The sequence below is a fragment of the Streptomyces sp. NPDC001890 genome, from assembly GCF_042891445.1.
Lineage (GTDB): Bacteria > Actinomycetota > Actinomycetes > Streptomycetales > Streptomycetaceae > Streptomyces.
This window is the reverse complement of record NZ_JBIATE010000005.1, coordinates 259,804-375,146: the sequence shown is the minus strand read 5'-3', so window position 1 is coordinate 375,146 and position 115,343 is coordinate 259,804. Positions and strand designations below refer to the sequence as shown.

Below are 115,343 nucleotides of genomic sequence, written 5' to 3'. Positions count from 1 at the left end.
GGGGCAAGACCATCGCCGTGAACCGGCTGAGTCGATCACGTTTCACACCCGTGCGGTCCACACGTTCAGCCGGTCGGGCGGCGCGGCCGCCGGCGGCTCGGCGAACCCGGCGCGGGCGACCGGCGGCGAGGACTCCGGCGCACCGGCCGTCCGCGCCGGTTTGTATTCTCGGCAGGCGCCCCCCATCAGAGCGGCACCTGCGAGAGGAACCACCATGACCACCGAGCTGAGCCCCGACGCCCTGTCCGGGCTCCTCGACCGGGCCCGTCAGGACTACCAGGACCTGGCGGGACTCGGACTCTCGCTCGACCTCACCCGGGGCAAGCCGGCTCCCGAGCAGCTCGACCTCTCCGAGGACCTGCTGAGCCTGCCGGGCGGGCGGCACACCTCCGCCGACGGCGTGGACGTACGCAACTATGGCGGGCTCCAGGGGCTGCCCGAGCTCCGGGAGATCTTCGCCGGGGTGCTCCAGGTGCCGGCCGGCCAGCTCCTCGCGGCCGGGAACTCCAGCCTTGAGCTGATGCACGACTGCCTGGTGCACGCCCTGCTGAGTGTGATGCCGGGCGCCGAGTCGCGCTGGGTGGACCAGGAGCGGATCGCGTTCCTGTGTCCGGTGCCCGGCTACGACCGGCACTTCGCGCTCTGCGAGCGGTTCGGGATCGACATGATCCCGGTCCCGATGACCGCCGAGGGCCCGGACATGGAGACCGTGGAGCGGCTCGTCGCCGAGGACCCGGCGATCAAGGGCATCTGGTGCGTGCCGAAGTACAGCAACCCGGACGGCGTCTGCTACAGCGACGCAACCGTGGCCCGGCTCGCCGCCATGGACACCGCGGCACCCGACTTCCGGATCTTCTGGGACAACGCCTACGCCGCCCACCACCTCACCGACGAGCCCGTCGAGATCGCCGATCTGCTCGGCGCCTGCGCCGAGGCCGGGAACCCGGACCGGGCGTTCGTGTTCGGCTCCACGTCGAAGATCACCGCGGCGGGCGCGGGCGTCGCGTTCTTCGGCTCCTCACCCGCGAACCTCCAGTGGCTGCTCGGCAACAACGCCAAGCGTTCGATCGGCCCGGACAAGGTGAACCAGCTGCGGCACGTCATGTTCCTGCGGGACGCCGACGGGGTGCGGGGCCACATGGAGCGCCAGCGCGCCCTGCTCCAGCCCAAGTTCGAGGTGGTGGCCCGGATCCTGGACGCCGGGCTCGGCGGGACCGGGCTCGCGACCTGGACCTCACCCAAGGGCGGGTACTTCGTCACCTTGGAGGTGCCGGACGGCTGCGCCAAGGAGGTCGTACGCCGGGCCGCCGAGGCGGGCATCGTGCTCACCCCGGCCGGCGCCACCCACCCGTACGGCGACGACCCGCGCGACGCCGTGATCCGGATCGCGCCCAGCTACCCGGGGCTCGCGGAGCTGGAGCAGGCCATCACGGGGCTCGCCGTCTGCGTCAGGCTGGTGGGGTACGAGCAGCGGGCCGGCCAGGGCCTCTAGTCCCACCTCACGTCAACTCCCGCCAAATTCCTTCCCGTTCGGGTGATGTGCGGCATTTGCCGTGGATCTTGGAACGGCCTGGGCAGTCTCCTGGGACCGATTCCGGGAGGGTATGCAGTGGGACTGTCACGCGAGTACGGGCGCGCCATCAGCGAAGGACCGACACCGGCCGACGCCGCGGGCGCGCCCGCCCTGCCCTTTCCGAGCGGCTGGTCCGCGCTGGCCTTCTCCGAGGAGCTGCGGCCGGGCACGGTGCTCACCCGGCCCCTGGCGGGTCAGGACGTGGTGCTGTACCGGCTCGGTACGGGGGCGGTCCGCGCCGTCCGTCCGTACTGCCCGCACCTGGGCGCCCATCTGGGCCTGGCCAGGGTCGAGGGCGACGATCTCGTCTGCCCCTTCCATTTCTTCGCGTTCGGCCCGGACGGCACGTGCGTGCGCACCGGGTACGACACGAAGCCGCCGAAGTCGCCGTTGTCGCAGCTGCCGGTCCTGGAGGTCAACGGCGCGGTGTTCGTCTGGCGCCACCACGACGGCCGGGATCCGGACTGGACCGTCCCCGCCTGGCACGAGATCGGTCACCGGCCCGCCCGCAGCGCCGCCTGGGAGCTGGCCGGAAACGTCCAGGAGGTCATCGAGAACTCGGTGGACCTCGGGCATTTCGCCACCCTGCACGGCTGGACCAAGGCGGAGATCGGCGGGCCCGTGGTCTACGACGACGCCTCGTTCCACGTGTCCATGCGGGCCCACGAGTCCGCGCCTCTCCTGGGCGACTTCGTCGTCGACGTGGAAGTGGACGGGTACGGACTCGGCTGCCTGCACGCCGATGTCCACACGCCCCGGATCGGCTTGCGGATGTGCACGATGGTGCTGCCGACGGCGATCGCGCCCAACCGGATGCAGTTCCGGCAGCGCAACCGCATCGCGTTCGCCGAGCCGTCCCGGCTCCCGGCCCCGCTCGCCCGGGCGGTGAGCCGGACCGCGGCCAGGGTCCTGGACCGCGCCGTCTTCCGGTCCAGTTGCGAGTTCACCGCCGCGGACTTCCCGATCTGGAACCACAAGCAGTATCAGCAACCACCACGCCTCGCCCCCGGCGACGGCCCGATCGGCCCGTTCCGTCGCTGGGCCCGGCGGTTCTATCCGCCGGCGTCCGAGTAGCCGGGGCCGCGCGCCCGCCGGACACCACGGGACACCCGCTCCCGGCACCTCTGCTCAGGGCACACCCGCTCCCGGCGCCCCGCTCAGGGCGCCCCCGTGATGCCCGCCACCCGCAGGGCGTGGACGACATCCCGCTCCCTGGCGGGCGAGACCGCTCGGGCCACGGCCAGCAGCCGCGGTACGAGCCGGGGCGGATCTCCCGCCGCGACCCGCGCCACGTCCTGCGGAGTCCGTACGCGGACGAAGGCGTCCAGCAGCGCTTCCGCCTGCACTCTCCGGCCCGCCCGCTCCAGGGCCACCGCCGCGTCGGCGATCTCCCCGGGCTCCCTCGTCACGCCCTGGCGCAGCAGCCGGCCGCAGTCGCCGGGGCGCCCCGCGTCCTGCAACGCCACGGCGGCTGCGGCCAGGTGGGCCGGCGGCAGCGAGGAGGCCTCCCACAACAGGGTCGCCCAGTCCGCGTCGAGGCCGGTGAGGTGCAGCTCGTCGGCGAGTACCGGCAGCCGCTCGGCGGGCCAGCGGGCCGCTTCGCAAAGCACCGCGTGCGCCTCCCCGCTGCGGCCCGTGGCCCGTAGCCGGACCAGCCGCTCGACGGCCCGTGCGGCAGTCCGGCGGGTCTCCGGGTCCGGGTCCGCGGCACCGGTGGCGGCCCCGGAGGACGTGTCGTCCCGGGCCGGGGCGGCGGCGAAGCGGGCTCCGCGCGGCGCGGCGGCGGTGGTGGGCGGGAGGGGCAGGACGGGTGCGTCGTCGGTGTCGTCCAGGTCGAGGCCCGCGAACCGGGCACCACGCGGCTTCCGGCTCCCGGGGGCGGGCCGCCGAGCGCCGGAAAACGAGGCATCCGGGCCACGCGACGGCCCCCCGCCCCGATCCGCGACTCCGGGCATCTCGGGCACCTCGGGCACCCCCAGCGCACCTGGCACCGCCGCCACCGCAGCCAGCCGTAGGCGCAGCTCCGAGCAGCGGGCCGTGGCACGCTCATGGTCCGCCCTGGCCCGAGCGACCTCCGCCGCGTCCGGGATCATCGCACCGCCCGCACCGGCCGCACCGCCCGCACCGGCGTCGCGGAGGCGCCGGGCCGCGAGCGCCTGCTCCCGCCGCATCAGCTCCAGCCGCTCGACGAGCGCCTGCCGCCCGCCCGGCCGACGGTCACGGGCGGCCACCGAGGAGGAGTACAGGGCGGCGGCCCGTACCGACTCGCGCTGGGCGAACGCCGTGCCACGCAGGGCGGCCAGATCCCGCAGAAGCGACTCCATCACGTCCCAGGGAGGAATCTCCGCCCCGCCGAGACAGGCCTGCATCCCGGCAGGATCACTTCGGCAGAAGCTTCCGTACCAGCCGCTCCCGGGGTCCAGCAGTGTCACGAGATCCCGTAGGTAGCGAGCGAACTCCCCTGCTTCCCGATCATCTTGACGCACTGTCATCTCTGCCCTCGCCGACGCCAGGCCGGAGCCTTCCGGTCCGCAGGCATTCGACATCAGCCGTGTTACGGCACGGCTACGCGCGCTTTTCGACCGCGCTGCGGTCGAAGCACGACCCCGCGCACCGCCGGGGCCGCCACTACCCCGCCAGCGGCACCACGTCCGGCTCCGGGGCGCAGCGGGCGAGGATCTCGTCCATCGAGAGTCCGAGCGCCCCGGCCAGCGCGGCGACCGTGAAGAAGGCGGGGGTGGGGGCGCGGCCCGTCTCGATCTTGCGCAGCGTCTCGGCGGAGATCCCGGCGCTCGCCGCGATCTCGACCATGCTGCGCCCGCCGCGCGCCTCGCGCAGCAGTACGCCGAGGCGCTCGCCGCGACGGCGCTCTTCCGGGGTCAGGGGCGTTCGTACCATGCCGTCATTCTAATACCGTTGCGACCGGTATAGTAATTGGCATGGTGCAGCTCAAGACAGACACATCCATCGAAGCGATGCACGAGACCGGCCGGGTCGTGGCCCAGTTGCTGACCGCCGTACGGGAAGCGGCCGCGGTCGGCGTCTCCCTGCGCGAACTGGACGAGGTGGCCCGCGGCGTGCTGCGCGACGCCGGCGCCGGGTCGCCGTTCCTGAACTACCGGCCGCATTTCGCGCCCACCCCCTTCCCCGCCGTGATCTGCGCGTCGGTCAACGACGCGATCGTGCACGGCATCCCGACCGACCAGAGGCTGCGCGACGGCGATCTGGTGAGCATCGATGCGGGCGCGACGCTGGGCGGCTGGGCCGGCGACTCGGCGATCAGTTTCGTCGTCGGGCGCGCCCGGCCCGCCGACACCCGGCTCGTCGAGACGGCCTTCGAGGCGCTGGAGGCAGGCATCGCCGCGGCGGTCGTCGGCAATCGGATCGGCGACATCGCGCATGCGATCGGCACGGTCTGCCGCGGCGCGGGATACGGCATTCCGGAGGGGTTCGGGGGCCATGGCATCGGCCGGTCGATGCACGAGGACCCGGCCGTCCCCAACGAGGGGCGACCGGGCCGCGGCATGCCGTTGCGGCACGGGATGGTGCTGGCGATCGAGCCGATGCTGATCGGCAGCGGCAACGACGCCTTCCACCCGGACCGGGACGGCTGGACGCTGCGCACATCCGACGGCAGCCGTGCCGCGCACGCCGAGCACACGGTGGCGATCACCGACGACGGCCCGCGCATCCTGACCGCACTGTGACCGGAACCGGCCCGATCCGAACGAAAGGCCCTAGTTGTTCTGGATGAACTGCTTGGCGAGGGCGTCGCCCGCGGTGACGGCGGCGCTGTGACTCTCGATCGGCGACACCTTGGAGTTCTTGAACAGGATGTAGGTGACTCCGGACTCCGCACCGCCGGTCTCCGGATCCGGGTCGATGCCGAGGGCCTTGGCGGTGGCGTACGACGCCTCACCGATGATCTTGTTGGGGCCGGTGTCGCCGACGACCGCGTACTCGACCTTGTTGTCGTGGATGACGGCGACGACGCCACCACCCTTGATCCCCGCATCGCCGTAGTTCCAGATGCTGCTGACACTCGGGACGACGACGTACGGCAGTTTCTCGGCGTTCAGGGGCTTTCCGGCGGAGGTCTCGAACGCCGTCCCGTTCTGGAACCAGGGGTCGGTGTCCTCGTTGCAGGCGGCGGTGATCTCGCCGTCGCAGTCGATGTCCATGTCGGCCTTCCAGAACACGGCACCGTTCTTGCCGCAGACCGGAACGGTCGCCGAAGTCTCCTCGTCCGTGCGGTACTTGCCGTTGGAAATCTGCGAGCACGAGGTGACCTTGGCCAGCAGGTCGGCCGCACTGACGGAGCCCTCCTTGAGGTCCGCTCCGGCCGGTGCAGAACCGGCGTGGGCGGCCGGGGCCAGGGTGGCGGTCGCGAGCAGGGCTGCGCCGGAGGCGGCGGCGAGGGCGAGCGTTCGGATACGCACAGTGGGGGTGCCCTTCCATCAGGAAACTTTCCTTACCGACGCGCACAACATGGCCCCGGGCGAACGCCTCCGTCAAGACCGCGGGGCTGGTTCCTCGTGAATGCTCACAAGCAACCAGCCCCGCACAGACCACTATTGACGCACCATCAGCGATTCAGCCCGGAGTCGGGGCCGAGGCCGTCCACCGTCACGGACGTCCGCTCGGCCGCACGACCATCGCCGAGCCGCCGCCCCGGCGCACCTTCTCCGCGGCCGCCAGCCACCGCCCGTCCGGCAGCCGCTGCACACCTGTCGCCGCCCCGATCTCCGGGTTGAGCTTGAAGGCGTGCCCCAGCGACTCCAGTTCCGCCCGGACCGGGCTGTTCCACAGCCCCGGTTCCAGCTCCGTCGTCGCCGAGTTGCGCTGGCTGGCGCGCGGTGCGGCGATGGCGTCGACCAGCGGGAGCCCCCGGTCGACCGTGCCGATGAGTGACTGGAGCACGGTCGTGATGATCGTGGCACCACCGGGCGACCCCAGCGCCAGCACCGGCTCGCCGTCCTTCAGCACGATCGTCGGCGAGATGGACGAGCGCGGACGCTTGCCCGGACCGGGCAGATTCGGGTCGTGGACCGCGGGGTTGGCGGGCGCGAACGAGAAGTCCGTCAGCTCGTTGTTGAGCAGGAAGCCACGCCCCGGCACGGTGATCCCGCTGCCGCCGGTCTGCTCGATCGTCAGGGTGTACGCGACGACATTGCCCCACTTGTCGGCCGCGGTGAGATGGGTGGTGTTCTCCCCCTCGTACGTCGTCGGCGCGGCCGTTCCACCGGCCTCGCAGTCGGCCGGGTGCCTCGGGTCGCCCGGAGCGAGCGGACTGGTCAGCACCGCGTCGTCCTTGATCAGGCACTCCCGCGCGTCGGCGAACCGCTGGTCGAGCAGCTCCCGCGTGGGCACGTCCTCGAACGCCGGGTCGCCCACCCAGCGCCCGCGGTCCGCGAAGGCGATCCGGCTGGCCTCGATGTAGCGGTGCAGGTACCGCGCCTCGCCGGCCTTCGAAAGGTCCGTGGACTCAAGGATGTTGAGCGCCTCGCCGACGCTGGTGCCGCCGGACGAGGAGGGTGCCATGCCGTACACGTCGAGGCCGCGGTAGCCGGTCTTCGTCGGCGCCTGCCGCAGCGCCCGGTAGGAGCGCAGGTCCTTCGCGGTGAGGTCGCCGGGCCGCACCACCCGGGTGGAGTCCGGGTCGACGGGCGGGTTGCGGACCGTACGGACGACGTCGTCGGCCAGCTCGCCCCGGTACAGCTCGTCGACGCCCTTGCGGCCCACCTCTTCATAGGTGCGCGCCAGGTCGGGGTTCTTGAACACGGAGCCGACCACCGGCAGTTGACCGCCGGGCAGGAAGAGCTTCCGGGTCGCCGGGAAGTCGGCGAACCTGGCCTGGTTGCCCTCGGTCTGCGAGCGGAAGGTGCTGTCGACGACGAAGCCGTCCCTGGCGAGCCGCTCGGCCGGCTTCAGCACCTGCCGCAGCGACTTGCTGCCCCAGGTGTCGAGCGCGGTGTCCCAGGTGGCCGGGGTGCCCGGGGTGCCGACGGCCAGTCCGCTGGTGACGGCCTGATCGAAGGGGAGCGGTTTGCCGTTCTCCAGGAACAGCGAGGAGTCCGCGCTGCGCGGCGCGGTCTCCCGGCCGTCTATCGTCTCCACGGTGCCTTTCCTGGCGTCGTAGTAGACGAAGTAGCCGCCCCCGCCCAGGCCGCCCGAGTACGGCTCGGTCACACCGAGGGCCGCCGCGGTCGCCACGGCGGCGTCCACCGCGTTGCCGCCCTTGCGGAGCACCTCGATTCCGGCGGCCGACGCGTCCGCGTCGACACTGGCGACCGCCCCTCCGTAGCCCACCGCGACGGGCGACTTGGGCGGCGGGGCCGACGGTGGCGCGGACGAGGACGGGGCCGCCGCCCCTATCGTGACGACAGCGGCGAGAACAGCCGAGAACGACACATTCCGCGCAACGGAACGTCGCATGCGCACCTCCAGTGCTGGATCGTCCGCGCAGGGTAACGCCGAGCCGCCCGCCCCGTCAGGTCCGCCGTGAAGCCGGAACCGAATGCCAGCTAACATGCCCGCCCATGACCGACGACGTACGCAATATCCTGCTGGGCGTGATAGCCGCCGGCATCAGCGCCTCCCTGGGCTGGCTCGCCCGCACCTATCTCTGGCGCCGCAAACTCCGCCGCAAGCAGGCCTTCTTCGGCCTGCCCGGCAACTCCGAGTGCCTGCTCGTCGTCAACCGCGACGCGAGCGGCGACGGCTCGGTCCACCGCCACGACGTCTTCGCCCTGCTGGAACTCTCCGCGCTGATCAAGGACTGCTCGGCACACGCGCAGATCCTGTCCCACGACATCTCGCAGCAGGGCATCGGCGAGCGCACCGAGTTCTGCGTCGGCGGGCCGGTCTCCAACCGCCGGATGGCCGCCCACCTCCACTCCCTGCTGCCCGGGGTGAAGGTGAACACCGACCCCGAACCCGGCCCCGACCGCAATGCCTTCCAGATCGGCTCGGAGCGCTACCGGGTCGAGAAGGGGGTCGCCGAATACGTGGTGCTCGCACGGCTGACGGCCGGTCAGGACGCCCGGCCGGTCTTCCTGTTCTGCGGACAGCAGGCCATCACCAACCAGGCGGCCTCCCGCTACCTGGCCCGCAACTACGAGAAGCTGGCCCGCAAGCACGGCAACAACAACTTCTGCCTGCTGCTGAAGGTGGTCAACTCGCAGGCGTACGGCCCCGATGTGGTGGAACTCGTCGCCGACGTGACCCGCGCCGCGCAGACCCCCGTACCGCCCCCGCGCAACTCGCACCGGGCGACGGGCTGAGCTCCCCGGCGGCGGGCTCAGGCCCGCCGCAGCCGCCGAACAGGCCCATGCCGTCTTCGCCATAGCTTCGGGAGAACAGGGTCAACACCTGAGACAGGTAAGGCGCGGGATGGGATGGCCCGCCCCAGGGCATCGGAGCGCGGAAGCCGACCGGACAGGGTCACGAATGGAGACGTTCAATCGTGTGCGCGAACGACCTGTAGCCGTTCCTGACTTCGTCAGGACACCCGGAACCGGGCATCAACACGGTCGGAAGGTGAGCGACACGCCACATGCGATACGTGTCCCGCATCACCCCGGAATCTCGCATTCCGACCAGGCCGGCCGCTGCACGGATCGCTTCAATGATCAGTTCGGACAGCGCAGTACCGAATTGCCCTCTGGCCACAGCCGCACCCACGAAGGCGTGCAGGAGCCTCACCAATTGCAGGTCACACCCGGCCTCAACCATTCGACGCACCGACCAGGGATTTTCGAGATTTGAAGAAAACTCCTCGATACCGCCGGACCACAACAGCAGGGAAGGCGCCGTCACTTCGTGGTCTCGATGCCAACCGAGCTCATCCACCGAGGCCATCGTCGAATCAGAGAAACCACCGACCTCCTGCGCAACTTGCAGGATTCTATCCAGAACGGCGCAATTTCGCTGCACAAAACTCCCGACAGAGACACGGTCGAGTGGAATAGGGAATTCAAAATCGACCACCGCACCCATTTCGACGATGCCCCCCAGGGGGCCAAAAATCTCGCGCGCCAGAGCAACCCTGGCATCTTCCGGAATATTTCCCACACTTCCCTCTTCTCAGAACATTTGCATGAAGTGCTGAACAATAGCTTCCCGCTGCGGAAGAAAAGAGATGTTCTCGTTGAGCAACTTCACATCGTCGACATGGCTAACAAAATACTCCGGTAAGTTACCTGCGGGACCTTCGTGCAGCCGGAGCCAGGATTCGGCCTTGGACGCAGGCACTTCGACCCGTACGACCGTTCCACTGGGGCCAGCATATTGCGTGGCCGCCCGACCGAAATCATCCGTCAAGTAAATACCCGAACTCGGCGTGTATGGACGCTTGACATAAGTGTCAGGATCGAGCGAGAACACCACACCTTTCCATTCTGGTGTCCCATGATAAAGAATCTTACTATAGGGAGACAGGCCAAACGGGTCAATCTCTCGATAGGGGTTCGGGACGTATGAACTGGGGTTGGGTGCAGGACTGAGACCCAACGGGTCCACAGTGATGAAGCGCGCTGTTTCGCAATCGTAATATCGATGGACGTTGTAATGGAGCCCGCTTTCCGGATCAAACTGCTGCCCGGGAAGTCTCAAGGGTGTGTAGGCTTTGCTCTCCCTATGCCATACCGTTTGCCCCCAGATGGTGCTTCGGGTAAGCCATGAGGATTCTCCGCTTTCGTCGACCAGGTCGACGGCTGAACCGACAACGTCTGTAACTACCGCAAAGAAGCGTTCGTCGACGACCTCCTGCGCACCATCGAGAGTCGATACTCTTTCCGATTGAGTGAGCGGGCGCGGACCATCGTGAATCCATGTCAGAGTGAGACTGTTGGGTGATGTTTGAGCGGCGGCGGTCTGCTCACAGAGCGTGCCGAAGTCCCATGTAAACGCTGCCTGTTCCAGGATTGTGTGGCCATCGTCTGCGAGACGCTGTTTACCTATCCGGCGCCCAAGGGCGTCGTATTGGTAGCGCCATACCACTCCGTCAGGCGTGGTGACCGAGCGCATGCGATCCTCGGCATCCCACTCGTAACGCCACGTGTCCGGTTTTCGGGAGAGACGAGCTTTCTGACGAAGGGTGATGCGGCCGAGTGCGTCGTGCTCGTAGCGGACGTTGCCGGCGCGGGTGATCGTGGTGCCGGAATAGGAGCGACAGCCGGTTGCCTCCCGGCTGGGGTGCTTCTCCGGCCAGGAGGCTTCGGTCTGGTTTCCCACCTCGTCGTAGGCGTAGCGCTCGGTCCAGCCCCGGGCCTGGACGGCGGTAACCCGGCCGGCCGTGTCAAGCTCAAAGGTTTTCGGCCCGGAGTGTAGGTCGGTGAGGCCAGTGAGGTGGCCGTCGGCACGGTACGTGTAGTCGCGGCGTTGGATGCTGCGGTCGTCCGGACCGGTGACACAGTGGGTGGTGAGGCGGCCCATGATGTCGTACTGAGAGGTCAGGCTTACGCGGTCGCCGATGTGGCGGGCCGTCTCCTGGCCCACGGCGTCGTGTTCGAAAGTGAGGACCCGCCCGGAAGCAGTAAGTGAGGTGCGCCGTCCTGCCGCGTCATAGTTCCAGGTGCTGACCGCGCCGCTGGGGGTTGTACGGCCGGTACGGCGTCCGAGCCGGTCGTACTCGTACGTCATCCTCCGGCCGTTGACGGTCTCGGAGACGAGCCGGCCATAGCGGTCACGAAGGTAGGTGAGAGTGGCGTCCGCGTTGATGGCCTCGGCCAGTTGGTCTGTGAGGTCGTAGGCGAAGGTGGTCACCGCACCGTCTGCGTTCTTCGAGACGATGCGGTCGAGGTCGTCCCGTTCGTAGCGGATGGTCTGGCCCAGGACGTCGGTACGGGCGGTGAGACGACCCGCAATGTCGCGTTCGTAGTTGAGGGTGCGGTTGTCGAAGTCAGTCTCGGATATGAGGTGCCCGGCCGGGTCGTAGGTGTAGCTCCAGGTCAGTCCCTGCGGGTTGAGGACCTGAGTCAGGTGGAGTTCACGGTCGTGGGCGAACTCGTAGCGCACGCCGTCCGGGCCGGTGCGGGCGGCCAGGAGGTCAAAGTGCGTGTACTCGAAGCGGGTGACGGCACCCATGGCATCGGTATGGGTCAGGCAGTTGCCCTCGCCGTCGTAGGTCCAGGACTGTGTGGTTCCGTCTGCATCGGTGCGGAAAGAGAGTTTGCCTTCGACATTCCATCCGAGGCGGGTCACGGCGCCAAGGGCGTCGGTGAGAGCGATGGGCCGGCCGAAGGCGTCACGGGTTATGCGGGTGGTGGCGCCGAGTGGGTTGGTGATCTCGACAGGCAGTCCGGCCGAGTTGCTGCGTATTCGAGTCGTGTTGCCAAGTGCGTCCGTCACGGACGTCGGATGACCGGCCTCGTTGTAGGCGGTGCGAGTCACGGCGCCGGTCGGGTCTGTGACCGTGGTGTGGTTGCCGCGCTCGTCGTACTCGTGCCGGACCACGGTGCGGTCCGGGTTGGTGACACGGACGGGCAGTCGAAAGTCGTTGTACCGGGCAGACCTCTCACGGCCGTCGGGACGGATCGTCTTGGTCAGCTTCCCTGCTGCGTCGTAGGCGAAGCGGGTGGTGCGGCCGAGCGGATCGGTACGGGAGAGCAGCCGGTTGCGGCGGTCGCGTTCCAGCCTGGTGACCGCGCCCAGCGGATCGATCTCCTGCACGATCTGGTGCGCGTCGTTGATCAGGTATCGGTGGATGGCGCCGGTGCCCGTGGTCGCCGTTGTGACGCGCAGTCCCGTGGTGGGGTCGGTGCCGTCGTAGTCCAGGCTCAGCGCCATGTGGCCTTCGGTGCCGCTTTCCGCGATGCAACGGTCCCGGGCGTCGTAGGTGTAGTCGTAGCGGCTGTGGTTGGTGTCGCTCCAGGAGGTGATGCGGGCGCGTTCGTCGTAAGTGAAGCGCAGGGGCAGGGCCGAGGAGTTGGTGATGTGGGTCAGGTGGCCGTCGGTGTAGCCGTAGGCCAGGATCTGCTGATCGGCTCCGTCAGCCGCGCCGCCTGCGAGGTGCAGAGCGGTGATTCTCCCCTCGTGGGTGGTGAGTTTGAGGTGGTAGCCGCCGTGGTGAACGATCGATGTCGGTGTGCCGCACTCGGTGTACTCGAAAGTGATCCAGTTGCTGTTACGGTCGTCGATCTGCGTGAGCACTGCTTCGGTGCCGTGAAGGGTGGTGAAGTGCCGGACGCGGCCTGTGTCCGGGTCGGTCAGGGTGTAGTCGCCGTCGAGGGTCAGGTCGAGTGGCCATTGCGGACCGTGGCTGGGCAGGACCGGGACGCCGGGTGCGGGGTGGGGGTAGGAGAGCAGCAGGCCGTCCTCGGATATGAAGACGACGCCCTCGGAGTCGATTTCCAGTCGCTGGTCCGCAGTGGATGCCCAGGACGGGCCGAACCAGCGTCCTGCCCGGTAGTCGGAGGCGGCACGACGGCGGAAGACGAGCGGGAGTGTGCCAGGCAGGACGATGTCGGTCTGCGGCAGGTACATTGCACCCGTGGCCGGGTCGACCGGGTCTGAGGGGTCTCGTTCCGGTGCCCTCTCGATCCGCGAATGCTGCGTGGGAACCTCGACTCCCGTGCGCCCTGGTCCCGGTGAGTGGGGCTCGACGCCATGCTTCAGGCCGTTGCGCAAACCTCCTCGCGTGAGCCCTCCGCCCTTGGTGCCGATCATTTCGGGTACGAGGCGGCCGATGAATTCGGAGGGGTCGCCCTTGGCGGAGTCCCAGGCGGTCTTGAGGGCCCGGTCGGGGTTGGCCGCGGTGGAGACGAGGCCGGCGAGGGTGGTGTGGACGCCCGTGTAGTAGTCGGCCGGGTGGGTCAGGTTGTACGGATCCATCGGGTTGACCGAACGGACGAAGTTGACCAGCCCCGCGCCGCCCTTGACGATCCCGCCGCTGATGTGGGCGAGCTCGATGCCCTGGCCCAGGGCGTGGTCGTAGGCCTCCCGCTTGAGGCGGTCCAGGCCGTTGGGTTCCTTCGGTGCGTGTGCCATCGCCGCGGAGACCACGCCCTTGGCTGTCTCGGCCGCCTCGTTGCGTGTCTGCCGCGCAAGCTGCAGCATCTCCTGCGCAAGCTGCCGCTTGGCCAGCCCCGGATCGGAGAACTCTCCAGGATGCGGCAGTGGGTGGTCGGTGTTGCGGACCGCGTTGTACGCCTGCGCCTTCTGCCGGAACTCGGCGGCGGCGGTCTCGTAGTCCTGCTTGCCCTCCTTGTACAGGGCGATGGCCTCCCGGGCCTTGCCCTGAGCACCGGTCACCGTCCGCGCGTACGTCTCCAGCGCCCTGGCCGCGTCCTCGAACGCGTCCGCCGCACGCAGCCAGTCGGTCGGCAGGGTCTCGAAATACTTCCGGAACGTGTCGGCGGCCTCCCCCTTCCAGTGGCCGGAGTCGAGCTTCTTCATCCCGCCGCCGACGAGATCGAACGCCCGCTGGAAATCACGGAGGTTCTTCACCGTGGCAGCGATCTTCTCCGGCCTGCCATGGATCAGCTCGTCCGCCTCCTCACTCTGGCCGAGCTGTTTCTCACCGACCTCCGCCCCCAGCGAGGACGCGGTCTCATCCCCCCAGTCCTCGACCGCGTCCGCCCACCCGTCAGCGCCGACCTTGTCCAGGCCCGCACCCAGCATGCCGGTGCCGGTGTCGACGGCCTCGCCGGCCAGCTCCTTGCCCTTGCCGAGCAGATGACCGGCCCCGTCGACCAGCCCGTCCCCGAGCCTCCCCCAGTCCACCATCAGTCCCCCTGCCCCCGCTCCGACCGCTCGGCCTCAGCAACCGCCTCCCGCAAGCCCGGATCCACCGTCCAGGCACTCCCCGTGGGATCCGGCCCCCCGATCCCCACCTCGGCACCGGTCTCCCGCCAGACCTGGTCCACGTCCTCCTTCGCCCGCAGCGCCGACGCCGCGCTGAAGTCCGGGTTGTCATACATCGACTGGCTCCGGACCGTGTCCCAGCTCATCTCCTTGACCTCGTCCTCGGACAGGTGCGGATTCCCGTTCAGCGAATTCACACCGATCTTGAACGAGTCCTTGACGTACTGCTCATGCTCCGCGAACGACCCCGCCGACAACCCGACCCCCACAGCGAACTTGTTGCCCCTCTGCGTCAACGCCCGCACACCCCACTCCCAGCGATCACAAAACGTCTCGAACGCCGCCGCGAGCCCGCCATGCCCCAACTCCAGCCCCGACAAGCCGAGATCCGAGAAACCACGGCCCGCCGAAGCCTCACCGACCATCCCGAGATCCTTCAGCTCGGCATGCGCCAGATCGATCCCCTTCGCAATCGCGGCCAACGCCTCAGGCGGCACACGAAGATCAGACCCGTCCCCGCTCACCCCACACCCCCCAGATCCACCGCCACCGAATCCGGCACGATCCCCACAACCGGCGGGAACAACACCCCGTCCTCACCGCCCGCATCCAGCGCCACCCCCGCAGGCCCCGGCAACAACGGCACCATCACATCCAGCAACCGCGCACCCAACACCGCCCGATACACCCACTCCCGCCCCGCATCACCCCGAGCCCGCGCAAACCGCGCCAACGCCACCTCGTCCGAGAACGCACAGATCCACCGGACCCCACCCTGCTCCGCCGACCACAAGTCCCCCGAACCATCCAGCGGCACCAGCACCGCCGTACGCCGGAACTCCCCCAGCAAAACAGCAAACTCACGCCGAGCCACCACCACCGGATCACGCTCCGGCACCATGACCGGGACCGGCTCCGGCACCTCACGCAGTGCCGTCGGCACCTCAGAAGCAGGCCAGTCGACCAAGTCGGCGATCCCTGAGCGCCGGACAGGTGGCTCCGCCATGTCATCCCCGTTATCGAACACGCGTCGAATGCTGTCACGGCATGCTTTTCAATAGCAATGAACAAAATTGGACAGCCAGCCACGGTCCGGACTCGTCCTCTCGACGTGGTTGACCCGCTCGCCGCTCCGGGCACGTTCGTAGCGGCGAACGGGCTCACCGATGGCCCGGTCGTATTGCGTTGGGGCATGCTCAGGGTGGGGATTCACCAAGGCCCGCCTGGATCTCTTGGAGAGGGTTCCCGATCACGCCCAGAAGGTCACGGAAGTCCTCCGGGAATTCCGATACGCACCGTACTCAGTCATCGCGCCAGACGGGACGGCAGACCACGAGGAGGTGGTCGAGCAGGCCGTGGTCGCCATAGCCATCGATGCACTGCTTGTGCATATCGTCGGCCCCCGGCGAACTGGCCCAGGGCAGCAGCGAGAACTACGAGAAGCTGGCCCGCAAGCACAACAACAACACCTTCTGTCTGCTGATGAAGGTGGTCAACTCGCAGGCGTACGACCTCGACGTGGTGGAGCTCGTCGCCGACGTGACCCGCGGCGCACAGCCCCCATACCGGCCCTACGCAACTCGCACGGTCGACGGGCTGAGCTCCCGGCGACGCCTCGACCACCGGTCATGGGCACGGGGTCCGCATGGCCCCGGATCCGTCACCGCGCGGCTTGGCCACTACGGTGCGGGGCACTGGACACGGGCCAGGAAGGGACCGCCTCGGCTTCGAGACCCTGACGAGATGGCGCACCAAGGCCGGAACGATCGCAACGTTCATGACTGAGCGGTCGGCTCGGGAAGTGGGCCGAGGCCCATCTGCGGCAGCTGGGAGATCCGAGCCCGAAGCTGGTCGGTGGCGTTGAACGTGACCAGCTTCCGCTCGGGATCGTCGGCGAGTTGCAGCACGACGTGCTCCAACTCGATCTCTCCGAGCTCGGGATGGCGCAGCCGCTTGGTGCCGGAACTCAGGGGCACGATCCTGTGTTGTGGCCACCAATTCCTCACCTCGGGGCTCGCCGCGTGCAGGCGGTCGAGCGAGGCGCTGAAGCCGGGGTCGCCGGGGTACCGTGCCACGGCCGCGCGGAATCGGCCGAGCAGCGCGGATGCCTCAGCAGGCCAGTCGACCATCATCTGCCGGGCACCGGGGTCGGTGAACATCCACCAGAGCCGGTTGCGGGCCTCCGGTGGCCGGGCGGGCCAGTCGGTCCACAATGCGCGGGCGGCCCGGTGGGAGGCCGGCACGTCCCAACACCGGCCGGTGACATAGGCCGGGCACGGATCGAGCCGGTCGACGAGGGAGAAGACGGCGGATGAAAGCGTTTCAGCGGCAGCGGACGTCTCGGCGGGCGGGGCTCCATGCACGAGTTCGTGGATATGGCTCCGCTCGGCGGCGTCCAGCCGCAGGGCCGCCGAGAGCGTGTCGAGCACCTGGCGGGAGGGGCGCACCTCGCGGGCCTGCTCCAGGTAGGTGTAATACGTCGAGGAGATGGCCGCGAGCTGGGCCACCTCTTCCCGACGCAGACCGCGGGTGCGGCGTCGAGCACCGGCGGGAAGACCGACATCGGTGGGCTGGAGCTGCTCGCGCCGGGAGCGGAGCAACTGTCCCAGCTCACTCGCCCGGCTCGTGGACTGAGCCATCCTGGTACTTCCGTTACTGGGAAAAACATCCTGTGGATACCACTCCAGGCCGTGGCTACGTTGGCGCCATGAACGTCAGGAACACAAACGTCGACAGGACCAGGCCGTATGCCGTCCGCGCCGAGCACATCGACGTCCCGGTGGGCGACGGGCCGCCGATGGGGGCCTACGTGGCCCGGCCAACGGCTCCCGGTCAGTTCCCGGGTGTCCTGGTGGGCATGGAACTCTTCGGAGTCGACGCCGCTGTCCGCGACGTGTGCGACCGCCTCGCGGAGCTCGGGTTCGTGGCACTCGCGCCGGATTTCCACCACCAGACCGCACCCGGAAGCGAACTCCCTCGCGACGCCGCAGGCCGGGAGCGGGGCTTCGAGCTGCTGGGGCTGATGACGCGTGCCACGGTTCTCAGCGACGTGGGCGCCGCCATCGACCATCTCCACCAAGCCGACAGCGAATCCGTCAGCATGGTCGGGCTGAGCCTGGGCGGTCACATCGCCTACCTCTCGGCCACGGAGTTCGCCCTCGCCGCAACAGTCGTCTTCTACGGCGGCTGGCTGCCGACCACCGATATCCCCATCGGCTGCCCCGAGCCGACACTGTCACTGCCCCCGGAAATCACCGGGCGCCTCCTCTTCCTCGTCGGCGAGGAAGACCACGTCGTCCCGCCCGCAGAGCAACGAGAGATCGCCGACGCACTGCGGGTGGCCGGCATACGACACGAGATGGTCGTCCACCCCGGCGTAGGACACGGATTTCTCCACACCGACCCCACCACGTCCGCCGACGCCTGGCGTCGCGTCCACGCGCTGCTGACCAGCGCCGGACACTGACCACGGCGACAACACCTGGTCGACTCGCGGGCGTACGGCTCCGATGCGGTGGAGTCCCCGTCGGCGGGCTCAGGCCCGCCGCAGCCGCCGCCGCCCCGCCGCCAGCACGGCAGCGACCTCCCGCAACCGCAGCGGCCGGGCCAGCAGCGCCACGGTGAACAGCAGCACGAAGGTGCCCGCGCCCACCGCCACGAAGTCCCCGTACCCCGCACACGCCCGCGCGGCGACGTACCCGAGAAGACCGGCGGGCACGGCCGCCACCACCAGCCGGAGCTGCGCCCACAGCGCGGGCGAGCGCAGCGGTGCGGCCGCGCCGCCGCCGACCCTGCGGTGCAGCACGTACGCGGTGGCGGCGAAGCCGGCGAACAGCGCGACGGAGTAGGCACCGGCCATCCCCGTGACGGCCCAGCGGACCGGCAGCAGCAGGTACGCGGCGACCGAGAGCCCGGCGTTGAGCGCCGCGATCACCAGGTTGAGGAAGAACGGTGTGCGGGTGTCGCCCATCGCGTAGAACGCCCGGGAGAGCACGTACTGCCCCGAGTAGGCGATGAGTCCGGGCGCGAACGCCATCATCATGCCCGCCATCGCGTCGATGTCCGCGTCGTCGGTGCGCCCGTACCCGTACACCGCTCCCATCACCCACGGCGCCAGCGCGAACAGCAGGGCCACCGCGGGCACCACGGCCGCCGCCGAGGTGCGCAGGGCGTACGAGACGTCGCGCCGCAGACCGGGCAGGTCGCCGTCGGCCGCCGCCCGGCTCATCCGGGGCATCAGCGCGGTGACGAGCGAGACGGTCACGATGCCGTGCGGGACCACCCACAGCTGAAAGGCGTAGCTGTACGCGGTGTAGCCGGCGCCGCCCGCGAGTTCCATGTCGTCGGCGCGCTGGCCGACGGTGGTGGAGAGCCGGGTCACCACCCAGTAGGCGATCTGGTTGGTCAGCACGAGCGTGACCAGCCAGCCCGCCGCGCGCAGCGGCCTGGTGAGGCCGCTGCCCCGCCAGTCGAACCGGGGCCGCCAGCGGAATTCCGCGGCGCGCAGCGCGGGCACCAGGGCCAGCGTCTGGATGACGATCCCGGCCGTCGTGCCCCAGCCGAGCAGCCGGGCCTGGTCCGCGGTCAGTGCCCCGTCGGAGCCTGCGGCAATGCTCAGATGGAGCCCGAACACGGCGATGATCACCACGTTGTTGAGGACCGGGGTCCACATCATCGCGCCGAACCGGCCCCGGGCGTTCAGCACTTGCCCGAGGAGGGTGAACAGTCCGTAGAAGAGGATCTGCGGCAGGCAGTAGCGGGCCAGGGCGACGGTCAGGTCCGCCTGTCGGCCGTGGTAGCCGGGGGCGTAGACCGAGACGATCCACGGGGCGGCGAGGACCGTGAGGCCGGTGAGGGCGATCAGGCCGAGGGTGCAGACGGTGAGCAGCCGGTCGGTGTACGCGGCTCCGCCGTCGGCGTGGTTCTTCGCCGCGCGCACCAGTTCGGGGACGAAGACGGCGTTGAGCGCGCCGCCGATGAGCAGGGTGTAGAGGATGTTGGGCACGGTGTTGGCGACGTTGTAGCCGTCGGCCTGGAGCCCGGTGCCGAGTGCGGCGACGACGACCGCCGAGCGTATGAAGCCGGTCGCCCGGGAGACGACGGAGCCGGCCGCCATCACGGCGCCGTTGCGCAGCACCGACCGGGGTTCCTGGCCCGCGGCCGTCGTGGGGGTCGCTTCGGCGGCGGTCACCGGCGGGCCCGGTGCGCCCGGAACGCCCCGTACAAGGTGTTGTTCGCCGTTCTGCCCACCGGTGTCTCCCACTCGCGGTCGTCGGGGTCAAGGGGTGGAGAGTACCCCGCGCCGGGTTTCGCACCGGACGCTCCGGACAATCCGGCGCGGAGCCGCCGGCCACGCGTGCGAACGGACCGCTGAGGCGCATGTCACAGAGGGCATTTCCGGTTTTCAGGTGATTTGCGGAACCCGGCACCGGATGTGTCCCTCTCCCTCGGCGAGAAGCAATGCCTTGGAGGTTTTTCCGTTGATCGCTGCACGTCGGCCCGTACGCCGCACCGCACCGCCCGGCCGCCCGGTCCGGCTCGCCCTGGTCGCCGGCACCGCGGCGCTCGGCGCCCTGCTCACCGCCTGCTCCGGTGCCGCCGCCTCGGGCCCGGAGTCGGACAAGGGCGGCGCGGCGGCGTCCTCGGAGGCCAGGATCTCGGTGAACCTGCGGGGCGGCCAGGCCGCCCCGGGCACACCGGTGAAGGTGACGCTCGACAACGGAAGGCTCGGGACGGTCACGGTGCGCGCGGACGGGGGCGCGGCACTCACCGGCCGGATATCCGCCGACGGCAGGACCTGGACGTCGGACCGGGCGGCCGCCCCCGGCACCACGTACGACGTCGTGGCGAAGAACACCGAGGGCGGCAGCGCCAAGGCCGGCTTCACCACCGCCGCCGCCGACAAGGTCAACAAGCTGACGCTGGCACCGGGCAAAAACACCACCGTCGGCATCGCGCAGCCGCTGTCGGTGGTCTTCGACAACCCGGTGAAGGACAGGGCGGCGGTGGAGAAGGCCCTGAAGGTCTCCACCTCGAACGACACCGAGGGCTCCTGGGGCTGGCTGCAGGACTACTCCGGCAAGGACCGCGTCGACTGGCGGCCCAAGGAGTACTGGAAGCCCGGGACGAAGGTCACGCTCGACGCCGATCTCAACGGCATCGACTCGGGCCCGTCCGGCGGCTGGTTCGTGCGCGACTACCGGACCACCTTCACGATCGGCGCCGACCAGGTCGTCGAGGTCGACCTGGACCGCCACCGGCTGGCGCTGAAGCGGGACGGGAGGACCGTCATGGACGTGCCCATGTCGGCCGGCACCCCCGGCGGCGAGAAGGCGTCCTGGCGCGGGACCGCCGTGCTGATGTCCAAGGAGGGCACGATCAACATGCGCTCCGAGACGGTCGGCCTCGGCGACGCCTACGACAAGATGGTCGACTCGTCGATGCGGCTGACCTGGTCGGGGATGTACGCCCACGCGGCGCCGTGGAACGCGGGCTACTTCGGGGTGGCCAACCGCAGTTCGGGCTGTGTCGGGATGAGCGACGCCGACGCCGGTGCACTGTACGGACAGGTGCGGGTCGGTGACCCGTTCGAGATCACCGGCGCGGACGCCAAGGGCACGGTCGCGGAGGGCAACGGGTACGGGGCGTGGAACGTGTCGTGGGCGGACTGGCAGGCGAAGAGCGCGTTGTAGCGGGCCGGGACACCGGGCCTTCCGCCTCGGATCCGGCGGCTGTCGACACCGTGGTCGCGCACCGCGGCCGGCCGATCCCGTCGCACGGTGAAGCTCCACACCACGGTGAGCCCGAACAAGGAGAGCGGCACCTTCGTCGCGTATTTCCACGACGAAGGGCCGCTCGGACTCGGCACGCTGGTCAGCAACGCCCCCTATACCTTCCACGGGCGGACGCCGGGCCGGCCGTTCCCCGTGGACCTGGAGCTGTTCTCCACCGTCTACGGCGTTCCGGCCGGTCACCGTCTCACCCTGGTGATCGACACCGTCGACCCCCTCTGCGTCGAGCACGACCCGCCCGGATCGCAGCTGACCTTCTCCTCGTCCCCGGCGGACCCGTCGTACCTGTCCGTGCCGTTGCGCGAGAAGTGATCACCGACTGCTGCCGGGTGGGTACCGCTCCGCTGGAACCGCTTGGCGGCGGCCCCGGCTACTGCACTCCCGGCAGCAGCGTTCCTGGTTCGGCCGGTGCGATCTTCACGGCCTGCATCTTCGGATTGCGCCGTTCCCGCTTGGCCACCCAGGTCGCGAACCAGGAGAGCAGCATGCACATCCCGATGTAGATCGGCGAGATCACCATCACCACCGGGATGAAGGGAAGATCGTAGTCGAGGTTGGACGCGATGAGCTTGCCCGCGTGGAGGAACTCCTCGTAGGTGATCAGATAGCCGAGCGAGGTGTCCTTCAGCGCCACGACCAGCTGGCTGATGATGGTGGGCAGCATGGCACGCACCGCCTGCGGGGCCAGTACGAACGTGGTGACCTGTGTCTTGCGCAGCCCCAGGGCGTACGCCGCCTCGGACTGGCCGCGCTCCACCGAGACGATCCCGGTGCGGAACACCTCGGCGAGCACCGAGCCGTTGTACAGGGTCAGACCGGTGACCAGGGCGGGCAGCGGCTGCACCTTCAGCGCCACGAAGATGAAGAAGATCATCACCAGCACGGGCATGGCCCGGAAGAACTCCACCAACAGCGTCGCGATCCAGCGCACCGCCCGGTGGTCGGAGAGCCGGCCCACCGCGAGCACCGCGCCGAGCAGGAGCGAGAGCACCGCGGCGTACGCGAACGCCTTGAGGGTGTTGCCCAGTCCGCGCAGCAGCAGTTCCTGAATTCCCTTGTACGTGAAGGGCGTCCACTTGGCGCTGGTGAACTGCTCGGTGTCGAAGAGCAGATAGACGATCCAGCCCAGCAGGGCGAGGATCAGGGCCGTCGAGACGATCCCGTACAGGAGATGGCGCTTGCGGGTCGCCGGGCCGGGGATGTCGTAGAGCGCGGTGGCGGACGGCGCGGTGCGGGTGGTCATCGGGCGACTCCCCAGCGCTTCTCCATCACGTTGAAGAGCGCACTGATGGACAGGGTGATGATCAGGTAGCCGACGGCGATCCAGACGAAGGTCCAGATGATGCTGTAGCCCAACTCGTTGAGGGTCTTGTAGGTGCCGAGCAGCTCGGTGACGCTGAAGGCCCCGGCGATCGCCGAGTTCTTGGCGAGGGCGATGAGCGTGGAGCCGACCGGCGGGATCACCGACCGGAACGCCTGGGGCAGCACCACGGTGTTCAGCGTCTGGCCGAAGGTCATGCCGAGGCTGCGGGCCGCCTCGCCCTGCCCGGTCGGCACGGTGTTGATGCCCGAGCGCAGCACCTCGCAGATGAACGCGGAGGTGTAGCAGCCGAGCGCGAGGACCGCGAAGACCTGGAAGGGAAGGACCAGGCCGAAGCGTGGCAGTCCGAGCAGCACCGCGAAGAAGAGCAGGGTCAGCGGGGTGTTGCGCAGCACCGTCACCCAGACCGTGCCGAGCACCCGTAGCGAGCCGACGGGGGCCACCCGGAAGGAGGCCATGATGAAGCCGAGGACCAGGGCCAGGATCGAGGAGTAGACGGTCAGTTCGACCGTGCCCAGGAAGCCCTTGCCGTAGAGCGAGAAATTCTCGGTGAGTACGTCCATGGTCGGTGCCCCCCTCTCAGGTGGCCGGGTAGCGGTCGATGGGCGGCGGCGTCGGCGCGGGCACCCCGGACAGGCCGAGCGTGGCCTCGAACGCCTTCTTCCAGTTGCCGTTCTTCTCGTTCGCCTCCAGGGCGTCGTTCAGGGCGAACCGCAACGCGTTGTCGCTGCGCGGGACGCCGATGCCGTACGGCTCCTGGGAGAACGGCTTGCCCACGACCTTCATCTCCTCGGGCGCCTTGGCCGCGAAGCCCAGCAGGATGGCGTCGTCGGTGGTGACGGCGTCGACCTGGTAGGTCAGCAGGTTGTCGACGCAGATCGAGTACGTGTCGTAGGCGACCAGGATCGCCTTCGGGTAGTCGGCGGCGATGCGCTGGTACGGGGTCGACCCGGCGGCCGAGCAGACCGTCTTGCCGGCCAGGTCCTGCGGGCCGTTGATGTCGTGCTCGTCGGTGCGGACGAGGAGGCCCTGTCCGGCCATGTAGTAGGGACCGGCGAAGCCGACGAGCTTCTTGCGCATGTCGTTGATGGTGTAGGTGCCGACGTAGTAGTCGATCTGCCCGTTCTGCAGCGCCGTCTCGCGGTTGGCGGAGGCGATGGTCTTGAAGCGGATCGTCTTCGGGTCGAAGCCGAGCGAGGCCGCCATCATCTTGGCGATCTCGATGTCGAAGCCGGAGTAGACGCCGGTGGCCGGGTCCTTCTCGCCCAGGTAGGGCTGGTCCTCCTTGGCCCCGACCCGGAGGTAGCCGCGCTTCTTCGCCTTCGTCCAGGTCGGCGAGGCGGGCAGCCGGAAGGCGGTGTCGACCTTGTAGACCGGCAGCTGTTCGGGCTTGGGGCCCTTCACCGGCGGGCTGCCCTCCTTGCCGCAGCCGGCGGCGAGCACGGCCAGCAGGAGGCCGGCGCAGGCGGCCAGAACTCTTCTCGTACGCAACACGGAGCCTCCCGTCAGTGCTTGAGGATCTTGGACAGGAAGTCCTTGGCGCGGTCGCTCTCGGGAGCGGTGAAGAACGCGTCGGGAGTGCGGTCCTCGACGATGCGTCCGTCGGCCATGAAGACGACACGGTTCGCGGCGGAGCGGGCGAAGCCCATCTCGTGGGTGACGACGACCATCGTCATGCCGTCCCGGGCGAGTTGCTGCATGACCTCCAGCACCTCGTTGATCATCTCCGGGTCGAGCGCCGAGGTGGGCTCGTCGAAGAGCAGCGCCTTGGGGTCCATGGCGAGGGCGCGGGCGATGGCCACGCGCTGCTGCTGGCCGCCGGAGAGCTGGGCGGGGAACTTGTCGGCCTGCGAGGCCAGTCCGACCCGCTCCAGCAGTTCACGGGAGCGCCGGTCCGCCTCGTCCTTCTTCCGCTTGCGGACCTTGAGCTGGGCGAGCGAGACATTGGCCAGCACGGTCCGGTGCGCGAACAGGTTGAACGACTGGAAGACCATGCCCACTTCGGCCCGGAGCTGGGCCAGCCCCTTCCCCTCCTCGGGGAGGGGTCTGCCGTCGATCGCGATACGGCCGGACTCGATCGTCTCCAGCCGGTTGATGGTCCGGCACAGGGTCGATTTGCCGGAGCCGGAGGGGCCGATGACCACCACCACCTCCCCGCGGCCGACGGTGAGATTGATGTCCTGCAGCACGTGCAACTGTCCGTAGTACTTGTTGACGTCCCGCAGCTCGATCAACGGATCGACGGCCATACGCTGCCCTACCCACTTTTCGCTTGTGTCGAGGTCAGCGCAAACTATCCAGCCTGGAAAGGGACTTCGCCCCCGACACGCACAAATGGGGCATAAGCCTTCTTATCTGATTGCCATGGGAGTCCATGGCCGCGGGAGTCCGGTCGCCGGGGCGGCTCTACCCCTCGGCCGACTCCGAATAGACCTGGGAGAGCTCGGGGCTGCCCGCCATCGCCCAGTCCAGCCCGGCCTCGACCACGTCGATCTCCCGCCCGGAGGCGAGCCGCACCACGGGCTGCCCGCTCGGCCAGATGCTCCAGACCGCGCCGGGAACGTTCCGCACCAGGACCGTCCCGAGGTACAGCCCCGCGTCGTTGCCCAGCCAGGGCAGCTCCTCGGGGTCGTCCCGCCAGCGTGGCGGCAACTGGTCCAGAGCCGCCAACGAGGCCGGGCTGTCGTCGAGTTCGAGCCCGCGCTGCCCCGCCCGGACACGCAGCAGCTCGCACTCGGCGAGGAGCTCGGCCACGCCATCGGGATCGGCCGCGGCCGCGGCCGCGAGCCCCGCCTCCCGCGCACCGTCATGACGCTTACGCCAGTTGTCCAAGAAAGGGATGTTCATACCACTCAGGGTCGCATCCCTCCTGTGGTGCGCACCACAGGGCACGCGGCCTGTCGTTCGAGTGCTGAATCCGGGGCGGGCGCCCGCTCGCGCGCCTCCGCACGCGCCGCGTACCACCGCCCCGGCACGGTTCCGGGGCGGTTGCGGGGCGGTTCCGGGCGGTCGCGGCGGGAAAAGGGGTGGAGGCGGGGCGATCCGGGCTGGTAGCTTCGCGATCACGTCCAGCCCCGAGTCCGACAGAGGCTAACCACCGGTCCGCCGGTGGCTGATCCGCCGTCGAATCGCTCCCGTGACGCCGCGTACCGGCCCGGGGCGATTCCCACCGGCCCGCAGCCGCAGGACCCCAGCCGTGTGGGCTGCGCTCCTCCCTCCGCGCTAGTGAACCGTTTTTGGTTCCACCGTGCGCGGATTCCCCGGCTCCGGCGCCTGCCGCGCCGCCGGTCACGTCCCTGAGCACTCCGGACGTTCTTCCGCGTCGCCGCCTGTCATGACGGGCGGGTGCGGGCCCACACCCCTTGTCCGGTCCATCCGTCAGTCGTCCATGGGGTTCCTTCATGCCATTCGCCGTCTACGCGCTCGGGCTCGCCGTCTTCGCCCAGGGCACATCCGAATTCATGCTGTCCGGGCTGGTCTCGGACATCGCCGCCGACCTGCACGTCTCCATCCCCACCGCGGGGCTGCTGACCTCGGCCTTCGCGATCGGGATGATCGTCGGGGCGCCGCTGATGGCGCTCTTCAGCCGGAACTGGCCGCGCCGCCGCGCCCTGGTGTTCTTCCTCTGTGTCTTCAGCGCCGTCCATGTCATCGGCGCACTCACACCCGGTTACGGGCTGCTCCTCGCGACGCGGGTCGTCGGGGCGCTGGCCAACGCGGGCTTCTGGGCGGTGGCCCTGGTGACCGCGGTCTCCATGGTCGGGCCCGAGGCCCGGGCCCGCGCCACCTCGGTGGTGGTCGGGGGCGTCACCATCGCCTGTGTCGCCGGGGTGCCCGCCGGCGCGGCGCTGGGCGGGCACTGGGGGTGGCGGTCGGCGTTCTGGGCCGTGGCCCTGGTCTCCGTACCGGCCGTCCTCGTGATCGCCAGGACCGTTCCGGCGGGACGTCCCGAGTCCGCCCCCGCCCCCGCGAGCGTCGAGCTGCGGACCCTGACCGGTCCGCGGCTGCTGCTGACCCTGCTGACCAGTGCCCTGGTGCAGGGGGCGACGTTCTGCGCGTTCTCCTACGTCGAGCCGCTCGCCACCCGTGTCACCGGGCTCACCGCCGCCTGGGTGCCCGGTCTGCTGTCACTGTTCGGGCTGGGCTCGTTCATCGGCGTCACGGCCGCCGGCCGGCTCGTCGATCTGCGGCCGGTCGCCTTCACCGCGGCCGGTCTGGTGGCGCTGGCGGTGGGCTGGACCGGATTCGCGCTGACGGCGGGCAGCCCGTTCGCGACGGTGGCGCTCGTCCTCGTCCAGGGGATGCTGGCGTTCGGTACCGGTACCGCGCTGATCTCGTGGGTGTTCCGGCTGGCGGCCGACGCGCCGACGCTGTCCGGCTCGTTCGCCACGGCCGCGTTCAATGTGGGTGGCGCGCTCGGCCCCTGGCTGGGCGGGCTGGCGATCGGCGCGGGCCTCGGCTTCCGGTCGCCGCTGTGGGTCAGCGCCCTGCTGATGGTCCTGGCACTGGGCACCGCCGGGGCGTCCCTGGGCGTGCGCCGCAGCGCCACCGCCTGACCGGCCGCGACGGATGGAGCCCCGCCCGGCGCTGAACGGGCGGGGCCGTCCCGTTCACAGCAAGCAGCCAGCAAGCGGAATAAGGACAGGAACCACGCTAGCGGCCACCACTGACAACGGACCTCGGACAGCAGATCCTCAGATACTGAGGTCCACGACCACCGGGGCATGGTCGGACGCGCCCTTGCCCTTGCGCTCCTCACGGTCCACATAGCTGTCCTCGACCGCCGCGACGAAGGGCGCGTTGCCGTAGACCAGGTCGATCCGCATGCCCTTGTTCTTCGGGAAGCGCAGCTCCCGGTAGTCCCAGAAGGTGTAAGGGCGGTCGTACTTGAGCGGGCGCGGCATGACGTCCGACAGCCCCTCCTCGCGCAGCGCGGCGAGGGCGGCGCGCTCGGCGGGGGTGACATGCGTGGCCCCCTCGAACAGGGCCGGGTCCCAGACGTCCTCGTCGGTCGGGGCCACGTTGAAGTCGCCCAGCACCGCGAACGGCTGCGAGCCCGCGGCGTCCGCGGCGACCGACTTCTGCAGGGCCTCGAACCAGCGCAGCTTGTACGCGTAGTGCGCGTGCTCGATCTCGCGGCCGTTGGGCACGTAGACCGACCAGACCCGGACCGGGCCGCAGGTCGCGGAGATCGCCCGCGGCTCCTGCGCCCCTTCGTAGTCCGGGCCGTCCGGCAGTCCCTTGACGACGTCGGACAGGCCGACGCGGGAGACCAGCGCCACGCCGTTCCATCTCCCGGTGGCGTTGACCGCGGACTCGTAGCCGAGCTCGCGGAGCGCGTCCGCCGGGAACTGCTCGGCGGCGCACTTGGTCTCCTGGATGCACAGCACATCCGTGCCGGTGCTCTCCAGCCAGGCCAGCAGCCTCGGGAGCCGGGCGGTGATCGAATTGACGTTCCAGGTGGCGATGCGCATGTACGTAAACCTAGCGGCTGGCACTGACAGCCGCCGGACCGGCGCCGGTCACAGTCCCGTCGAGTCCCCCGGGGCCAGCCGGCCGTGGTCCGCACCGCCGAGGCTGCCGATCTGGTGGTCGTAGACCGGGCGGGCGAGATCGGCGAGCAGCGCGTCGTGGATGTCGATGGCGCGGCGCGGCTTGACCTCGCGTACGTAGTCGATGACCTCGGAGATCTTGTTCCAGGGGGCCATCACCGGGAGCATCAGGGTGTCGACCGGCCGGTCGGGGACGGTGAGCGCGTCGCCCGGATGGAAGAGCGAACCGTCCACCAGGAAGCCGATGTTGGTGATCCTCGGGATGTCCGGGTGGATCACCGCGTGCAGCTCGCCGTGCACCTGTACGTCGAAGCCCGCCGCGGTGAAGGTGTCGCCGTGGCCGACGGTGTGGACGCGGCCGGGGAAGGCGGCCGTGAGCCGGTCGGCGACGCTGCGCAGGGTCCAGATCTCGGCGGCCGGGTTGGCCTCCATGCCGGCGCGCAGCCGTCCCTCGTCGAAGTGGTCGAAGTGCTCGTGCGTCACCAGCATCGCGTCGGCGCCCACGGCCGCGTCCTCCTCCGAGAGGCCGCCCGGGTCGATGACGAGCGTTTGCCCGTCCTTCTCCAGCCGGATGCAGGAGTGCGTCTTCTTGGTCAGTGTCAGGTGCATGGGATTCACGGCGTTCATGGGCCCATCCTGCTACGGGCGCGGCCTCGTTTCTTCCTGAATCACGGTCTGGGCGACGGTGAAGGCGGCGCCGGCGGCGGGCACCCCGCAGTACACGGCGGTCTGCATCAGCACCTCCTTGATCTCGGCCGGGGTGAGGCCGTTGCGCAGGGCGGCCCGGACATGCGCGGCCAGGCTCTCCAGGCGGCCGGAGGCGACCAGCGCGGTGAGCGTGACACAGCTGCGGGTCCGGCGGTCCAGCCCCTCCCGGGTCCACACCTCGCCCCATGCGTAGCGGGTGACCAGCTCCTGGAAGTCCTCGGTGAAGTCGTCGGAGGAGGCCGTGGCCCGGTCCACGTGGGCGTCGCCCAGCACTTCGCGGCGCACCTTCATGCCGCGCTCGTGCGGGTCGGCGCGTCCGGTGGTCCCGGGGTCGGGCTGCGGTGTGGCGGCGGTGATCTCCGCGACGGGCAGCACGGGCGCGGAGAGCTGGGGGATGACGGACGGGGCGGGGATGGCGGCGAGGGTGTCCTGCCAGGCCGAGGAGAAGTGGGTGAGCAGCAGATCGGTGACGGCCCCGGGCTGCTCGACCGGGGCCAGATGCGAGGCGCCGGGTACGAGGGCGAGCCGGGCGTCCGGTATGCCGGCGACCAGGATGCGTGCGTCGCCCGGTCCGGTGACCCGGTCCTCGGCGCCGACCAGGACGAGGGTCGGGACGCCGATGCGGCCGAGTTCGCCGCGGACGTCGAAGGCCGCGAGGGCCTCGCAGGCGGCGATGTAGCAGCCGGGGTCGGTGGTGCGGACCATCTGGACGGCCCAGTCGACGATGGCCGGCTGGGCGGCGGCGAACCCGGTGGTGAACCAGCGCTCGGGCGCGGTGCGGGCCATCGGCTCCAGACCGTTGGTGCGCACGACCACTCCGCGCTGGCGGAATTCGTCGGCGCTGCCGAACCGGGGCGAGGCGGCGACCAGGGCCAGCGAGGCGACCCGCTGCGGATGGCGCAGCGCGAGGTCGGCGCCGATCGCACCGCCGATGGAGCAGCCCGCGTACCCGAAGCGCTGGACGCCGAGGCCGTCGAGGGTGGCGAGCAGCCGGTCGGAGAGGTCGGCGATGGCGGTGGCGGGGTGGGCGGGGGCGCCGCCGTGGCCCGGGAGGTCGTAGCGGAAGACCCGCCAGTGCTGGGTGAGCTCCGGTATCTGCCGGTCCCACATGTGCCACGAGGTCCCGAGGGAGGGGCCCAGGACCAGGATCGGCGCGTCGTCCGGCCCGTCAAAGCGGTATTGCAGGGTTTCAGTCGTTGTCTCACTCACCCGCTCACGCTCCCATAGCGCACGGGATCTCACGTCGCCGGGGGTGTCGCCGTCTTCCGCCGGACAAGCCGCGGCGGCACGGACGCATGCACTGCCGGCCGGACCGGATTCATTGGGAGCGGCCTCGAAATGATCTGGTGAATCCCCTTGCGCGGACAGACCACCCGGTTGGCGAAAGCGCGGTGAAGTCCCGCACGCATTCGAGCCGTCCGGGGCGGAACGGGAAGCATTGCGGCGGCCCGGCAAGCGCTGGGGATTATCCCGGGCGAAGGGTCGGGCACCTGGCCGCCACGGCGCGGACACCCGCCGAGCCCGGCCGGAACCAGGAGGGCGTCGGCGTCACAGTGACCAATGAGACAGGAGTGCGAATTTCGCTCACTGTTTCGATACTTCGCCCGCGACGCGACCGGGGGCGGCCACATGGAGATTCAGCGGCGGACGAGTTCACCATTCCTCCATGATCTTGCCCGAAGCCCTTCTAAGATCCGTGTAAAGGCGGTTCTCCGCATCTCTATGTATTCCCTCACTGGCAGGGCCTCAGGTCCTTCTGAACACTGAGAGCAGGAGATGAAATCAACGAATGAAGAAGTGAAGGGAGCCGCGCCCGGGACGCGTCGGCGGAGGCCGGGCATGCCCGGTCGCCGTACCGTCGGTTCCCTGGCCGCGCTCGCCCTCGGAATCGGTAGCGGCTCGTTAGCCGCGGCGCCCGTGGCGCACTCGCAGGCGGGGGACGGGGCGGTGACGGTCCGGGTGATCCGGGCCGTGGACAACACCGGAGTGTGGACCCCCGCGCTGGAACCGGGCATCGCGGGCGTCAGGGTGACCCTCACCGACGACGCCGGGACCGGCATCGAGGGGGTCACCGCGGCCGACGGCACCGTGACGCTCACCCCGGCGGCGGACGGGCCCAGCGGCGGCAGGTACCGGGTGCAGGTGGTGAATCCGAAGCCGGGAGCGCTGTTCCCCGCCTTCGCCTCGCGCCAGGGGCTGGACGGTGCGCCCAACCAGCTGAGCAGCAACGAGGAGTTCGTCGACCTCTCCGGCGGGAAGAACGTGGCGTACACCACCGGGCTCTGGAGTCCGGGTGACTACTGCCAGAAGAACGCACCGCTGATGACGACCTGTCAGCCCGCCACGCGCGAGGGCAAGGCCCAGCGCACGCTGGTCTCGTTCCCCTACAGCGCACGCGGCCAGGACGGCGTCGACGTCGACGTCACGAACATCGCCACCGACGCCGAGACCGGCACGCTCTTCGGCATCGCGTGGAACAAGGCCGACAAGCGGGTGTTCTCCTCGGCACTCGCCAAGCGCACCACGGACTACGGTCCGGGCGGCGCCGGCGGCATCTACGTGACCGACAGCGCGCAGAAGTCGACCACCCTGTTCACCGTCGTCCCGGACGCGGGGACGACGGAGCACGGCGAGGGCACCGACGACGCCTTCCTCGACGCGCCCGGCAAGGAGAGCCTGGGCGGCATCAAGATCACCGAAGACGGCAAGGACCTGTTCGTCGTCAACCTCAACAACCGCAAGCTCTACCGCTACGACGCCACGGCGGCGACCGCGGCGGCACCCGAGTCCGTCGCCACCATCCCGGATCCGGGCTGTCCGGCGGCGGCGGACTGGCGCCCGTTCGGCCTCGGTCTGCGTGACGGCGTCGGCTACGTCGGCGGGGTGTGCTCCGGCGAGTCCACCGGGAAGCTCTCGGACCTGCGCGCCGTGGTCATGCCCTTCGACCTCGGCACCGGGGCGTTCAGCAAGCCGGTGCTGGACCAGCCGCTGGACTACCCGCGTCAGTCCACCGTTGGCGGTGGCCCGTGCGACGGCGCGGGCTGGTTCCCGTGGACGAACACCTACCCCGACTCGCAGAACGGCCGCCCGTGCGGCAACTCCACCATCGCCAACCCCGAACCGCAGGTGGGCGAGATCGACTTCGAGTCCGACGGCTCGATGCTGCTGGCCTTCCGCGACCGCTTCGGCGACCGCGCGCCGGCCGGTCCCACGCCGGGCTCCGCCGCCGTCGTCATGTCGGGCGGTGACCTGAACAAGGCCTGCCCGGCGGACAACATGTACGTGATGGACACCAACAACGGCTGCGGGCTCTCCCCCCGGGGCACCCGTTTCTTCGACACCAGCTGGGGTGGCCACCGCAACACGGCGTTCGCCGGCATGGCGCTCTCCAAGGTCGAGAACACCATCGCGGTCTCCGCCTTCGACCCCAACCACACCGCCCTCGGGTACGGCACGTCGTTCCTCCAGCGCGACGGCACCCAGGACCCGAAGTTCGGCCTGCGCCTCAACCCGCCGGGCGCCGTGGCCCCGTTCGGCAAAGGCGCCTCGATGGGCGACCTGGAGGTGCTCTGCGACCAGGCCCCGCTCCAGATCGGCAACCGGGTCTGGTACGACCCCGAGCGCAAGGGCATCCAGAACCCGGGCCAGCGCCCGGTCGTGGGCGCGACCGTCCATCTGTACGACGAGTCGGGCAAGCTCGTGGGGACGACCGTGACGACGGCGCGTGGCGAGTACTACTTCGACGACTCCAATGTCACCGGAGGTCTCCGGCCGAGGACCAAGTACACCATCCGCCTCGACAAGCCGGCCGACTACGCCGAGGGCGGTCCGCTCCACCAGTGGGTGCCCACCCGAGCGGACGCCGGCGACAACCACTTCATCGACTCCAAGGGCATCGTCCCGCGCGACGCGCGCTTCCCGGAACGGTCGCTGACCACCGGCGGGCCCGGCGAGAACGACCACACCTACGACTTCGGCTTCCGACAACAGGAAGGCGAGCTGCGCCTGGTCAAGCACGACGAGCACGGCAGAGCGCTGGCCCACGCGAAATTCCAGCTGTGGAAGGAGACGAACGACGCCGACGGACTGCAGACCACCGGGGAGGACCCGGACACGAAGGTCGGCAAGCCCTGCGTCACCCGGACCGACGGCATCTGCCGCGGCACCGGCGTGCCGGGCACGTACTACTGGCAGGAGGTCAGGCCTCCCGCGGGTTACGCCGCACCGGACGAGCCCGTGTCCGGGCCGCTGGTGCTGACCTCCGACAACCTCGACGACGGGGTCTCGGTGACAGCGGTCAACCGGCGGCTTCACGCCACCGAGCCGACACCGAAGCCGACGAAGCCGGGGCATGGACAGGGCAAGCCGGGCAAGCCGGGTTGGCCGGAGGCCCAGGGATCACCGGGCAGGCCCGGCCACGTGTCCCACTCGGGCCTGGCGTCCACCGGGCTGGGCGCGGGGCTTTCGCTGGCCCTGGCCGGCTGTGCCGCGCTCACGGGCCTCGGTGCGGCACTGGTCGTACTGATGCGCAGGCGAAGGGCACAGCACCGCTAGCGCAGGTTCGGCGGATCAGGGCCGAGCGGGCCCTGACCCCGGATCGGGGTGATCGGCACGGATGACCGTCCGGGCCGGTTCGGGCGGGTTCGCGGACCAGCGGTTCGCGGACCCGCCCTCCCGCATGACCCACCTCCGTTGTGACCGACCGATGAGAGAAGGCGACCGCATGGCTCGGACAGGGAAGACCGGCGGCCGTACGCCGCGTCGGGCCCTCTGGTGGAGAACACTGATCGCGATCACGGCCTGCGGCGCCGCGGTGGGCGGCCTGGCCGCCTACCGGGGCTACTCCGACGACTCCACCACCGCCGAGCGGCCGGTGACGACGGAGGAGGCGTCCAGGCTGGCGCTGTCGCGGCTGAACCTGTACCAGGCCAGTCCCGTGGCGGTGACCCTCACCGCCACCGAGGGCGGCGGAGTGGTGGTGCGGGTCGAGGGGGTCGTGGACTACCGGACCCATCGGGCCGTGGGGAGTTATCGAGTCACCGGATCCTCCGGTGCTTCCGGGCCCGACGCCGGGCAGCTCGACCACGGGCTGATCGTCTGGGACACCGGCGGCCTCGGCCTGGCCCCCGTGCCCGAGGGCGACGACAAGCAGCCCTGGCAGCAGGCCGAGCACATCCCGCGCTCGGGCTGGTCCTCGCGCTCCTACACGACCGATCCGCTGGACGCCGGGCTCCAGTTGCTGATCGGGCTCGGTGCGGACCGCCCCGACAACCCGATGCTGCTCGCCCAGTCCGGGGCCCGATGGCTGGCGCACGACCGCATCGACGGCCGCGGCTACGACCGGTTCGCCGGGCCGCGCGCCCAGGGCGCCACGCCCGGTGCGGGTTCCGACGGCGGACGGTCGCCGCTGACGTACTGGGTCGACGGTGACGGCGGCCTGCGGCGGGTGACGATGCGGATGCCGGGTCTGGGGACGCCGACCACCGTGGAGTTCACCGGGCACGAGGGCCGCGCGAAGCTCCCCGAGGCGCCGTGGGGCGGCACCGGCTGAGTCCCCGGTGCCGGTGCCGCCCCGGCTTCCGCCGCCGTGCCGCCGTGCTCAGCGCGGGTGCGGCACGGCGTCCACGTCCTTCGGGAGCGGATACGCGGCCGGGTCGACGGCCCCGGGCAGGCCGGTCGCCGGGCGGCCCGGGACCGTCGGGTCCGGCATGGACGGCTGGGCGGGCGGGGCCGGCACCTGGCTGAACGGGACGCCGGGCGGCGGCTGCACCGGAGCGGTCCGGCCGGTGGGCGGCGTGCCCCTGCCGCGGGTGCCGCAGCCCGCGCGTCCCTCCAGGCCGTCCGGGCTCTGGGTGCCGGGCCGGTTGCCCGCGAAACAGTTGCCGGGGTCGGCCGAGGCCAGCACGAGGTCGACGCCGTTGCCGGTGGCGCGGTTGTCTTCGACGCGGTTGCCGCTCGCCGGGTGCCCCGGCGGGTCGGTGACGACGACTCCGGCCGCCCGGTTGCCGCGGATCAGGTTGCGCTGGACGCGGTTCGCGGTGCCGCCACCGATGCCGATGCCGATGCCGAATCCCCCGTCCGCCTGCTCGGGCGTGTCGGCGGCGTTGTTGTCGGCCACCACGTTGCCCGCGATCACCGCGCCGTGCTGCGGGGCGAGGGCCTCCAGGTCGTTGGAGTTGACCGTGACGCCGACCCGGTTGCGGGCGACGCGATTGCCCAGCACGTGCAGGCCGTCCGAGGCATTGGTCAGTTCGATGCCGACCGCGTTGCGCTCCACGGTGTTGCCCCGGACGACGGTGGAGCAGGGCTTGCACTGGCCGACGTAGATGCCGGAGTCGGCGTGCCCGGAGGCGTAGGAGTCCTCGATCACGCCGTCGCGCGCGTCAAAGGCGTAGATGCCGTACAGGCCGTTGTTGTACGCCGTGACCCGGGTCGCGCGGAAACCGCGGACGGGAGGGAAACGGGTGGTGTCCAGCGGGTCGTAGGCGGAGCCGCCGGCGCCGCGCTGCTGCAACCGCTCGTCGGTGACGCCGGTGAACAGCACGCCGTTGGCGAGGTAGCCGTGCACCGTGAGGTTCTCCACCACCGAGCCCGCACCGGTCACGGTGATGCCGTTGGCCAGACGCACACCGCCGTCGAAGACCACCTTGTTGCGGTCCGTTCCACGCAGCACCACACGGGGCTTGGTGACACGCACGCTCTCCCGGTACACACCGGGGCCGATCAGCACCGTCTCGCCCTCACGAGCGACGTCCACCGCCTGCTGCACCGAGCGGAAATCCTGCGGAACGCGCAGCACACTCCCCGCCGGATGCCGTGCGTCGGCGGGGGCCGGCTCCGTACCGGAGCATCCGGTGGCCACCAGCGCGAGCGGGACGACCAGTACCGACAGGCGCAGCATCGCCCGGGACATCGCCTTCGGGACGGTCGAGCGGTTCAACGGGCGTAATGCGGACAGGGTTTGCATGCAGGATGTTTTATCGTCTCCAATAGGCCCATGCCCACCCAACACGGAAATGCGCAGGATCCCTCCCGCCCCGCGGCAACCGGTGTCGGGCGGCGCCGGGCACTGCTCGCGGCCGGAGCGGTGCTCGCCGCCGGGGCCGGAGCGGCGGCCGACGGACTGGCGAGGGGCGAGGGGCCGACCGGCCGGGCCGGCGCCGGCTCCCCGCCGGCCGAGGCCGCGATTCCCTTCCACGGCACCCGGCAGGCAGGTGTCACGGCGCCCCAGCAGCCGGCTACGCACCTGCTCTCCTTCGACCTCCCCCGGACCTCGGCCGCCGCCGACCGGAAGGTTCTTCGCAGCGTCCTGTCCGCGCTGAGCAGCACGCTCGCCACCGCGGCCGCCGACTCCCCGCCGGACCCGCGGCTCCAGGGCGGTGGCACGACGCGGCTCACCTCCCTGGTCGGCGTCGGCCCCGCCCTCGCCGCCCGGCTCGGCCTCGATGTCCCGGCCTCGCTGGCGGAGTTACCGCCGTTCCCGGGCGATCGTCTCGACCCGCGCCGCAGCAACGGCGACGTCCTGGTCCAGCTGGGCGCGGCCGACCGCTGGACGCTCACCGTCGTCGCCGAACTCGTCGCCACCGCCGCTCGCACCGCCGGCGCCGTGCCGCGCTGGTCCCAGTCCGGCTTCCTGCCCCACACTCCCCCGGGCACCACCCCGCGCAACCTGTTCGGTTCCAAGGACGGCACCGCCAACCCCGATCACACGGCGGCCGAGCAGTGGGTCTGGGGCCCGCCCGGAGCCCACGGGGACGGCACCGTTCTGGTCTACCGCCGGATCCACATGGACGTCGCCGGCTTCGCGGCCCTCTCCGAGGACCGGCGCGACGGGGTGATCGGCCGCCGAGCCCGTGACGGAGTCGCCCTCACCGGCACCGCCGAGCGCGACGAGCCGGACATCTACGCCAAGAACCCCGACGGTTCCTACGTCATCCCCGCCACCGCCCACGTGCGCCTCGCCAGCCCCCGCTTCGACGGCGGTGCCCGGATGCTCCGCCGCAGCTACAGCTACGACGACGGACCGGGCGACCGCGGCCTCCTCTTCTGTGCCTTCATGCGCGACGCCGCCCAGTTCACCCGCGTCCAGAACCGACTGGCGGCCCGCGACGCACTCAATCCGTTCCTCCAGCACCGGGCCTCGGCCGTGGCCTACGTCCTGCCCGGTGCCGGATCCGCCGGGAAGCTCGGTGAACGGCTCTGGGCGTGAGGTCCGCCCGGCTCGCGCGTTCACCGCACCGCGTCGTTCAGCCCGCGATCCGGGCCATCCACTCCTCGACCTCGTCCGCCGACCTGGGCAGTCCGGCCGACAGGTTCTCGTGCCCGTCGTCGGTGACGACCAGGTCGTCCTCGATCCGGACGCCGATGCCGCGCCACTCCTCGGGCACGGTGAGGTCGTCCGGCTGGAAGTACAGGCCGGGCTCGACGGTGAGCACCATGCCCGGCTCCAGCACGCCGTCGACGTACTCCTCGTTGCGGGCCTGCGCGCAGTCGTGGACGTCCAGGCCGAGCATGTGGCCGGTGCCGGCCATCGTGAAGCGGCGCTGGAGGCCGAGCTCGTACGCGCGGTCGGCGGGGCCCTCGATGAAGCCCCACTCGACCAGTCGTGCCGCCAGGTGGCGCTGGGAGGCCTCGTGGAAGTCCCGGTACGCGGCGCCCGGCTTGACGGCCGCCATGCCGGCTTCCTGGGCCTCGTACACCGCGTCGTAGACCTTGCGCTGCACAGGAGTGAAGGTGCCGCTGATCGGGAGGGTGCGGGTGACGTCGGCGGTGTAGAGGGTGTGCGTCTCCACGCCCGCGTCGAACAGGAGCAGCTCTCCCGGGCGCACCGGGCCGTCGTTGTCCGTCCAGTGCATGATCGTGGCGTGCTCGCCGGCGGCGCAGATCGAGCCGTAGCCGACCGCGTTGCCCTCAAGGCGGGCGCGGCGGAAGAAGGTGCCCTCGATCCACCGCTCGGACGTCTCTATCGCGCCGGAGAGCTCTCCGATCGCGTCGGTGAATCCGCGCACCGTGGAGTCGACCGCCTTGCGGAGCTCGCCGATCTCCCAGTCGTCCTTGACGAGGCGGAGGTCGCCGAGCGCCTCTTCGAGTTCGGCGTCGCGCTCCTCGTCGGTGGTGACGGCGGCCTCCAGGGACGGGTCGATGCCCCGGACGATCCGGGTCGGCGCGCCGGAGCCGGCGGCGAGGTCGGCGGCGGCCGTGCGGACGTCCCGGCAGGGCAGGCCGAGCACGAGCTCCGACTCGGCGAGGGAGCGGCGCCGGCCCATCCACAGCTCGGCCGTGGAGCCGGTCCAGAACTCGTTGTTGTCCCTGCTGTCCCGCGGCAGCTGGTAGCAGTAGGCGTCGTGGCCGCCGTCCGCCCGGGGTTCGAGGACGAGAGCACCGTCCCGGGCCTGGTCCCCGGTCATGTGCACGTAGCCGGTGTAGGGGCGGAACGGGTAGGTGTCGTCGTTCGAACGGGTCTTGAGGTTCCCGGAGGGGATCACGAGGCGCTCGCCCGGGAAGCGCGCGGAGAGCGCGGTGCGGCGGCGGGCCGCGTACGGGGCCTGCTCGTCGAGCCGCAGGTCGTGCCGCTCGGTGTCCGCCCAGCCCGTCCGCATCAGAGCGGACAGTTCCTCGGAGATCCCTGAGTAGAGACCGTTCTTTCGCCCCTTGGCCACGGCGTACGCCTTCCTCTGAGTGGGTTCCTCGTGCGGGTTCCTCGGTGGTTCCTCGCCGCCGCCGGTCGTCGGCGGCTCCAGGACGGTATCCCGCGCCGGCCACGTACGGTGCCGAGGAGTGCCACTGGCACGGATCGGCCACGCCCGCCGGCCGGAGGCGTCGATAATGGGCACATGACGAACGCGAGACTCGGCGAGGCGCTTCGGCTGCTGGGCATCGGTGACGAGGCGGGCCGGGTCTATCTGGCGCTGCTCGAACTGGCCCCCGCGCCGCTGAGCGCGATCGCCGGAGCGGCCGGGCTGGACGGCGCGGCCCTGGCCGCCGCGTACGGGGCGCTGGTCGATGCCGGGCTGGCCAGCGCCGCCGAGGAGGGCGAGGACGTGGTGGCCCCGGTTCCGCCGGCCGCCGGGCTGGAGATCCTCGCCCGGCACCGTGCGGCCGAGGTCGAGGAGTCGCGCCTCACCGTCGGGGGCGCGTTCGAGTCGTTCCGGCGGCAGCGGCTCGCCGCGTACAACGACGATCTCGTCGAGGTCGTCACCGGCGAGGCCATCGGTCCCCGGATGCGTCAGGCCTGGGCGAGCGCCCGCGAGCAGATCCGGCAGTTCGAGTCACCGCCGTACTTCCACCTGCCGCAGGCCACGGACGACGCGCTGGCCACCCTCGCCAGGGGGGTGACACAGCGGGTCGTGTACTCGCGGGAGTCGCTGGAGCATCCGGGCCGCCTGAAGGAAGCCATCGAACCGTGCATCAGGGCCGGCGAGCAGGCCCGGGTGCTGCCGTCGGTGCCGGTCAAGCTCGTGATCATCGACGAGGCGTACGCGCTGGTGTCCTTGTCGATCCAGGAGGCGGACGTACACAACACCATGCTGATCGTGCAACCGTGCGGGCTGCTCTCCGCGCTCATGGCGCTGTTCGAGCAGTCCTGGCACAACGCGCTGCCGTTCCACGGCCGCACCACTCGTCCGGGCGGCCTGCAACCCGCCGACCGCCGTCTGCTGTGGCTCCTCGCGGGTGGCGCCGGCGACGACGTGATCGCCCGCGAACTGGGCATCAGCCGCCGCACGCTCTTCCGCCGTCTCCAGGTCCTGATGGCCCGGCTGGGCGCCGCGAACCGCTTCCAGATGGCCTTGCAGGCGCAGCGCAACGGATGGCTGTGATTTCACCGACACCGTGTCGATGTGTTTCCAACGGACCTTCGGGGTACGCCACTTGCGCTCACCGGCCGACTCCCGTATCGAGCGGGTCACCCGCCCCGCGCGGCTCCCGCGGGCCGACGGCAACCGGTTCACGCTCAAGTCCGCCAACCGGCAAGGCGCGTAGGGCACTTGGAGTGGATCGGGGGACATCGGCGACCCCGCGAACCACCACGGCTCCACCGGCGCGCGCCCACATACCCCTGATACCCAATTAGGCTAGGCTAAGCTAATTGGGCATCAGGGGTGACCCGGACGAACGACCAGGGTGGGGGCAGACATGGGACCGGTCGTCACGGAGCGCGCGGACGCGCATCCTTCCGCCGGGCCGCTTCGCCGGCCTGACGAACCGCGGGGCGGCACGGTCGTCGTCAAGTTCGGCGGCAACGCCATGGTGGACACGGAGCTGCAACGGACGTTCGCCCGCGACGTCGTGGAGCTGTGGCGCACGGGGCTGCGCCCGGTCGTCGTGCACGGGGGCGGTCCGCAGATCAGCTCGATGCTCGACCGCCTCGGCCTGGAGACCCGGTTCGAGGCGGGGCTGCGGGTGACCACCGCGGAGACCATGGAGGTGGTGCGCATGGTGCTGAGCGGCCGGGTCCAGCGGGAGCTGGTCGGCCACATCAACGCCCATGGGCCCTTCGCCGTGGGCATGACGGGCGAGGACGCGCACACCATGACGGCGGTACGGCGCCCGGCCCTGGTGGACGGCCGGGCGGTGGACATCGGTCTCGTCGGGGACATCGTGGACGTGAACCCGGGCATGGTGGGCGCGCTCCTGGAGCAGGGGCACATCCCGGTGATCTCACCCGTGGCACGCGGTGAGGACGGACAGGTCTACAACGTCAACGCCGACCTCGCGGCGTCCGCCCTCGCCGTGGCGCTCGGTGCCGAGCGGCTGGTGATGCTCACCGACGTGGCGGGGCTGTACGCGGACTGGCCGCACAGCACCGAGGTGATCGGCCGGTTGACCGCCGACGCGCTGGACGGGCTGCTGCCGGGGCTGGCCGGCGGGATGCTGCCGAAGATGGAGGGCTGCCTGCGGGCCGTCCGCGGCGGTGTGGGCCGGGCGCAGGTGCTGGACGGCCGCGTGCCGCACGCCGTGCTCCACGGCGTCCTCGGGGGGACCGGCCCCGGCACCACCGTGGTTCCCGGCGACGGCCCGGAGCACGGCAGCGGCAGCGACACCGCCTGATCGCGCCGGGCACCCCCGCAAAGGCCGATGGCCGCCCCGGACTCCGGTCCGGGGCGGCCATCGGTGCGTCGGCGCGAGGTGCGGTCAGAGGGTCTTCACGAGGATCCGCGCGTCGCGCCGGGGGTCCAGGGCCGCCGCCCAGGAAGCAGGTGCCGGACGCGTGGTCGTGGGCGCGAAGCCGTACCGGAGGAACAGGCCGCCCCCGCCGGTCGTCGCCGTGAACAGGGCATCCAGCGACCGGGCGCGCGCCGTGGCCAGCAGCGCGCGCAGGAGCCCGGCCCCCACGCCGCGCCCCTGCCGGTGCCCGGCGACGCAGAAGTTGTACACGACGCCCACGGCCCCGCGATCCTCCCCCGGGTCCGCCGGGTACACCCGCAGGCCTACGCAGCCTTCGAGCGGGGATCCGGGGGCCTGCGCCACGAGGAAGTCGGCCGCGTGGGCGGCGTAGAGCGCGGCGGGCCGCTCCCGCAGCGCCCCCGAGCGCACGAAGGGCCGGGACAGTTCGGCGAGTTCGGCGGCGTCCTGGTGCCGGGCGGGGCGCACGGAGCGTGTCGGCGCGGAAGGGGCGGGAGGGGCGCAGGGCGCGGAAGGCGCGGGCACCGGCGGAGCCGGGCGCGGCGTGGCCGTGATCAAGACTTCGGGGTCAGTCGGTGGCCGCCGCGAGGGAGCGGGGGCGCAGGTCGGTCCAGTGGGTCTCGATGTAGTCCAGGCATGCCTCGCGGCTGTTCTCGTCGAGGGCGATCGTCCATCCGCCGGGTACCTCGGCGAAGGCCGGCCAGAGCGAGTGCTGTCCCTCGTCGTTCACCAGGACCAGGAAGCGGCCTTCGGGGTCGTCGAAGGGGTTGGTGCTCATGTGTCGGTGCCTCCTCGGGGCCGACGGGCCGGTGACGGCGGCGTCGTGAGTGTGCGTCAGGGCGCGGGTGCGGATGGGATCGGAGCGGAAGCGAGCAGAGTTATTAGGTTAGGCTCACCTAATGCAAGGTGAGCCTAACCTCTTCCCCTTCCCTCTCACAAGGAGCTGCCGATGCACCCGGTGACCGAGCGGGTCCGCGACGAGGACGAGGGCGACGCCTTCGCCGGGTTCGGACTGCACGGCAGGCCCGGCACCGACGAGTTCTGGGCGGCGGTACGGACGCCGGCGCCCGTACCCGACGGCGACGGCGGCTGGCGGACCCTGTTCCTGTGGCGCGGGTCCGAGGCGCTGATCGACTTCGAGAGCTGGTCGCAGCCGGTCCCCCTGCGCCGGTGGGCCGGCACCGACTGCTGGTACGCCGAAGTGCGCATGCCCGCAAGGCTGCGGGTGACCTACCGGTTCATCGCGGGCGGCGCGGCCCGTGCCGATCCGTTCAACCCGGTCGGCGCGGGCGCCGACCGGTCCGTCGCCGCGACCCCGGACGCCCCGGCCCAGCCGCACTGGCCCGTCGTCGGCGCCGACGACGTGCTCCCGCTCCCCCGTACCCGGATCCGCTGGGCGAGCGAGCGGCTCGGCGGCCGGCGCACCGTGCGCGTCCACCCGGTGGGCGGCGGCGGGCCGGTGGTCCTGCTGCTCGACGGGGACGACTGGCTGCATCTGCACCCGGCGATGACCGCGTTCGACTCGGCCGCCGCCTGCGGCGAGATGCCGCCCGTCACCCTGGTCTACCTTCCGGCCAAGGACCGGCAGGCCGAGTTCGGGTGCAGGCCCGAGCTGTGGGAGGCGGTCCGGGACGAACTCCTGCCGCTGGTCGCGGAGTCCGGGGTACCGGCCGACCCCGGCCGGATGGTGGTCGCGGGGCAGAGTCTGGGCGGGCTGAGCGCGCTGTACGCGGCGCTGGAGTTCCCCGATCTGGTCTCGCGGGTCGCCTGCCAGTCGCCGTCCTTCTGGTGGGCGCCGGGGGCCGAGGACCGGCCCGACCCGTTGGGCGGCCCGGTCGGCGGCGCCGTCGCCGACCGGCTGCGGCGCGGCCCCGACCTGTCCGGTCTGCGCTGCGCGTTCGACGTCGGGGAGCACGAGACGCGGATGCTGCCGCACTGCGAGCTGACCGAGGCGCTGACCGAACGGGCCGGCGCGACGGTACGGGTGTCGCGGTCGGCCTCGGACCACGACCGGGCGGGCTGGCGCCACGCCCTGCTCAGGGACGTCGCCTGGGCCCTGCTCTGAAAGACCCCCGGCACCGGCTTGTTCTCAACGGGCCACGGCCAGGCAGTAGTTCTCGTCGCCGGCCAGGAGGTTGCGATGGGTGTCCTGGGCGGTGATGACGCCGTCGTCCAGGACGAGCACCCGGTCGGCGGCGTCCAGGAGGGCCGGACTGCTGGTGATCACGACCGTGGTGCGGCCCCGGCGCAGCTTCGCGATGTTGCGGGCGATGAGCTGTTCGGTGACGGCGTCCACGGCCGTCGTCGGGTTGTGCAGGACCAGCACGTCGGAGTCGGCGGCCAGGGCGCGGGCCAGGGACAGCCGTTGCCGCTGTCCCCCGGACAGGTTGGCGCCCCGGTCGCGGACCGCGTGGTCGAGCCCGTCGCGGTGGAGGGCGACGACATCGGTCAGCATGGACGCCTCGACGGCCTCGGCGATCGTCCGGCTGGTTCCCGACGGGTCGATGTTCGTGCGGAGCGTGCCCGCGAAGATCTCCCCGTCGTACGGGTTCACCAGCATGTGCTCGCGGACCGCCTCGACCGACAGGTCCGCCAGCGCCTGCCCGCCGACCCGCACCACTCCCCCGTACGCCTGGGGCGCGACCTTCACCGCGAGGAGCGCGGCGAGGTCGGCCGCGGCACGCGGCCGGTACGCGGCGATCGCCACGAACTCCCCGGCGGCCACCTCGAACTCCAGCCCGCGCAGCGCCCCGTACCGGACGCCGTCCACCGCCAGGCCGCCGCCCGCCGCCGGGCGCCGCGGCCCCGGGGTCGTCACCGGCGGCGCGGTGAGGACCAGCGCCATCCGATCGGCCGAGGCGCGCGCCATCATCACGTACTTGGGCATCTCCGAGAACATCTTGAGCGGTTCGATGATGAACTGCGCGAGGCCCACGGCCATGACGAGTTCCCCGATGGTGATCCGCCCGTCGAACGCCAGCCAGCCCGCCGTCAGGGACACGGCGGCGGCGAGCACCGCGTTGAGGGCCAGTGCGGTGCCCGCGTACGTGCCGTTCACCCGGGCGACGGTGATCGCCTGGCGCCGCGCGTCCCTGCTGACCTTCCGGTAGGTACCGAACGCCGCGTGGTTGCCGCCGAAGCCGTGCAGCGGGCGCAGGCCGGTGATCAGGTCGGCGACCTTCGCTCCCGCCCGCGCCACCCGGGCCTGCTGTTCGCGCGTACTGGCGCCGATCCGCCTGGACATCACGGCGAGGATCGAGAGGATCGCGACGGTCCCCACGATCACCAGCAGGCCGAGCCGGATGTCGGCCAGGCCCAGTGCGAGTGCCGCGACCACCACCGCGACCAGGGAGCTGATCAGCAGCGGCACCACCTCGATGATGTCGGCGGTCTGGTCGGCGTCCTCGGTGGCGACGGTGAGCACCTCGCCGGACTTCAGGTCGATGTCCCTGGCCACCGGCTGGAGCCCGCAGGCGGCCACCTGCACCCGCCAGCGGTGCGCCTCGGTGGTGTTGGCCTTCTGCAGGACGCGCATCCCGAACCGCCACGACAGCGAGACCGTCGTGATGATCACGGCCAGCGCGCCGATCGACAGACCGAGCGCGGCCGGGCTCCGGTCCCGCATGGTGTGCTCGACGATCAGGCCGAGCGCGATGGGGAACGCCGTCTCCCCCGCCTGGTACAGGCCCATGAGGACCGTGCCCCGGACCATGGCACCGACATTGCGGCCGAGCGCGGTGCGCAGGATGTCGGCCCCCGGCCGGGGGCGCTGCGTGTCAGGAGTTGTCATCGAGGTGGCGCGCAATCGCTTCGGGGGTTCGCAGGGTGAACAGATCACGGATCGTGATCACGGGACCGTACTCGCGGCGGAGCAGCCCGGTCAGCCGCACCGCCAGCATGGAGTGACCGCCGAGGGACACGAAGTCGCTCACCGCGCTCACCTCGTCGTCGTCCAGGTCGAGTGCCTCGGCGAAGTACTCGCACACCACGGTCTCGGTGCCGGTCGCCGGGCCGCGTTCGCCCGCCGTGGTCAGCGCGCCGAGCGGCCTGGCCTCCGGCAGCGCCTTGGTGTCGGCCTTCCCGTTCACGGTCAGCGGGATGCCGTCGACCCGGGCGTAGTGCGTCGGGCGCAGGAAGTCCGGCAGGCCGGCGCCCACTTCGGCGGCGACCTGCGCCAGGTCGGCGCCGTCGAGCACGAGATACGCGGCCAGCCGGTACGCGCCGTCGACCTGTGGGTCGGGCTGGGCCACCGCGGCGGCGAACCGCACCGCCGGGTGCGCCGCGAACACGGCCTCGACCTCGCCGAGTTCGACCCGGTGTCCGCGGATCTTGACCTGCTGGTCGGTGCGGCCCAGGTACGTCAGGTTCCCGTCGGGCCGGCGGATCACCAGGTCCCCGGTGCGGTACATGCGCTCGCCGGGGGCGCCGAACGGGCAGGCGACGAAGCGGTGCGCGGTCTGGGCGCTCTGCCCGAGGTAGCCGCGGGCGATGCCGATGCCCGATACGTACAGCTCGCCGGGGACCCCGTCGGGCAGCGGGCGCAGCCACGGGTCCAGTACGTACACCTCGGTGTTGTCGATCGCCACGCCCACCACCGGGTCCTGGCACTCGAAGGTGCCGACGCCGAGGGTGTTGATGGTGTACTCGGTGGGCCCGTACAGGTTGTAGCCGGCCGTGCCCCGTGTCCCGGCGAGCCGCTGCCAGAGCGTCGGGGTGACGGCCTCGCCGCCCAGCAGCACCAGTGCCGGCCGCCGTCGCGGGTCATCTAGCAGGCCCTCGGCCACCAGCTGCTGGGCGTAGGTCGGGGTCACGTTGATGACGTCGATCGCGTGCTCGGCGCAGTACTCGACCAGCCGGGGGGCGTCGCGGCGCAGGTCCTCGTCGCAGATGTGGACCTCGTGGCCGTCGGCGAGCCACAGCAGTTCCTCCCACGACATGTCGAACGCGAACGACACGGTGTGCGCGATGCGGAAGACCCGGTGGCCGTGGTCGGCGAGGACCGGTTCGAAGATCCGCCGCTGGTGGTTGATCAGCATGTTGGTGAGCCCGGCGTACTCGGTCACCACGCCCTTGGGCTTCCCGGTCGAGCCGGAGGTGTAGATCGTGTACGCGGGGTGGCGCAGGCGGTCCGGGTCGTCCGGCGCGAACGTCACGTACGGATCGGCGGCGGGCAGCGGGCGGTCCAGCTCGATGGGTTCGCCGCTCAGCCGGTGCGACACGGCGCTGACGGTGAGGATCACCTCGGGCCGGGCGTCCGCGACGATCGCCGCGATCCGCTCGTCCGGGTGGTCCAGTTCCAGCGGTACGTAGGCGGCGCCGACGCGCAGTACGGCGAAGAGCGCCACGATCGAGTCGAGGGAGCGCGGAAGAGCGAGGCCGACGGCCGTCTCGGGGCCGATGCCGCGCCGGGCGAGCACCCCCGCCAACGCGCGGCTGCGGTCCCGGAGTTCAGCGAAGGTCATGGTCGCTCCGTGGGCGACGAGCGCGAGCCGGCCGGGGTCGCGGTCCGCCGCCCGGTCGAAGCGGTCGACGACGGTGTCCGTGCCGATGTCGGTGCGTTCGGCGGGCCCGGGGACCGGGGCGAGCCCCGGCAGTGCGCCGACCCGCCCCGTCGACCGGGCGAGGCCCTCCAGTACGCGGAGGTAGTCGTCGAGGAGGCGGCGGGCGCCCCCGGGGTCGCCGTCGCGGTGCTCCAGCTTGACCGTGAGCCGGTCGCCGGGCGTGACGACCCAGGTGAACGGGTAGTGCGTGGAGTCGTCGGCCCGCACGGAGGTGATGCCGTGCCGGGCGTTCATCTCGGCGAACGCGTCCAGGTCCAGGAAGTTCTGGAGCACGAACAGGTTGTCGAAGAGCGTGTCGTGGCCGGCGGCCCGCTGGATCTCGCCGAGCCCCAGGTGCTCGTGGTCCATCGCCTCGACCCGGGCCGCCTGTACCGCCGACAGGTAGCCGCCGACCGTGTCGTCGGGCCGGGGCCGGGTCCACATCGGCACCGTGTTGAGCAGCACACCGACGATGCCGTCGTGGCCCTCGCCCTCCCGGCCCGAGACGGTCACTCCGAACACCGCGTCGGCGCGGCCCGTGCGGGCGCCGAGCAGCAGGCCGAAGGCGCCGGTGAGCACCGAGTTCAGGGTGACGCCGTGCGCCCTGGCCGCTTCCCGCAGCAGGTCGGAGAGTTCGGCGGACATCGTGTGTGTGAGGGCGCGCGGCAACTCGTCCGAGAGGGCCGGGGCGGGGCCGGCGAGCAGCGTCGGACCCGGCAGCCCCGCCAGGTGCTCCGCCCAGAAGCGGTTCGACGCCCCGGGGTCCTTGGCGGCGAGCGTCCGGGCGTACTCCTCGAAGCCGGGCACGGCGGGGGCCCAGGCCGGCGGCTCGCCCGCCAGGACGGCCTCGTACGCCTCGAAGAGGTCCCGCAGCACGATCTCGCGGGACCAGCCGTCCCAGAGCAGCAGGTGGTAGCTGAGCAGCAGGCCGTCCCGGCCGTCGGGCAGCCGCACCACGGTCAGCCGGATCAGCGGCGGCTCGCCCGGGTCGAAGCCCGACTCGCGGTCCCTGGTGCGCAGTTCCTCAATCTCCGCCTCGCTCGTGGCGGTGACCGTGCGGACGTGGACCCGGCGGCCCGCACCGAGGACCTGGACGGGGTTTCCGTCGTCGTCGGTGGCGAAGCCGGCGCCCACGACCGGGTGGCGCGCGATCACGTGGGCCATCGCCTCGGCCAGCGCGTCGGCGTCCAGGCGCCGGTCGAAGGTGAACCAGCTCTGCGCGACGTAGTGTCCGGCCGTGCCTGCCAGCTGGGCCTGGAAGAACAGGCCCCGTTGGAGCGGGGTGACCGGTGCCGTGCGCTCGGCCGTCGCGGAGGCGTCCGCGATGTGTTCCAGTGCGCGGAGCCAGTGTGCGGCGATCTCGTCGGGGATGCCCTCGGCGAGGGTGAACTCCGCGTGCAGGCTTCCGGTGGTGTCGTCGGTCCAGGCGTTGACCTCGACGGCGTACGGGCTGTCGTGTTCGGCGCCGGTGAGGCGCAGGGCCTGGGACTCGGCGCCCCGGCCGAGGTAGTTGAACAGCACCTGCGGGCGGGCGGTCAGCAGCGGGGCCGTCTGCGGGTCGAGGTACCTGAGCCGGCCGTAGGCGACGTGCCCGGTCTCGTCGGGCTGGCGTTCGGCGACCTCGCGCGCCGCCGCGACGGGGTCGGTGTGCGCGGTGAGCCGCACCGGCGCGATGGCGGTGAACCAGCCGACGGTGCGGGAGTAGTCGTGGTGCTCCAGGGCCGGGACCCGGCCGTGCCGCTCCAGGTCGATCGCGAGATCGGTGGGGGCGGGCTGGACGCGGGTCAGCGCGGTGCGCAGCGCGCCGCAGAGCAGTTCGGTGAGGCCCGCGCCGAGTGCGGCGGGGGCGGTGCGGGTCACCAGGTCGCTCACCTCGGGGGCGAGTGCGACGGTGGTCACGCGCAGGCCCCCGGCCACGGGCAGCGGCGCGGGCGCCGCGAGCGTGGTGATCCAGTGGCCGAGGCCGTCGGTCTCCTGGGCGGACCGTACCGCCAGCGCCTCGGCGTACTCGGCGTACGACGTGGTCGGCGGCGCCAGGGGCGTGCCGCTCAGCGCGGCGGTCAGGTCGTCGAGGAGGATCAGCCAGGACACCGCGTCCACGGCGAGGTGGTGCACGGTGACGACCAGGGTCCGGCTCGCCGCCAGCCAGGAGAACGCGATGACGTCCCCGGCTGCGGGATCGAGCCGGCCGGCGGCCTCGTCCGCCGCGGCCGTCGCGTCGGCGGCGTTCGACGTCACGACGGCGACCTCGCGGGCGGGTCCGGTGCGCAGCGCCCAGACACCGTGCTCGGTGCTCAGCCGCAGCCGGAGCACGGGGTGCGCGGCGACGACGGTGTTCGCGGCGCGCCGGATGTCGGCGAGGCCGGTGCCCTCGGCCACCGCCACCGCCCTGGCCTGGGCGAACCGGTCGAGCGGGCCGCCCAGTTCGCGCCGGCGCAGGATGATCGGGGTGGCGGGCAGCGGGCCGTCCTCGCGGCGGGGCGGCGGGGGCGTAGCCGTCCGCGGGGTGCGGGTGCCCAGGTGGGCGGCCAGCGCGCGCGGGGTCTTCAGCAGGAACACGTCCCGGGGTGCGATCGGCAGGCCGAGCGCCCTGGCCCGGTTGATCACGGTGATGGCGACGATGCTGTCGCCCCCGGCGCCGAAGAAGTCGGTGTCGGCGTCCACGGCGACGCCGGGCAGTGCCTCGGCGAAGACGGCGACCAGTGCGGTGAGCGCGGAGTCGCCCGCGGCCACCGGGGTGGTGTCCGCGGTGGAAACCGGGCCGGTGCGCCGCGCGGCCACCGCCGCCCCGTCCCCGGCGGCGCGTTCGGCCAGGGCCTCGCGGTCCAGCTTGCCGTTGACCGTCAGCGGCAGGGCGTCGGCCGGCAGCACCCGGCCCGGCACCATGTGCGCGGGCAGCTTGGCGGCCAGCAGGCCGGTGAGGTCATGGGGCGCCCGGCCCACGACGTGCGCGACGAGGTGGTCGCCGCCCTCGGCCACGGTGACGGCCGCGTCGACCACGCCGTCGAGTTCCCGGACCGCGGACTCCACTTCGCCGAGCTCGATCCGGAATCCCTTGAGCTGCACCTGGTCGTCGGCCCGGCCGGCGAACTCCAGCTCCCCGCCGAGCGTACGGCGGGCGAGGTCGCCCGTGTGGTACATGCGGGAGCCGTCGGCCGCGAACGGGTTCGCCACGAACCGGCCCGCGGTGAGCCCCGGCCGGCCGAGGTAGCCGAGCGACACCTGGTCCCCGGCGACGTAGATGGCGCCCACCCGGCCCGGCGGCACCGGCCGGAGCCGGTCGTCGAGCAGATGGACGACCAGGCCGGGGATCGGGCCGCCGATCGGGCTGACGTCGCCGCCGTCGGCGAAGTCCTCGTCGGTCAGCACCCGGTGGGTGACATGGACGGTGGTCTCGGTGATGCCGTACATGTTGACCAGCTCGGGCGCCGTGGTGCCGTGCCGCTCGACCCAGCCGCGCAGCCGCCCGAGGTCCAGCGCCTCGCCCCCGAAGATGATCCGGCGCAGCGCGGTGACGGGTGCTCCGGCGTGCCGGTCGGCCTCGATGAACTGGTGGAACGCCGACGGGGTCTGGTTGAGCACGGTCACCCCGCGCTCGCGGACCAGCCGGTGGAAGTCGACCGGGGAGCGGGTCAGGGCGTACTCCGGCACCAGCAGCTCCGCGCCGTGCGCCAGGGCGCCCCACAGCTCCCAGACCGCGAAGTCGAAGGAGAAGGAGTGGAACTGGACCCATACGTCGTGCGGGCCGAAGTCCATGCCGGGCCCGGTGTTCGCGAGGAGCGTCAGCACGGCGGAGTGCGGGACGACGACGCCCTTGGGCCGTCCGGTCGAGCCGGAGGTGTAGATCACGTACGCGGGGTCGTGCCGGCCGATCCGGGGTTCGGTGGTGTCGCGCGGCAGTTCGTCCCCCTGGACGAGCACCCTGGCCCGGACACCCGCCCGGTCCAGCAGCCGGGTGAAGCGGTCTTGCTGGTCCCGGTCCACGAGCACGACCTGCGGGGCGGCGTCGGCGAGGACGTACTCCAGCCGTTCGTCCGGGTACGCCACGTCCAGCGGTACGTACGCGCCGCCCGCGCCGACGACCGCGACCAGGGCGACGACCTGCTCCACGGAGCGCGGCACGGCGACGGCGACCCGCTTGCCGGGACCGACTCCGGCGGCGCGCAGGACCGAGGCCAACTCGCGCTTGGCGTCCGACAGTTCGCCGTAGGTCAGGGACCGGGTGGTGCCGTCCAGGGCGCACTGGGTGACGGCGGTGGCCGCCGGGTCACGGCGTGCCGCCGCGTCGAACAGCTCGCCCAGGGTCGCCGGGGCGACCGGCACCGGGCGGCGGACGGCGGACGGGGCCGGTTCGCCGATGCGGGCGTCCGGGCGGTTCAGCAGGGTGGTGAGGGTCTCGGTGAAGGTGCGCAGGATCGCCTCGGCGCCCGCCTCGCGCAGCAGCTCCCCGTCGTAGATCAGGTTGAAGCGCGGCCGGCCGTCGGGGGTGCGCTCCGCCACCAGCGTCAACGGGTAGTGCGGGGCCCCCTCGTTGACGATGCCGGTGATGACCAGGGTGTCGTCGGGCCCGCGCAGGGCGTCCACGTCCGTCGCGACGTCGAAGACCACCAGGGTGTCGAACAGGGGGCCGATGCCCACCCGGCGGCCGATCCCGGCCAGTGAGACGTGCTGGTGCGCCAGCGCCGTGCTCTGGTGTTCCTTCACCGCGGCGAGCAGCTCGCGTGCCGTGGTGTCCGCGGTCCACCGGGCGCGCACGGGGATCGTGTTGATGAACAGGCCCACCATGTCCCCGATGCCGGGCACCTCGGCGTCCCGGCCCGAGACGGTGGATCCGAAGACCACGTCGTCGCGGTGGAGGATGCCGCCCAGTGTCACGGCCCACGCGCTGTGCACGGCCACGCTCAGGGGCACTCCGGCCGACCGGACGGCTGCGTCGAGGTCGTCGGCGGGCTCGACGGCGAGGTCGGCGAACCGTTCGGAGGGGGTGTGCCCTTCGGCGACCAGCGAGGGGCCGCTCAGACCGGCGAGTTCACCGCGCCACACCCGCTCGCTCTCGTCCTGGTCGCGTCCGGCGAGCATGCTCATGTGGTCGCGGTGGCCGCCGAGCGGGTACACGGACCCCGGCGCGTGGTACTCGGCCAGCAGGGTGCGGAGCATCGGCGGTACGGACCAGCCGTCGGCGATGATGTGGTGCACGGTCTGCACCAGTACCCTGCGCCCGGAGCCGGTCCGGATGAGCGTGTAGCGCATCAACGGACCGGTGGCCAGGTCGAATCCGGCGCGGCGGTCGCGTTCGGCGTGCTCGCGGATCTCCTCGTCGGTGAGGTGGGGGCGGTCCAGCGTGGTGAAGGGTGCCGCCGTGCCGCTTTCGAGTACGGAGACGACCCGGCCGTCGGCGAGCGCGGTGAACCGGGCCGCCAGGTTGGGGTGGAGCGTGAGCAGCCGGGTGGCCGCCGCCGCGAGCCGGTCGGCGTCCACGTCGCCGTCCAGGGTCAGCAGCTGCTGTTCGACGTAGCTGCCCGTGGCGTCGTCGTCGAAGACCGAGTGGAAGTACAGGCCCTCCTGCAGGGGCGTCAGCGGCAGGACGTCGAGCAGTGCCGGGCCGTCCAGGTCGTCGACGTCGGCCTGGGTGAGCCGTACCAGCGGGAAGTCGCTGGGGGTGTGGCCGCCTTCTTCGAGCGCGGCCAGGGCGGTCAGGGCGGATCGGTAGTACCGGCCGAGGGTGGTGATGTCCTCGTCGGTGAACATCCCCTCGGGCCAGGAGATGGTGGTGGCCAGCCGGTACTCGCCGCTCGCGTCGGGTTCGGCGATCGCGTTGAACTCCAGGGCGCGCGGCAGGCGCATCCTGGGGTCGCGCTTCTCGCCCAGCTGTCTGGTGGTTCCGGCGAGTTGCCAGTCGCCGCCGGTGCCCGCGTCGAATCGGCCCAGGTAGTTGAAGAGCACCTGGGGTGCGGGGGTGCGCGGCCCCGACCCGGTGAGGTGGTGCAGGACGCCGTGGGGGAGGCCGTTGCCGGGCACCCGGGCGAGGTCCTCCTTGACCGCCTTGAGGGCGGTGGCCAGGTACGCGGGGGCGGTGAGGTCGGCTGCCGCGCCGGGGTCCACGGTCACCGGGAACAGCGTGGTGAACCAGCCCACGGTCCGTGAGAGTTCCGGTTCGAAGCCGGCCGTGTCCGCGACGACGCGCCCCTCGCGGCCGTGCCCCTCCAGTTCGATGTGGGCGAAGGTCTGGTCCTGGCCCCGGTCGCGGCGCCACCGGGCGAGGGTGACGGCCAGTGCGGTCAGCAGTACGTCGTTGACGCCCGCGTGGAACCTCGCGGGAACGGTGCCGAGCAGCGCGGCCGTGTCCTCGGGCCCGATGTCGACGGTCCGTGTCCGTTCCCGGGCGACGGTGTCGGACTCGGTCAGGGGGCGACTTCCCAACAACGCGTCCGTTCCCGGCAGCGGCCGCTCGAAGTGGGCGCGGTCCGCTTCGAAGGACGTACGTTCCAGCAGCTGGGTCCACCGTCTGAACGACGTTCCCACGGGCGGCAGTTCGACCGGTGTACCGGAGGCGTACTGCCGCCATGCCGTGGCCAGGTCGTCCATCAGGATCCGCCAGGACACACCGTCGACGACGACGTGGTGGGCGACCAGGACGAGTTGCCGCGCCTCGCGGCGCCACACGGCGCGCAGCATCACGCCGCGGTCCGGGTCGAGCCCGTCGGTGGCGAGCTCCACGCACTCCGCCAGCGGCCGGTCGCTCTCCTGCCATTCGGCGGCGGCCCGTCCGGCCTCGGGGACGTGGAAGCTCCACCGCTCGCCGCGCACCAGCCCGGCACGCAGCATGTCGTGCCGCTCCAGCACCGCGGCGAGGATCTCGTCGAGCGCTTCGGCGCTCAGCCGTGCCGGTGTGTTGAGCACGACGGACTGCACGAAGCCGTCGATGGCGTCGGTGGTCCGGCCGAGCCACTGCACGATGGGCGATCCCGTGACCGGGCCGGTCGCGACATCGCCGTGGTCCGCGGCGGACACCTCCTCGCGGCTCGCCACCGCGGCCAGTGCCCCGAGCACGCTGTGGGTGAAGATCTGCCGCGCGGTGACGTGGAGGCCGGCGTCCCGCAATGCGCCGAGCAGCGAGATCGCCAGGATGCTGTCGCCGCCGAGCCGGAAGAAGTCCTGGTCGGCACCGGCCTGTTCGAGCCGCAGCACCGACGCGACGGCCGCGCACACCACCCGCTCGTTCTCGGTGGCGGGTGCCAGGACGGGACCGGTGCCGATCGCGGGCTCCGGCAGGGCGCCGCGGTCGAGCTTGCCGTTCGCGGTGAGCGGGAACTCCTTCATCACGACGAGGTGGGCGGGCACCATGTACTCCACCATGTGCCCGGTGGCCCATTCCCTGACGTCGTCGGCCCGCAGGTCCTCGTGTCCGGCGGCCGGGATCACGTACCCCACCAGGTAGGTGCCGCCCGCAGCGTTCTTCTTCGCGACGACGCAGCTGTGCCGCACCCCGGGGTGCTCCGCGAGGCCGGCCTCGACGTCCTCGGTCTCCAGCCGCATGCCGCGGATCTTGATCTGGTTGTCGGCGCGGCCGAGGAAGTCCAGCGACCCGTCCGGGGCGAACCGGGCCAGGTCACCGGTCCGGTAGAGCCGGGACCCGTCGTCGGCGAAGGGGTTCGCCACGAACCGGGAGGCGGTCAGGCCGGGTGCGTTGACGTACCCGCGCCCCAGGAGCAGTCCGCCCGCGTACAGCTCGCCGCCGACCCCGACCGGGACCGGGCGCAGCTCGTCGTCGAGCACGTACAGCTGGGTGTTGGGGTTGGCCTTCCCGATCGAGGTCGACAGGCGTTCGGCCTCGCCCCGGTAGACGACGTGGGAGACACCGATGGTCGTCTCGGCCGGGCCGTAGCCGTGGTACAGCGGGATGTCGAGCCGGGTGCGGAACCGTTCGTACAGCTCGGGGGTCAGCACCTCGCCGCCGCACCACACGTGGCGCAGGCTGTCCAGGCGGCCGGAGTCGCCCGCGATCTCCAGCAGTACGTCGAGCATCGACGACACCAGGTAGGTGAAGGTGACCCGGTGTTCGGCGATCACGCCCAGCAGGTGGTGCGGGTCGCGTTCGCCGCCGGGCCGCAGGATCACCAGTCTGCCGCCGGAGACCAGCGGCAGGAAGATCTCGTTGATGGAGATGTCGAAGGACAGCGGCGCCTTGAACAGCGACGCGTCGTCGTGGCCGAAGCCCAGGATCTCGTCGACCTGCCACAGCAGGCGCTCGCTGATCGCCTCGTGCCGGATCATGGCGCCCTTGGGCCGCCCGGTCGAACCGGACGTGAAGATCACGTACGCCAGGGCCGTGCCGGGGACGCTCGCGTCCGGTCCCTGGACGGGCCGGTCGCCGAACCGCCAGTCGTCGAGGTCGACGGCCACGGCCTCCGGTTCACCCGCTCCGTGCTCGCCGGAGTCGTTGAGCTGGAGCACGGCGCGGGCGTCCTCGACGACGACGGCGCGGCGTGCGGCGGGCCACTGCGGATCGAGCGGCACGAACGCGCCCTTCGCCCGCAGCACGGCGAGGAGCCCGATGACCAGCTCGGCCGAGCGGCCCAGCGAAATGCCGACGACCTGTTCGGAGGTGAGTCCCCGTTCGATCAGGTGGTGGGCCAACTGGCTGGAGTACTCATCCGCTTGACGGTATGTCAGCGATCTGCGCTCATCGGTGATCGCGACGGCGTCGGGCCTGCTGCGCGCCTGCTCCTGGAACATCTCCATGAGGGTCGGGCGGACCCGGTCGGCCCGGGTGTCGTTCCATCCGGCCAGGGCGTCGATCCTCGCCGCCGGGCCGGACGGGCCGATGGTGCCGATGGGCCGGTCCGGGAAGTCGGCCAGGTCGTCCAGCGCGAGCTGCGCGTCGGACGGGGCGACGCCGCCGGGAACGGTGATGGTCCGGCCGTCCGGGCCGGCCTCCCAACCCGCGCTCCCGCCACCGCCGTTGTCGACCCAGCCGAGCACGTCGGTGAACCGCGTACCGGGGGTGAGGTCCAGGCCCTCGGGGCCGAGGCCGGTCGCCCAGTACGCCAGCCCGATGGCGCACGCTCCGGCGATGGTCCGGTCACCGTAGTCGCCGGTCCGCCGGCGTACACCGGCCAGGCGAGCGGGAGAGAGCAGCACGTGAGGAGCGCGCGGTTCCGTCATCGAAGACTCAGCATCCTTCCAAGGTATGCAGGTTAGCCTAACCTAACTCAGGGTTACCTAACTACCCTCGCGCCAGGCCCGCCAGAGACGCGCGTACTGGCCGCCCAGAGCCACCAGCTCCCCGTGCGTCCCCTCCTCCACCACGCACCCCTCGGACAGCACGGCGATCCGGTCCGCCGCCATCGCCTGGGTCAGCCGGTGCGCCACGAACAGCGTGGTCCGGCCCGAGCACGCGGCCAGCACGGCCCGCTCCAGCTCCGCGGCGCCCGCGCTGCCCGCCTCCGCGGTCGACTCGTCGAGCACCACCACCGGGGCACGGCCCAGCACCAGCCGGGCCAGGGCGATCTGGGCGACCTTGGTGACGTCCAGGCGCTCGCCGCCCTCGCCGACCATGGTGTCCAGCCCCTCGGGCAGCAGCTCCACCCACCCGTCGGCGCCGACCGTGCGCAACGCGTCCAGCAGTTGGCCGTCGCTCGCCCCCGGCGCGGCCAGCCGCAGGTCGTCGGCGAGCGGGCCCGAGAACACGTGCGTCTCCTGCGTCAGGATGCTCACCAGGGCCCGCGCCCCGGCCTCGTCCAGACCGGCGAGGTCCTGCGATCCGATGCGCACCGACCCCGACTGCGGGGTTCCGGTTCCGGCGATCAGCGCGGCCAGGGTCGACTTGCCCGCGCCCGTCGCACCCACCAGGGCGAGCGAACCCCCGGCCGGGATGGCCAGGTTCACGTCCCGCAGGACCGGTTCCTCGGCGCCCGGATAGCTGAAGGTCAGCCCCTGGACGGTCACCGGATACGGTCCGGCGTCCGCCCGGGCGACGGACACGTCGCCCACCAGCCGCTCCTGCGCGGGCTCCCCCACCACCCCGACCAGGCGGGTGAGGCTCGCGCCCGACTTCTGCGCCTCGTCGAAGGTGAACATGATGGCGCCCAGCGGGGTGAACAGCCGGTGGAACATCAGCGGGGCCGCCGACACCTCGCCCAGACTGGCGGCACCGGCCTCCAGCAGGGCGTACCCCACCACGATGATGAGGACCAGCCCGATGAACTCGGCGCGGTTCTCCCGGCCGACGAACCGCCCGAAGAAGCGGAACACCTCGACGCCGTAGTCGCGCACCCGCCACGACTCCTCGGTCACCTTCTCCCGGACGGCGCCCTCCAGGCGGTACGCCCGTACCGTGTCGATCCCGTCGAGACCGCTGATCAACGCCTGCGCCCGGTCGGCCTGGGCCGCCCGCTGCTTGCGGTAGAGCGGTGCGGAGCGGGGCAGGTACCAGCGCAGGGCCAGCGCGTACGCGGGCAGCGCACCGGCGCCGGCCAGGCCGAGCCGCCAGTCAAGACCGAACATGCCGACCGTGGCGATGACGACCAGCACGCCCGCCGAGAACACGGTCGGGACGGCCGCCCGGATCCCCTTGGACAGCACGGCCACGTCGTCACCGACCCGGGACAGCACATCGCCCCGGCCGACCTGTTCGACGCGTGCGCTCGGCATCCCCAGCACCGCACGGACGGCCGCTTCCCGCAGCCGGGCGAGCAGATCCGCCCCCAGCCGTCCGATCAGGTACGTCGACCCGGCGGTGGCCACCGCGCCGAGCAGCGCGGCGGCCACCATCACCGCCCCGACCGTGACGAGCGCCGAGCGCGATCCGCCCTCGGTCACCCCGTCGACCACCCGGCTCAGCAGGAGCACGGGGAGGACCTGGAGCGCCGCCCCGGCCACCGTGGTGAGCAGGGTGGCGGCCGTCAGCCACGGGGTCCGGCGGCAGTGCGCCACCACCCACGCGGTGGCCTCGCCGCCGGTCGCCGTGCGCAGGGTCGCGGTGGCGGCGCGGGTGTCGGTGGCACTCACACGAAGACCGGGCCTCTCCGGGAACGGGACGGTCGGACCGCCATGGCTACTTGACCGACTCGACGAGCTCGTCGATCGCGTACGGCAGGGAGAGCAGGGTTCCCTGGGACATGGCGGCACCGACCGCCGGGCCCTCGCTGTCCAGCAGGTACGAGACCTTGCCGTTCTTGACGGCGGGCAGGTTGGTGAAGAGCTCGAACTTCTTCAACGCGTCCGTGTCCGCCTTGTCGTTGATGACGAAGATGCGGTCGGCGTCGACCAGGTCGACCCGCTCGGGGGACAGCACCGTGAAGAACTTGCCGCCCGCGACCTTGTCGATCTCGGTCCGGTACGTGAAGCCGATGCCCGTGACCAGCCGGCCGCGTACGTCGGTGGAGGTGAACGGCGCGACGGAGTCCTTGTACCAGGACAGCGCCACGGCGGTCTGCTTCGCGAACTCCGGGTGGGCCTTCGCGGCCGTGTCGAGCTTGGCCTGGATGCCCTTCACCAGTTCCTTGCCCTCGGCCTCCTTGCCGAGCGCCTTGGCGATGTGCACCGCGTTGTCCTGCCACGGCGCGCTGAAGGGCTCCTTCTCGGCCTTGGTGCGGCCCACCGTCGGGGCGATCCTGGAGAGCTTCTCGTAGGCGGCCTTGTCGATCTCGGAGTACACCGCGATGATCAGGTCCGGCCGCAGCGAGGCGATCTTCTCGTAATTGGGGCCCGAGTCACCGTTGTTCATGATGACCTCGGGGCGGGTGTCGCCCCACTTGTCCTTGACCCAGGGCCACTGGGTGTTGATGTCGGGGGACTTGCCCGCCGGGTTGGGGTACTGGTCGACCATGCCGACCGGCTTGATGCCGAACGCCAGGACGGCCTGGTCGTCCGTGTAGCCCACGGAGACGACGCGCTTCGGGGCCTTGGTGATCTCCGTGGATCCGAACGCGTGCTCCACGGTGACCGGGAACGCGCCGGAGGCGGCGGCCGGGGCGTCCTCGCCCTTCTTGTCCGCCGAGTCGGAACCGCACCCGGCGAGAAGGCCGACGCCGAGGGTCGCGGCGGACAGTATCGCCGCCACCCGCCGCCAGGGCCTCACACGCGTCGTTCGATGGAGAAGCATCCGAATCCCTTGCTTTCACACGGTCCACTGCACCTCGATGTAAGGGCAGCCAAACCTTACCCGCACAAGTGAGGTCAGCCTAGCCTAACTTTTGAACTTTCCCCCGTCAGGCACGACTTGGGCGCCCGCCCCCCGGTCGCCGGGCCCTACGGATCGAGCCGGACGTGCGTACGGCCGATCGGCACGATGAGCGGCCGGTCGCCCACCGGGTCGTCGATGACCGTGGCGCGCAGCCCGAACGCCTCGCGCAGCAGCTCGGCGGTGATCACCTCGCGCGGGTGTCCCTGCGCCAGGACGGAGCCCTCCCGCATCACGATCAGGTTGTCGCTGTAACGCGTCGCCAGATTGAGGTCGTGCAGCACCATGACCACGGTGCACCCCGACTCGTGCAGGTCGTCCACCAGGTCGAGCACGTCGATCGCGTGCGCCAGGTCCAGATAGGTGGTCGGCTCGTCCAGCAGCAGCAGGTCGGTCCCCTGGGCCAGGGTCATCGAGATCCAGACGCGCTGGCGCTGCCCGCCGGAGAGCGAGTCGACCGGCCGGTCGGCCAGTTCGGACACCCCGGTCATGGCCAGCGCCCGCGCCACGACGCCGGCGTCGTCCGAGGACCACTGCCGCAGCCAGCTCTGGTGCGGATGGCGTCCCCTGGCGACCAGGTCGGCCACGGTCAGCCCCTCCGGCGCGACCGGCGCCTGCGGCAGCAGTCCGAGCTTCTTTGCCACGTCCCTGGTCCGGAGCCTGCCGATGTCCTCGCCGTCCAGCACGACCGTCCCCGCGGACGGCTTCAGCAGCCGGGTGAGGGTGCGCAACAGGGTGGACTTGCCGCATCCGTTGGGGCCGATGATCGTGGTGATCACCCCCGGGGGGATCACCACGTCGAGGGCGTCGATGACCGTCCGGCCGCCGTACCCGACCGTGACTCCCCTGGCTGCCAGCCGTGTCGCCTGCGTGGCGCCGGCCCCGGCCCCGGCTTCGGCTTCGGCCTCGGTCCCGGTCCCGGTGGTGAACTGAGTGGCCACGAGCCCCCCCTTGTCTAGGTCTGTTCTGCATGCTTTGCGCCTACCTGAGGTTCGCCCGCACCAGCAGGTAGATGAGGAACGGGCCGCCGATCGCGGCGGTGACCACACCGACCGGGAGGGTGATCGACAGCGCCGTGCGCGCGACCAGGTCCGAGCCGATCAGCAGCACCGCGCCCACCAGGCCGGAGGCCACCATCGGGGGCGTCGGGAACCTCGCCAGACGCATCGCCACCTGCGGCGCCACCAGGGCGACGAACGGCACCGGGCCCGCCGCGCTCACCGCCAGCGCGGCGAGCAGGACCGCGCACAGCAGCAGGACGGCCCGCACGCGCGCGTACCGGACACCCAGGCCGGCGGCGACCTCGTCGCCGAGATGCATCGGTCTGAACTGGAACGCGACCGCGGCCACGACGACCACGAGGACGAGCATGCCCCAGAACGCCACCCGGACCTCGTCCCACGACCGGCCGTCCAGCGAACCGACCAGCCACGACTGGGCCCTGGCCACGTCCCTGATGTCGGCGGAGACCAGCAGCCAGGTGGTGACCGCCTCCATCACGGCGCTCACCGAGATGCCGATGAGGATGAGCCGGAAGCCGTCGATCCCGCGCCGCCAGGCCAGGAAGTACACCAGCAGTCCCGTGGAGAGTCCGCCCGCGAGCGCCGCCGCGGGCAGGCCCACCGAGCCGGTGACCGCCGCGGCCGCCCCGCCCGACGCGGTCACCAGGAGGACCGCGACCGCGCCCGCTCCCCCGGTGATGCCCAGAATGTCCGGGCTGGCCAGCGGATTGCGTGCGACGGACTGCGTGATCGCCCCGGACATCCCCAACGCGAAGCCCACGACGAGACCGGCCAGGGCGCGCGGCATCCGCAGATCCATGATCACGAACTCGTCGACCTGTTCGCCCCGGCCGAGGAGCGTGGCGACCACCCGGGGCAGCCCGATGGGGAAGTCCCCCACGCCGATGGAGAGGCAGAACACCAGGAACGCGCCCGCCGCCAGCAGCAGGGTGACCAGGACGAGCCAGGGCCGCCATACGAACGACACCCGGCCGAGCCGTACGCCCGGCGTCACCGATGGGTCCATGTCCGTCCCGTTCATGCGCTCCTGAACTTTCCTCGCCACACCAGAACCGCGAAGAACGGGGCTCCGAGGAGGGCGACCACGACACCCGCGTCCAGCTCGCCCGGACGTACCACCAGGCGCCCCACGATGTCGCAGACCAGCAGGACGACGGAGCCGAGCAGACCCGCGTACGGCACCAGCCAGCGGTGGTCCGGCCCGGTCAGGTACCGGGCCACATGGGCCACCATGAGTCCGAGGAAGGCGATGGGGCCGCACGCCGCCGTGGCCGCGCCCGCCAGCAGGGTGATGGCGACGATGCCGACGGTCCGGCTCAGCGCGATGTTCACGCCCAGCCCCCGCGCCACGTCGTCGCCCAGGTTGAGCAGGTTGAGGGCGGGCAGGGTGATCAGGGCCAGCACCAGTCCGACCGCGATGAACACGGTGACCGGCCGGATGACGTCGAATCCGACACCGGCCACGGAGCCCGCGTTCCACAACCGCAGCGCGTTCAGCGACTTCTGGTCGGACAGCGCGACCGCGGTGGTCATCGCCGCGAGGAAGACCGTGAGCCCCTGCCCGGCCAGGGCGAGCGTCAGCGGGTTGCCCGCGCCCCGGCCGATGCTGGAGAGGCCGAAGACCACGACACCGGCGACCGCCGCCCCGAGGAAGGCGAACCAGACGTACTGGAACGGGTTCGTGAGCCCGAACACCGCGACCACCGAGACCACGGCGAACGAGGCACCGGCGTTCACCCCCAACAGCCCGGTGTCCGCTATGGGGTTGCGGGTGTAGCCCTGGATCAGCGCGCCGCCGACGCCCAGCGCGAGGCCCGCCACGATCGCGAGCACCGTCCGGGGCACCCGCACGGTCTGCACGATGAGCCTGACCTCGGTGAGCCGCCGGTCGGCCTCGGGCGCCGCGAACAGCCCGTGCCAGACCTCGGCGGGGCTCAGCGCGCGCGCACCGACGGCCAGCGACAGCGCCGCCGCGACCACCAGGACGACCACGAGCACACCCAGACCCACGACCCGCCGCCGGCGGGCCCGATGCGTGGCCCCGGGTGCGGGGCGCTCAACCGCGGTCGTGCGCATCTCGATGTCCGTCATCCCTCGTGATCCGCCGGGTCCGCGCGTCCCGCCCCGCACCTCACGCGTGCGTACCGGTGCCGCCGGCGACCGGACGGGCCTCGTCGGAGGCGGACTTGACGCCCCGGTCCAGGAGCGAGTCCAGGATCTCCCCGACCCGTATCGCGGTGTTCGACAGCAGGGACGTCGTGATGCCGTGCGTGTGCTCCGTGCCGCCCTGGAGGTAGATGCCGCAGCGCAGTCCGGGGCCGGTGGAGACGCGGTAGTCGCGCTCGACCCGGACCCGGCCGGCGTCGTCGCGCAGGCAGTGGCCGGCGACCTCGCCGAGGAGGCCGAGCGGATCGGCGGGGCTGTAGCCGGTCGCGAACACCACGACGTCCGCGTCCAGGAGCGTCTCCTCTCCCGTGACGAGTGAGTTCACGGTCGTACGGACGCCGTCGGACGTCTCCTGGACCCCGGTGACCCGGGAGACGTTGAGGAACCGCAGCCGTTCGGTGCCGAGCACCTTCTCCTGGTACATCTGCCGGTACAGGTCGTCGATCAGGTCGATGTCCACCACGGAATAGTTGGTGTTGCCGTGGTAGGCCATCAGCCGGGTCTTGACGCTCTCAGGTGCGGCGAAGTAGTCGTCGACGGCTCCGGGGTCGAAGATCCGGTTGGCAAAGCTGCTGTCGTCGGCGGGGCTGTAGCCGTAGCGGGAGAAGACCGCGCAGACCTCGGCCCCGGGGAAGCGGCGGTGCAGGTAGGCGACGTTCTCGGCGGCGCTCTGCCCGGCGCCCACGACGACGAACCGCGAGGGCGAGGCGGCTTCGAGGCCGTCGACCTTGCGCAGCAGATCGGAGTTGTGCCAGACCCGCTCGCCGCGCTCCACACCCTCCGGCATGAGGGGGCGCAGCCCCGTTCCGACGACGAGGTTGCGGGCCCGGTGGACCGAGAGGCCCTGCGCCGAACGGACGGTCACGTCCAGGTACTCCACGACGCCGTCCTGGACCACGGGCGTGACGGAGACGACCTCGTGTCCGTAGGAGACCATGTCGTCGACCTTGGCCGCGGCCCACTCGAAGTAGTCGTGGAACTCGACCCGCAGCGGGAAGAGGTTCTTGTGGTTGATGAAGTCGATCAGCCGGCCCTTGCTCTGCAGGTAGCAGAGGAAGCTGTACTCGCTGGCCGGGTTCCGGAGCGTCACCAGGTCCTTGAGGAAGGACACCTGCATGGTGGCGTCGTCGATCAGCATGCCGCGGTGCCAGCCGAAGCTCTGCTGCTGCTCGAAGAAGTGAGCGGTGACCGACTCCTGCCTGCCGACGCGGGTGTTGTGTTCACTCAGCGCGATCGCCATCGCCACATTGGAGGGGCCGAAGCCGATGCCGATCAGGTCGTGGACCAGTGGTGCGTCGCCAGGAAGAACCTGTGACATGTCACTCCCATCGTGCGGGAAAGCCGCCTGTCAGGCGTAGGAAAGATGCGAGAGGCGGGCATGCCGAGCAGGCCACCCGACCAAACTTAGGTGAGCCTAAGCTAATCACATGACGTTGTCGATAGGTCAAACCGGCAACCGGTGCGGCGGTGGACCTGACGAAGCGTCAACGAGAGTCCGAAATCACCCTGTTGCAAACTAAGGTAAGCCTTGCTTTACTTACCGCCGGTCCATCCCTGCCCTGAGGAGGAACCCCATGCGGGTCGTCATGTTCGGTTACCAGACCTGGGGGCACCGCACCCTGCAAGCCCTCCTGGACTCCGAGCACAGTGTGGAACTGGTCGTGACGCACCCCAGGAGCGAGCACGCGTACGAGAAGATCTGGAGCGACTCGGTCGCCGATCTCGCCGAGGAGCACGGCGTCCCGGTGCTGATCCGCAACCGTCCCGACGACGAGCTGTTCGAGCGCCTCAAGGAAGCAGATCCGGACATCATCGTCGCCAACAACTGGCGCACCTGGATCCCGCCGCACATCTTCGGCCTCCCCCGCCACGGCACGCTGAACGTCCACGACTCGCTGCTGCCGAAGTACGCCGGCTTCTCCCCGCTGATCTGGGCCCTGATCAACGGCGAGTCCGAAGTGGGCGTCACCGCGCACATGATGGACGACGAGCTCGACGCCGGTGACATCGTCCGGCAGGAGGCCGTCGCGGTCGGACCGACGGACACCGCCACCGACCTCTTCCACAAGACCGTCGACCTCATCGCCCCGGTCACCATCGGAGCGCTCGGCCTCATCGCCGCCGGGCAGACGGAGTTCACCCAGCAGGACCGATCCAGGGCGAGCTTCTTCCACAAGCGCGCCGAAGAGGACATCCGCATCGACTGGACCTGGCCGGCCGAGGACCTCGAACGCCTGGTCCGCGCCCAGTCGGAGCCGTACCCCAGCGCCTTCACCTTCCACCGGGGCAAGCGGCTCGAAGTCCTCGCCTCGGTGGTGTCCCGGGGCCGCTACGGCGGCACGCCCGGACGCGTCTTCTATCGCGAGGGCGAGGGCGTGGTGATCGTCGCCGGAGCCGACGCGCGCACCGGCCGCAACCACGGCCTGGCCATCACCCGCGTACGGACCGAGGACGGCCGGGAGCTGCCCGCGACCGAGTACTTCACCACCATGGGCGGCTATCTGACCAACCGCCCCTGAGCGCAACGCGGTTGAAGCCACAGAACGCCGAGCGGGCCGACGGAGGAGATTCCGTCGGCCCGCCCGGGGTTGCTGTCCAGTTGCTGATGTGCTGTCAGAACGGCTTGGTGGGGAGGTACTTGCCGTCCAGGGTGATGACGGCGCGCTCGCCGCCCTCGGGGTCGGCGACCTTCTTCACGTCGAGCTTGAAGTTGATCGCGGAGATGATTCCGTCGCCGAACTGCTCGTGGACCAGGGCCTTGAGGGTGGTGCCGTAGACCTGGAGCATCTCGTAGAAGCGGTAGATGGTCGGGTCGGTGGGGATGCCGCCGGGGATCGAGCCGCGGGTCGGGATGGTCTGGAGCAGTGTGGCCGCGTCCTCGTCGAGGCCGAGGAGCTCGGCGACGGCCTCGGCGGAGGCGGTGGGGAGGGCGTGCTGGCCGAGGACCGCGGCGGTGACGAAGGCGACCGACAGCTCGGCGGCGTCCGCGATCTGCTGCCACGACAGGTCCTTGCGGACCTTGGCCTCGACGGCGGCGGCGGCGAGCAGCTGGCGGGCGGTGGGGTCGAACTGGGCGTGCACCATGGGGCGTTTCCTTTCGTGGTGCCGCTCGCCGAAGTGGGGGGCGGGAGCGGCGGGTACGGGGTGAGGAGTGATCCCGGATGCCGGTGGGGCGGCGGGGATCAGGTCTGTGGGGTTGGTGGTCAGGCCGCGAGGGCGGCGGGCCGGCCGGTGACGTCGAGTTCCTCGACGGTGCCGGTGGGGATGTCGTAGACCCAGCCGCGCAGCGTGACCGCGTCCGCGGCCCGCGCGCGGGCCACCGAGGGGTGGGTGGCCAGGTTCGCCAGCTGGGCGAGCACGTTCTCGCGGACCAGCGCGGCCACGTCCTGCTCGTCGGCGGCGGTGCGGGCGACCGAGGCGTCGGCGTGGCGCAGCCAGTCGGCGACCGCGGGTGCGCCGGAGAGGTCGTGGCGTGCGGCCAGGGCGGTCATCGCGCCGCAGGCCGAATGCCCGCACACCACGATCTCCCGCACGCCCAGGACGGCGACCGCGTACTCGATGCTGGCGGCGATGCCGTCCGGTGCGGAGGTGTAGGCGGGGACCAGGTTCCCGGCGGTGCGGATGACGAAGAGCTCGCCCGGCTCGCTGCTGGTGATCAGCTCCGGCACCACGCGGGCGTCCGAGCAGCTGATGAACAGTGTCGACGGCCGGTGGGTGTCGGCCAGGTGCGCGAAGAGCTCCGCCTTGGCCGGGAAGACATCGCGCTGGAAAGTCCCGACACCTTCGGCAAGGTTGTGCATGGTCACTCCTCTCGGTGGCTGCCGGCCCCGTTGGACTGACGTGATCCACCATGCACGACCAGCCCCTATAGAGTCCAAGACTCAATATCGATACCGCCGATCGATAACATCTATGACCCATGCGGGGTGCCGGGCGCCGTGCGTTTCCGTGTCGTTGCCGCCGCGCGTGCCGGGCGGGGTCAACCGATCGGTTGACCCGGGGGTCCTCCAGGCAGGAGCCGACGACGAGCCGCCGGGTCGACGGTCCGAGGCCCTACGCGGCCCCAGGATGGATCTCGGAGCCGGACGGCACAGGTCCTCCCGGTCTCCCCGCCCCGGGACCGCCCGGGCCCCGGACCCGAGCGATGACCGCAAAGGAACAGTCACCATGAAGCAGATCTCGAAGCGGACCCGCGTCCTGGCCACCGGCGTCACCCTCGCCGCGCTGGGTGCCGGTGCCTTCGGCGCGGTCTCGGCGAACGCCGCGCCGGCCGCCGCGCCCGCCGCCGCGGTCGCCAAGGCAGACGTGAAGAACAAGAACACGATGCGGACGACGCACCTGACGATCAAGGCCGCCACCGAGGCCGCCGAGGCCACCCTGGAGGCCGCGGAGAAGGAGAACCAGCGCGTCTCCGTCGCCGTCGTCGACCGCAACGGCAACACCATCGTCACCCTGCGCGGCGACGGCGCCGGCCCGCAGTCCTACGAGGCCGCGCAGAAGAAGGCGTTCACCGCCGTCTCCTGGAACGCCCCCACCTCCGAGCTCGCCAAGCGCCTGGCCAACGCCCCGACCCTGAAGGACATCCCCGGCACCCTCTTCCTCGCCGGTGGTGCCCCGGTCGCCGCCAAGGGTGCCCCGATCGCCGGCATCGGCGTGGCCGGCGCCCCGTCGGGCGACCTGGACGAGAAGTTCGCCCAGGCCGGCGTCGCCGAGCTCGCCAAGTAGCCATTGGCCATGCCGACGCCTCTGAGAGGTACGGCCGCCCTGACCCCGGCGGTGCGCGGAACCCCCCGTGCCGTGCACCGCCGGTCGCCCCTCTCCTCCGCCCGCGTCCGCGCGGCTTTGAGGGCGGGGATCGGGATCGCGGTGCGTACGACGATGACGACGACCCTGTCCGCGCTGCGCACCCGCACCCCCTGGAGCTCAAGGAGCACCACGATGAACGACCTCGACCGCGATCTGCTGCACGCCGCGGAGACGGGTGACGCCGACGCCGTGCGGACCGCGCTCACCGCGGGCGCCGCGGTGGAGGCCCGCGACGCCCACCGGCGCAGCCCCCTGCTGCTGGCCGCGCTCGCCGATCACGTGGCCGTCGCCGAGGCTCTGGTCGCCGCCGGTGCCGACCCGAACGCCCAGGACGACCGCCTCGACAGCCCCTGGCTGGTCACCGGCGTCACCGGCAGCGTCGCCATGATGCGCGCCCTGCTCCCGGCGGGCCCCGACCCGAAGGTGACGAACCGCTTCGGCGGCACCTCCCTCATCCCCGCGAGCGAGCGCGGCCACGTCGACTATGTCCGGGCCGTGCTCCGCGAGACCGACATCGACGTCGACCACGTCAACCGGCTCGGCTGGACCGCCCTGCTGGAGGCCGTCATCCTCGGCGACGGCGGGCCCGAGCACCAGGAGATCGTCGAGCTGCTGATCACCGCCGGCGCCACGGCGTACCTGCCGGACGGCGAGGGCGTCACCGCCCTGGAACACGCCGAGCGGCACGGCTTCACCGAGATCGCCGGTCTGCTGCGGGCCGTGCGGTAGGCGACTGCTCCGGGCGCGTCGGCGCTGTGCGAAGCACACAGCGCCGACGCCCTTCACACAGCGCGAGCGGGCCGGCCGGGGCTCCTGACCCGGTCGGCCCGCTCGTCGTCGTCGGCGCCCGTGGGCGCCGCGCCGGGATCAGCCGGCGGTGAGGACCCGCCAGTCGCGTACGCCGATGTCGGCGGGCGTGCCGTCGAGGATCCTGACGGTGCGCGTCGCGGGTTCGAGGGTGACGGTCGCGAGGCTGGCCCAGCGCCGGCCGAGCGACAGGTCCGGGTCGGGCAGGCAGGTCACCGGGGGTTCGCCCGCCCCGGTGACGAGGAAGCCGGCGAGCTCGTCGACCGTGGTCGGCGGCTGCCTGCGGGCGAGGCGGTCGCGGACGAAGTCGTAGCGCTCGCCCGAGTCGGGCTGGTAGAGCCAGGTCTTCTCGCCGGTGGCCGGCGTCGGCGTCAGGAAGTGGTTCGTCCGCAGGAGCGTACCGTTCTCGGGGCGCATCTCGAAGACGCCGACGGGGCTCATGTCGAGCAGCACGGCGTCGGTCTCGTCGAAGAGCGCGAACGATCCGGACGAGGCGAGCGGCGCGCTGCGGATGATCTCGACGGCCTCGGCGACGCTGCCGGCCTCTTCGAGGACGATCGCCGCGAGGACGTGGACGGGGATGCCGCCGATGCCGTCGTCGACATGGCCGAGGATGTTGAAGTGCAGGGCGAGACCGGCGCTGTTGACGCCCATCTTGCCGAGGATGCCGTTCTCGGTGAGGCCGACGACGTCATGGGTGCCGCCGCGCGACTCCAGCGTGTGCCACATGCCGTTGAGCTCGACGTGCCAGTCCCACGTCTGGACGCCGAAGGTCCGCACGGCACCGTCGTCGCCGGGGCTGCGGCGCACGATCGTGGTGCACTCCCCCGGCGGCACGGTGACGCTGCGGGCCAGGATCTCGGTGCGGGCGTTGAGCGCGGCAACGCGCCACTCCTCGGCGCCGGCCCCCTTGGCGATGCCCTCGATCTCGGCACGGGCCGCGGGCCGGAAGCTCCCGATCGCTTCGAGGGCGCGCTCGGCGTCCTCCCGTATCCGGGCGGTGGTGATGCCGCCGAGCGCGAAGAGCCGGTCGTACACCTCGATCGCGGCGGGGATGCCGTCGTGGAGCTGCTCGCCCCGGACGACGCCGCGCTCGTACGGGTCGGTGCCCGCGGCCGTGATGTGGGAACGGTTCTCTGGGCGGGGGATGGACATGGCGGTCACTGGTTTCCTTCTGTGCTGTTCGGGTGGAGCTGCACCGCTCCACCGACGACCGTCGCGAGGACGGGGTTGCCGGGCTGCGCGTCGGGGGCGAGGCCGAGCGGGTTCGCGGCGAAGACGGTGAGGTCGGCGAGGTGGCCCGGCGCGATCCGGCCGAGCTCGTGCGAGGCTCCGGCGGCGTGGGCGGCCGCTGCCGTCATGCCGGTGTAGGCCTCGCGGGCGGAGATCGCCTGGCCGGGCTGGACGGGTGCGGTGTCCGGCTCCTCGACCGGGCGTCGCAGCTGGCAGTCGGCGAGACCGATGCGCGGGTCGCCGGGGCCGATCGGCCAGTCGGAGCCGAGTGCCACGACGGCGCCGTGGTCCAGCAGGTCGCGGGTGCGCCAGCCGTGGGCGACGCGGTCGGGTCCGATCCGCCGCGACCAGTTGTCCGTGGCGTCGGCACGCGTGTGCCGGGTGCCGTGCACGGGCTGGAGGCTCGCCACGACGTCGAGCTCGGCGAACCGTCCGAGGAGGTCGTCGGGGACGGACTCGATGTGCTCGATGCGGTGGGGGGCGCGGCCGGCCGGGCCGACCTCCTCGATGACATCGAGCGCGAACCGCACGGCCTGGTCGCCGATGGCATGGGTCGCGGTCGGGATGCCGCGTTCGGTGAAGAACCGCATGGCGGCCCGGTAGGCGTCGAGGTCGCGCCAGAGCGGCTCGCGGTTCTCGCCGTGGGTGTCCGGCCGTTCGAACCACGCCGTGCCGTTGTCCGCCGTGCCGTCGAGCATGAACTTGGCACCCTCGACGTGCCAGCGCCGCCCCCGCAGGCCCTGCAGGCCGGCGAGGTCCTGCCACACCTCGGGGGCCGAGTCGGCCGGCACCAGCGGGGAGCAGCGGATGCGCAGCGGCAGCTCGCCGTCCTCCTCGATGTGCCGGTAGACGGCTTCGGAGGGGGCGGTGAAGTCGAGCGCGTGCAGCCCGGTCAGCCCACTGCGCGCGAGGGTGCGGAGCTGGTCGAGCACGTACCCGGCGGCGGTGTCCACCGGCACCTCGGGGTAGTGGGCGAACACCAGGTCCATCGCCTGGAGCTCGACCACGTACCCGGTCGGGCGGCCGTCCGGTCCGACCTCGACCGACGAGGCGTCGGTGAACGTCTCGCGGCCGGTCAGCCCGATGAGTTCGACCGCGCGGGGGCTCACCACGAGCGCGTGCGCGTCCCGCGTCATCAGCGAGATCGGCCGCCCGGGGAACGGGTCCGCGAACACTGTGCCGGTGGGGTCGCCGTCGAAGACGTTGACATCGAGGTCGAAGCCGGTGATCCAGCCGTCCGCCGGCCGCCCCCGAGCGGCGTCGGCCAGGCGGGCGAACACCTCGTCGAGCGTCGAGGCGCCGGAGAGGTCCACGCCGCTGCCGATCTCGATCGACCCCCACACCGGGTGGGCGTGGACGTCGGTGAGGCCCGGCAGGATCGTGGCGCCCGGGAACGCGTGGACGACCGTGCCGGGGCCGCGCACCGGTTCGAGGTCCGGGGCGGTGCCGATCGCGACGATACGGCCGTCGCGGATCGCGATCGCGTTCGCGGCCGCGGTCGCCCGCGGGTCGAAGGACTCCTCGGCGAGGGTCTCTACGTGGTCGGCCGTCACGATGACATCGGCGTACACGGGTTTCCTTCCGGTGGTGCTGTGCGCGGGGGCGGGGCGGCGGGGGCCGTCAGGGGCGGGGAACGGTCCGCAGGATGCGGGCGGTGCCCCAGTAGACGGCGGCGGCGACGGCCATGCCGGCCGGGATCGACAGGTCGACATCGCCCATGACCCGCGCGAGCGGGGCGGTCCAGAAGGTGGTGTTCACCCACATCAGGGAGACGGCGCCGCCGGTGACCAGCGCGAGGATGCCGGACCAGTGGACACCGCGGTGGTACCAGAACGGCCCGCCGCGTTCCTCTCCGACGAGGTCCGCCCCGTTGTAGCGGTTGCGCCGCATGACGAGGTCGGTCACGGCCACCGCCATGGCCGGTCCGGTCACGACGACCACGAGCTGGAGCATGGTGTTGACGCTCGTCAGGAAGTCCCGGACGAGGATCGCGTACAGCGTCATGGCCGTGCCGAGGATGCCGATGGTCAGGACGGCGGGGATGCGTGCGAGGCGGACGCCGACCGACTGGATGGAGAGGCTGGCGCTGTAGGCCGTCATGCCGTTGTTCGCCATGGTGTTGACGACCACCGCGATGACGAAGACGGGGACGAACCAGCCCGGCAGGATGCCCTCCAGCGCGGCCTGCGGGTCGGTCATGTCGAGCGTGGTGGCGGCCAGCGCGCCGACCGTGGTGAACAGGGCGCTGGGCACGTACGCGCCCAGCGCCGTCCAGCCGGCGACGGCGAACGGGCTGCTGTCGCGCGGCAGGTAGCGGGCCAGGTCGGGGCTGTTGCTGTACGAGAGCGGCGTGGAGGCGATGATCGCGAAGCCGATGGCGATCGTGGCGACCAGCGCACCGCCCTCGAGGGGCTCCGCCGGGGCGTAGGACCAGTCGGTCTCGGCGAGCACGTAGCCCGTGACCACGATGAACACGACGGTCAGCAGCACGCTGAGCGCGGTGTAGAGGCGGACGATCGTCGCGTATCCGTAGATGGCGATCAGCAGCGTCGCCGCGGCGATGAGGACGATGACGCCCGCGTGGACGGCCGCGTTGTCCGGCAGGCCCGTCCTGGCGGCCAGGCCGATGCCCGCGACCGACGCGGCCGACCAGTTGAGGGCGAGGTAGGCCGCGGCGATGAGCCAGCCGGTCAGGACGAGCACGAACTTGTTGCCGATGACGCCGTGGAACGCGCGTGAGATGACCGACCCACTGGTGCCGGCGGCCGGACCGGCGGCCGCGATGACGCCGGTACAGATCCAGAGCAGGTTCCCGGCCAGGATGATGCCGATGGCCTGCGGGAGCGTGAGCCCCATCAGGATCAGCGTGCCGCCGACGACGAGGCTCAGATAGCTGACGTTCGGCGCTGCCCAGACCGCGAAGAGCTGCCGTGGGCGACCGCCGCGCTCGTCGGCGGGGATCAGGTCGATCCCGCGGGTCTCCAGCTGCCCCGAGCGCTCGGAGCCTTGCCCTTCGAGGGCTCCTGCGGCGGTGGTGGGTTGTGTCGTCATCGAGGCCTCTCGGATGTCCAGGCGACGCTGCCTTTATTGGGCACATGGCCAACAACTTATTGGTCACCGATCCAATAGCCTTTGGTCCATGACGTCAAGACTTCGGCCGAAGCAATCCAGGAAACTGCCCGAGCAGCGCCGCGCGGAGATCCTGCGGACCGCCGCCCGCATCGGTCTGGAGGAAGGGCTGGAGCGGGTCACGCTGCGCCGCGTCGCCGACACCCTGGGCGTCCGGCCCGGCCTGATCGGCCACTACTTCCCGGTCGCCGACCATCTCCTGGGCGAGGCGTTCGCCTTCGCCGCCATGTCGGAACGCGGGTCGCTGCTGCCGTCGGACGAGGAGGACCTGCCGCCCGTGGACCGGCTGGCGCGCTTCCTCGTCCGCCTGACGGACGGCGACTACCGCGACCTGAGCCGCCTGTGGCTCAACGCGCGGCACCTCAGCAGGTTCAAGGACGCGCTGCGCGAGGCGGTGAGCGCGCAGGAGTCGCAGACACGCGAGGAGCTGGTCGCGCTGGTCGGCATGGGCGTCCGGGCCGGAGAGTTCACGACCGACGACACGGTCAAGGCGGCCCTGCACATCCTCATCACCGTCGACGGACTGGGGGCGTACGCGAACGACGACGCGCCGCAGGACGGCCCGGACTACGGCGACGTGGCCATCGAGACGGCCGAGGCCCGGCTCGGCCTGGCACCGGGGACGCTGCGCGCCCGCGCACGACCGGCCGGGACGGCCGCCGCCGGGTGACGCGGGCTCCCGGCACGGCGTGCCGGGGCAGGGCCCGGGGTCAGGGGGTCGCCGCGGAGACCACGTACACGACGGGGTTCATCGGGTCGGTCATGTTCACCATGATGTCCTGGGTGGGGCGCGGGTCCTTGTTGGTGTGCCTGGTGCCCGCCCACTCGGTCCCGGAGTCGAACTCCCAGCCCGAGACCTTCCGGTCGCGTTCGCCGATGGTCACCTTGCCGGGCTCCAGGTCGGAGCGCCCGCTGCCCATCCGGCCGAGGAAGCGGTCGAGCCCGGCGGACGTGGTGCGGAACTCCACGTACAGCCGGCTGGCCTTCCAGTTGTTGGTCTCGTAGTACTGCACGTCCAGGGAGTTCCCGGGCATCGGCAGCTCGAAGATCCGGCGCTGCATCCGGGACGGCCAGCCCTCCCGGAGCCCCTGCGCGGAAGCCTCGGCCTCCTTGTTCTGGCCGGCGCGGCGGCTCTGCCCGGCCGAGATCAGCAGATAGCCGGCCGGGATGCCGATGAGCAGCACGATGATGGTCGCCGTGATCAGCCTGCGGCGGATCATCCGGCGCCGGTCCTGCGGAGGCCGGCCGTCGTCGGGCGGCGTGGACTGACGCGGCAGGACGGGGTGCTCGGCTGCGGTCATGTGTCTGGGCATCCCTAGGTCGTGTCGTCGATCTGCCGTCTGCCGCGCACCGCCTGGCACGCACGCTCGCGGCGTTGCCGAAATGCCCTGGTAGCTCCGCTACGAGACCATTCCGGCGTCTTGCGATCGTACGCGCCGGCCGGCGCTCGGCCGCCCTCCGGGCGACGACGGCAGATCGACGACGCGCCCTAGGAGGTGCGGGTGTTGCGGGTATTACGGATGGTGCTCGCGGCCTGGTCGTAGATCTGGGCGTACCGCTCGTACCGCTCGACCCGGCGGCGGTTGGTACGGCGGAACCTGCGGGCCACCAGCCGCGCGAGGTCCGCGGCGCCGACCATACCCGCCTCCGGGCCGAGCTGGGCCTTGGCGATCCGTGCCTCGGGCCGGTAGCCGCGGCCGGTGAGATGGCGTTTGAAGGCGTCCCTGGCGGGGCCGATGAGCAGGTCGTCGGCGGCGCTGACACCGCCTCCGATGACGAAGCAGGAGGGGTCGAGCGCGGCGGCCAGATTGGCGATGCCGACGCCGAGCCACTGGCCGATGTCCTGGAGCAGCTCGACGCACATCGCGTCGCCCTCACGGGCCAGTTCGGTGATGAGGGGGCCGGTGATGTCGGGGATGTTGCCCTTGACCCGCTCGATGATCTGGTGCGCCACCGGGGAGTCCGCGGCGGCCAGCTCCTTGGCCTCGCGCACCAGGGCGTTGCCCGAGCTGTACTGCTCCCAGCAGCCGCGGTTCCCGCAGGGGCAGCGGTGCCCGCCGGGCACCACCTGCATGTGGCCGAACTCACCGGCGACGCCGTACTTGCCGCGCTTGACCTGACCGTCCTCCAGGATCGCGCCGCCGATGCCGGTACCGAGCGTGATCATGACGAGGTGGTCCTCGCCGCGCCCCGCGCCGAAGCGCCACTCCGCCCAGGCGGCGGTGTTGGCGTCGTTGTCGACCATGACGGGGACGACGAGGCGGGAGGCGAGGGCGTCGCGCAGCGGTTCGTCGCGCCAGGCGAGGTGCGGGGCGAAGAGCACCTTGGAGCGGTCCGCGTCGACCCAGCCGGCCGCGCCGATGCCGACGGCGTGCACATCGTGCCGGTCGGAGAGGTCAAGGACCAGGTCGACGATGGTGTCCTCGACGACCTTGGGGCTCTTGGACTTGTCCGGCGTCTCGGTGCGCAGCTGCTCCAGGATGTTGCCGTCGGCGTCGACGACGCCCGCCATCACCTTCGTACCGCCGATGTCGATACCGACGGTGGGTACCCGCGGTGCCGTGAGGTGCGAGCGCCGCTCCCGGGTGCCCACGGTCCGCAGGACGGTGGCGCGGGCGGAGCCGCGGTGCGTGAAGTCGCGGTACGTGCTCATCGTCCCTGCGGGGTTGGGGGAGCCGGGGGCGGTGCTCCCGGCGGCGGACTGCGCCCGTCGGGCTCGATTCTGCCACTGCCGGGGCACCGGGGCTGGCGGACCGGTGGGTACGGTGCCGCTGCCGGAGAGGTCCTACTCGTGCTTGCCGTGAGCCGGGTGACCGCCGAGATGGGTCGGTGCGGGGGCCCGTTCCAGCTCGTGGCTGAGCTCCTCCAGCTCGCTGCCGCCCGCCATCTGGCGGGTCAGCTCGTCCAGAGTGATCGACGCCTTGGTGTGGCTGCCGGACATGGCGCCCCGCTTCAGCAGGACGAAACGGTCCCCGACGAGATACGCGTGGTGCGGGTTGTGCGTGATGAGGACCACGCCGAGACCGGCGTCGCGGGCGGCCGCGACGTACTTCAGCACGACCCCGGACTGCTTGACGCCGAGCGCGGCGGTGGGCTCGTCCAGGACGAGGACCTTGGCGCCGAAGTAGACGGCCCGCGCGATGGCGACGCACTGGCGCTCACCGCCGGACAGGGTGCCGATCGGCTGGTCCACGTCGCGCAGGTCGATCCCCATGCGCAGCAGCTCGGAGCGGGTCGTCTCGCGCATCAGCCGCACGTCGAGGCGCTTGAAGGGGCCGGCGCCGGTGGTCGGCTCGGAGCCGAGGAAGAAGTTGCGCCAGACCGGCATCAGGGGGACGACGGCCAGGTCCTGGTAGACCGTGGCGATGCCGCGGTCCAGGGCGTCGCGCGGGTTGGCGAGGGTGGTCTCCTCGCCCTCGATGAGGAAGGACCCGGCGTCGTGCCGGTGCAGCCCCGCGATGATCTTGATCAGGGTGGACTTGCCGGCGCCGTTGTCGCCGAGCACGCAGGAGATCTCGCCCGCGTGGACCTCCAGCGAGACGTCCGTCAGGGCCTTGATGTTGCCGTAGAACTTGCTGACGTGGTCCAGCTCGACGAGCGCCCGGTGGGGCGCCTCCTGGTCGGCCGGTGCCTTGGGGGCCGTCATTTCGTCGCCTCCGCGCGCTTGCGTACCCATGCGTTGAGCAGGGTGGCCAGGAGCAGCATGGCTCCGAGGAAGAACTTGAACCAGTCCGGGTTCCACTCCGCGTACACGATGCCCTTGCTGGTCATGCCGAAGATGAAGGCACCGACCGCGGAGCCGATCGCGGAACCGTAGCCGCCGGTGATCAGACAGCCGCCGATGACGGCCGCGATGATGTAGATCAGCTCGTTGCCGACGCCCTCGCCGGACTGCACCACGTCGAAGGAGAACAGCAGGTGCTGGCCGGAGACCCAGGCGGCGAAGGCCACCCCGAGGTAGAGGCCGATCTTGGTGCGGATCACCGGGACGCCGACCGCGCGGGCCGCGTCGGCCTCGCCGCCCACCGCGAAGATCCAGTTGCCGAAGCGGGTACGGAGCAGGATCCAGGTGGCGACGGCGACGAGTACCGCCCACCACAGGATGGTGACCTTGAACTCGACGCCGCCGATGGTCCACTGCGAGGCGAAGACCTTGCGGGCCGAGTCGAAGCCCTCCATGTCACCGATGGACTTGGTGGACACGGTCCCGCTGATCAGCTTGGTGAAGCCCAGATTGAGGCCGGTCAGCATCAGGAACGTACCGAGCGTGATGATGAAGCTCGGCAGTTTGGTGCGGGTCAGCATGAAGCCGTTGAACGCCCCGATGGCCAGGGTGACCAGCAGCGACACGAGGACGCCGACCCAGACGTTGGCCGTCATCTGGTAGCTGAACATCGACGAGATCAGCGCGGAGCTGGTGACCAGCACACCGGCGGAGAGGTCGAACTCGCCGCCGATCATCAGCAGCGCCACCGGCGCGGCCATGATCCCGATCGTCGAGGCCGCGTACAGCACGGTGCCCAGGCTGGAGGCGCGCAGGAAGCTGTCGGCGACGATCGAGAAGAAGATGAAGACGGCCGCGGCACCGACCACCGAGCCGAGCTCGGGGCGGCCGAGCAGCCTGCGCAGCGGTGAGGTGCGCAGCAGCCGCTCGTCGGTCCCGGCCGGGGCGGACGGTCCGGCGGTCGTGCTCATCGGGTCCCCCGCTTCGTGTACTGGGCGAGTTCGGCGGCGTCCTCGGCGGTGATGATCTGCGGTCCGGTGAGGACCGGGCGTCCGCCGCCGAGGACATTGCCGTTGTACCGGTAGAGCCAGAGCAGGTCGACCGCCTCGTACCCCTGGAGGTAGGGCTGCTGGTCGACGGCGAAGCCGAGGGTCTTGTCCTGAAGGGCCGTGGCGACCTTGGCGTTCAGGTCGAAGGTGTCGATCTCGGCCTTGCTGCCCGCGGTCCTCTTGGCCTTGACGGCGGCGTCCGCGAACGGCGCGCCGAGGGTGACGACCGCGTCGATGTCCTTGTCGGCCTGGAGCTTCGCCTCGATGGACGCCTGGACGTCGGGCATGTTGGTGCCCTCGACGTAGAGGTTCTGCAGCTGCCCGTCGAAGGTCTTCTTCGCTCCGGCGCAGCGCTGCTCGTGGCCGACGTTGCCCTGCTCGTGCAGGATGCAGAGCGCCTTCTTGCGGCCCCGCGCGTTGAGCTCCTCGCCGACCGCCTCGCCCGCGATGGACTCGTCCTGGCCGATGTGGGTGAGCGCGCCGAACCGCTTGGACTCCGCGGAGCCCGAGTTCACCGTGATCACCGGGATTCCGGCCTTGGTGGCCTTGGTCACCACGTCCTTCATCGCGTCGGGCTTGGCGAGGGTGACGATCAGCCCGTCGACCTTCTGGTCGATGGCTGCCTGCACCAGCTGGGCCTGCTGCTGCGCCTCGTCGTTGTGCGAGTACAGGAACTTGATGTTGTCCTTGACGGCCGCCTGCTCGGCGCCCCGCTGGACGATGTCCCAGAAGGTGTCGCCGTCTCCCGAGTGGGTGACCATCGCGAAGGTCCAACGGGGTGTGTCCACCGCGGCCCGGCCCTCGGCGGCGGCCCGGGCCGCGCGCTCCTCCGCCCGCTTGCCGCCGGTGCTGCTGCATCCCACGAGGGAAGCCCCGAGCACCGCCGCAAGCACGGCGCCCATCGCACGTACCCCTGTCCGAACCCTTGCCACGACGCCGTGCCCTTCTTGTGCTGCTCGCTGTGCTGCTTGGAGTGGCCGGCGATGGCGCACACCCGGCCCGGCTGGCCAAGTATCCCCGAGCGGCGGACGGCACCGCCCGGCAGGGGCGGGACGCGTGTGTCGGCGCCGGGTGGGCGACGCGGGGCCCGGGAGGTTCACCGGGTGCCGCGCGCGGTGTACTTCTCCAGCTGCGGCACGTCCTTCGCGGTGACGATCGCCGGGCCGGTGAGCACCGGCTTTCCGCCGCCGACGACGTTGCCGTTGGTCCGGTTCAGCCAGAGTTCGTCGACGGCGAGGTACCCCTGGAGGTAGGGCTGCTGATCGACGGCGAAGCCGACCTCGTCGGCCTTCAGCCGGGTGACGACCTCGGCGTTCAGATCGAAGGTGTCGATCTCGGCCGCGCTGCCGGAGCCGTCCTTGGCCTTGACGGAGGCGGCGGCGAAGGGGGCGCCGAGGGTGACGACCGCGTCGATGTCCTTGTCGGCCTGGAGCTTCGCCTCGATCGACGAGGTGGCGGCCGGCATGTTGGTGCCCTCGACGTTCAGGTTCTCGACCTCGCCGCCGAAGGTCTTGCGCACCCCGGCGCAGCGCTCCTCCAGCGACACGTTGCCCTGCTCGTGGATGACGCAGAGGGCCTTCTTGCGGCCCCGTGCGTCGAGCTCGTCGCCGACCGCCTCGCCGGCGACCTTCTCGTCCTGCCCGATGTGCCCGAGCGCGCCGATCTCCTTCGAGAACTGCGCGCCCGAGTTGATGGTCACCACGGGTATGCCGGCCTGCACGGCCTTGGCGACGACGTCCTTGACGGCTTCGGGTTTGGCGAGGGTGACGATCAGCCCGTCGACCTTCTGGTCGATGGCGGCCTGCACCAGCTGGGCCTGTTCCTTGCCCTCCTTGTTCGCCGAGTAGAGGAATTCGGCGTTGTCCTTGGCCGCCGCCTGTTTCGCGCCGCTCTGCACGATGTCCCAGAAGGTGTCGCCCTCCCCCGAGTGCGTGACCATCGCGATCTTCATCCGGGGTGTACCGGCGGCCGCGCCGCCGTTCGTGCCCGCGGGCTTCTCCTCGGCGCTCCGGCCGCCGGAGCCGCTGCAGCCGGAGACGGCGATGCCGATCCCGAGGGCCGCGACGGTGATCAGGGTTGCTGCCTTGCGAGAGGTACGCATGGTGGGTCCGCCTTCTCTCCCGGCCGCCCGAGTGCGGCTGGAGGAGTTCTAGCGGTGGGCGTACGGGACGTCAACGGGGCAGGGGGCGGCCGTCGTCACCGTACGAGCAGCTGGAAGTCGAAGGTGTAGCGGGACGCCCGGTAGATGTGGGAGCCGAATTCGACCGCCCGTCCGGTGTCGTCGAAGGTGACGCGCTCCATCGTCAGCAGGGCGGCCCCCTCCGCCTCGCCGAGCCCGGCCGCCTCCCCGGCGGTGGCGAGCCGGGCGCCGACGGTCTGGCGGGCGCTGTGCAGGGTGATGCCGGCGCCGCGCATCAGCCGGTACAGGCCGGTGGCCTCCAGCCGCGCGGTGTCCAGGTCGACGATCCCGGGCGGCAGGTGGTTGCGCAGGAGCGCCAACGGCTCGCCGTGCGCGTACCGCAGCCGCTCGACGAGGTGTACGTCGCTGCCCTCGGCGACCGCCAAGGCCTCGGCCACCGCCGCGTCCGCGGGTTCGACGGTGTTGCGCAGGACACGGGTCGTGGGGTGCCCGCCCGCGGCCTCCAGGTCGTCGTAGAGGCTGCTCAGTTCGAGCGGGCGCCGGACCCTGCTGTGCACGACCTGGGTGCCGACGCCGCGACGGCGCACCATCAGCCCCTTGTCGACCAGCGACTGGATGGCCTGGCGGACCGTGGGCCGGGACAGGCCGAGCCGTGCCGCGAGCTCGATCTCGTTGCCGAGGAGGCTGCCGGGGGCGAGCCTGCCCTGCTCGATGGCGGCCTCCAGCTGCTGGGCGAGCTGGAAGTAGAGCGGGATCGGGCTGGAGCGGTCCACGCCGAGTTCGAGCGCGGCCGGGTCGGTGGTGGGTTTGGGCACACGCGTGAGGGTAGCCCCCACGTCAGAACCTCCGGAAGTCCGGTCGTCCTGTTGTCCGGACAGCAGGACCAACGAACAAGGAGCAGCTTGTCCTGACATATGGTTGACAGCGCAGCCGGCGGGCGGCACGTTGGGTCCATGCGCATCGGACTCATCGGCACCGGCCGGATCGGTTCCTTCCACGCGGGCGTGCTGGCCCGCCATCCCGACGTGGACGCCCTGGTGGTGACGGACACCGACGGGGCGCGGGCGGCCGAGGTCGCGCACCGCACCGGCGCGACGGCGGTCCCGGGCGCCGACGAGGTGTTCGGCGCGGGGGTGGACGCCGTGGTGATCGCCTCGGCCACCTCGGCGCACGCGGAGCTGATCGGCCGGGCGGCGCGGGCCGGGCTCCCGGCGTTCTGCGAGAAGCCGATCGCCCTGGACCTGCCGGGGACCCGGGCCGCACTGCGCGAGGTCGACCGGGCCGGGAGCGTGCTCCAACTGGGCTTCATGCGCAGGTTCGACGCGGGGTACCGGGCGGCCCGCGCCGCCGTGCGGGCCGGTGCGCTGGGCCGGCTGCACACCGTGCGGGCGGTGACGATGGACCCCGCCCCGCCGCCCGCCGCGTATCTCCCGCTCTCCGGGGGGCTGTACCGGGACTGTCTGGTCCATGACTTCGACATGCTGCGGTGGGTGACGGGCCGTGAGGTGACGGAGGTGTACGCCACCGGGTCGGACGCCGGGCCCGGGATGTTCCGGGCTGCGGGCGACGTGGACACGGCGGCCGTCCTGCTGACCCTCGACGACTCCACCCTGGCCACGGCGGCGGCCACCCGCTGCAACGGCGCCGGCTACGACGTACGGATGGAACTGGCGGGCGAGCTGGACCAGATCACGGTCGGCCTGGACGACCGCACCCCGGTCACCTCGGCGGAACCGCAGGGCCCCCCGGCCCCTTCCTCGCCGTGGCCCGGTTTCCTGGAGCGGTTCGCGCCTGCGTACGAGGCCGAACTGGACGCGTTCGTACGGGTGGTGCGGGGCGAGCGGCCCAATCCGTGCGACGGCCGGGAGGCGTGGTTCGCGCTGCTGATCGCGGAGGCGTGCGAGGTGTCCCGCCGGGAACGGCGCCCCGTGACGATCGCGGAGATCTCCGAGATCGCCGACGGCGCGGCGCGGCCCGCCCCCTGAGGCCCCGGGTTCAGGAGGACGGGGCGGCCGACAGCACGGTCCCCTGCGCGACCGCGCAGAGCGTCCGCTCCCCGTCCTGACCCGCCGCGAACAGCTCGCAGCGGACCACCGCCTGGCGGCGGCCGGTGTGCACCACTTCGGCGTCGGCGACGAGTGTGCTGCCGGTGGCGGGCCGGACGTACTGGATGGAGAAGCCGCCGGTCAGCACGGCCGGGCCGAGCGTCGTGCCGGCGGCGAAGGTGATCGCGTTGTCGGCCGCGTAGGCCAGGACCCCGCCGTGCAGAAAGCCGTTCTGCTGCTGGAGTTCGGGGCGGATGTCCACTTCGAGGGTGGCGGCACCGTCCCCGAAGGCGGTGATCCGCGCCCCCACGAGAGTGCTGAACGGCTGGCTGTCGAGCACCTTCCGCGCCAGCTCCAGATCGAGTCCGTTCATTTCGGGGCTCCTTGTCTCACCAGCGGACGGGCAGGCCGCGCACCCCGCGGATCAGCATCCCGGGGATCCACTCCCACTCCTCTGCCCCCGCGTCCGGCGCGAGGGAGGGGCAGCGCTCCAGCAGTGTACGGATCGCGATCCGGCCCTCCATGCGGGCCAGCGGAGCACCGAGGCAGAAGTGGGCGCCGTGCCCGAAGGCCAGATGGCCCCGGGCGTCGCGGCGGATGTCGAAGGTGTCCGGTTCCGGGTAGCGGCCGCGGTCCCGGTCGGCGCCCGCCAGGGACACCAGGACCGGGGCGCCCGCCGGGATCGTCCGCCGCCCGATCTCGACCTGCTCGCGCGGATAGCGGAACGTGGCGTTCTCCACCGCCCCGTCGTAGCGCAGCATCTCCTCGACCGCACCGCCGATCAGCTCCGGGTCCGCGCGGAGGGCGGCCAGTTGGGCGGGGTGGTCGAGCAGGGCCCGTACCCCGTTGGCGATCAGGTTGACCGTGGTCTCGTGGCCCGCGACGAGCAGCAGGAAGGCCATGCCCACGAGTTCGTCGGGCGACAGCGTGTCCCCTTCGTCGTCGCGCGCCCGGACCAGGGCACTCATCAGGTCGTCGCCGGGCGAGCACCGCTTGTCCTCGATGAGTTCGCTCAGGTACTCGTTCATGGCGCGCACCGCTTCGATCCCCTGGAGCGGCGAGGCGGGGGTGATGACACCGTTGGAGAGTCCGCGGAACGCCTCGCGGTCCAGGTCCGGCACACCGATCAGCTCGCAGATGACGGTCATCGGCAGCGGGAAGGCGAGCGCGTCGACGAGATCCGCGCGCCCGGCGGGCACCATCGCGTCGAGGAGCCCGTCGGTGATCTCCTGGACGCGGGGGCGCAGCGCCTCGACCCGGCGGGCGGTGAACTCCCGGGCGACGAGCTTGCGCAGCCGGGTGTGGTGGGGCGCGTCCAGCTCCAGCATGTTGAGGAAGATGGGGTCGCTCTCGGCGGGTGCGCCAGGCAGGCCCCGCCAGTCCTTGGCGAACCGGGGGTCGGCGAGGGTGGCACGGGCCTCGTCGTACCCCACCACGAGCCAGACGCGCTCGAACTCGTCGGTGCGGACGGTGTGCACCGGCCCGGCGACGCGCAGCTTCTCGTAGTACGGATAGGGGTTCGCGGTGAAGTCCGCGAGCCCGCTCAGATCGACATCGACCTCGGCACGGCCACTGGCATCCGACATGGGATCGCCCCTCCCGTTCTGACGGCCGGGCCGTGTCCGTGAGGTCCCGTCGTACGCCCGGAGAACCAGGCGGGACTCCACGGACACGGCCCAGGGTTCTTCGTTTGGATCAGGCCGGTTCACCCTATGCCGTCGGCTCCGTGCCGTCATCGTCGAGCAGTCCGGCGTCGTGCACCAACAGCGCGATCTGGACACGGTTGTTGAAGCCGAACTTGGCCAGGATCCGGGACACCTGTGTCTTCACGGTCGCCACGCTGAGGTAGAGCGTCGCGGCGATCTCGGCGTTGGATCGGCCTCGGGCGACGGCGATCGCGACCTCGCGTTCCCGCTCGGCGAGCGACGCGATCCGTGCCCGTGCCCGGTCGGCGCGGTCCGCCCGCTCGTCGTGGCCGGAACGGGGCCCGGTCCCGGCCGCGCGGGCCATGAGCTGACGTGTCACCGCGGGCGACAGCACCGGATCGCCGGCCGCCACCCGCCGTACCGCGTCGACGATCTGCGCCGGCGGGGTGTCCTTCAGTACGAAACCGGCCGCTCCGGCGCGGATCGCCCGCAGCACCTGTTCGTCGGCGTGGAACGTCGTCAGGACGATGATCTGCGGGGCGCCGGGGCGGCTGCGCAGCGCCTCGGTCGCGGTCAGCCCGTCCATGCCCGGCATCCTGATGTCCATCAGCACCACGTCGGGGCGCAGCCGGCCGACGAGTTCCTCGACCTCGGTGCCGTCCGTCCCCTCCCCCACGATCCTGATGTCGTCGGCGCCGCCGAGCATGAGGGCGAGTCCGGCCCGTACGAGCGGGTCGTCGTCGACGACGATCAGCCGGACGGGCTGCGCCGAGGGGGCCATCGGGGTCGGAGTGGTCATGGGGACCACCGTAGTTGGGCCCGGACACCGGCCGTGCCGGGGACCGGGGTGCTGCGCGGGGGTCAGGCCGGCCATGGCAGCGAGGCGCTGATCCGGAATCCGCCGTCCGGTCGTGGTCCGTGGTCGAGGCTGCCCCCGGCCAGGGTGGCGCGTTCCGTGAGGCCGATGAGTCCCTGGCCGGAGCCGGGGACCCGCTCGAAGGGTTCGGTGGGTGCCGGATTGCGCACCTCCACCCTGAGCCCTTCGCCCGGGGCTCCGGCGACCGTGACGGTGACCTCGGTGCCGGGTGCGTGCTTGCGGGCGTTGGTCAGGCCCTCCTGGGCGATGCGGTAGACGGTGCGGCCGGTGGCGGCGGGGGCGGCGCCGGGGTCGTCGACGCGATTGTCGAAGGTGACCTTCATGCCGGCCAGCCGGGACTCGGCGATCAGCGAGTCCAGCGTGGCGAGGGTGGGCTGCGGCCGGTCGCCGTCGCTCTCGCCGGGGCTGCGCAGGACTCCGATGATCTCGCGGAGGTCCTGGAGCGCTTCGTGCGCGCTGTCCCGGATGACCCCGGCCGCGCGGGCCACCTCGGCCTTCGGGGCATCGGGGCGGAATTCGAGGGCTCCGGCGTGGACGCTGAGCAGCGTCAGCCGGTGGGCGAGGACGTCGTGCATCTCGCGGGCGATGGCCTCGCGGGCCAGCCGCTGCGCCTGTTCGGCGCGGAGTTCCGCCTCGGTCTCGGCCCGGTGGGCCCGCTCGCGCAGGGTGACGACGAGCTGTCGCCTGGACCGTACGGCCATGCCCCAGCTGATCACCAGCAGGGGCAGCAGCACCCCGATGACCGTGGCCTCCACGAACGAGGTGCCCGGGTCGGGACGCAGATACGGCTGTACGGGGGCGAGCGCCAGGGTGAGCGCCCCGACGGCCGCCACGGGCCGGAACGGGCGGTGCACGGCCATCCCGAACAGCGCGACGAGCATGGCCCCCGCCGCGACCGGCTCGACCGTGGCGACCAGGACCAGGCCCACCGCGATGCCCAGCGGCCACCGCCGCCGCACCCACAGGGCGCAGCAGGCCAGGCCGCCGATCACGATGTCGGCGAACAGGACGCCGTCCGGGGTGGTGGGGTCGGCCTCGATCGTCGCGACCGTGAGCATGCCGACCAGGACCGCGCAGAGGAAGGCGGTGAGGTCGACGGCCCAGTCCCGCACGGTGCGTCGCGCGCGGCCTCGCCGGTCGCCGGGCAGCTCGGGGTCGGCCATCGCCGAGGGCAGCAGCCAGCGGTATTCCGTACGCGTCATCCCACAAAACTACCCAGGTGGGACGGGTGGTCCCGGCCGTTCGGGCGTGCCGGGCGACCAAAGTCGCGAAGGACGAGACTTTCGGACGGGCGGCGCTGCGGCGATGGCCGCCGACCGGCTCAGGGGGCGGCCGGAGCGACCGCGCGGCGGCCCCAGGCGGTGCCGGCCAGGACGAGCACCGCGCCCACCGCGCCGAGGACGCCGAGCCGCTCGCCGCCGATCGCGATGCCCACGGCGGCGGCCCACAGGGGTTCGGTGCCGAGCAGCAGGCTGACCCGGGACGGCGAGGTGCGGCGCACCGACCACATCTGCACGAAGAAGGCGAAGAGCGTGCAGAAGACGGAGAGGAAGAGCAGCCCGCCCCATTCCCGGACGCCGAATCCCGCGGCCACCGTCCACGGCGCCTCCCCGGTGCCGGGCACGGCAGCGAGCAGGGCGAAGACGGCGACCGCGCTGCCGAGCTGGACCGTGGTGAGCGACAGCGAGTCGGCGCCCTGCACCGATTTGATGCGGGCCATCAGCAGTACGTGCACGGTGCGGGCGAGGGCGGCCACCAGCATCAGCAGATCGCCGGCGGAGGGGCTGGTGAATCCGCCGCCCTGGGTCAGCAGTACCACTCCGGCGACCGAGAGCGCCGCGGCGGCGAGAAAGGCCCTGGGCGGACGGACACGTGTCACGGCGGCCTCGGCGAGCGGGGTGAAGATCATCGTGAGGCTGATGATGAGCCCCGCGTTGGTCGCCGAGGTGTGCACGACGCCGTACGTCTCCACGAGGAAGATCCCGCTGAGGACGAGCCCGAGCAGACCGGCTCCCCGCCACTGCGCCGCGCCGAGCGCCCGCAGTCTGCGCCGGCCGGCCACGGCCAGCACGGGCAGTACGACGGCGAACCGCAGCACGAGCACGGCCAGGACCGTCTGGGCGGTGGTGATGCCCTTGGCCGCCAGGTAGCTCGAACCCCAGACGACGGCGACGAGCAGCACGGGCAGATCGGTGAGCCAGGCCCGGCGGGACGGGGCGAGGGTGGGCACGGCGATCGAGGACACCTGGCGGTTTCTCCTGGTTCTCCACGGCGGGGACGATGTGGAGACGTCGACGGCTCACACGCGGAACGATCACCGTACCGGCGTCGCCCCGTCCACGACAGCCCTCTCAGTCGTCGAGCGGGAAGGTGCCGAACCGTGCCCGGCCCGTGGGCCGGTAGGTGTGGATCGAGATTCCGCTCGGGGTCTCACGCGCCTCGGTCCGCTCGAAGGCGGTGGGCTGCCCGCCCTCCGGGAAGAGCCGGCCTCCTCGGCCCAGCACCACCGGGAAGAACAGCAGGTTGTACTCGTCGATCAGGTCGTGCGCCATGAGGGAACGGGCGAGTGCGCCGCTGCCGTGGATCTGGAGCTCGCCGCCCTCCGTGCGCTCCTTGAGGCGGGCGACCTCCTCGGCGACGTCCGTGGAGATGACCGTCGTGTTGTGCCACCCGGGCTGGTCCAGGGTGGTCGAGACGACGTACTTGGGAAGGGCGTTGAGGCTGCTCGCGACCACGTTCGCGGGGTTGGTCACCTTGGGCCAGTACGCGGCGAAGATGTCGTACGTGCGGCGGCCCAGGAGGAAGGCGGCCGAGCGGCCGAACAGTTCGTCGATGAAGCGCATCATGCCCTCGTCCCCGAACGGCACGGTCCAGCCGCCGTACTCGAACCCGCCGCCGCGGTCCTCGTCGCGCCCGCCCGGCGCCTGCATGACGCCGTCGAGCGACAGGAAGGTGGTGAGAGTCAGCTTGGCCATGGTCCTTCTCCTGTGTTCCGGTCCACCGATGCTGTTTCTCCTCCGACTCCGCCGGCACCCGGAACTCATCGGTCGGGCCATGGACGGCGGTCACCCGGCCCGACCGCTCCCGCACCGACGGGCGCGGGCGTGCGGCGTCACCGCGGGCGCGGGGTGACCTCCGCCATCCGGGACCAGCCCTCGCCCGGCACCTCCACGTTGATGATCTCCGGCGTCTCGGCCACGAGGTCCGCCATCAGGTCCATGGCCGCCGCGAAGTGCTCGGACTTCACATGGGCCGCACCGGCCTCCGGGGAGGCGAATGCCTCCAGCAGGACGAACTGGTCGGGGTTCTCGACGCTGTACGACCACTCGAAGAACACATTGCCCGGCTCCTGCCGGGTGGCGAGGGTGAAGGGCGCGACGGCCGGGAGCCAGTTGTCGCGCTCTTCGCTGCGGACGGTGAACTTGACGGCGATGAAGATCATGCGACAAGGGTGGCACAAGCCCTGGAAGCAGACTTGTCGGGCACACCCGGATGGTGTCGGACGGGCCGGACACCGGCCCGTCCGACGTCGGGCTATTCGCCGCCGTACGGGTTCCCGTCACCGGTGGAGCGGGCTGCCCCCGTCACGGTCACCGGTTCCTTTCGAGGAGGCGGCCGGTGGGCTCGCCGACGGTGCCCTCGGCCGCGATCCGCACCCCGCGCAGCCAGGTCGACTTCACGACGCCGTGCAGGGTCTTGCCGGCGTACGCGGTGACCTGGTTGCGGTGGTAGAGCTCGGCAGGGTCGACGGTGAAGGTGTCGTCCGGGGCGAGCACCGCGAAGTCCGCGTCCCGGCCGGCCTCGATGGCGCCCTTGTGGGCCAGTCCGGCCAGCTCGGCGGGGGCGGCCGACATCCAGCGGACGACGTCGTCGAGCGAGTGGCCGCGCTTGCGGGCCTCGGTCCAGATGGCGGGCAGTCCCAGCTGGAGGGAGGAGATCCCGCCCCAGGCGGTGCCGAAGTCCGGCGTCTTGAGGTCGGTGGTGCACGGCGAGTGGTCGGAGACGATGCAGTCGATCGTCCCGTCGGCCAGCCCCTCCCACAGCGCGTCCTGGTTGGCCGCCTCGCGGATCGGCGGGCAGCACTTGAACTCCGTGGCGCCGTCCGGGACCTCCTCGGCGGTGAGGGTGAGGAAGTGCGGGCAGGACTCCACCGAGATCCGTACGCCCTCACGCTTCGCCGCCGCGATCATCGGCAGGGCGTCGCTGGAGGACAGATGCAGGACGTGGACGCGGGCGCCGAGCCGCCTGGCGTGCGCGATCAGCCCCTCGATCGCGGTGTTCTCGGCGTCACGGGGCCGGGAGGCGAGGAAGTCGGCGTACGCGGGCCCGCCGCGCTGCGGGGCGTCGGCCAGGTGGTGCGGGTCCTCGGCGTGCACGATCAGCAGCCCGCCGAAGCCGGCGATCTCCGCCATGGACCGGGCCAGCTGCTCCTGGTCGAGCTCCGGGAACTCCTCGACGCCGGAGGGCGAGAGGAAGCACTTGAAGCCGAACACCCCAGCCTCGTACAGCGGCCGCAGGTCCTTGACGTTGGACGGGATCGCGCCGCCCCAGAAACCGGTGTCGATGTGCGCCTTGGGGGCGGCCACCCGCTGCTTGGTGCGCAGGTGGTCGACGGTGGTGGTCGGCGGGAGGGAGTTGAGCGGCATGTCGAGCAGCGTGGTGATGCCGCCCGCCGCCGCCGCGCGGGTGGCGGTCCAGAAGCCCTCCCACTCCGTGCGGCCCGGGTCGTTCACATGGACATGCGTGTCGACGATTCCGGGGAGCAGGACGTCGTCGCCGAAGTCCTCCAGCCGGGCGCCGTCCGGCACCGCGGCGTCGTACGGCAGGACGGCGTCGATTCTCCCGTCGGCGACGGCGACCGCTGCGGGGCGCGTCCCGTCCGGGGTGACCACACGCGTCGAGCGCAGTACCAGTTTCACGTCCGCACCGGACACCCGTGCTCCTCACTTCGGACTTTCGAACGCTGACGAATTCAACGAACTGTTGAAGGAGTCTTCACTCGGGATTCGGGCCCGTCAAGACCCACTTTCCTCGCCGGACGGCCGTCGGGCCTTCCGGCGCCCACAACTGGAGATTTCCACAAAGTAGAAGACTCTTTTCGAAGAGCGGAACGTAACATAGGACCAGTGCTGGCCCGAAGAACTGCCCCGCCGACTGCCGACACCAGGACAAACGGGCTCTGACCGGCCAGGACGCCGTACCCGGAGCAGTGGGCCGATCGGGAACCGCCCGGTAGGCTGCTGGGTGCCTCGCCGGGCGGGGCACCCGCTCTTCCGCCTCGAAAGGAACGTTGACGTGCCGCCGTCCCACGCCAGCACATCCGACTCCAAGCCCGCCGCCACCAGCGGTGGTGTGCAGTCCCTTGAGCGCGCCTTCGATCTGCTGGAGCGGATGGCGGACGCGGGGGGTGAGGTCGGACTGAGCGAACTCTCCGCGAGCAGCGGACTCCCCCTGCCCACCATTCACCGCCTGATGCGCACGCTGGTGCTCTGCGGATACGTCCGCCAGCAGCCCAACCGCCGCTACGCGCTGGGGCCCCGGCTGATCCGGCTCGGCGAGTCCGCGTCCCGGCTCCTGGGCACCTGGGCCCGCCCGTATCTCGCGCGGCTGGTCGAGGAGACCGGCGAGACCGCGAACATGGCGCTGCTCGACGGCGACGAGATCGTGTACGTGGCGCAGGTGCCGTCCAAGCACTCGATGCGCATGTTCACCGAGGTCGGCCGTCGGGTGCTCCCCCACTCCACCGGGGTCGGCAAGGCGCTGCTGGCGCACACGCCGCCGGAGGAGGTACGGGCCCTGCTCGCCCGTACCGGCATGCCGGCCGCCACCGAGAAGACGATCACCACCCCCGACGGCTTCCTCGACGCGCTGGAGCAGGTCCGCCGGGTCGGCTACGCGGTCGACGACAACGAGCAGGAGATCGGGGTGCGCTGCCTGGCGGTCTCCGTACCGAACTCGCCCACCTCGGCCGCGATCTCGATCTCCGGTCCGGCGGGCCGGGTGACGGACACCGCGACGGAGCGGATCGTGCCGATCCTCCAGCAGGCCGCCAAGGAGCTCTCCGACGCGCTGGCGAGCAGCGGTTCCACCGGCTGAGAGCCGGCATACGGGGAGGGGGCGGCCACCGGCCGCCCCCCTCCCTTTGTGTCCCCCGTGTCTCAGGCCGGTTCCGGCACCGTCAGACGACCGTCGTCCATCCGGACCGTGCGGTCCGCCTTGTCCAGATGGGCCAGGTCGTGCGTGACCAGGACCGTCGCCGTCGACCGCTCCCGGGTCAGCGTGACCAGCAGGTCCAGCACCGCCGCGCCCCGCTCGTGGTCGAGGGCGCTGGTCGGTTCGTCGACCAGCAGCACCGCCGGGTCGTTCATCAGGGCCCGTGCGATGTTGATCCGCTGCCGCTGGCCGCCCGACAGTTGGTGGGGCCTGCGTCCGGCCTGGTCGGCCAGGCCGACCGCGTCCAGCAGTTCCAGTGCCCGGCCGCGCGCCGCGCGCACCTGACCGCCCGAGAGGTGGGTCATCACCTGGAGCTGCTCGGCCGCCGTGAGCGAGGGCAGCAGATTGGGCTGCTGGAAGACGATGCCGATGTGGTCGCGCCGCAGCCGTGCCTGATCCGCGCGGCCGAGACCGGCGGTGTCCGTGCCGGCGACGACCACCCGGCCGGTGTCCGGGGTGACCAGGGTCGCGGCCACCGCGAGCAGGCTGGACTTGCCGGAGCCGGACGGTCCCACGACCGCGGTGAGCGAACCCGCGGGCACGTCCAGCGAGATCCGGTCGAGAGCGGTGAGCCGGGTGTCGCCGTCGGGGTAGGTGAGGGTGACGTCGGCGAGGGTGAGGGTCATCGGGCACTCCCGAGTGCGGTGAGCGGGTCGACGGCGGTGATCCGCCGGATGGACAGGGCCGCCCCGAGGGCACCGAGGACGATCATGATGGCCGCCGGGACCAGGACGGTCGCCGCGTCGAGGACGAACGGCACGGCACCGCCGCTGATCAGGGCACCGATGCCGGAGGCGAGTGCGGTGCCCACGCCCGTCCCGATGGCGAGCATCACGACAGCCTGCCCGAGCGCGTCGCGAAGCAGGTACCGGGTGGAGGCGCCGAGCGCCTTGAGCACGGCGACGTCGCCGCTGCGCTGGATCGTCCAGACGGTGAAGAAGGCGCCGATGACCAGCGCGGAGATGGCGAAGAGGAAGCCGCGCATCAGCTGGAGCGAGCCGTTCTCGGCCTGGTAGGAGCCGATGGCGGTGAGGGAGTCGGCGAGGGAGAGCGTGCTGGTGCCGGCCGCCTTGTCGCCCGCGCCGAGATCGGCGCCGCCGGTAGTGGTCAGGGCGATCACCGTGGCATGCCGTGCCCCGCCGTCGCCGTCGCCCCCGAACCGCTGCCAGTCGTCGAGCGAGGTCCACACGACCGGGGTGTGGCTGTACGAGGCGTCTCCCGCGACGGCCGCGACGGTGACCTCGGTGGAGCCGAGCCGCAGCCGGTCACCGGCCCCGGCCGCCAGGTCGTCGGCGGCCTGCTCGGACAGCACCACCTTCCCCGGTCCGACCCCGGCACCGCCGGTGGGCGCCAGGTCCCCGTCCGGCCGGACGCCGAACGCCGACACGGCGGCGGTGCGCTCCCCCTGGCCGGCGACGGCATTGAGGGTGCGGATGCCGAGCGGCTCCGCGCCGCTCACCCCGGGCCGCTCCGCCCAGCTCCGCCAGGCGCTCTCCTTCACGACCGAGTCGGTGAAGGACACCGACCGGTCTGCGGGCGGGGCGGCGAACGCGAGGTGGTCGGCGTTCAGCCCGGTGATGGCCGAGGTGTTCTCCCGGGCCAGACCGGCGGTGAGGCCGGACAACAGACCCACGAGCAGCGTGATCAGCACCACGACCGTACCCATGAGCGCGAACCGGCCCTTGGCGAACCGGAGATCTCTCCATGCGACGAACATGCTCCAAGCCTCGGCCTCCGGGCGCCCGGAAACATCGCTCGGCGGTGGGGCCCGACATCAACCTTTTGATTGACCGGCCCCCGGCACCCCCCGTCTACGCTGGATGGGTCATGGACTCCCGTACCCATCCCCCGGTCGCCGCCGCGCTGCGGCTCTGTCTGCACGCGCTGCTGGTGGGGCTGCTGGCGCTGGCGGCGGTACGGGCCGTCGCCGACGGCACGCACCCCAGGGCCGTCGTCGTGGTCAGCGGTGCGATGGCCGCCCTGTACGCGGCAGGTGCGCTCGCCCCCTCCGTACAGCCGCGCACCCGCGCCGCCGCGCTGTGGCTGGCCGCGCTGGGCGCGGTGTGGCTGGCGCTGCTCGTCCTGTCGCCGGAGGCCCTGTGGGTGGCCTTCCCGCTCTACTTCCTCCAGCTGCACCTGCTGCCGACCCGCTGGGCCCTGCCGGCCGTCGCGGTCACCGCCGCCGCCGCCATCGCCTGCTTCGTGCTGCACGGCGAGCCCGTCACACCGGGCACCTTCATCGGGCCGCTGCTCGGGGCGGCCGTCGCGGTCGCCACGGTCCTCGGTTACGAGGCGCTGTTCCGGGAGAGCGAACGGCGCAGGCAACTCATCGAGGAGCTGATGTCGACCCGGGCGGAGCTGGCCGAGGCGGAACGCACCGCGGGCACGCTCGCCGAGCGCGAGCGGCTGGCCCGCGAGATCCACGACACGCTCGCCCAGGGCCTGTCCAGCATCCAGCTGCTGCTGCGCGCCGCCGAACGCACCCTGGCCGCCGACGCCCCCGCCACCGCGCATGTCCGCCGGGCCCGGGAGGCCGCCCAGGACAACCTGGCCGAGGCCCGCCGCTTCGTCCGCGCCCTGTCGCCGCCGGACCTGGAGAACGGCTCCCTGGCGGCCGCCCTGGAACGCCTCTCGTCCCGCACCACCGGCCCCGGCCTCACCGTGCAGTTCGCGGTGAGCGGCACCCCGGTGGAGCTGCCCACCCCGTACGAGGTGGCGCTGCTGCGTACCGCCCAGTCGGCGCTGGCCAACACGGTGCGGCACGCCGGGGCCGGGCGTGCGGAGATCACCCTCAGCTTCATGGACACCTCGGTGTCGCTGGACGTCGTCGACGACGGCCGGGGGTTCACCCCGGGGCTCGGCCCGGTCGGCGCGGACCAGGACACCGGGGGCTTCGGACTGCCCGCGATGCGTGCGCGGGCCCGTTCGCTCGGCGGCACGCTCAGTGTCGAGTCCGCCCCCGGTCAGGGCGCGGCCGTCGCCCTGACCCTGCCGCTCCCCATCCCCGACGGCCGGCCAGGACAGGACGCCGCATGACCACGCCCGCCGACACCCCCATCAGGCTGCTGCTCGCCGACGACCACCCGGTGGTACGGGCGGGGCTGCGCGCCGTGCTCGACTCCGAACCCGGATTCCGGGTGGTCGCCGAGGCGGCCACGGCCGAGCGGGCCGTCGAGCTCGCCGCGACCGGCGAGTTCGACGTCGTCCTGATGGATCTCCAGTTCGGGGCGGGCATGCACGGCTCGCAGGCCACCGCGGCCATCACGGCGCAGCCGGGCGCGCCCCGCGTCCTGATCCTCACCACGTACGACTCGGACGCCGACATCCTGGCCGCGGTCGAGGCGGGGGCCGCCGGCTATCTGCTGAAGGACGCCCCGCCGGAGGAGCTGGCGGCGGCGGTACGCACCGCGGCGGCGGGCCGCTCGGCACTGGCACCGGCCGTCGCGCACCGTCTGATGGACCGTATGCGGACCCCCGCGGAGGCCCTCACCAAGCGCGAGCTGGAGGTCCTCCAGCTGGTCGGCGAGGGGCTGTCGAACCTGCAGATCAGCAAGCGGCTCTTCCTCAGCCAGGCGACGGTGAAGTCCCATCTGGTGCACATCTACGCCAAGCTGGGCGTGGACTCCCGCACCTCGGCGGTCGCGGCGGCGACGGCCCGCAGGCTCATCCGCCGCTGACGCCGCCGCCCGCCGCCGCGCTGCCGGTCAGCCGCGCTGCCAGTCAGCCGTGCTGCTGGTCAGCCGCGCGGCGGTTCGCCGAAGAGATCGACGGCGACCCGTACGTCCCTGAGCGCGGAGGCCAGCGCGCTCACCGAGCCGATCGCCCCCGCGATCAGCAGCAGCGAACGGCGCAGGCGCGGAATCTCGGGCACGCCGCACGTGGCCATCGCGTCCAGGGCGGCCAGCTCCTCCTCGGCGATCCCCCGGTCCGGGAATTCGCGCGGATGCCCCGCCAGCTCACGGCGGAGCCGGGAGACGGCCGTACGCAGCTCGGTCACCCTCGGGTCCTCGCCGCTGCCGGTCACCCGCGTCTGCCCCACGCTTCGCAACAAAGCACTCCCCCTCGCACATCCTTGTGCCAGTGTTCCGACCGGTCCCCACACCTTGGTCAAGTGTCCGGGCGTGCGCGCAAGTTAACGCCATGACAGGTATCGGGCGCCACTCCGCGGACAGAATTCGGGGGCCCCGTATGGGTGATCCGCGCGCCTCGCAGTGGACGCCGCCCCCGTTCGCACCCACCCGGCGCTTGCTTGCGCGAAGGGTGCGCGAAGGGCATGCGACGGCGCACGAAGGGTGCACGTCCGGGGCGCGTCGGTGTATCCAGGCGGCATGACTGCGACAACACCAGCCCCGAAGGTCGCCGGACTGCTGCTCGCCGCGGGCGGCGGGCGACGGCTCGGCGGGCGGCCCAAGGCCCTGCTCGAACATCATGGCCGGCCGCTGGTCGAGCACGCGGTGCGGACGCTGCGGGACGGCGGCTGCGGCCCCGTCCACGTGGTGCTCGGCGCGGCGGCCGAGCGGGTACGGGAGCGGGCCGACCTCACCGGCTGCGCGGTGACCGTCAACCCCGGATGGGCCGAGGGCATGGGCTCCTCGCTGCGGGCGGGGCTCGGGGCACTGGCCGCCACGGGGGCGGACGCGGCGCTCGTCCTCCTGGTCGACCAGCCGGGGATCGGCGCGGACGCGGTGGCCCGGGTGCGTGCGGCATACCGCTCCCGGACGGGGATCGCGGCCGCCGCGTACGGCGGGGAGCGCGGCCATCCGGTGCTGTTCGGCGCGGACCGGTGGGAGGAGATCGCGGCGGGGGCGGTGGGCGACCAGGGCGCTCGGGCGTATCTGAGGGCGCACCGCGATGCGATCACGCTCGTCGAGTGTTCCGATGTGGCTCAGGCGTACGACATCGACACGGTGGAGGACCTGAAACACCTCGGGTGACCGGACTGGCACGCTGCGCCAGCATCGGGGCAGTTCTGTCGACCCTGAGAATCTCGACATCAACAAACCATTGAACTTCCACCATGAGGAAACTACTATCCACTGGTCAGAAGCCCTCTGCACCGCGGACGGCTTCCACGCCCGTATCCCGGAGCCCTGGCACGCCGTGCCATTTCAGGCGACCCGGCGGCCGTGAGACGCCGCCCGCACCGCCCGCTGAAGGAGTGACAGCTCATGTCCGCACCAGCGCCGTCCCCGCTGGCCATCGTCGATGCCGAGCCCCTGCCCCGGCAGGAAGAGGTCCTGACCGACGCGGCCCTCGCGTTCGTGGCCGAGCTGCACCGGCAGTTCACGCCCCGCCGCGACGAGCTGCTCGCCCGCCGCGGTGAGCGCCGCGCCGAGATCGCCCGCACCTCCACGCTGGACTTCCTGCCCGAGACGGCGGCGATCCGCGCGGACGACTCCTGGAAGGTCGCCCCGGCTCCGGCCGCGCTGAACGACCGCCGGGTGGAGATCACCGGTCCGACCGACCGCAAGATGACCATCAACGCCCTGAACTCGGGCGCGAAGGTCTGGCTCGCCGACTTCGAGGACGCGTCCGCCCCCACGTGGGAGAACGTGGTCCTCGGCCAGCTCAACCTGATCGACGCGTACACCCGCGCCATCGACTTCACGGACCCGAAGTCCGGCAAGTCGTACGCCCTCAAGCCCGCCGACGAGCTCGCCACGGTCGTCATGCGCCCCCGCGGCTGGCACCTGACCGAGCGCCACCTCCAGCTCGACGGCACCCCGGTCCCCGGCGCACTGGTCGACTTCGGCCTCTACTTCTTCCACAACGCCCAGCGCCTCGTCGACCTCGGCAAGGGCCCGTTCTTCTACCTCCCGAAGACGGAGTCGCACCTGGAGGCCCGCCTCTGGAACGACATCTTCGTCTTCGCCCAGGACTACGTCGGCGTCCCGCAGGGCACCGTCCGCGCGACCGTCCTGATCGAGACGATCACCGCCGCGTACGAGATGGAGGAGATCCTCTACGAGCTCCGCGACCACGCCTCCGGACTGAACGCGGGACGCTGGGACTACCTCTTCTCCATCGTCAAGAACTTCCGCGACGGCGGCTCCAAGTTCGTCCTGCCGGACCGCAACGCGGTGACGATGACCGCGCCGTTCATGCGCGCGTACACCGAACTCCTCGTCCGCACCTGCCACAAGCGCGGCGCGCACGCCATCGGCGGCATGGCCGCCTTCATTCCGTCCCGCCGCGACGCCGAGGTCAACAAGGTCGCGTTCGAGAAGGTCAAGGCGGACAAGGACCGCGAGGCGAACGACGGCTTCGACGGTTCGTGGGTCGCCCACCCGGACCTGGTCCCGATCGCCATGGCGTCCTTCGACGCGGTCCTCGGCGAGAAGCCGAACCAGAAGGAGCGCCTGCGCGAGGACGTCTCGGTGGCCCCCGGTGACCTGATCGCCATCGACTCTCTGGACGCCCAGCCCACCTACGAGGGGCTGCGCAACGCCGTCGCGGTCGGCATCCGCTACATCGAGGCGTGGCTGCGCGGCCTGGGCGCGGTCGCCATCTTCAACCTGATGGAGGACGCCGCCACCGCGGAGATCTCCCGCTCGCAGATCTGGCAGTGGATCAACGCGGACGTGGTCTTCGAGAACGGCGAGCACGCCACGGCGGAGCTGGCCCGCAGGGTTGCGGCCGAGGAACTGGACGCGATCCGCGCGGAGATCGGCGACGAGGCGTTCGCCGCCGGCAAGTGGCAGCAGGCCCACGACCTCCTGCTCCAGGTCTCCCTGGACCAGGACTACGCGGACTTCCTGACGCTGCCCGCGTACGAGCAGCTGGGCTGAACCGCACGCCCGTAGTGGCCCGCACCCCCGGGCCGAAACGCCTGAGCCCCCGGCACGCACAGCGCCGGGGGCTCAGGCGTGCGGCCGTCAGCCGGTCGCCGCCGCCATGTCCGCCTTGACGGCCGACCGGTCCAGCCCGGTGAGCACGGACTCGGGGTCGCCGCCCTTCATCACCGCCTGACCCACATCGGTGCGGATCGCACCCCGGACGGCGGGCCAGGACCGCATGTTGACCGGCGCGAACTGCGCCTCCTCCAACTGCTCGATGAACGGCAGGAGCGGCCGTTCGGCGGACTTCCCGGCCGCCGCGTCGGAGGCGGAGTACGTCACGGGCAGCACGGACTGGCCGCCGCCGTAGGTACGGGCGGACTTCCCGCCGTAGAGGAAGGAGAGGAAGGCGCCGCACTCCTTGCGGTGACCGTTGCGCCGGAACGCCATCAGCCAGTCGCTGACCCCCACCGGAGGCGCGGCCCCGCCGTTCTTCTTGGGGAACGCGGCGTGCGCATAAGGGAGTTTGGCCTGGTCGGCCGCGCCCATCAGCACGGGGTGGGCGATCATCATGCCGATGTCGCCCCGCAGGAACTGGGCGTACGCCTCGGTCCGGTTGAGCTTCGCCGGGTCGGCACCGGCCAGCCCCTCGGCGACCAGCTCGTCCCGCAGCCAGGCCAGGGCCTCGGGGTTCTCCGGCCGCAGGAAGTCGTACTCCCCCAGCTCGTCCGTGTAGCCGCCGCCGGCCGCGAGCATCCAGGACAGGGCCTCGTCCTCGGCCGCCTCGGGGCCGAGCTGGAGCCCGTACGGCGTCTTCACGCCGATCGCCTTCAGCGCCCGGGCGGCCGCCCGCAACTCGTCCCACGACGTGGGGGCACCGCTGACACGGGCCCGCCGGAAGAGCTCCTTGTTGTAGAAGAGCCGGGGCGTGCTGGCCAGGAACGGGATGCCGTAGGCGGCGTTGTCGACCGTGCCCGCCTGCGTGAAGGCCCGGATGAAGTCGGCCTGGGTGACGATGTCGAACAGCTGGCTCATGTTGTAGAGCCGGCCGTCCTCGGCATAGGGCGCGAAGACGTTCGACTCCGCGATGTCGGGCGCCCGGCCCTCCTCGACCCGCTGGGCGAGCACCTTGTCGATCTTGTCGTACGGGACCCGCTCCAGGTTGATCCCGATGCCGTCGTGCTGCTTCTCGAAGGCGGTCACGATGCTGTCCCACCGGTCGCCGAGCGAAGCACCGACGCTCTTGTCGTAACTGGCCACGAGCAGGTGGAGCTTCACCTCCTCGCTCGTCGAGCAGCCGGTGAGCCCGAATGCGGCCGTGGTGCCGGCGAGGCCGGCCGTCTGAAGAAGGAACTGCCGCCGACGCACCGCTCTTGCCACCTCTTGCTCGTTCAGCACATGCACTTGTGGCAGATTCTGCCACATAGGCATTCACTGCCCATTGCCTGTCCGGCGGGCGAAGTACCGCCAGGGCATAACCTGATCCGCATGCAAGGTGGCTCGTTGACGGAGCGGCGCAAGGCCGCGACCCGCATGGATATCGCCCGCACGGCGGCGGCGCTCTTCGTGGAGCACGGCCTGCGCGGCACGCGCGCCGAGGACATCGCCCGGGCCGCGGGCGTCGCCCCGCGCACCTTCTACCGCTATTTCGCGACCAAGGAGGAGGCCATCGCCCCGCTGCTCGACGCCGGGGCCCGGCAGTGGGTGGAGGCGGTGCGGAGCACTCCGGCCGGCCTGTCGGTGCCGGACGCGCTGCGGCACGCGGCGACCTACGCGCTGACCGCGGACCTCGGTGACACGGCGGCCACCGAGTCGCTGGAGTGGGTGCGGTCGCTGCTGAGGATGGCGGCGGACAGCCCGGCGCTCCAGTCGGTGTGGAACGACGCGTGCCACGACGCGGACGTCACCCTGGCGGAGGTGCTCGCGGCGCGTGCCGGGCTGCCGGACGGTGCGGGTTCGCTGGACATTCGGCTGACGGCCGGGGTCGCGGGCGCGGCGGTGCGGGCGGCGGTGGAGACCTGGGCGGCCGGCGACGCCCCGGTCGCGGGGCCGCAGGGGCCGGCGGCGCTGGCCGAACGCTGCCTGACCGCCGCCGAGAGCGCGCTGCGGAACCCCTGACTCCGGCCGCCCGGCCCCTGGTCCCTGGTCCCTTCTTTCCCCCGGCCCCGGTCGTCGCGGATCCGGTCCGCGAAACCCGCCGGGGCTCCGCGAACCGGCCGATCGGCCCCGGGCCGGCTACTTCAGGCCGGTGTCCAGTGCGTTCATCAACGTGCCCTGTGACGTGTCACCGGACATCTCCCAGATCATCACCCCCAGCAGCCCCTTGGACTTCACGTAGTCGGTCTTCCTGCCGATGGACCAGGCGTCGTCGAAGGACCACCACTGGCTGCCGGTGTATCCGTACGTCGACACCGACTGCTCGTCGTGATGGACCGTCATCGCCGGGTACGCGCCGATGAGGTTGGCGTAGCCGCGGGTCCCGGCCTCCTCCGCGAACTGGCCGGGGGCGGCGCCGCCCGCCGTCTGCCACTCGCCGTCGGCCCCCGAGTCGGCGACGTTCTGCCAGCCCCGGCCGTAGAACGGGATGCCGAGGGTCAGCTTGCGGGGCTCGACCCCCGCGTCGGTGTAGGCCCTGATGGCGGCGTCGGCGCTGAAGTGGAAGTCGTAGGGGTCCTGGTCGTCGGTGTAGAGGTTGGCCTGGTGGCCGGTGCGGTTCGGCTCCCAGGAGTTGTCGCTGCCGGAGCCGTGGAAGTCGTAGCCCTGGACGTTCGCCACGTCGAGGGAGTCGAAGACCTTGCCCAGGTCCCAGCCCTCGCCGACCTTCTGCGGGTCGGCGGGGGTGAAGGCGGTGAGCAGCCGGTGTCCGCCGCCGAGGGCGTCCAGTTGCTTGCGGAACTCGGCGAGCAGCAGCGTCAGGTTGTCCCTGTCGTCGGGCGAGTAGTGGTTGCCGGGATGCCCGGTGCCCGTGCCCGGCCATTCCCAGTCGACGTCGAAGCCGTCGAAGATCCCTGCGGCGGTGCCGGGGCCGCCCGCGCCGTTGTACTCGGGCAGGTTGCCCTTGATGTACATGTCGATGCAGGAGGAGACGAACTTCTTGCGGGAGGCGTCGGTGGCCGCCACGTCGGAGAAGTACTTCGAGTACGTCCAGCCACCGAGCGAGACCACGATCTTCAGGTCCGGGTGGAGTTTCTTGAGCTTCTTCAACTGGTTGAAGTTTCCGCGCAGTTTGCCCCAGCCGTCGTCCGCGACGCCGTCGACGGACTGGGCGGCGCTGAACGGCCGTGCGTAGTCGGCGTCCGCGTCACCCGCGCCGGTGCCCTGCTCGGGGTCCTGGGGGTCGGCGGTGGTGCCCTTGGTGACACCGTTCAGGCAGGTGAGGTTGGACGGATCGATGTTGGCGAAGGCGTAGTTGACGATGTCGAGCTTGCCGGCGGCCCCCGAGTCGTGCAGGTTCTTGACGAAGTACTGGCGGCCGTAGATGCCCCACTGGACGAAGTAGCCGACCTTGGCGTAGTTGCCCGCGCCGACGATGTCGTCCGTCCTGGCCGTGAGCGCGTCGCCGGCCGGGGAGGCGTTGTCCGCCGCGTCACGCGCCTTGACGGTGAAGGTGTACGAGGTCGCGGGAGAGAGTCCGCCGATGGTGGCGGTGGTGGTGGTGCCCGGGACGGTGGTGGCCAGTGCCCCGCCCCGGTAGATGTCGTACGCGGCGACGCGCTGGTCGTCCGTCGCGGCGGTCCAGGCCAGTGTGATGGACGAGGAGTCGGCCGCCGTGGCGTGCAGCGCGCCCGGTGCGGTGGGCGGGGAGGTGTCGGTGGCCGGATCGACGGTGGTGACGGCCAGTGGTGCGCTCTCGGCGGAGGTGTTGCCCCGGGTGTCCTTGGCCCGGACCGTGAAGGAGTAGGCGGTGGCCGGGGTCAGCCCGGTGACCGTGACGGAGGTCGCCGCGGTGGCCGAGCCCATCACCTTGCCGCCCGCCAGGATGTCGTACGACGCCACGGGGAAGTCACCGGCCGCGGCCTGCGTCCAGGACAGCGACGCGGTGCGGGCGGTGACATCGGTCTGCTTCAGTCCGCCGGGCGCGCCCGGCGGCGCGTCCGCGGAGCCGTCGCACTTGTCACCGTTGACCCGGCACCCGGTCGGCGCGGCGATCGGTCCGGTCGCCACGAACCAGAAGCTGTACGGCTCGCTGGTGCCGTGCGCGGCGACGGTGCCGTTGTAGTGGGCGTTGACCGCGGTGACATGGCTGCCCCGGGTGGTGACGGTGCCGTTGTACGAGGTGTCGACCGCGACCCCGGCCGGCAGGTCGAATTCGAGGTTCCACCCGCTCACGGCGGTGTCGGTGTCGTTGTGCAGGACGTACGTCCCCTTCCACCACGACCCGTTGTCGGCCGAGGTGAAGGTCGCCGTCAGCCTGCCCGCCGCGTGCGCGGGTGCGGCTTGCAGGGAAAGCAGCGCGAGGAGCAGCCCGAGCACGGCGACGAGTGCGGTCGCCGTTCTCCGTCGGAGTGTCATGTGCTCGTACATGGGAGTTCTCCCTTGAGGCAGGGACCGGTGCGACGGTCCTGGGGGAGCGGGATTCCTTGCCCTTGGTTCCACGGAGCACAGGGGAAACTAAATGGTCTGGACCAACCCGTCAAGAGGTTCAGACCATTCTTCGACGACGGCACTGGCATGCGATTCCGGGACCGCCACGTCTAGGATCACCCGCGGCGGGGATCCGGCCGGTCCTGCCGCCTTTTCGCGAAGGGGAGTCGATGGCGTCGGTTGGTCCCGGGCGGACGCGGGACACGGAAGCCGGCCCGATGACGGCCTTCCTCAGCCCGCAGGAAAGGGCGAGCCGACTGCTGGCCCACCGGTACGCGGTGCCCCGGTGGATGATCGGGGCGTCCGCCGAACGACGCGCGGCCGGGGACTGGCGGGGGGCCTGCGCGGCGGCCCGGTTCGATGTGGCGTTCGACCTGCCGCAGGTCTCCGCGCGGTACGGTCCGGACGTGGCCGCGGCACTCCGCGACGATCTGCTCGGCCTGGTACCGGACCTGGTGCGCTGGCACCTGCCGCGCGTGCCGAGCGGGCGCTCGACGCTCGTCACCGACCTGACCGTGGTCCTGGCGGGTTACGGCGTCACGGCGGACGGGACCGGGACGACGGCTCCGTATCTGTATCTGCGCACGCCCTCGTCGGTCGAGGGATCGCAGCGGATCTCGCTCCGGTTCGGGGCGGTGCGCCCCGGCCCGGCACCCCGTACCCGCTCCTCGGGCGTCATGGACTGGCGGGCCTGCCGGTATCTGTGGGACGCGCACCGTACCGGCGAACTGCGCGCACGCGCCGGCGGCGGCGACCGGTTGCCGTTCCTCCATGCCGACGGCACACCGCGCGGGGCGGACGAACTGCCCGACGCGGACCCGGGCGCCGGTGATCCGGTGGCCCGCGCCGAGTGGGCGACGGTGCTGTACCAGCGGGGCCGGGTCGCGGAGTCGCTGGCGGTGGTGGGCATCGACTTCGACGCGACCGGCCCGGAGCCGCCGTCATTGCTCCGGACGGCACCGGAGACGATCCTGACCCGGCTGGCGCTCGATGTTCCGGGGCTGGCGTCGGAGGCCGGGCGGCTCGCGGACCGGTACCCGGTGGCGCTGCTTCAGACCGGCGAGAGGTGGCGTGGTTGCGCCCTGCTGGACTTCACGGGCCCGGACGGCGACAGAAGGCCGCGGATCAGAGTGGTCGAGCGGGAGGCGGTCGGGGACGTGGCCCGTCTGCCCCGGGCGTGCTGGCAGCGGCTGCCGGACCTCGAACTGCTGCGGGCCGGTGACGCGACTCCCGGCCAGTTGCATCCGCTGGTCGCCGGGGCCCTGTTTCCCGGCCTCGGCACGACGGCGGGGCCGCCGGGACCGACGCCGCCCGCGCCGGTACGGGTCAGGTGCCGCGGCGAATGGCACCAGGTCGTCTTCCGCGACGGGCGGCTCGACTCCCCGCACAGCCCCCAGGAGCGGCAGCGCGAGCAAGCGCTGCGGGCCGTCGGCGGCGCGGTCACCGGCTGCTTCGCCGTGGAGCACACCGTCACCTCCGGCACCGGCCGGCTGCCCAAGGGCCTGCGGGCACAGCTCCGGGATCTCGTTCTGCGCGCCCAGCACGGGGACACCCCGGGGGTCCTGGAGCTCCTGGACGCCGGCATGGACCCGCGCGTGCGGGACGGCGCACGGCGGAGCCTGCTCCACATGCTGAACCTCCTCGACCACGAGCCCCTGCTGCCCCGACTCCTGGCGGCCGGCCTCGGTCTGGAGGACGTGGACCACCGGAACCGCACCCCGCTCTGCGTGGCGGTCGCCGAGGGCGGTTCGGCTCAGCTCGTGACGGCGCTGATCGGGGCCGGGGCACGGATCGACGTCGTCGACCGGGCGGGACTCCCGCTTGACCAGCTGATCCGCGAGCACCGGCGGACGGACCTGGGCTTCCTCAGGGCACGGGTGGAGAACGAGCATCCGGGCCTCGGGGCCGGCCGGTGGTACGAGCGGGAGCAGCGGAAGGACGACGGGGAGGACGAGGACGGGTGAGCACCATCGCCCCCGGCAGACCGGAACAGCCCCGCGTACCACCGCGCCCGCCCGCCGAGCCGGGACGGCCCGGCCCGCAGGGGGCTCAGTCGCCGAGGACGACCGTGCGCTGGGCGGAGAAGTCGCCCCACTTCCCGTCGGGCAGCTTGGCGCGGAGCTTCATCGAGTAGCGGGTGCCACGCGGGTCCGTGACGGTGAGCCGGTAGTTCGCCCGGCCCTCGGGCGGGGTGGCGCCCCAGACGATGGTGGTGGTCAGGCGGCCGCCGATGAAGAGCTGGTACGCGGGGATCTCGCCGCCCGTCTCCGGCTGCCGCCAGTCCAGGTCTATGGCGTACTCCTTGCCCTGGACGCGGCTGCTGATCCGCAGGTCGGTGGGGGCGGTGCTCGCGGGTGCACCCGGGGCCGCGGCGGTGGTGAGGTCGATGGCATCGCTGTCCGGCGAGGAGGTGTCGGCGGCGTCGCGGGCGCGGACGGTGAAGGTGTAGACGGTGCCGGGGCGCAGGCCGGTCAGATGTGCCGTGGTCCGGGTGCCCGGCACGCTGTGGATCCGGGAGTCCTCCTGATAGATGTCGTACGAGGTGACCGCGACGTCGTCCGTCGAGCCTCCCCAGGAGAGGTTCACCGCCCGGCTGCCGTCCACCGTTCCGCGCAGCTTCACCGGGCGGGTCGGCGGTTCGTGGTCGGCGGGCGTCGGGGCGGGTGTGGTGACGCGTGCGGCGGCGCTCGGCGCGGAGAGGTTCCCGGCGGCGTCGCGGGCGCGGACGGTGAAGGTGTAGGCGGTCGACGCGGTCAGCCCGTCCACGTCGGTCATCACCTTGGCGGCCGGTACCGATTCGACCCGCTCGCCCTCGCGGTAGACCTCGTAACCGGTGACCGCCCTGTCGTCGGAGGCCCGCTCCCACATGACGTGCACGGAGGTGGCGCTGCTCGCCTGCGCCGTCACCCGGCCCGGCACCGTCGGCTTGGCGGTGTCGGGCCGGGGAGCGGAGTCGCAGGCGGTGAGCGCGGCGAGGAGCAGGGCGGCGGAACAGGCCAACGCGGCGGGTGCGTGGGGGCGTTGCACGGTCGTGCCTTCCGTCCGGAAGCAATGGTCCAGACCTGTATCGCATGGCGTGGGGGTCTCCGACAAGAGGGTGGAGCGGAAGCTTCCGCAATGTGGCGATGTGTACGGGCGGCCTGCGTGCCGCCGCCCGTCGGCCGGTTCCCGGTGTGGCGTACGGTCGGATGATGTTGTGCATACGGGGTGTTGTGCTGCCCGAACGCGAGGAACGCACGTTCTGGACCGACGGCGAGGTGCTCCGCGCGGGCCCTCCGCCCGGAGGGCTCGCCGGCCGGGACGCAGAGACGGTCGTCGACGGCGGCTGGCTGCTGCCCGGTCTCGTCGATGTGCATACGCATCCGGGCGCCCTGGAGCCGGGCTCGCCGTTCGACGAGGAGCTGCTGCGCAGGCAGTTGGGCGAGCATCGGGACGCCGGGGTGCTCGCGGTGCGCACCCCCGGCACCTCGCAGCGGATGCCCGCATGGGTGGCGCAGGACCCGGAGCTGCCCCATGTGACGTCGGCGGGGCGGTGGCTGGCCACACCCGGACGGTTCTTCCCCGGCTTCGGACGCGATGTGAGCGAGGACGGGTTGGCGCGGGCGGCCGTGGAGGAGGCGGCGGCTTCGGGCGGGTGGTGCAAGGTCATCGGTGACTGGGCCGCCGACGAACCGGCCTTGCCGCTGCCGCTGTTGAGGTCGGTGGTGGGGCTGGTGCACGCGGCGGGCGGCAAGGTGGCGGTGCACTGCCAGACCGCCGAGGGCACCCGCAACGCCGTACTGGCGGGCGCCGACAGCCTGGAGCACGGGATGCATCTCGACCCGGCCCTGCTGGACCGGATGGCCGCGCAGGGCACGGCGTTCGTGCCGACGCTGAGCGTGTTCGGCGCGAAGGAGGACGCGATGCGGGCACGGGAGCCGAGCGCGCGCCGTGATCTGTGGCTGGCCGGCTGGGACACCATGCTCGACAATGTGCGCGCGGCCCACGAAGCGGGTGTGACGGTGCTGGCCGGGACGGACTCCTTCCCGTGCGGAACGGTCGCGGGTGAGATGGAATGGCTGGTACGGGCGGGCCTTCCCGCCCACGCCGCGCTCGGCGCCGCGTCCTGGACGGCGCGGGCCTGGCTCGGGCTGCCGGGCCTGGTGGACGGCGCACCCGCCGATGTCGTCGCGTACGCCACCGATCCGACGCTCGACCCCGGTGCGCTGAACCACCCGAGCCGGATCGTGCTCCGCGGACGCGTCGTGCGATGAGCCCCGGGCACCCGGCGATGAGTTCCGGGCGACGGAGGAGTCAGCACTGTATGGACACGCACACAAAGACCGCTCCCACCATCGACCTGGAACCCGCCGCACGGCAGATCGCCGACCTGCTCGACGGCATCGACGATCAGCAGCTGGACGGCCCCACGCCCTGTCCGGACTATGCCGTGCGCGAGCTGCTCGCCCATGTGGCGGGGCTGAGCGCGGCGTTCCGTGACGCGGCGCGGAAGGACTTCGGCCCGACGACCGACACCCCTGTGGACGCGAGCCTTCCGGTCCTCGCCGGCGACTGGCGCGAGACGCTGCCGCCCCTGCTGGACGAGCTGGTGACGGCCTGGCGCGATCCTGCCGCCCGCCAGGGGATGACCAGGGCGGGCAGCGTGGATCTGCCGGGTGAGGTGGCGCTGCTGGTCGCGCTGGACGAGCTGGTGATCCACGGCTGGGACCTCGCCCGGTCGACCGGCCAGACGTACGAGGGGGACGAGGCGAGCCTTCGCGCCTCGCTGGCCGTGCTGACCCCCGACGACGGCAACCCCCGGCCGGAGAGCATCTTCGGCCCGCCCGTCCCGGTCCCGGCCGACGCGCCCCTCGTCGACCGGACCATCGCGATGAGCGGCCGCCGCCCGGACTGGGAACCGGGCGACTGAGCGGTACGCGGGGGGCGCCGCTCGGGATTCGGGCGGCGCGGCCCGCGCGGGGCGGGGCCCGGTCAGGCGGTGACCGGCATGCGCGCCACCTCGCGTGCCTGTTCCCGCAGCCGTTCGTCGGCCGGGGACATCCCCGGCCCCAGGCCCGCGGCCCGCACCCGGCGGTCCTGTTCGGCCAGGGCGGTCAGGCGGCGACGGCCTTCCTCCGTGAGGGCGGCGGGTCCGAGTACGGCGAGGGCCTCCAGCGCGGTCTCCGCGTCGGCGTCCCGCTCCGCCGCGTCCAGGAGCAGAGCGGCCGTGCGGGGGCCGTCGAGGGACTCCGGCGCGATCGCGTGCAGGGCGAGCACCGCCGACGGGACCTGCATCGGCTCGGTGAGCAGGCACTCCAGCGCGGGGACCAGCGGCCGGGCCGCGCCGCCGATGCGGGCCGCAGCCCGCGCGGCACGGCCGGACGTCCAGCTCAGCCACACCGGCTCCGTCTCCGCGAGCACACCGGCCAGCACCGGCACCGCTTCCTCCGGGTCACCGGTGATCCGCCACAGCGCCGCGGCGATCTCGACATCGGCGTCCATCTGCGGGATATTGCGCCCGCCCGCCCGGCCGCTGAGCGCGGACCGGAGGGCGGGGACCAGGGCGACCGCCTCCGGGCCCAGCCCGGCGGCGAGGCGCGCCGCCTCCCGCACCGCCGGATCGCCGGGGGTCAGCCGTTCGGCGACGGCCGCCCGCAACGGGCCGGTCTCCCCCGTCAGCTCGCGCACCGCCGTCGCCGCGGCGAGCCGGCCCTCCACCGGGCCGGTGCGTGCCGCGGCGGTCAGGAGCTCCGCGGTCGTCTCCCGGTGCTCCGGCGGGCAGATCGCGACCAGCGCCTCGGGTACCGCCGTCGGGCAGGCCGGCAGCACGGCCCACAGTTCGGGCAGGGCGGCCGATGCCCGGCTCCCCCACGCGCCGAGCAGGGAGACCAGCCGGACGGTCTCGTCCGCAGCGGGACCGTCCGCCGCGGCCAGCCGGTCACGGATCGCGTCCAGCAATTCCGGGTCGTACGCGAACGAGGCCCCGGCCACCCCCGCGTACGGGAACCCGCATGCCGCGCCCAGTGCCCGTGGGCGCCGCCCCAGGTCACGGGCGAGGAGCGGGGCGGCCCGGCCGGGGTCCACGCAGACGAGCACCTCCAGCGCGCGGTCCGCCGGATCGCCCTCCCCCATGGCGATCCGGGCCAGCCGCGGAGCCGCCGCCGCGGCCCGGACGCCCAGCTTCGCGAGCAGCGAGTACGCCGGGGGCGCGTCCGCCGGGTCGGCGATCAGCGCCTGCGCCGCACCGGACAGCCGCTCCGGCGCGCTGCGCGACAGCAGGCACGCCGTCTCGGCGGCCCACAGCGCCTCCTCCCGCGCGTCGGGGTCCGCACTGCGCAGGGCGGCGTCGAGCAGGGTGTACGCGGCGTCGCGGTCGGCGTCGGTGTCGCGGAGCAGCAGCGCTTCGACGACGTACTGAAGCGGTTCGTTGCGCTCAAGGTCCAGCCGGTCCTCGACGAGGCCGTTCACCGGCAGGAGGGAGAGCATCTCCCCGTGGTGCGCCGGTCCCCACGGCAGTCCGCCGTCCACGCAGGCCAGCAGTGCCGCGATCCGTACCTCGCCGGGTTCGTCCGCGCCGATGGCCGCGGTCGCCGCGCCGGCCGTGCCCGACGGGTCCAGATGGGCCATCGCGCCCAGGAGTTCGGCCCGTACCAGGGGGTCCGTCTCGGTCTTCCAGCGCCGGTGAAGCACCGGCAGCACCCGCTCGGCCGCGCCGGTCATCGCGGCGGCCCACACCGCGGCGCGCCGGAGCCCCGGATCCTCGGCGTCGACCGTCGTGAGGATCAGCGCCAGCTCACCGACGACGGCCGTCCGGCAGGCTGCCGCGTCGCCGTCACCGTCGTCCGCCCCGCCCTCCGCTATCCCGCCGAGCAGCGCCAGCAGGTCCTCCGTGCGGTACCCGGCCCCGGCGAGCCGTGCCAGGTACGGAACGGCGCGGGCCGTGGCCTCGTAGACCGACCCCTGGTGCAGGATGCTGCTGTACAGCTCGGAGATCGCCTCCGACGCGGCCGCCTCGCTCTCCCCGGCGAGCGCGCGCAGATGGCGGGGCACGTCCGCCGCGCTCCCGTAGGCGTGCTGGAGATCCGCCCAGGGCTGGGCGTCGACGTCGGCGAGGAACAGTACGAGATCCATGGAGCGGATCCTGCCACCCGGCACCGACACCACCCGCGGGCCGGCGCCCGGTCGCCCCGGACGCCGCTCCTCAGCTGGTGAAGAACTCCGTGATCTGGTGGGCGACCTGGTCGGGGTGGACCTCGTGCACCCGGTGGCCGCCCCCGATCGTGATCAGCCGGCAGTCCGGGATCAGCGAGGCCATCTCCTGGAGGCGCCCCTGGGGCATGGTGGACTCCGGGCCGCCCGCGATCATCAGCGTCGGCGCGACGATCTCGCCGAGGCCGGCCGCCCACTCGGGGTCGGGGTCGGCCACCTCGGCCCGGATGGGAGCGATCACGGCCTCGTCGTAGTCCACCGGCCCCGCCGGCTCGGCGGCCGGCTTCGGCTCGCTCGGGAACGGCGGCGGGGTCTCCACCAGCACGAGTCGCTCCACCCGGTCCGCGTGCTCCTGGGCGAGCAGATGGGCGACGACACCGCCCATGGAGTGGCCGACCAGGCCGACCCGGTCGAGCTCGCACTCGTCCAGGAAGCCGAGGACGTCGTCCCGCATGAGCTCGAAGGAGTATTCGTCGGGCCAGTCGCTCTCGCCGTGGCCGCGCAGGTCGAGTGCGTACACCCGCCACTGTTCGCCGAGCAGGGCGGCGGCCGCCTCCCAGCTCGCGGCGGAGCCGCCGAGGCCGTGCAGCAGGACCACGGGTGAGCCGAAGGGGTCGCCCCAGGTCCGGTACGCGAGCCGTACGTCGCCGACATCCACTACAGACTGATCTTCCATACCCATGACGCTACAGGCGCACGGGCCGGGGTCCGGCCGGGGGTCCGGCGGTGATTTCCGGATCCGGTGCCGCTCAAACCCTTGATCGCCGGGGCGCGGGAAGCGTCCGCCCCGGCGCCTGCGCACGCCGGTGCGCAACCCGTATGACCTGCGCCTTCATTCCTGCCCGAAGATCGGCTCCGCCCCGTGACCGGCCGGTCGGCGGCCCGTTGGGCTGAGGGACGGCTCGCGCCCACGTGGGCCGGAATACGGAGGAGAGAACCACATGATGAAGAAGCTGCTGCTGACCGCGGCTGTGCTGACCGCAGGCCTCGGGCTGGCCGTGAGCCCCGCCGCCCAGGCCGCGCCGAGCTCCACCGCCGTGCAGGCCGTGAAGGCACAGGCCGTGGTCTGCACCGTCAACGACAACGGGGTGAACTTCCGCGGCGGGCCGGGCAGTGAGTACCCGGTCCTGGGCCAGGTGAACCGGGGCCAGAAGCTCAACGCCCGTGGCCAGCAGGGCGACTGGGTCATGGGTGACCTGTGGGGCGGCCCGACCGGTGTCTGGATCCACGTGGCCTACCTCGACTGCTGAGCCCGCCGCGCCACCTCGATCCACCCGCCGACCTGCACCTCGGCCCCCACCTCGGCCCCGCATCACGCCCCTGGCGCGGTGCGGGGCCTCCCGCTTTCCGGGAGAACTTCTCAACTCCCCTGCGCCGGAGGGGTGTACGACCATCCCACACTCTGATAGGAAAGCTTCCTAACAGACCGTCGGAACGACGAACTCCCCTTTGGAGGACTGGTGCACGCTCCCCCTAAGCGCGCCAAACGTCGCAACACCCGCTCCGTGCGCATCACGGTCATCGCGGCTGGACTGGCCCTCACGGCCATTCCCGTCGCCGCCTACGCCGGTGCCCCCTCGCACCAGACGGCCGGCAAGCCGGCGGCAGCGGCCCCCAGGGCCGTCGCCGCGACCGGGCTGGACGATCCGGCGAAGAAGGAGATCGCCATGAAACTGGTCTCCAGCGCCGAGAACTCCTCGCTCGACTGGAAGTCCCAGTACAAGTACATCGAGGACATCGACGACGACCGCGGCTACACCGCGGGCATCATCGGCTTCTGCTCCGGCACCGGCGACATGCTCGACCTCGTCGAGCTGTACACCGAGCGCAAGCCCGGCAACGTACTCGCGAAGTACCTCCCCGCGCTGCGGAAGGTCAACGGCACCCCCTCGCACAGCGGTCTCGACCCGAACTTCACCAAGGACTGGGTGAAGGCCGCAGCCGACTCGGCGTTCCGGAAGGCGCAGAACGACGAGCGGGACCGGGTGTATTTCAACCCGGCCGTCAAGCAGGGCAAGGCGGACGGCATCGGCACGCTGGGCCAGTTCGCGTACTACGACGCCATCGTCATGCACGGCGACGGCGACGACAGCACCGGCTTCGGCTCCATCCGCAAGCGGGCCCTGTCCAAGGCCAAGCCGCCGTCCCAGGGCGGCAACGAGGTCACGTACCTCAATGCCTTCCTCGACGCCCGCGTCTGGGCGATGAAGCAGGAGGAGGCCCACGAGGACACCAGCCGGGTGGACACCGCCCAGCGGGTCTTCCTGAAGAAGGGCAACCTGAACCTGGACCCGCCGCTCGACTGGAAGGTGTACGGCGACAGCTTCCACATCGGCTGACCCGAGTGGTGGAACGCCGAGGCCGGTCCCGCCGCGTCGAGCCGCGGCTCGTGCGGGACCGGCCGTCCGGGTCGTCCGGTGTGAAGCGGCCTGCGCCGTACGGGCGGTCGCCGCTTCACACGCGCGTGGTCAGTGCAGTGCCGGGGAGGATCCGGCGCGGGTGGACGCGATCTCGTCGCCCGGTTCCATCGGCGCCGTCACGACGTCCGCGTCGCGGCCGCTGCCGATGTGGTTGAACAGCAGGTTCAGGATCACGGCCGCCACACAGCCCGTCGAGATGCCCGAGTCCAGGATGATCTTCGCGGTCTCCGGGAACGAGTGGTAGAACTCCGGCGCGGCGATCGGGATGAGGCCGACGGCCAGGGACACGGCCACGATCAGGACGTTGTTGTCCTTCTCCAGGTTGGCCTTGACCAGGGTCTGGATGCCGCTCGCCGCGACCGAGCCGAAGAGCACCACGCCCGCGCCACCGAGGACGGGCCGCGGCACGACCGCGATCAGCGAGGCCGCCATCGGGCACAGCCCCATGAGGACGAGGAAGCCACCGCCCGTGGCGACGACGTACCGGCTGCGGATCTTCGTCATCGCGACGAGGCCGATGTTCTGGGCGAACGCGCTGCACATGAAGCCGTTGAAGACCGGGCTGATCGCCGAGCCGAGGGTGTCGGCGCGCAGACCGGCCGCGATGGTCTTCTCGTCGGCCGGGCGGTCCACGATCTCACCGAGCGCCAGCATGTCGGCCGTGGACTCGGTCATCGAGACGACCATGACGACGCACAGCGAGACGATCGCCGCGGCGGCGAACTGCGGGGCTCCGAAGTGGAACGGCGTGGGGAAGCCGATGACCGCCGCGTCGCCGATCGGGCTGAAGTCCGTGACGCCGAACGGGATCGCGATGACGGTGCCGATGATCAGGCCGAGGAGTACGGCGATCTGCTTCACGAAGCCGGTGGTGAAGCGCCGCAGCAGCAGGACGACGATCAGGGTGATGCCCGCGAGGGCGAGGTAGGTCGTCGAGCCGTAGTCCTTCGCCGCCGGGTTGGGCCCCTGGGCCCAGCCGAAGGCGACCGGCATCAGCGAGACGCCGATGAGGGTGATGACCGTGCCGGTCACGACGGGCGGGAAGAAGCGGACCAGTTTGCTGAAGAATGGGGCCGCTATGAACCCGAGGACGCCGGCGACGATCACCGCTCCGAAGATGACGGGCAGCGCGTCCTTCTTGTCGTCGGTCGAGTTGACGACCGCGATCATCGGGGCGACGCCGGCGAAGGTGACGCCGTTGACGAACGGCAGCCGGGCGCCGATCTTCCAGATGCCGAGCGTCTGGAGGAAGGTGGCGAGGCCCGCGGTGAAGAGACAGGCGCCGGTCAGGAAGGTGAGTTCCTTGGGCGACAGGCCCACGGCCGCGCCCACGATCAGCGGCGGCGCGACGACGCCGGCGTACATGGCGGCGACGTGCTGGAGACCGGTGGTCGCCATCTTCAGCGGCGGCAGCTTCTCGTCGACCGGATGCTTGCCTGCCGGGATTTCGGTCCGCCCCTCGGTTTCCTCGTCGGGGGTGGTGCCTTGCTTGGTGAACCTGGGCTTGGTGGCCACTGCGGCTCCTCCGGTTGTTTTCCAGTGCCGGGGCGGCACTCGCTTCAGGGAGGTGGTGCGTCGTGCAAGGGCTTGCCGTTATTCGGTTGTGGATACTGCGCCCAGGTAGTGCTGACCGCCCCGAGACCGTGAAGCTTTGGGCCACGCCCCGGGGCGGCACTTGAGCAGCCCGCTCGGCTGCTCAAGTCCGGTCGGGGGCCGTCCCCCCCGACCGGAGTTCATTGGGTGGGGGTGGCCGCCGCGGAAATCCGGCGGCCTCCCCCCTGGGCCGTGTCCGTAAAGTCCCGTCGTACGCCCGAAGGGCGCGGCTCGCGGCGTCTGGTGCGTGCGATCGCAAGGCGGAGGATCGTCCTCGTACCGGGTGTACGAGGACGATTCCGACAACGCCGCGAGCGTGCGTGCCAGGCGTCGCGAGCCAGGCGGGACTTTACGGACGCGGCCTAGCCCTCGGCGGCGATCCGCGCGAGGCGCTGCGCCTCCTGACGCGCATCGCGGGCGATGGCGTCCTCGTCGGCGTGCACCAGCCGTCCGTCCTCGACGACCGGCTTTCCGCCCACGAGGGAGAGCGTGACCGGGGCCGCCGCACCGAAGACGATGGCGGTCACCGGGTCGGCGATCGAGGAGTGCCCGATGCCGTCGATCTTCCAGAGGACCAGGTCGGCGAGCTTGCCGGGTTCCAGGGAGCCGATCTCGGCGGCGCGCCCCAGGACCCTGGCCCCGCCGGCGGTGCCGAGCCTGAGCGCCTGGCGGGCGTTCAGGGCGGCCTCGCGGTGGGCGCCGAGCCGGTTGATGAGCAGCGCGTTGCGCAGCTCGGTGTGCAGTTCGCCGGACTCGTTGGACGCCGTGCCGTCCACGCCGAGGCCGACGGGTACGCCGGCCCTCAGCATGTCCGGGACGCGGGCGATGCCCGCGGCAAGGCGTGCGTTGGACGACGGACAGTGCGCGACACCCGTGCCTGTACGGGCGAAGGCGGCGATGTCGGAGTCGTTCATGTGGACGCAGTGCGCCATCCACACGTCCTCGCCGAGCCAGCCCGTCGACTCGAAGTAGTCGGTCGGGCCCATGCCGAACAGCTCGTGGCAGAACTTCTCCTCCTCGACCGTCTCGCTGCCGTGGGTGTGCAGCCTGACTCCGAGGCGGCGCGCCAGCTCGGCGCCCTGCTTCATGAGTTCGGTGGAGACGGAGAAGGGGGAGCAGGGCGCGACGGCCACCTGGGTCATCGCCCCGAAGGAGGCGTCGTGGTGCGTGCGGACGGTCTCCTCGGTGGCGGCGAGCGCGCCGTCGAGGGTCTCGACCGCGAAGTCCGGCGGCAGCCCGCCGTCCTTGACGCTGCGGTCCATGGAGCCACGGGCGAGGGTGAACCGTACGCCCATGTCACGGGCGGCCCCGATGATGGCGCCGGACAGGTCGCCGGAACCCTGCGGGTGGACGTAGTGGTGGTCCATGGCGGTGGTGACGCCGCCGCGGGCCATCATGGCGAGCGAACCCTGTGCGGCGACGCGGGCCATCTGCTCGTCGATGCGCGCCCAGGTGGGGTAGAGGGCGACCAGCCAGTCGAACAGATTGTGGTCGGTGGCGAGGCCGCGGGTGATCCACTGGTAGAAGTGGTGGTGCGTGTTGATCAGGCCGGGCGTGACCAGGTGCCCGGTGCCGTCGATGCGGCGTACGACGTCGGCCAGGTTCTCGGGGGCCCGGCCGGCGCCGACGGATTCGATGCGGTCGCCCGCGACGACGACATGGCCCCAGGCGTACTCGGTGTCGTGGGCGTCGACGGTCGCGATCGAACAGTTCTCGATGACGATGCGTTCCACATGCTCGGGGGTTGCCGATGCTGCCATGGTGCTTCCTTCTCTTTCCGGCGGTGTGGGCACGGCAGGACCCTAGGAGGATTTGAGTGCCACGGCCGTGCGGCCGTGGGTGCCGAGATGGTGGAAGAACAGGTTGAGCAGGACCGCGACGAGCGCTCCGGCGCTGATGCCGGAGCCCAGTACGGTCTGCGCCCAGGACGGGAATCCGGCGTAGAACTCGGGCGCGGCGAGCGGGATGATGCCCGCGCCGAGCGCCACGGCTACCAGGATGATGTTGGAGCTGTCGTCGAGTCCGGCCTCGGAGAGGGTACGGATGCCGCTCACCGCGATCGAGCCGAACAGGACGATACCGGCGCCGCCGAGGACCGGCATCGGCACCGTGGAGACCACCGCGCCGAGCACCGGGAAGACACCGAGGACCAGGAGCGCGCCTCCCGCGGCGGCGACGACGTAGCGGCTGCGCACCTTGGTCAGGGAGACGACGCCGACGTTCTGGGCGAAGGCGGAGGTGGGGAAGCCGCCGAAGACGGGGCCGAGGAGGGTGGCGATGCCGTCGGTGCGCAGGCCCCGGGTGATGGTCCGGCCGTCGGTCTCGCGGTCGCAGATCTCGCCGATGGCGAGCATTCCGGCGCTGGACTCCGTCATCAGGACGAGCGTCACCAGGCAGAGCGAGATGATCGCGGCGGGCTGGAACTCGGGCGCGCCGAACGCGAAGGGCGTCGGCAGCGCGGCGACCGGGGCGGAGCGGAGCGCTCCGAAGTCCGCCATGCCGAACGGGATCGCGGCCAGGGTTCCGATCAACAGGCCGAGCAGCAGGGCCACTTGTTTGACGAAGCCGCGGCCGAAGCGCTGGATGAGCAGGATGACCACGAGTGTGAAGGCGGCGAGTGCCAGGTACTTCATGTCCCCGAAGTCGGCGGCGGTCCTGTCGCCGCCCTGCGCCCAGGCGACCGGCACCGGCATCAGGGTCACCCCGATGAGCGTGATGACGACGCCGGTGACCAGCGGCGGGAAGAAGCGCAGGAGCTTGCCGAAGAAGGGTCCGATGGCCAGGCAGAAGACGCCGGCGACCATCACCGCACCGTAGATGGCGGGGAGCTGGTCCCCCTTGGCGTTGGTCTCGGCGATGGCGAGCATCGGCGCGATTCCGGCCGAGGAGGCGGCGTTGACGAAGGGCAGCCGGTTGCCGACGAGGCCCTTGACGCCAAGGGTCTGCAGGAGGGTGGCCACACCGGCGATGAGCAGGCTCGCGGCGATGAGCCGGGTCTGGCCCGCGGTGTCGAGGTGGACGGCCTGGCCGATGATGAGCGGGGGTGTGACCACTCCCGCGTACATGGCGGCGATGTGCTGGAGCGCGGCGGGCACGAGCCGCGAGGGGTGGAGCTTCTGGTCGACCGGGTGGACCTCTGGTCCTTCCGGCCGGGTGGAACACGGGCCTTCTGCCGGCCCTTTTGCAGGCGTTGCCATGGCTAGCTGTTCCCTCCGGTGTGGCGCGGGCCCCCCGCGGCCGGTTGGGGAGGGGGCCCGGGCGGGGGGGGCGGGGCCCGGGCGCCGGGTGGTTGGCGGGGAGCCAGCCGAGCCGGGGGGGGGGGGGGGGGT

91 protein-coding genes and 1 pseudogene are annotated in these 115,343 nt (G+C 71.6%); 31 read left to right on the top strand and 61 right to left on the bottom strand.

The window, feature by feature from the left end; translation table 11 throughout:
• Positions 1–214 precede the first annotated feature (214 nt).
• Both ACFYY1_RS18095 and ACFYY1_RS18090 read left to right on the top strand, forming a co-directional pair.
• Complete coding sequence (locus ACFYY1_RS18095) at positions 215–1,492, top strand: aminotransferase (RefSeq protein WP_388586197.1); 1,278 nt, start codon at positions 215–217, stop codon at positions 1,490–1,492.
• A 117-nt stretch (positions 1,493–1,609) separates the two neighbouring features.
• Positions 1,610–2,647, top strand: a complete 1,038-nt coding sequence (locus ACFYY1_RS18090) for a Rieske 2Fe-2S domain-containing protein (RefSeq protein WP_388586194.1) — start codon at positions 1,610–1,612, stop codon at positions 2,645–2,647.
• Between the two features lie 83 nt (positions 2,648–2,730).
• On the opposite strand, the gene ACFYY1_RS18085 is transcribed toward ACFYY1_RS18090, so the two are convergent.
• Together ACFYY1_RS18085 and ACFYY1_RS18080 are read right to left on the bottom strand one after the other, a co-directional pair.
• Positions 2,731–4,065, bottom strand: a complete 1,335-nt coding sequence (locus ACFYY1_RS18085; protein ID WP_388586191.1) for a hypothetical protein — start codon at positions 4,063–4,065, stop codon at positions 2,731–2,733.
• Between the two features lie 136 nt (positions 4,066–4,201).
• The gene (locus ACFYY1_RS18080) at positions 4,202–4,471 is read right to left on the bottom strand and encodes a helix-turn-helix domain-containing protein (RefSeq protein ID WP_266429042.1); all 270 of its coding nucleotides are present in this window, start codon (positions 4,469–4,471) and stop codon (positions 4,202–4,204) included.
• A gap of 41 nt (positions 4,472–4,512) precedes the next feature.
• On the opposite strand from ACFYY1_RS18080, the gene map reads away from it, so the two are divergent.
• The gene (map, locus tag ACFYY1_RS18075) at positions 4,513–5,280 is read left to right on the top strand and encodes a type I methionyl aminopeptidase (protein ID WP_388586189.1); all 768 of its coding nucleotides are present in this window, start codon (positions 4,513–4,515) and stop codon (positions 5,278–5,280) included.
• 30 nt (positions 5,281–5,310) lie between these two features.
• Here the strand turns inward: map and ACFYY1_RS18070 are convergent, their stop codons facing one another.
• Both ACFYY1_RS18070 and ggt read right to left on the bottom strand, forming a co-directional pair.
• The gene (locus tag ACFYY1_RS18070; RefSeq protein WP_388586187.1) at positions 5,311–6,012 is read right to left on the bottom strand and encodes a glycoside hydrolase family 75 protein; all 702 of its coding nucleotides are present in this window, start codon (positions 6,010–6,012) and stop codon (positions 5,311–5,313) included.
• Positions 6,013–6,199: 187 nt separating this feature from the next.
• Entirely contained in the window at positions 6,200–8,008 is a 1,809-nt protein-coding gene (gene ggt, locus ACFYY1_RS18065; protein WP_388586184.1) for a gamma-glutamyltransferase, read from the bottom strand.
• Between the two features lie 104 nt (positions 8,009–8,112).
• Between ggt and ACFYY1_RS18060 the strand changes: the two genes are divergently transcribed.
• A complete protein-coding gene (locus ACFYY1_RS18060; protein ID WP_388586183.1) occupies positions 8,113–8,856 on the top strand; it encodes a hypothetical protein in 744 nt (247 codons plus the stop codon).
• A 160-nt stretch (positions 8,857–9,016) separates the two neighbouring features.
• Here the strand turns inward: ACFYY1_RS18060 and ACFYY1_RS18055 are convergent, their stop codons facing one another.
• Genes ACFYY1_RS18055 through ACFYY1_RS18040 form a run of 4 tightly spaced genes read right to left on the bottom strand, consistent with a single transcriptional unit; the run spans position 9,017 to position 15,404 of the window.
• On the bottom strand, positions 9,017–9,646 hold the full coding sequence (locus ACFYY1_RS18055) for a hypothetical protein (protein WP_388586181.1): 630 nt from the start codon (positions 9,644–9,646) through the stop codon (positions 9,017–9,019).
• Positions 9,647–9,658: 12 nt separating this feature from the next.
• The gene (locus ACFYY1_RS18050; RefSeq protein ID WP_388586179.1) at positions 9,659–14,299 is read right to left on the bottom strand and encodes a putative T7SS-secreted protein; all 4,641 of its coding nucleotides are present in this window, start codon (positions 14,297–14,299) and stop codon (positions 9,659–9,661) included.
• Positions 14,299–14,874 (bottom strand): hypothetical protein, encoded by a 576-nt coding sequence (locus ACFYY1_RS18045; protein ID WP_388586176.1) that lies wholly within the window; start codon positions 14,872–14,874, stop codon positions 14,299–14,301. The genes ACFYY1_RS18050 and ACFYY1_RS18045 overlap by 1 nt, the downstream gene beginning before the upstream one ends.
• A gap of 23 nt (positions 14,875–14,897) precedes the next feature.
• Entirely contained in the window at positions 14,898–15,404 is a 507-nt protein-coding gene (locus ACFYY1_RS18040) for an SseB family protein (RefSeq protein WP_388586174.1), read from the bottom strand.
• Between the two features lie 356 nt (positions 15,405–15,760).
• On the opposite strand from ACFYY1_RS18040, the gene ACFYY1_RS18035 reads away from it, so the two are divergent.
• The gene (locus ACFYY1_RS18035; RefSeq protein WP_388586290.1) at positions 15,761–16,162 is read left to right on the top strand and encodes a hypothetical protein; all 402 of its coding nucleotides are present in this window, start codon (positions 15,761–15,763) and stop codon (positions 16,160–16,162) included.
• On the opposite strand, the gene ACFYY1_RS18030 is transcribed toward ACFYY1_RS18035, so the two are convergent.
• Positions 16,153–17,016, bottom strand: coding sequence for a helix-turn-helix transcriptional regulator (locus ACFYY1_RS18030; protein ID WP_388586172.1), 864 nt, complete (start codon positions 17,014–17,016; stop codon positions 16,153–16,155). The genes ACFYY1_RS18035 and ACFYY1_RS18030 overlap by 10 nt on opposite strands.
• Before the next feature lie 68 nt (positions 17,017–17,084).
• On the opposite strand from ACFYY1_RS18030, the gene ACFYY1_RS18025 reads away from it, so the two are divergent.
• Positions 17,085–17,843, top strand: a complete 759-nt coding sequence (locus ACFYY1_RS18025) for a dienelactone hydrolase family protein (protein WP_388586169.1) — start codon at positions 17,085–17,087, stop codon at positions 17,841–17,843.
• A gap of 69 nt (positions 17,844–17,912) precedes the next feature.
• Here ACFYY1_RS18025 and murJ read toward each other — a convergent pair whose 3' ends face one another.
• Entirely contained in the window at positions 17,913–19,568 is a 1,656-nt protein-coding gene (gene murJ / locus ACFYY1_RS18020) for a murein biosynthesis integral membrane protein MurJ (RefSeq protein WP_388586166.1), read from the bottom strand.
• A gap of 289 nt (positions 19,569–19,857) precedes the next feature.
• Between murJ and ACFYY1_RS18015 the strand changes: the two genes are divergently transcribed.
• Positions 19,858–21,069: an Ig-like domain-containing protein gene (locus ACFYY1_RS18015; RefSeq protein WP_388586163.1), complete on the top strand. Its 1,212-nt coding sequence runs from the start codon at positions 19,858–19,860 to the stop codon at positions 21,067–21,069.
• Between the two features lie 3 nt (positions 21,070–21,072).
• A pseudogene (locus tag ACFYY1_RS18010) lies at positions 21,073–21,480 on the top strand (CocE/NonD family hydrolase C-terminal non-catalytic domain-containing protein); the annotation flags it as partial.
• A 58-nt stretch (positions 21,481–21,538) separates the two neighbouring features.
• Here the strand turns inward: ACFYY1_RS18010 and ACFYY1_RS18005 are convergent.
• The 5 genes from ACFYY1_RS18005 to ACFYY1_RS17985 all read right to left on the bottom strand — a co-directional run bounded on the left by ACFYY1_RS18005 (position 21,539) and on the right by ACFYY1_RS17985 (position 25,336).
• Complete coding sequence (locus ACFYY1_RS18005) at positions 21,539–22,411, bottom strand: amino acid ABC transporter permease (protein WP_388586160.1); 873 nt, start codon at positions 22,409–22,411, stop codon at positions 21,539–21,541.
• Positions 22,408–23,052 carry an amino acid ABC transporter permease gene (locus tag ACFYY1_RS18000; protein ID WP_351252843.1) on the bottom strand — a complete coding sequence of 215 codons (645 nt, stop codon included), beginning with the start codon at positions 23,050–23,052 and terminating at the stop codon, positions 22,408–22,410. Before ACFYY1_RS18000 ends, ACFYY1_RS18005 begins: the two co-directional genes overlap by 4 nt.
• A gap of 16 nt (positions 23,053–23,068) precedes the next feature.
• The gene (locus ACFYY1_RS17995; protein WP_388586287.1) at positions 23,069–23,980 is read right to left on the bottom strand and encodes a glutamate ABC transporter substrate-binding protein; all 912 of its coding nucleotides are present in this window, start codon (positions 23,978–23,980) and stop codon (positions 23,069–23,071) included.
• A 14-nt stretch (positions 23,981–23,994) separates the two neighbouring features.
• Entirely contained in the window at positions 23,995–24,738 is a 744-nt protein-coding gene (locus ACFYY1_RS17990) for an amino acid ABC transporter ATP-binding protein (protein WP_388586157.1), read from the bottom strand.
• 157 nt (positions 24,739–24,895) lie between these two features.
• On the bottom strand, positions 24,896–25,336 hold the full coding sequence (locus ACFYY1_RS17985; RefSeq protein ID WP_388586154.1) for a DUF6278 family protein: 441 nt from the start codon (positions 25,334–25,336) through the stop codon (positions 24,896–24,898).
• A 554-nt stretch (positions 25,337–25,890) separates the two neighbouring features.
• Here ACFYY1_RS17985 and ACFYY1_RS17980 point away from each other — a divergent pair.
• On the top strand, positions 25,891–27,045 hold the full coding sequence (locus ACFYY1_RS17980; protein WP_388586153.1) for a Cmx/CmrA family chloramphenicol efflux MFS transporter: 1,155 nt from the start codon (positions 25,891–25,893) through the stop codon (positions 27,043–27,045).
• A gap of 138 nt (positions 27,046–27,183) precedes the next feature.
• Here ACFYY1_RS17980 and ACFYY1_RS17975 read toward each other — a convergent pair whose 3' ends face one another.
• Genes ACFYY1_RS17975 through pcaC form a run of 3 tightly spaced genes read right to left on the bottom strand, consistent with a single transcriptional unit; the run spans position 27,184 to position 29,958 of the window.
• Positions 27,184–27,963 (bottom strand): exodeoxyribonuclease III, encoded by a 780-nt coding sequence (locus ACFYY1_RS17975; RefSeq protein ID WP_388586151.1) that lies wholly within the window; start codon positions 27,961–27,963, stop codon positions 27,184–27,186.
• A gap of 48 nt (positions 27,964–28,011) precedes the next feature.
• On the bottom strand, positions 28,012–28,668 hold the full coding sequence (locus ACFYY1_RS17970) for an MBL fold metallo-hydrolase (protein WP_388586148.1): 657 nt from the start codon (positions 28,666–28,668) through the stop codon (positions 28,012–28,014).
• Between the two features lie 12 nt (positions 28,669–28,680).
• Positions 28,681–29,958, bottom strand: a complete 1,278-nt coding sequence (gene pcaC, locus ACFYY1_RS17965; RefSeq protein WP_388586146.1) for a 4-carboxymuconolactone decarboxylase — start codon at positions 29,956–29,958, stop codon at positions 28,681–28,683.
• A gap of 630 nt (positions 29,959–30,588) precedes the next feature.
• Between pcaC and ACFYY1_RS17960 the strand changes: the two genes are divergently transcribed.
• Positions 30,589–33,303, top strand: coding sequence for an SdrD B-like domain-containing protein (locus ACFYY1_RS17960; RefSeq protein WP_388586144.1), 2,715 nt, complete (start codon positions 30,589–30,591; stop codon positions 33,301–33,303).
• A gap of 169 nt (positions 33,304–33,472) precedes the next feature.
• Entirely contained in the window at positions 33,473–34,300 is an 828-nt protein-coding gene (locus ACFYY1_RS17955) for a hypothetical protein (protein WP_388586141.1), read from the top strand.
• A 48-nt stretch (positions 34,301–34,348) separates the two neighbouring features.
• Here the strand turns inward: ACFYY1_RS17955 and ACFYY1_RS17950 are convergent, their stop codons facing one another.
• Entirely contained in the window at positions 34,349–35,716 is a 1,368-nt protein-coding gene (locus tag ACFYY1_RS17950) for a right-handed parallel beta-helix repeat-containing protein (RefSeq protein WP_388586139.1), read from the bottom strand.
• 30 nt (positions 35,717–35,746) lie between these two features.
• Here ACFYY1_RS17950 and ACFYY1_RS17945 point away from each other — a divergent pair, with 30 nt between their 5' ends.
• Positions 35,747–36,958 (top strand): Dyp-type peroxidase, encoded by a 1,212-nt coding sequence (locus ACFYY1_RS17945; protein ID WP_388586138.1) that lies wholly within the window; start codon positions 35,747–35,749, stop codon positions 36,956–36,958.
• A 37-nt stretch (positions 36,959–36,995) separates the two neighbouring features.
• Here the strand turns inward: ACFYY1_RS17945 and ACFYY1_RS17940 are convergent, their stop codons facing one another.
• Positions 36,996–38,408, bottom strand: coding sequence for an aminopeptidase P family protein (locus ACFYY1_RS17940; RefSeq protein ID WP_388586136.1), 1,413 nt, complete (start codon positions 38,406–38,408; stop codon positions 36,996–36,998).
• 174 nt (positions 38,409–38,582) lie between these two features.
• On the opposite strand from ACFYY1_RS17940, the gene ACFYY1_RS17935 reads away from it, so the two are divergent.
• Together ACFYY1_RS17935 and argB are read left to right on the top strand one after the other, a co-directional pair.
• The gene (locus ACFYY1_RS17935) at positions 38,583–39,566 is read left to right on the top strand and encodes a LuxR family transcriptional regulator (protein WP_388586133.1); all 984 of its coding nucleotides are present in this window, start codon (positions 38,583–38,585) and stop codon (positions 39,564–39,566) included.
• A gap of 316 nt (positions 39,567–39,882) precedes the next feature.
• Entirely contained in the window at positions 39,883–40,797 is a 915-nt protein-coding gene (gene argB, locus ACFYY1_RS17930; RefSeq protein WP_388586130.1) for an acetylglutamate kinase, read from the top strand.
• 84 nt (positions 40,798–40,881) lie between these two features.
• On the opposite strand, the gene ACFYY1_RS17925 is transcribed toward argB, so the two are convergent.
• Positions 40,882–41,430, bottom strand: a complete 549-nt coding sequence (locus ACFYY1_RS17925; protein ID WP_388586127.1) for a GNAT family N-acetyltransferase — start codon at positions 41,428–41,430, stop codon at positions 40,882–40,884.
• A 10-nt stretch (positions 41,431–41,440) separates the two neighbouring features.
• A complete protein-coding gene (locus ACFYY1_RS17920) occupies positions 41,441–41,650 on the bottom strand; it encodes an MbtH family protein (protein WP_388586125.1) in 210 nt (69 codons plus the stop codon).
• A 171-nt stretch (positions 41,651–41,821) separates the two neighbouring features.
• Here ACFYY1_RS17920 and ACFYY1_RS17915 point away from each other — a divergent pair, with 171 nt between their 5' ends.
• The gene (locus ACFYY1_RS17915; protein WP_388586122.1) at positions 41,822–42,937 is read left to right on the top strand and encodes an alpha/beta hydrolase-fold protein; all 1,116 of its coding nucleotides are present in this window, start codon (positions 41,822–41,824) and stop codon (positions 42,935–42,937) included.
• Between the two features lie 24 nt (positions 42,938–42,961).
• On the opposite strand, the gene ACFYY1_RS17910 is transcribed toward ACFYY1_RS17915, so the two are convergent.
• The 8 genes from ACFYY1_RS17910 to ACFYY1_RS17875 form a co-directional block, all read right to left on the bottom strand.
• Positions 42,962–44,662 (bottom strand): ABC transporter ATP-binding protein, encoded by a 1,701-nt coding sequence (locus tag ACFYY1_RS17910; RefSeq protein WP_388586121.1) that lies wholly within the window; start codon positions 44,660–44,662, stop codon positions 42,962–42,964.
• Complete coding sequence (locus tag ACFYY1_RS17905; protein ID WP_388586120.1) at positions 44,649–55,577, bottom strand: amino acid adenylation domain-containing protein; 10,929 nt, start codon at positions 55,575–55,577, stop codon at positions 44,649–44,651. The genes ACFYY1_RS17910 and ACFYY1_RS17905 overlap by 14 nt, the downstream gene beginning before the upstream one ends.
• Positions 55,578–55,634: 57 nt before the next feature.
• Complete coding sequence (locus tag ACFYY1_RS17900) at positions 55,635–57,422, bottom strand: ABC transporter ATP-binding protein (RefSeq protein ID WP_388586117.1); 1,788 nt, start codon at positions 57,420–57,422, stop codon at positions 55,635–55,637.
• 46 nt (positions 57,423–57,468) lie between these two features.
• Positions 57,469–58,518 (bottom strand): iron-siderophore ABC transporter substrate-binding protein, encoded by a 1,050-nt coding sequence (locus ACFYY1_RS17895; RefSeq protein WP_388586116.1) that lies wholly within the window; start codon positions 58,516–58,518, stop codon positions 57,469–57,471.
• Between the two features lie 146 nt (positions 58,519–58,664).
• Positions 58,665–59,537, bottom strand: a complete 873-nt coding sequence (locus ACFYY1_RS17890) for an ABC transporter ATP-binding protein (RefSeq protein WP_388586114.1) — start codon at positions 59,535–59,537, stop codon at positions 58,665–58,667.
• Between the two features lie 40 nt (positions 59,538–59,577).
• Positions 59,578–60,639, bottom strand: coding sequence for a FecCD family ABC transporter permease (locus tag ACFYY1_RS17885; RefSeq protein WP_388586112.1), 1,062 nt, complete (start codon positions 60,637–60,639; stop codon positions 59,578–59,580).
• Positions 60,636–61,694, bottom strand: coding sequence for a FecCD family ABC transporter permease (locus ACFYY1_RS17880; protein WP_388586285.1), 1,059 nt, complete (start codon positions 61,692–61,694; stop codon positions 60,636–60,638). The genes ACFYY1_RS17885 and ACFYY1_RS17880 overlap by 4 nt, the downstream gene beginning before the upstream one ends.
• A 55-nt stretch (positions 61,695–61,749) precedes the next feature.
• Positions 61,750–63,102, bottom strand: coding sequence for a lysine N(6)-hydroxylase/L-ornithine N(5)-oxygenase family protein (locus ACFYY1_RS17875; protein WP_388586110.1), 1,353 nt, complete (start codon positions 63,100–63,102; stop codon positions 61,750–61,752).
• 256 nt (positions 63,103–63,358) lie between these two features.
• On the opposite strand from ACFYY1_RS17875, the gene ACFYY1_RS17870 reads away from it, so the two are divergent.
• On the top strand, positions 63,359–64,303 hold the full coding sequence (locus ACFYY1_RS17870; protein ID WP_388586108.1) for a methionyl-tRNA formyltransferase: 945 nt from the start codon (positions 63,359–63,361) through the stop codon (positions 64,301–64,303).
• 94 nt (positions 64,304–64,397) lie between these two features.
• Here the strand turns inward: ACFYY1_RS17870 and cynS are convergent, their stop codons facing one another.
• Positions 64,398–64,868: a cyanase gene (gene cynS, locus ACFYY1_RS17865; protein WP_388586107.1), complete on the bottom strand. Its 471-nt coding sequence runs from the start codon at positions 64,866–64,868 to the stop codon at positions 64,398–64,400.
• A 119-nt stretch (positions 64,869–64,987) separates the two neighbouring features.
• Positions 64,988–65,584 (bottom strand): carbonic anhydrase, encoded by a 597-nt coding sequence (locus ACFYY1_RS17860; RefSeq protein ID WP_388586106.1) that lies wholly within the window; start codon positions 65,582–65,584, stop codon positions 64,988–64,990.
• A 367-nt stretch (positions 65,585–65,951) separates the two neighbouring features.
• On the opposite strand from ACFYY1_RS17860, the gene ACFYY1_RS17855 reads away from it, so the two are divergent.
• Both ACFYY1_RS17855 and ACFYY1_RS17850 read left to right on the top strand, forming a co-directional pair.
• Positions 65,952–66,509 carry a heme-binding protein gene (locus ACFYY1_RS17855; protein ID WP_388586104.1) on the top strand — a complete coding sequence of 186 codons (558 nt, stop codon included), beginning with the start codon at positions 65,952–65,954 and terminating at the stop codon, positions 66,507–66,509.
• A gap of 213 nt (positions 66,510–66,722) precedes the next feature.
• Positions 66,723–67,319, top strand: coding sequence for an ankyrin repeat domain-containing protein (locus ACFYY1_RS17850; RefSeq protein WP_388586282.1), 597 nt, complete (start codon positions 66,723–66,725; stop codon positions 67,317–67,319).
• A 138-nt stretch (positions 67,320–67,457) separates the two neighbouring features.
• On the opposite strand, the gene ACFYY1_RS17845 is transcribed toward ACFYY1_RS17850, so the two are convergent.
• The 3 genes from ACFYY1_RS17845 to ACFYY1_RS17835 are packed head-to-tail and all read right to left on the bottom strand — an operon-like array spanning position 67,458 to position 71,681.
• Positions 67,458–68,552 carry a C45 family autoproteolytic acyltransferase/hydolase gene (locus tag ACFYY1_RS17845; protein ID WP_388586102.1) on the bottom strand — a complete coding sequence of 365 codons (1,095 nt, stop codon included), beginning with the start codon at positions 68,550–68,552 and terminating at the stop codon, positions 67,458–67,460.
• 5 nt (positions 68,553–68,557) lie between these two features.
• On the bottom strand, positions 68,558–70,201 hold the full coding sequence (locus ACFYY1_RS17840; protein ID WP_388586100.1) for an amidohydrolase: 1,644 nt from the start codon (positions 70,199–70,201) through the stop codon (positions 68,558–68,560).
• 49 nt (positions 70,202–70,250) lie between these two features.
• Positions 70,251–71,681, bottom strand: a complete 1,431-nt coding sequence (locus ACFYY1_RS17835; protein ID WP_388586098.1) for a purine-cytosine permease family protein — start codon at positions 71,679–71,681, stop codon at positions 70,251–70,253.
• 88 nt (positions 71,682–71,769) lie between these two features.
• On the opposite strand from ACFYY1_RS17835, the gene ACFYY1_RS17830 reads away from it, so the two are divergent.
• The gene (locus ACFYY1_RS17830) at positions 71,770–72,429 is read left to right on the top strand and encodes a TetR/AcrR family transcriptional regulator (RefSeq protein WP_388586095.1); all 660 of its coding nucleotides are present in this window, start codon (positions 71,770–71,772) and stop codon (positions 72,427–72,429) included.
• Positions 72,430–72,469: 40 nt separating this feature from the next.
• Here ACFYY1_RS17830 and ACFYY1_RS17825 read toward each other — a convergent pair whose 3' ends face one another.
• The 7 genes from ACFYY1_RS17825 to ACFYY1_RS17795 form a co-directional block, all read right to left on the bottom strand.
• Entirely contained in the window at positions 72,470–73,060 is a 591-nt protein-coding gene (locus tag ACFYY1_RS17825; RefSeq protein WP_388586094.1) for a hypothetical protein, read from the bottom strand.
• 188 nt (positions 73,061–73,248) lie between these two features.
• Complete coding sequence (locus ACFYY1_RS17820; protein WP_388586092.1) at positions 73,249–74,412, bottom strand: ROK family glucokinase; 1,164 nt, start codon at positions 74,410–74,412, stop codon at positions 73,249–73,251.
• Between the two features lie 132 nt (positions 74,413–74,544).
• Positions 74,545–75,405: an ATP-binding cassette domain-containing protein gene (locus ACFYY1_RS17815; RefSeq protein ID WP_266728628.1), complete on the bottom strand. Its 861-nt coding sequence runs from the start codon at positions 75,403–75,405 to the stop codon at positions 74,545–74,547.
• Positions 75,402–76,454: an ABC transporter permease gene (locus ACFYY1_RS17810; protein ID WP_388586090.1), complete on the bottom strand. Its 1,053-nt coding sequence runs from the start codon at positions 76,452–76,454 to the stop codon at positions 75,402–75,404. Before ACFYY1_RS17810 ends, ACFYY1_RS17815 begins: the two co-directional genes overlap by 4 nt.
• Complete coding sequence (locus ACFYY1_RS17805; protein ID WP_388586089.1) at positions 76,451–77,434, bottom strand: sugar ABC transporter substrate-binding protein; 984 nt, start codon at positions 77,432–77,434, stop codon at positions 76,451–76,453. The genes ACFYY1_RS17810 and ACFYY1_RS17805 overlap by 4 nt, the downstream gene beginning before the upstream one ends.
• 194 nt (positions 77,435–77,628) lie before the next feature.
• Positions 77,629–78,633: a sugar ABC transporter substrate-binding protein gene (locus tag ACFYY1_RS17800; RefSeq protein WP_388586087.1), complete on the bottom strand. Its 1,005-nt coding sequence runs from the start codon at positions 78,631–78,633 to the stop codon at positions 77,629–77,631.
• A gap of 95 nt (positions 78,634–78,728) precedes the next feature.
• Positions 78,729–79,487, bottom strand: a complete 759-nt coding sequence (locus ACFYY1_RS17795) for a GntR family transcriptional regulator (protein ID WP_388586084.1) — start codon at positions 79,485–79,487, stop codon at positions 78,729–78,731.
• 138 nt (positions 79,488–79,625) lie between these two features.
• Here ACFYY1_RS17795 and ACFYY1_RS17790 point away from each other — a divergent pair, with 138 nt between their 5' ends.
• A complete protein-coding gene (locus tag ACFYY1_RS17790; RefSeq protein ID WP_388586082.1) occupies positions 79,626–80,657 on the top strand; it encodes a Gfo/Idh/MocA family oxidoreductase in 1,032 nt (343 codons plus the stop codon).
• A gap of 10 nt (positions 80,658–80,667) precedes the next feature.
• On the opposite strand, the gene ACFYY1_RS17785 is transcribed toward ACFYY1_RS17790, so the two are convergent.
• The 8 genes from ACFYY1_RS17785 to allB form a co-directional block, all read right to left on the bottom strand.
• Positions 80,668–81,090 carry a PaaI family thioesterase gene (locus ACFYY1_RS17785; protein ID WP_388586080.1) on the bottom strand — a complete coding sequence of 141 codons (423 nt, stop codon included), beginning with the start codon at positions 81,088–81,090 and terminating at the stop codon, positions 80,668–80,670.
• 16 nt (positions 81,091–81,106) lie between these two features.
• Positions 81,107–82,303 carry a cytochrome P450 gene (locus ACFYY1_RS17780; protein ID WP_388586078.1) on the bottom strand — a complete coding sequence of 399 codons (1,197 nt, stop codon included), beginning with the start codon at positions 82,301–82,303 and terminating at the stop codon, positions 81,107–81,109.
• Positions 82,304–82,427: 124 nt separating this feature from the next.
• Complete coding sequence (locus ACFYY1_RS17775; protein ID WP_388586076.1) at positions 82,428–83,162, bottom strand: response regulator; 735 nt, start codon at positions 83,160–83,162, stop codon at positions 82,428–82,430.
• A gap of 62 nt (positions 83,163–83,224) precedes the next feature.
• Positions 83,225–84,442, bottom strand: coding sequence for a sensor histidine kinase (locus ACFYY1_RS17770; protein WP_388586074.1), 1,218 nt, complete (start codon positions 84,440–84,442; stop codon positions 83,225–83,227).
• Positions 84,443–84,561: 119 nt separating this feature from the next.
• The gene (locus ACFYY1_RS17765; RefSeq protein ID WP_388586071.1) at positions 84,562–85,485 is read right to left on the bottom strand and encodes a DMT family transporter; all 924 of its coding nucleotides are present in this window, start codon (positions 85,483–85,485) and stop codon (positions 84,562–84,564) included.
• Positions 85,486–85,591: 106 nt separating this feature from the next.
• On the bottom strand, positions 85,592–86,215 hold the full coding sequence (locus ACFYY1_RS17760) for a dihydrofolate reductase family protein (protein ID WP_388586068.1): 624 nt from the start codon (positions 86,213–86,215) through the stop codon (positions 85,592–85,594).
• 137 nt (positions 86,216–86,352) lie between these two features.
• Complete coding sequence (locus ACFYY1_RS17755; RefSeq protein ID WP_388586066.1) at positions 86,353–86,682, bottom strand: putative quinol monooxygenase; 330 nt, start codon at positions 86,680–86,682, stop codon at positions 86,353–86,355.
• Positions 86,683–86,830: 148 nt separating this feature from the next.
• Positions 86,831–88,174 carry an allantoinase AllB gene (gene allB / locus ACFYY1_RS17750; RefSeq protein WP_388586064.1) on the bottom strand — a complete coding sequence of 448 codons (1,344 nt, stop codon included), beginning with the start codon at positions 88,172–88,174 and terminating at the stop codon, positions 86,831–86,833.
• A 361-nt stretch (positions 88,175–88,535) separates the two neighbouring features.
• Between allB and ACFYY1_RS17745 the strand changes: the two genes are divergently transcribed.
• Entirely contained in the window at positions 88,536–89,336 is an 801-nt protein-coding gene (locus ACFYY1_RS17745; RefSeq protein ID WP_351252794.1) for an IclR family transcriptional regulator, read from the top strand.
• Between the two features lie 62 nt (positions 89,337–89,398).
• On the opposite strand, the gene ACFYY1_RS17740 is transcribed toward ACFYY1_RS17745, so the two are convergent.
• The gene (locus tag ACFYY1_RS17740) at positions 89,399–90,079 is read right to left on the bottom strand and encodes an ABC transporter ATP-binding protein (protein WP_388586060.1); all 681 of its coding nucleotides are present in this window, start codon (positions 90,077–90,079) and stop codon (positions 89,399–89,401) included.
• The gene (locus ACFYY1_RS17735; protein WP_388586058.1) at positions 90,076–91,170 is read right to left on the bottom strand and encodes an ABC transporter permease; all 1,095 of its coding nucleotides are present in this window, start codon (positions 91,168–91,170) and stop codon (positions 90,076–90,078) included. The genes ACFYY1_RS17740 and ACFYY1_RS17735 overlap by 4 nt, the downstream gene beginning before the upstream one ends.
• A 110-nt stretch (positions 91,171–91,280) precedes the next feature.
• Here ACFYY1_RS17735 and ACFYY1_RS17730 point away from each other — a divergent pair, with 110 nt between their 5' ends.
• Both ACFYY1_RS17730 and ACFYY1_RS17725 read left to right on the top strand, forming a co-directional pair.
• Complete coding sequence (locus ACFYY1_RS17730; protein WP_388586056.1) at positions 91,281–92,489, top strand: sensor histidine kinase; 1,209 nt, start codon at positions 91,281–91,283, stop codon at positions 92,487–92,489.
• Complete coding sequence (locus ACFYY1_RS17725) at positions 92,486–93,130, top strand: response regulator (protein WP_388586054.1); 645 nt, start codon at positions 92,486–92,488, stop codon at positions 93,128–93,130. The genes ACFYY1_RS17730 and ACFYY1_RS17725 overlap by 4 nt, the downstream gene beginning before the upstream one ends.
• A 59-nt stretch (positions 93,131–93,189) precedes the next feature.
• Here the strand turns inward: ACFYY1_RS17725 and ACFYY1_RS17720 are convergent, their stop codons facing one another.
• On the bottom strand, positions 93,190–93,492 hold the full coding sequence (locus ACFYY1_RS17720; RefSeq protein WP_388586051.1) for a DUF5955 family protein: 303 nt from the start codon (positions 93,490–93,492) through the stop codon (positions 93,190–93,192).
• A gap of 289 nt (positions 93,493–93,781) precedes the next feature.
• Between ACFYY1_RS17720 and ACFYY1_RS17715 the strand changes: the two genes are divergently transcribed.
• The gene (locus ACFYY1_RS17715) at positions 93,782–94,387 is read left to right on the top strand and encodes an NTP transferase domain-containing protein (protein WP_388586050.1); all 606 of its coding nucleotides are present in this window, start codon (positions 93,782–93,784) and stop codon (positions 94,385–94,387) included.
• A gap of 234 nt (positions 94,388–94,621) precedes the next feature.
• The gene (aceB, locus tag ACFYY1_RS17710) at positions 94,622–96,241 is read left to right on the top strand and encodes a malate synthase A (RefSeq protein WP_388586048.1); all 1,620 of its coding nucleotides are present in this window, start codon (positions 94,622–94,624) and stop codon (positions 96,239–96,241) included.
• A gap of 87 nt (positions 96,242–96,328) precedes the next feature.
• On the opposite strand, the gene ACFYY1_RS17705 is transcribed toward aceB, so the two are convergent.
• Positions 96,329–97,609, bottom strand: a complete 1,281-nt coding sequence (locus ACFYY1_RS17705; RefSeq protein WP_388586046.1) for an extracellular solute-binding protein — start codon at positions 97,607–97,609, stop codon at positions 96,329–96,331.
• A gap of 108 nt (positions 97,610–97,717) precedes the next feature.
• Here ACFYY1_RS17705 and ACFYY1_RS17700 point away from each other — a divergent pair, with 108 nt between their 5' ends.
• A complete protein-coding gene (locus ACFYY1_RS17700; RefSeq protein ID WP_388586044.1) occupies positions 97,718–98,347 on the top strand; it encodes a TetR/AcrR family transcriptional regulator in 630 nt (209 codons plus the stop codon).
• Between the two features lie 117 nt (positions 98,348–98,464).
• On the opposite strand, the gene ACFYY1_RS17695 is transcribed toward ACFYY1_RS17700, so the two are convergent.
• On the bottom strand, positions 98,465–100,753 hold the full coding sequence (locus ACFYY1_RS17695) for a glycosyl hydrolase family 18 protein (RefSeq protein WP_388586042.1): 2,289 nt from the start codon (positions 100,751–100,753) through the stop codon (positions 98,465–98,467).
• A gap of 278 nt (positions 100,754–101,031) precedes the next feature.
• On the opposite strand from ACFYY1_RS17695, the gene ACFYY1_RS17690 reads away from it, so the two are divergent.
• On the top strand, positions 101,032–102,777 hold the full coding sequence (locus tag ACFYY1_RS17690) for an ankyrin repeat domain-containing protein (protein WP_388586039.1): 1,746 nt from the start codon (positions 101,032–101,034) through the stop codon (positions 102,775–102,777).
• A gap of 85 nt (positions 102,778–102,862) precedes the next feature.
• On the opposite strand, the gene ACFYY1_RS17685 is transcribed toward ACFYY1_RS17690, so the two are convergent.
• Positions 102,863–103,840, bottom strand: a complete 978-nt coding sequence (locus ACFYY1_RS17685; RefSeq protein WP_388586036.1) for a fibronectin type III domain-containing protein — start codon at positions 103,838–103,840, stop codon at positions 102,863–102,865.
• Positions 103,841–104,004: 164 nt separating this feature from the next.
• Between ACFYY1_RS17685 and ACFYY1_RS17680 the strand changes: the two genes are divergently transcribed.
• Positions 104,005–105,066 carry an amidohydrolase family protein gene (locus tag ACFYY1_RS17680; protein WP_388586033.1) on the top strand — a complete coding sequence of 354 codons (1,062 nt, stop codon included), beginning with the start codon at positions 104,005–104,007 and terminating at the stop codon, positions 105,064–105,066.
• A 50-nt stretch (positions 105,067–105,116) separates the two neighbouring features.
• Entirely contained in the window at positions 105,117–105,722 is a 606-nt protein-coding gene (locus ACFYY1_RS17675) for a TIGR03086 family metal-binding protein (protein WP_388586032.1), read from the top strand.
• Between the two features lie 62 nt (positions 105,723–105,784).
• Here the strand turns inward: ACFYY1_RS17675 and ACFYY1_RS17670 are convergent, their stop codons facing one another.
• Positions 105,785–107,923, bottom strand: a complete 2,139-nt coding sequence (locus tag ACFYY1_RS17670) for a hypothetical protein (protein WP_388586029.1) — start codon at positions 107,921–107,923, stop codon at positions 105,785–105,787.
• Between the two features lie 70 nt (positions 107,924–107,993).
• Positions 107,994–108,677 carry an alpha/beta fold hydrolase gene (locus tag ACFYY1_RS17665; protein ID WP_388586027.1) on the bottom strand — a complete coding sequence of 228 codons (684 nt, stop codon included), beginning with the start codon at positions 108,675–108,677 and terminating at the stop codon, positions 107,994–107,996.
• 265 nt (positions 108,678–108,942) lie between these two features.
• Here ACFYY1_RS17665 and ACFYY1_RS17660 point away from each other — a divergent pair, with 265 nt between their 5' ends.
• Both ACFYY1_RS17660 and ACFYY1_RS17655 read left to right on the top strand, forming a co-directional pair.
• The gene (locus ACFYY1_RS17660; protein WP_388586025.1) at positions 108,943–109,251 is read left to right on the top strand and encodes an SH3 domain-containing protein; all 309 of its coding nucleotides are present in this window, start codon (positions 108,943–108,945) and stop codon (positions 109,249–109,251) included.
• 210 nt (positions 109,252–109,461) lie between these two features.
• Complete coding sequence (locus ACFYY1_RS17655) at positions 109,462–110,340, top strand: chitosanase (RefSeq protein WP_388586023.1); 879 nt, start codon at positions 109,462–109,464, stop codon at positions 110,338–110,340.
• 129 nt (positions 110,341–110,469) lie between these two features.
• Here ACFYY1_RS17655 and ACFYY1_RS17650 read toward each other — a convergent pair whose 3' ends face one another.
• From ACFYY1_RS17650 to ACFYY1_RS17640, 3 genes are all read right to left on the bottom strand, one after another.
• Positions 110,470–111,819 (bottom strand): nucleobase:cation symporter-2 family protein, encoded by a 1,350-nt coding sequence (locus ACFYY1_RS17650; protein WP_388586281.1) that lies wholly within the window; start codon positions 111,817–111,819, stop codon positions 110,470–110,472.
• Positions 111,820–112,376: 557 nt separating this feature from the next.
• Positions 112,377–113,774 (bottom strand): 8-oxoguanine deaminase, encoded by a 1,398-nt coding sequence (locus tag ACFYY1_RS17645; RefSeq protein ID WP_388586021.1) that lies wholly within the window; start codon positions 113,772–113,774, stop codon positions 112,377–112,379.
• 42 nt (positions 113,775–113,816) lie between these two features.
• Positions 113,817–115,211, bottom strand: coding sequence for a nucleobase:cation symporter-2 family protein (locus ACFYY1_RS17640; protein ID WP_388586019.1), 1,395 nt, complete (start codon positions 115,209–115,211; stop codon positions 113,817–113,819).
• Positions 115,212–115,343 lie beyond the last annotated feature (132 nt).

What these genes read in the sequence shown, in the direction of transcription:
- ACFYY1_RS17910 (WP_388586121.1), bottom strand. Translation starts at nt 44,662, where the DNA reads ATGACAACTCCTGACACGCAGCGCCCCCGGCCGGGGGCCGACATCCTG.
- ACFYY1_RS17955 (WP_388586141.1), top strand. Translation starts at nt 33,473, where the DNA reads ATGGCTCGGACAGGGAAGACCGGCGGCCGTACGCCGCGTCGGGCCCTC.
- ACFYY1_RS17735 (WP_388586058.1), bottom strand. Translation starts at nt 91,170, where the DNA reads ATGTTCGTCGCATGGAGAGATCTCCGGTTCGCCAAGGGCCGGTTCGCG.
- ACFYY1_RS18060 (WP_388586183.1), top strand. Translation starts at nt 8,113, where the DNA reads ATGACCGACGACGTACGCAATATCCTGCTGGGCGTGATAGCCGCCGGC.
- ACFYY1_RS17810 (WP_388586090.1), bottom strand. Translation starts at nt 76,454, where the DNA reads ATGAGCACGACCGCCGGACCGTCCGCCCCGGCCGGGACCGACGAGCGG.
- ACFYY1_RS17725 (WP_388586054.1), top strand. Translation starts at nt 92,486, where the DNA reads ATGACCACGCCCGCCGACACCCCCATCAGGCTGCTGCTCGCCGACGAC.
- ACFYY1_RS17830 (WP_388586095.1), top strand. Translation starts at nt 71,770, where the DNA reads ATGACGTCAAGACTTCGGCCGAAGCAATCCAGGAAACTGCCCGAGCAG.
- ACFYY1_RS18085 (WP_388586191.1), bottom strand. Translation starts at nt 4,065, where the DNA reads ATGACAGTGCGTCAAGATGATCGGGAAGCAGGGGAGTTCGCTCGCTAC.
- ACFYY1_RS17740 (WP_388586060.1), bottom strand. Translation starts at nt 90,079, where the DNA reads ATGACCCTCACCCTCGCCGACGTCACCCTCACCTACCCCGACGGCGAC.
- ACFYY1_RS18025 (WP_388586169.1), top strand. Translation starts at nt 17,085, where the DNA reads ATGAACGTCAGGAACACAAACGTCGACAGGACCAGGCCGTATGCCGTC.
- ACFYY1_RS17770 (WP_388586074.1), bottom strand. Translation starts at nt 84,442, where the DNA reads ATGACGCGTACGGAATACCGCTGGCTGCTGCCCTCGGCGATGGCCGAC.
- ACFYY1_RS18030 (WP_388586172.1), bottom strand. Translation starts at nt 17,016, where the DNA reads ATGGCTCAGTCCACGAGCCGGGCGAGTGAGCTGGGACAGTTGCTCCGC.
- ACFYY1_RS17670 (WP_388586029.1), bottom strand. Translation starts at nt 107,923, where the DNA reads ATGGATCTCGTACTGTTCCTCGCCGACGTCGACGCCCAGCCCTGGGCG.
- ACFYY1_RS17805 (WP_388586089.1), bottom strand. Translation starts at nt 77,434, where the DNA reads ATGGGCGCCGTGCTTGCGGCGGTGCTCGGGGCTTCCCTCGTGGGATGC.
- ACFYY1_RS17935 (WP_388586133.1), top strand. Translation starts at nt 38,583, where the DNA reads ATGACGAACGCGAGACTCGGCGAGGCGCTTCGGCTGCTGGGCATCGGT.
- ACFYY1_RS17960 (WP_388586144.1), top strand. Translation starts at nt 30,589, where the DNA reads ATGCCCGGTCGCCGTACCGTCGGTTCCCTGGCCGCGCTCGCCCTCGGA.
- ACFYY1_RS17755 (WP_388586066.1), bottom strand. Translation starts at nt 86,682, where the DNA reads ATGATCTTCATCGCCGTCAAGTTCACCGTCCGCAGCGAAGAGCGCGAC.
- ACFYY1_RS17730 (WP_388586056.1), top strand. Translation starts at nt 91,281, where the DNA reads ATGGACTCCCGTACCCATCCCCCGGTCGCCGCCGCGCTGCGGCTCTGT.
- ACFYY1_RS17645 (WP_388586021.1), bottom strand. Translation starts at nt 113,774, where the DNA reads ATGGCAGCATCGGCAACCCCCGAGCATGTGGAACGCATCGTCATCGAG.
- ACFYY1_RS17985 (WP_388586154.1), bottom strand. Translation starts at nt 25,336, where the DNA reads ATGAACATCCCTTTCTTGGACAACTGGCGTAAGCGTCATGACGGTGCG.
- ACFYY1_RS17945 (WP_388586138.1), top strand. Translation starts at nt 35,747, where the DNA reads ATGCCCACCCAACACGGAAATGCGCAGGATCCCTCCCGCCCCGCGGCA.
- ACFYY1_RS17675 (WP_388586032.1), top strand. Translation starts at nt 105,117, where the DNA reads ATGGACACGCACACAAAGACCGCTCCCACCATCGACCTGGAACCCGCC.
- ACFYY1_RS17785 (WP_388586080.1), bottom strand. Translation starts at nt 81,090, where the DNA reads ATGAACGGACTCGATCTGGAGCTGGCGCGGAAGGTGCTCGACAGCCAG.
- ACFYY1_RS17845 (WP_388586102.1), bottom strand. Translation starts at nt 68,552, where the DNA reads ATGTCCATCCCCCGCCCAGAGAACCGTTCCCACATCACGGCCGCGGGC.
- ACFYY1_RS17970 (WP_388586148.1), bottom strand. Translation starts at nt 28,668, where the DNA reads ATGAACGCCGTGAATCCCATGCACCTGACACTGACCAAGAAGACGCAC.
- ACFYY1_RS17715 (WP_388586050.1), top strand. Translation starts at nt 93,782, where the DNA reads ATGACTGCGACAACACCAGCCCCGAAGGTCGCCGGACTGCTGCTCGCC.
- ACFYY1_RS17990 (WP_388586157.1), bottom strand. Translation starts at nt 24,738, where the DNA reads ATGGCCGTCGATCCGTTGATCGAGCTGCGGGACGTCAACAAGTACTAC.
- ACFYY1_RS17790 (WP_388586082.1), top strand. Translation starts at nt 79,626, where the DNA reads ATGCGCATCGGACTCATCGGCACCGGCCGGATCGGTTCCTTCCACGCG.
- ACFYY1_RS17650 (WP_388586281.1), bottom strand. Translation starts at nt 111,819, where the DNA reads ATGGCGACCACCGGTCTCCAGCACGTCGCCGCCATGTACGCCGGCGTC.
- ACFYY1_RS17975 (WP_388586151.1), bottom strand. Translation starts at nt 27,963, where the DNA reads ATGCGCATCGCCACCTGGAACGTCAATTCGATCACCGCCCGGCTCCCG.
- ACFYY1_RS17980 (WP_388586153.1), top strand. Translation starts at nt 25,891, where the DNA reads ATGCCATTCGCCGTCTACGCGCTCGGGCTCGCCGTCTTCGCCCAGGGC.
- ACFYY1_RS17950 (WP_388586139.1), bottom strand. Translation starts at nt 35,716, where the DNA reads ATGCAAACCCTGTCCGCATTACGCCCGTTGAACCGCTCGACCGTCCCG.
- map (WP_388586189.1), top strand. Translation starts at nt 4,513, where the DNA reads ATGGTGCAGCTCAAGACAGACACATCCATCGAAGCGATGCACGAGACC.
- ACFYY1_RS17885 (WP_388586112.1), bottom strand. Translation starts at nt 60,639, where the DNA reads ATGAACGGGACGGACATGGACCCATCGGTGACGCCGGGCGTACGGCTC.
- ACFYY1_RS17855 (WP_388586104.1), top strand. Translation starts at nt 65,952, where the DNA reads ATGAAGCAGATCTCGAAGCGGACCCGCGTCCTGGCCACCGGCGTCACC.
- ACFYY1_RS17690 (WP_388586039.1), top strand. Translation starts at nt 101,032, where the DNA reads ATGACGGCCTTCCTCAGCCCGCAGGAAAGGGCGAGCCGACTGCTGGCC.
- ACFYY1_RS17825 (WP_388586094.1), bottom strand. Translation starts at nt 73,060, where the DNA reads ATGACCGCAGCCGAGCACCCCGTCCTGCCGCGTCAGTCCACGCCGCCC.
- ACFYY1_RS17665 (WP_388586027.1), bottom strand. Translation starts at nt 108,677, where the DNA reads ATGGAAGATCAGTCTGTAGTGGATGTCGGCGACGTACGGCTCGCGTAC.
- ACFYY1_RS18050 (WP_388586179.1), bottom strand. Translation starts at nt 14,299, where the DNA reads ATGGTGGACTGGGGGAGGCTCGGGGACGGGCTGGTCGACGGGGCCGGT.
- ACFYY1_RS17660 (WP_388586025.1), top strand. Translation starts at nt 108,943, where the DNA reads ATGATGAAGAAGCTGCTGCTGACCGCGGCTGTGCTGACCGCAGGCCTC.
- ACFYY1_RS17775 (WP_388586076.1), bottom strand. Translation starts at nt 83,162, where the DNA reads ATGACCACTCCGACCCCGATGGCCCCCTCGGCGCAGCCCGTCCGGCTG.
- ACFYY1_RS17905 (WP_388586120.1), bottom strand. Translation starts at nt 55,577, where the DNA reads ATGACGGAACCGCGCGCTCCTCACGTGCTGCTCTCTCCCGCTCGCCTG.
- ACFYY1_RS18000 (WP_351252843.1), bottom strand. Translation starts at nt 23,052, where the DNA reads ATGGACGTACTCACCGAGAATTTCTCGCTCTACGGCAAGGGCTTCCTG.
- ACFYY1_RS18080 (WP_266429042.1), bottom strand. Translation starts at nt 4,471, where the DNA reads ATGGTACGAACGCCCCTGACCCCGGAAGAGCGCCGTCGCGGCGAGCGC.
- ACFYY1_RS17850 (WP_388586282.1), top strand. Translation starts at nt 66,723, where the DNA reads ATGAACGACCTCGACCGCGATCTGCTGCACGCCGCGGAGACGGGTGAC.
- ACFYY1_RS17880 (WP_388586285.1), bottom strand. Translation starts at nt 61,694, where the DNA reads ATGCGCACGACCGCGGTTGAGCGCCCCGCACCCGGGGCCACGCATCGG.
- ACFYY1_RS17700 (WP_388586044.1), top strand. Translation starts at nt 97,718, where the DNA reads ATGCAAGGTGGCTCGTTGACGGAGCGGCGCAAGGCCGCGACCCGCATG.
- ACFYY1_RS17860 (WP_388586106.1), bottom strand. Translation starts at nt 65,584, where the DNA reads ATGCACAACCTTGCCGAAGGTGTCGGGACTTTCCAGCGCGATGTCTTC.
- ACFYY1_RS17835 (WP_388586098.1), bottom strand. Translation starts at nt 71,681, where the DNA reads ATGACGACACAACCCACCACCGCCGCAGGAGCCCTCGAAGGGCAAGGC.
- ACFYY1_RS17895 (WP_388586116.1), bottom strand. Translation starts at nt 58,518, where the DNA reads ATGCTTCTCCATCGAACGACGCGTGTGAGGCCCTGGCGGCGGGTGGCG.
- ACFYY1_RS18005 (WP_388586160.1), bottom strand. Translation starts at nt 22,411, where the DNA reads ATGACCACCCGCACCGCGCCGTCCGCCACCGCGCTCTACGACATCCCC.
- ACFYY1_RS18095 (WP_388586197.1), top strand. Translation starts at nt 215, where the DNA reads ATGACCACCGAGCTGAGCCCCGACGCCCTGTCCGGGCTCCTCGACCGG.
- ggt (WP_388586184.1), bottom strand. Translation starts at nt 8,008, where the DNA reads ATGCGACGTTCCGTTGCGCGGAATGTGTCGTTCTCGGCTGTTCTCGCC.
- ACFYY1_RS17915 (WP_388586122.1), top strand. Translation starts at nt 41,822, where the DNA reads ATGCACCCGGTGACCGAGCGGGTCCGCGACGAGGACGAGGGCGACGCC.
- ACFYY1_RS17820 (WP_388586092.1), bottom strand. Translation starts at nt 74,412, where the DNA reads ATGAGCACGTACCGCGACTTCACGCACCGCGGCTCCGCCCGCGCCACC.
- ACFYY1_RS17815 (WP_266728628.1), bottom strand. Translation starts at nt 75,405, where the DNA reads ATGACGGCCCCCAAGGCACCGGCCGACCAGGAGGCGCCCCACCGGGCG.
- ACFYY1_RS17870 (WP_388586108.1), top strand. Translation starts at nt 63,359, where the DNA reads ATGCGGGTCGTCATGTTCGGTTACCAGACCTGGGGGCACCGCACCCTG.
- aceB (WP_388586048.1), top strand. Translation starts at nt 94,622, where the DNA reads ATGTCCGCACCAGCGCCGTCCCCGCTGGCCATCGTCGATGCCGAGCCC.
- ACFYY1_RS17875 (WP_388586110.1), bottom strand. Translation starts at nt 63,102, where the DNA reads ATGTCACAGGTTCTTCCTGGCGACGCACCACTGGTCCACGACCTGATC.
- ACFYY1_RS17800 (WP_388586087.1), bottom strand. Translation starts at nt 78,633, where the DNA reads ATGCGTACCTCTCGCAAGGCAGCAACCCTGATCACCGTCGCGGCCCTC.
- ACFYY1_RS17695 (WP_388586042.1), bottom strand. Translation starts at nt 100,753, where the DNA reads ATGTACGAGCACATGACACTCCGACGGAGAACGGCGACCGCACTCGTC.
- ACFYY1_RS17680 (WP_388586033.1), top strand. Translation starts at nt 104,005, where the DNA reads ATGTTGTGCATACGGGGTGTTGTGCTGCCCGAACGCGAGGAACGCACG.
- ACFYY1_RS17760 (WP_388586068.1), bottom strand. Translation starts at nt 86,215, where the DNA reads ATGGCCAAGCTGACTCTCACCACCTTCCTGTCGCTCGACGGCGTCATG.
- argB (WP_388586130.1), top strand. Translation starts at nt 39,883, where the DNA reads ATGGGACCGGTCGTCACGGAGCGCGCGGACGCGCATCCTTCCGCCGGG.
- ACFYY1_RS17640 (WP_388586019.1), bottom strand. Translation starts at nt 115,211, where the DNA reads ATGGCAACGCCTGCAAAAGGGCCGGCAGAAGGCCCGTGTTCCACCCGG.
- ACFYY1_RS17920 (WP_388586125.1), bottom strand. Translation starts at nt 41,650, where the DNA reads ATGAGCACCAACCCCTTCGACGACCCCGAAGGCCGCTTCCTGGTCCTG.
- ACFYY1_RS17780 (WP_388586078.1), bottom strand. Translation starts at nt 82,303, where the DNA reads ATGTCGGATGCCAGTGGCCGTGCCGAGGTCGATGTCGATCTGAGCGGG.
- cynS (WP_388586107.1), bottom strand. Translation starts at nt 64,868, where the DNA reads ATGGTGCACGCCCAGTTCGACCCCACCGCCCGCCAGCTGCTCGCCGCC.